93 protein-coding genes and 1 tRNA gene (1 of these 94 cut by a window edge) are annotated in these 102,491 nt (G+C 67.6%); 35 read left to right on the top strand and 59 right to left on the bottom strand.

Translation table 11 applies throughout. From position 1 onward, the window contains the following. Positions 1-48: 48 nt before the first annotated feature. The 8 genes from N5D91_RS02410 to N5D91_RS02375 all read left to right on the top strand — a co-directional run bounded on the left by N5D91_RS02410 (position 49) and on the right by N5D91_RS02375 (position 8,442). A complete protein-coding gene (locus tag N5D91_RS02410; RefSeq protein ID WP_180855600.1) occupies positions 49-870 on the top strand; it encodes a nucleotidyltransferase domain-containing protein in 822 nt (273 codons plus the stop codon). 168 nt (positions 871-1,038) lie between these two features. Then, positions 1,039-1,569, top strand: coding sequence for a gamma carbonic anhydrase family protein (locus tag N5D91_RS02405; protein WP_180855635.1), 531 nt, complete (start codon positions 1,039-1,041; stop codon positions 1,567-1,569). A gap of 123 nt (positions 1,570-1,692) precedes the next feature. Next, complete coding sequence (locus N5D91_RS02400; protein ID WP_180855634.1) at positions 1,693-2,382, top strand: RDD family protein; 690 nt, start codon at positions 1,693-1,695, stop codon at positions 2,380-2,382. Beyond that, entirely contained in the window at positions 2,379-3,371 is a 993-nt protein-coding gene (locus N5D91_RS02395) for a stage II sporulation protein M (protein WP_180855633.1), read from the top strand. The genes N5D91_RS02400 and N5D91_RS02395 overlap by 4 nt, the downstream gene beginning before the upstream one ends. After that, the gene (locus tag N5D91_RS02390) at positions 3,361-4,983 is read left to right on the top strand and encodes a DUF4129 domain-containing protein (RefSeq protein WP_180855632.1); all 1,623 of its coding nucleotides are present in this window, start codon (positions 3,361-3,363) and stop codon (positions 4,981-4,983) included. The genes N5D91_RS02395 and N5D91_RS02390 overlap by 11 nt, the downstream gene beginning before the upstream one ends. Then, positions 4,980-6,164 (top strand): DUF4350 domain-containing protein, encoded by a 1,185-nt coding sequence (locus N5D91_RS02385; RefSeq protein WP_180855631.1) that lies wholly within the window; start codon positions 4,980-4,982, stop codon positions 6,162-6,164. Before N5D91_RS02390 ends, N5D91_RS02385 begins: the two co-directional genes overlap by 4 nt. Beyond that, positions 6,161-7,147, top strand: a complete 987-nt coding sequence (locus tag N5D91_RS02380; RefSeq protein WP_005411535.1) for a MoxR family ATPase — start codon at positions 6,161-6,163, stop codon at positions 7,145-7,147. The genes N5D91_RS02385 and N5D91_RS02380 overlap by 4 nt, the downstream gene beginning before the upstream one ends. After that, complete coding sequence (locus N5D91_RS02375; protein ID WP_153854769.1) at positions 7,144-8,442, top strand: DUF58 domain-containing protein; 1,299 nt, start codon at positions 7,144-7,146, stop codon at positions 8,440-8,442. Before N5D91_RS02380 ends, N5D91_RS02375 begins: the two co-directional genes overlap by 4 nt. A gap of 611 nt (positions 8,443-9,053) precedes the next feature. Here N5D91_RS02375 and N5D91_RS02370 read toward each other — a convergent pair. Beyond that, positions 9,054-10,232: a glutathionylspermidine synthase family protein gene (locus N5D91_RS02370; RefSeq protein WP_153854770.1), complete on the bottom strand. Its 1,179-nt coding sequence runs from the start codon at positions 10,230-10,232 to the stop codon at positions 9,054-9,056. A 7-nt stretch (positions 10,233-10,239) separates the two neighbouring features. After that, positions 10,240-10,812, bottom strand: a complete 573-nt coding sequence (locus tag N5D91_RS02365; RefSeq protein WP_071228542.1) for a DUF1190 domain-containing protein — start codon at positions 10,810-10,812, stop codon at positions 10,240-10,242. A gap of 409 nt (positions 10,813-11,221) precedes the next feature. Here N5D91_RS02365 and ilvD point away from each other — a divergent pair, with 409 nt between their 5' ends. Further along, positions 11,222-13,060, top strand: coding sequence for a dihydroxy-acid dehydratase (gene ilvD / locus N5D91_RS02360; protein WP_180855388.1), 1,839 nt, complete (start codon positions 11,222-11,224; stop codon positions 13,058-13,060). Positions 13,061-13,286: 226 nt separating this feature from the next. Beyond that, entirely contained in the window at positions 13,287-14,459 is a 1,173-nt protein-coding gene (locus N5D91_RS02355) for a DUF418 domain-containing protein (RefSeq protein WP_180855387.1), read from the top strand. A 92-nt stretch (positions 14,460-14,551) separates the two neighbouring features. Here N5D91_RS02355 and dinG read toward each other — a convergent pair whose 3' ends face one another. The 3 genes from dinG to aroE all read right to left on the bottom strand — a co-directional run bounded on the left by dinG (position 14,552) and on the right by aroE (position 18,012). Then, positions 14,552-16,654 (bottom strand): ATP-dependent DNA helicase DinG, encoded by a 2,103-nt coding sequence (gene dinG, locus N5D91_RS02350; RefSeq protein WP_094001302.1) that lies wholly within the window; start codon positions 16,652-16,654, stop codon positions 14,552-14,554. Between the two features lie 155 nt (positions 16,655-16,809). Next, positions 16,810-17,163 carry a hypothetical protein gene (locus N5D91_RS02345; protein WP_110714067.1) on the bottom strand — a complete coding sequence of 118 codons (354 nt, stop codon included), beginning with the start codon at positions 17,161-17,163 and terminating at the stop codon, positions 16,810-16,812. A 3-nt stretch (positions 17,164-17,166) separates the two neighbouring features. Continuing rightward, positions 17,167-18,012 (bottom strand): shikimate dehydrogenase, encoded by an 846-nt coding sequence (aroE, locus tag N5D91_RS02340; RefSeq protein WP_180855386.1) that lies wholly within the window; start codon positions 18,010-18,012, stop codon positions 17,167-17,169. Positions 18,013-18,060: 48 nt separating this feature from the next. On the opposite strand from aroE, the gene N5D91_RS02335 reads away from it, so the two are divergent. Further along, a complete protein-coding gene (locus N5D91_RS02335) occupies positions 18,061-18,933 on the top strand; it encodes a PD40 domain-containing protein (protein ID WP_110714069.1) in 873 nt (290 codons plus the stop codon). A 132-nt stretch (positions 18,934-19,065) separates the two neighbouring features. Here N5D91_RS02335 and N5D91_RS02330 read toward each other — a convergent pair whose 3' ends face one another. The 4 genes from N5D91_RS02330 to N5D91_RS02315 form a co-directional block, all read right to left on the bottom strand. After that, a complete protein-coding gene (locus tag N5D91_RS02330; protein ID WP_049424121.1) occupies positions 19,066-19,335 on the bottom strand; it encodes an SHOCT domain-containing protein in 270 nt (89 codons plus the stop codon). A 32-nt stretch (positions 19,336-19,367) separates the two neighbouring features. After that, positions 19,368-20,357, bottom strand: coding sequence for a porphobilinogen synthase (gene hemB / locus N5D91_RS02325; RefSeq protein WP_110714070.1), 990 nt, complete (start codon positions 20,355-20,357; stop codon positions 19,368-19,370). Positions 20,358-20,376: 19 nt separating this feature from the next. Further along, on the bottom strand, positions 20,377-21,294 hold the full coding sequence (locus N5D91_RS02320) for a bestrophin family ion channel (RefSeq protein ID WP_153854776.1): 918 nt from the start codon (positions 21,292-21,294) through the stop codon (positions 20,377-20,379). A gap of 122 nt (positions 21,295-21,416) precedes the next feature. Next, on the bottom strand, positions 21,417-21,665 hold the full coding sequence (locus N5D91_RS02315; RefSeq protein WP_006475755.1) for a hypothetical protein: 249 nt from the start codon (positions 21,663-21,665) through the stop codon (positions 21,417-21,419). Positions 21,666-21,849: 184 nt separating this feature from the next. Between N5D91_RS02315 and N5D91_RS02310 the strand changes: the two genes are divergently transcribed. Continuing rightward, positions 21,850-22,314 (top strand): hypothetical protein, encoded by a 465-nt coding sequence (locus N5D91_RS02310; protein WP_014038879.1) that lies wholly within the window; start codon positions 21,850-21,852, stop codon positions 22,312-22,314. Between the two features lie 458 nt (positions 22,315-22,772). On the opposite strand, the gene N5D91_RS02305 is transcribed toward N5D91_RS02310, so the two are convergent. The 4 genes from N5D91_RS02305 to N5D91_RS02290 all read right to left on the bottom strand — a co-directional run bounded on the left by N5D91_RS02305 (position 22,773) and on the right by N5D91_RS02290 (position 28,258). After that, positions 22,773-24,572 carry a DUF885 domain-containing protein gene (locus N5D91_RS02305; RefSeq protein ID WP_180855385.1) on the bottom strand — a complete coding sequence of 600 codons (1,800 nt, stop codon included), beginning with the start codon at positions 24,570-24,572 and terminating at the stop codon, positions 22,773-22,775. 67 nt (positions 24,573-24,639) lie between these two features. After that, the gene (locus tag N5D91_RS02300; protein WP_153854778.1) at positions 24,640-25,155 is read right to left on the bottom strand and encodes a cytochrome c oxidase assembly factor Coa1 family protein; all 516 of its coding nucleotides are present in this window, start codon (positions 25,153-25,155) and stop codon (positions 24,640-24,642) included. Between the two features lie 25 nt (positions 25,156-25,180). Beyond that, the gene (locus tag N5D91_RS02295) at positions 25,181-27,406 is read right to left on the bottom strand and encodes a S9 family peptidase (protein WP_180855384.1); all 2,226 of its coding nucleotides are present in this window, start codon (positions 27,404-27,406) and stop codon (positions 25,181-25,183) included. Positions 27,407-27,568: 162 nt separating this feature from the next. After that, entirely contained in the window at positions 27,569-28,258 is a 690-nt protein-coding gene (locus tag N5D91_RS02290; RefSeq protein ID WP_153854780.1) for a glutathione binding-like protein, read from the bottom strand. 112 nt (positions 28,259-28,370) lie between these two features. Here N5D91_RS02290 and N5D91_RS02285 point away from each other — a divergent pair, with 112 nt between their 5' ends. Next, a complete protein-coding gene (locus N5D91_RS02285) occupies positions 28,371-28,991 on the top strand; it encodes a TIGR00645 family protein (protein WP_110714074.1) in 621 nt (206 codons plus the stop codon). Positions 28,992-29,192: 201 nt separating this feature from the next. Further along, positions 29,193-30,191 (top strand): energy transducer TonB, encoded by a 999-nt coding sequence (locus N5D91_RS02280; RefSeq protein WP_180855383.1) that lies wholly within the window; start codon positions 29,193-29,195, stop codon positions 30,189-30,191. Positions 30,192-30,275: 84 nt separating this feature from the next. Here N5D91_RS02280 and N5D91_RS02275 read toward each other — a convergent pair whose 3' ends face one another. Beyond that, positions 30,276-30,530: a hypothetical protein gene (locus N5D91_RS02275; protein ID WP_110714076.1), complete on the bottom strand. Its 255-nt coding sequence runs from the start codon at positions 30,528-30,530 to the stop codon at positions 30,276-30,278. A gap of 77 nt (positions 30,531-30,607) precedes the next feature. Between N5D91_RS02275 and N5D91_RS02270 the strand changes: the two genes are divergently transcribed. Further along, complete coding sequence (locus tag N5D91_RS02270; RefSeq protein WP_180855382.1) at positions 30,608-31,393, top strand: helix-turn-helix transcriptional regulator; 786 nt, start codon at positions 30,608-30,610, stop codon at positions 31,391-31,393. 67 nt (positions 31,394-31,460) lie between these two features. Then, on the top strand, positions 31,461-31,889 hold the full coding sequence (locus tag N5D91_RS02265; protein WP_032129133.1) for a hypothetical protein: 429 nt from the start codon (positions 31,461-31,463) through the stop codon (positions 31,887-31,889). A gap of 72 nt (positions 31,890-31,961) precedes the next feature. Here N5D91_RS02265 and N5D91_RS02260 read toward each other — a convergent pair whose 3' ends face one another. From N5D91_RS02260 to N5D91_RS02245, 4 genes are all read right to left on the bottom strand, one after another. Next, complete coding sequence (locus N5D91_RS02260; RefSeq protein ID WP_164162326.1) at positions 31,962-33,146, bottom strand: ABC transporter permease; 1,185 nt, start codon at positions 33,144-33,146, stop codon at positions 31,962-31,964. After that, a complete protein-coding gene (locus N5D91_RS02255; protein WP_153854785.1) occupies positions 33,143-33,889 on the bottom strand; it encodes an ATP-binding cassette domain-containing protein in 747 nt (248 codons plus the stop codon). Before N5D91_RS02255 ends, N5D91_RS02260 begins: the two co-directional genes overlap by 4 nt. Continuing rightward, a complete protein-coding gene (locus N5D91_RS02250) occupies positions 33,886-35,412 on the bottom strand; it encodes an alpha/beta fold hydrolase (RefSeq protein ID WP_180855381.1) in 1,527 nt (508 codons plus the stop codon). Before N5D91_RS02250 ends, N5D91_RS02255 begins: the two co-directional genes overlap by 4 nt. A 68-nt stretch (positions 35,413-35,480) precedes the next feature. Beyond that, on the bottom strand, positions 35,481-36,683 hold the full coding sequence (locus N5D91_RS02245) for a GGDEF domain-containing protein (RefSeq protein WP_164162323.1): 1,203 nt from the start codon (positions 36,681-36,683) through the stop codon (positions 35,481-35,483). A gap of 154 nt (positions 36,684-36,837) precedes the next feature. Between N5D91_RS02245 and N5D91_RS02240 the strand changes: the two genes are divergently transcribed. The 3 genes from N5D91_RS02240 to N5D91_RS02230 all read left to right on the top strand — a co-directional run bounded on the left by N5D91_RS02240 (position 36,838) and on the right by N5D91_RS02230 (position 40,083). Further along, complete coding sequence (locus tag N5D91_RS02240) at positions 36,838-37,323, top strand: DUF1203 domain-containing protein (RefSeq protein WP_180855380.1); 486 nt, start codon at positions 36,838-36,840, stop codon at positions 37,321-37,323. A gap of 233 nt (positions 37,324-37,556) precedes the next feature. Beyond that, positions 37,557-38,729 (top strand): lytic polysaccharide monooxygenase, encoded by a 1,173-nt coding sequence (locus N5D91_RS02235; protein ID WP_180855379.1) that lies wholly within the window; start codon positions 37,557-37,559, stop codon positions 38,727-38,729. Between the two features lie 178 nt (positions 38,730-38,907). Then, complete coding sequence (locus tag N5D91_RS02230; protein WP_180855378.1) at positions 38,908-40,083, top strand: lytic polysaccharide monooxygenase; 1,176 nt, start codon at positions 38,908-38,910, stop codon at positions 40,081-40,083. Between the two features lie 75 nt (positions 40,084-40,158). Here the strand turns inward: N5D91_RS02230 and N5D91_RS02225 are convergent, their stop codons facing one another. Then, positions 40,159-40,908: a ferredoxin--NADP reductase gene (locus N5D91_RS02225; protein WP_024958208.1), complete on the bottom strand. Its 750-nt coding sequence runs from the start codon at positions 40,906-40,908 to the stop codon at positions 40,159-40,161. Positions 40,909-40,992: 84 nt separating this feature from the next. On the opposite strand from N5D91_RS02225, the gene N5D91_RS02220 reads away from it, so the two are divergent. From N5D91_RS02220 to N5D91_RS02200, 5 genes are all read left to right on the top strand, one after another. Next, positions 40,993-41,961: an ABC transporter ATP-binding protein gene (locus N5D91_RS02220; protein WP_049400895.1), complete on the top strand. Its 969-nt coding sequence runs from the start codon at positions 40,993-40,995 to the stop codon at positions 41,959-41,961. Continuing rightward, on the top strand, positions 41,958-42,749 hold the full coding sequence (locus tag N5D91_RS02215; RefSeq protein ID WP_005411568.1) for an ABC transporter permease: 792 nt from the start codon (positions 41,958-41,960) through the stop codon (positions 42,747-42,749). Before N5D91_RS02220 ends, N5D91_RS02215 begins: the two co-directional genes overlap by 4 nt. A gap of 369 nt (positions 42,750-43,118) precedes the next feature. Then, a complete protein-coding gene (locus N5D91_RS02210; protein ID WP_180855377.1) occupies positions 43,119-43,886 on the top strand; it encodes a hypothetical protein in 768 nt (255 codons plus the stop codon). Between the two features lie 304 nt (positions 43,887-44,190). Further along, positions 44,191-45,129 (top strand): 2-dehydropantoate 2-reductase, encoded by a 939-nt coding sequence (gene panE, locus N5D91_RS02205; RefSeq protein ID WP_180855376.1) that lies wholly within the window; start codon positions 44,191-44,193, stop codon positions 45,127-45,129. Beyond that, complete coding sequence (locus N5D91_RS02200; protein WP_110714089.1) at positions 45,126-46,010, top strand: epimerase; 885 nt, start codon at positions 45,126-45,128, stop codon at positions 46,008-46,010. Before panE ends, N5D91_RS02200 begins: the two co-directional genes overlap by 4 nt. 76 nt (positions 46,011-46,086) lie before the next feature. On the opposite strand, the gene N5D91_RS02195 is transcribed toward N5D91_RS02200, so the two are convergent. Beyond that, positions 46,087-46,884 carry a TatD family hydrolase gene (locus tag N5D91_RS02195; protein ID WP_153854792.1) on the bottom strand — a complete coding sequence of 266 codons (798 nt, stop codon included), beginning with the start codon at positions 46,882-46,884 and terminating at the stop codon, positions 46,087-46,089. 67 nt (positions 46,885-46,951) lie between these two features. On the opposite strand from N5D91_RS02195, the gene hrpB reads away from it, so the two are divergent. Continuing rightward, positions 46,952-49,456, top strand: coding sequence for an ATP-dependent helicase HrpB (hrpB, locus tag N5D91_RS02190; RefSeq protein WP_180855375.1), 2,505 nt, complete (start codon positions 46,952-46,954; stop codon positions 49,454-49,456). A 213-nt stretch (positions 49,457-49,669) separates the two neighbouring features. Beyond that, positions 49,670-50,044, top strand: a complete 375-nt coding sequence (locus tag N5D91_RS02185) for a hypothetical protein (protein ID WP_153854794.1) — start codon at positions 49,670-49,672, stop codon at positions 50,042-50,044. A gap of 93 nt (positions 50,045-50,137) precedes the next feature. Here the strand turns inward: N5D91_RS02185 and N5D91_RS02180 are convergent, their stop codons facing one another. The 3 genes from N5D91_RS02180 to N5D91_RS02170 all read right to left on the bottom strand — a co-directional run bounded on the left by N5D91_RS02180 (position 50,138) and on the right by N5D91_RS02170 (position 51,962). Beyond that, positions 50,138-50,677: a pseudouridine synthase gene (locus tag N5D91_RS02180; RefSeq protein ID WP_164162709.1), complete on the bottom strand. Its 540-nt coding sequence runs from the start codon at positions 50,675-50,677 to the stop codon at positions 50,138-50,140. 64 nt (positions 50,678-50,741) lie between these two features. Next, entirely contained in the window at positions 50,742-51,008 is a 267-nt protein-coding gene (locus tag N5D91_RS02175) for a hypothetical protein (protein ID WP_012481577.1), read from the bottom strand. A gap of 96 nt (positions 51,009-51,104) precedes the next feature. After that, a complete protein-coding gene (locus N5D91_RS02170) occupies positions 51,105-51,962 on the bottom strand; it encodes a class I SAM-dependent methyltransferase (protein ID WP_153854796.1) in 858 nt (285 codons plus the stop codon). A gap of 169 nt (positions 51,963-52,131) precedes the next feature. Here N5D91_RS02170 and N5D91_RS02165 point away from each other — a divergent pair, with 169 nt between their 5' ends. The 4 genes from N5D91_RS02165 (at position 52,132) to N5D91_RS02150 (ending at position 56,565) form a co-directional block, all read left to right on the top strand. Further along, complete coding sequence (locus N5D91_RS02165; protein WP_164162702.1) at positions 52,132-53,088, top strand: aldo/keto reductase; 957 nt, start codon at positions 52,132-52,134, stop codon at positions 53,086-53,088. A 644-nt stretch (positions 53,089-53,732) separates the two neighbouring features. Next, positions 53,733-53,806 (top strand) — tRNA-Gln (locus N5D91_RS02160). A 357-nt stretch (positions 53,807-54,163) separates the two neighbouring features. Beyond that, positions 54,164-55,288 (top strand): slipin family protein, encoded by a 1,125-nt coding sequence (locus N5D91_RS02155; RefSeq protein ID WP_110714094.1) that lies wholly within the window; start codon positions 54,164-54,166, stop codon positions 55,286-55,288. 56 nt (positions 55,289-55,344) lie between these two features. After that, on the top strand, positions 55,345-56,565 hold the full coding sequence (locus N5D91_RS02150; RefSeq protein ID WP_180855374.1) for an RtcB family protein: 1,221 nt from the start codon (positions 55,345-55,347) through the stop codon (positions 56,563-56,565). Positions 56,566-56,660: 95 nt separating this feature from the next. Here N5D91_RS02150 and N5D91_RS02145 read toward each other — a convergent pair whose 3' ends face one another. Together N5D91_RS02145 and N5D91_RS02140 are read right to left on the bottom strand one after the other, a co-directional pair. Then, complete coding sequence (locus N5D91_RS02145) at positions 56,661-57,566, bottom strand: NAD(P)/FAD-dependent oxidoreductase (RefSeq protein WP_164162704.1); 906 nt, start codon at positions 57,564-57,566, stop codon at positions 56,661-56,663. Beyond that, positions 57,556-58,011 carry an Rrf2 family transcriptional regulator gene (locus N5D91_RS02140; RefSeq protein WP_110714097.1) on the bottom strand — a complete coding sequence of 152 codons (456 nt, stop codon included), beginning with the start codon at positions 58,009-58,011 and terminating at the stop codon, positions 57,556-57,558. Before N5D91_RS02140 ends, N5D91_RS02145 begins: the two co-directional genes overlap by 11 nt. 183 nt (positions 58,012-58,194) lie before the next feature. Here N5D91_RS02140 and N5D91_RS02135 point away from each other — a divergent pair, with 183 nt between their 5' ends. Beyond that, positions 58,195-60,315, top strand: coding sequence for a methyl-accepting chemotaxis protein (locus N5D91_RS02135; protein ID WP_180854180.1), 2,121 nt, complete (start codon positions 58,195-58,197; stop codon positions 60,313-60,315). Positions 60,316-60,336: 21 nt separating this feature from the next. Here the strand turns inward: N5D91_RS02135 and N5D91_RS02130 are convergent, their stop codons facing one another. Next, on the bottom strand, positions 60,337-61,239 hold the full coding sequence (locus N5D91_RS02130; RefSeq protein ID WP_180854179.1) for a LysR family transcriptional regulator: 903 nt from the start codon (positions 61,237-61,239) through the stop codon (positions 60,337-60,339). 107 nt (positions 61,240-61,346) lie between these two features. On the opposite strand from N5D91_RS02130, the gene N5D91_RS02125 reads away from it, so the two are divergent. Both N5D91_RS02125 and dkgB read left to right on the top strand, forming a co-directional pair. Then, the gene (locus N5D91_RS02125; RefSeq protein WP_180854178.1) at positions 61,347-62,561 is read left to right on the top strand and encodes an MFS transporter; all 1,215 of its coding nucleotides are present in this window, start codon (positions 61,347-61,349) and stop codon (positions 62,559-62,561) included. 87 nt (positions 62,562-62,648) lie between these two features. Beyond that, positions 62,649-63,458 (top strand): 2,5-didehydrogluconate reductase DkgB, encoded by an 810-nt coding sequence (dkgB, locus tag N5D91_RS02120; RefSeq protein WP_180854177.1) that lies wholly within the window; start codon positions 62,649-62,651, stop codon positions 63,456-63,458. A gap of 157 nt (positions 63,459-63,615) precedes the next feature. Here the strand turns inward: dkgB and N5D91_RS02115 are convergent, their stop codons facing one another. Continuing rightward, the gene (locus tag N5D91_RS02115; RefSeq protein ID WP_180854176.1) at positions 63,616-64,323 is read right to left on the bottom strand and encodes an alpha/beta hydrolase; all 708 of its coding nucleotides are present in this window, start codon (positions 64,321-64,323) and stop codon (positions 63,616-63,618) included. A gap of 139 nt (positions 64,324-64,462) precedes the next feature. Here N5D91_RS02115 and N5D91_RS02110 point away from each other — a divergent pair, with 139 nt between their 5' ends. After that, positions 64,463-64,843, top strand: a complete 381-nt coding sequence (locus N5D91_RS02110) for a YbjQ family protein (protein ID WP_110714103.1) — start codon at positions 64,463-64,465, stop codon at positions 64,841-64,843. 38 nt (positions 64,844-64,881) lie between these two features. Here N5D91_RS02110 and N5D91_RS02105 read toward each other — a convergent pair whose 3' ends face one another. Continuing rightward, on the bottom strand, positions 64,882-67,608 hold the full coding sequence (locus N5D91_RS02105) for a bifunctional acetate--CoA ligase family protein/GNAT family N-acetyltransferase (protein ID WP_180854175.1): 2,727 nt from the start codon (positions 67,606-67,608) through the stop codon (positions 64,882-64,884). Between the two features lie 147 nt (positions 67,609-67,755). Then, positions 67,756-69,126 carry a magnesium transporter gene (gene mgtE, locus N5D91_RS02100; RefSeq protein WP_180854174.1) on the bottom strand — a complete coding sequence of 457 codons (1,371 nt, stop codon included), beginning with the start codon at positions 69,124-69,126 and terminating at the stop codon, positions 67,756-67,758. A 341-nt stretch (positions 69,127-69,467) separates the two neighbouring features. Between mgtE and N5D91_RS02095 the strand changes: the two genes are divergently transcribed. Beyond that, the gene (locus N5D91_RS02095; RefSeq protein WP_180854173.1) at positions 69,468-71,246 is read left to right on the top strand and encodes a monovalent cation:proton antiporter-2 (CPA2) family protein; all 1,779 of its coding nucleotides are present in this window, start codon (positions 69,468-69,470) and stop codon (positions 71,244-71,246) included. A 186-nt stretch (positions 71,247-71,432) separates the two neighbouring features. Here the strand turns inward: N5D91_RS02095 and N5D91_RS02090 are convergent, their stop codons facing one another. The 30 genes from N5D91_RS02090 to N5D91_RS01945 form a co-directional block, all read right to left on the bottom strand. Then, positions 71,433-74,771 (bottom strand): ankyrin repeat domain-containing protein, encoded by a 3,339-nt coding sequence (locus N5D91_RS02090; protein ID WP_164162171.1) that lies wholly within the window; start codon positions 74,769-74,771, stop codon positions 71,433-71,435. Further along, positions 74,764-75,024 carry a YcgL domain-containing protein gene (locus tag N5D91_RS02085; RefSeq protein ID WP_279907101.1) on the bottom strand — a complete coding sequence of 87 codons (261 nt, stop codon included), beginning with the start codon at positions 75,022-75,024 and terminating at the stop codon, positions 74,764-74,766. The genes N5D91_RS02090 and N5D91_RS02085 overlap by 8 nt, the downstream gene beginning before the upstream one ends. Positions 75,025-75,184: 160 nt before the next feature. After that, entirely contained in the window at positions 75,185-75,625 is a 441-nt protein-coding gene (locus tag N5D91_RS02080; RefSeq protein WP_014038922.1) for a hypothetical protein, read from the bottom strand. A 61-nt stretch (positions 75,626-75,686) separates the two neighbouring features. Then, positions 75,687-76,925, bottom strand: coding sequence for a beta-ketoacyl-ACP synthase (locus N5D91_RS02075; RefSeq protein ID WP_180854170.1), 1,239 nt, complete (start codon positions 76,923-76,925; stop codon positions 75,687-75,689). Further along, positions 76,925-77,656, bottom strand: coding sequence for a 3-ketoacyl-ACP reductase FabG2 (locus N5D91_RS02070; RefSeq protein ID WP_180854169.1), 732 nt, complete (start codon positions 77,654-77,656; stop codon positions 76,925-76,927). The genes N5D91_RS02075 and N5D91_RS02070 overlap by 1 nt, the downstream gene beginning before the upstream one ends. Then, the gene (locus N5D91_RS02065; RefSeq protein WP_110714109.1) at positions 77,653-78,108 is read right to left on the bottom strand and encodes a hotdog family protein; all 456 of its coding nucleotides are present in this window, start codon (positions 78,106-78,108) and stop codon (positions 77,653-77,655) included. Before N5D91_RS02065 ends, N5D91_RS02070 begins: the two co-directional genes overlap by 4 nt. Further along, a complete protein-coding gene (locus tag N5D91_RS02060) occupies positions 78,105-79,289 on the bottom strand; it encodes a beta-ketoacyl-ACP synthase (protein ID WP_110714110.1) in 1,185 nt (394 codons plus the stop codon). Before N5D91_RS02060 ends, N5D91_RS02065 begins: the two co-directional genes overlap by 4 nt. Further along, entirely contained in the window at positions 79,286-79,843 is a 558-nt protein-coding gene (locus tag N5D91_RS02055; protein WP_110714111.1) for a DUF3261 domain-containing protein, read from the bottom strand. Before N5D91_RS02055 ends, N5D91_RS02060 begins: the two co-directional genes overlap by 4 nt. Then, entirely contained in the window at positions 79,831-81,081 is a 1,251-nt protein-coding gene (locus N5D91_RS02050) for an NAD(P)/FAD-dependent oxidoreductase (protein ID WP_180854168.1), read from the bottom strand. The genes N5D91_RS02055 and N5D91_RS02050 overlap by 13 nt, the downstream gene beginning before the upstream one ends. A 53-nt stretch (positions 81,082-81,134) precedes the next feature. Further along, complete coding sequence (locus N5D91_RS02045) at positions 81,135-83,510, bottom strand: MMPL family transporter (RefSeq protein WP_180854167.1); 2,376 nt, start codon at positions 83,508-83,510, stop codon at positions 81,135-81,137. Continuing rightward, positions 83,482-84,111 carry an outer membrane lipoprotein carrier protein LolA gene (locus N5D91_RS02040; protein WP_153854812.1) on the bottom strand — a complete coding sequence of 210 codons (630 nt, stop codon included), beginning with the start codon at positions 84,109-84,111 and terminating at the stop codon, positions 83,482-83,484. Before N5D91_RS02040 ends, N5D91_RS02045 begins: the two co-directional genes overlap by 29 nt. Then, positions 84,108-84,539, bottom strand: coding sequence for an acyl-CoA thioesterase (locus tag N5D91_RS02035; protein ID WP_110714115.1), 432 nt, complete (start codon positions 84,537-84,539; stop codon positions 84,108-84,110). The genes N5D91_RS02040 and N5D91_RS02035 overlap by 4 nt, the downstream gene beginning before the upstream one ends. Further along, positions 84,526-86,076, bottom strand: coding sequence for an aromatic amino acid ammonia-lyase (locus N5D91_RS02030; protein ID WP_153854814.1), 1,551 nt, complete (start codon positions 86,074-86,076; stop codon positions 84,526-84,528). The genes N5D91_RS02035 and N5D91_RS02030 overlap by 14 nt, the downstream gene beginning before the upstream one ends. Continuing rightward, positions 86,066-87,007 carry an acyltransferase gene (locus N5D91_RS02025; protein ID WP_180854166.1) on the bottom strand — a complete coding sequence of 314 codons (942 nt, stop codon included), beginning with the start codon at positions 87,005-87,007 and terminating at the stop codon, positions 86,066-86,068. The genes N5D91_RS02030 and N5D91_RS02025 overlap by 11 nt, the downstream gene beginning before the upstream one ends. A 1-nt stretch (position 87,008) precedes the next feature. Then, a complete protein-coding gene (locus tag N5D91_RS02020; RefSeq protein ID WP_132811023.1) occupies positions 87,009-87,779 on the bottom strand; it encodes a glycosyltransferase family 2 protein in 771 nt (256 codons plus the stop codon). Continuing rightward, positions 87,769-89,454: an AMP-binding protein gene (locus N5D91_RS02015; RefSeq protein WP_180854165.1), complete on the bottom strand. Its 1,686-nt coding sequence runs from the start codon at positions 89,452-89,454 to the stop codon at positions 87,769-87,771. The genes N5D91_RS02020 and N5D91_RS02015 overlap by 11 nt, the downstream gene beginning before the upstream one ends. Then, a complete protein-coding gene (locus tag N5D91_RS02010) occupies positions 89,447-89,998 on the bottom strand; it encodes a hypothetical protein (protein WP_132811025.1) in 552 nt (183 codons plus the stop codon). Before N5D91_RS02010 ends, N5D91_RS02015 begins: the two co-directional genes overlap by 8 nt. A gap of 22 nt (positions 89,999-90,020) precedes the next feature. Then, a complete protein-coding gene (locus N5D91_RS02005) occupies positions 90,021-90,278 on the bottom strand; it encodes an acyl carrier protein (protein ID WP_005411609.1) in 258 nt (85 codons plus the stop codon). Positions 90,279-90,295: 17 nt separating this feature from the next. Continuing rightward, positions 90,296-90,553, bottom strand: coding sequence for a phosphopantetheine-binding protein (locus N5D91_RS02000; protein ID WP_005411610.1), 258 nt, complete (start codon positions 90,551-90,553; stop codon positions 90,296-90,298). Continuing rightward, positions 90,540-91,337: a lysophospholipid acyltransferase family protein gene (locus N5D91_RS01995; RefSeq protein ID WP_110714395.1), complete on the bottom strand. Its 798-nt coding sequence runs from the start codon at positions 91,335-91,337 to the stop codon at positions 90,540-90,542. Before N5D91_RS01995 ends, N5D91_RS02000 begins: the two co-directional genes overlap by 14 nt. Continuing rightward, entirely contained in the window at positions 91,330-92,073 is a 744-nt protein-coding gene (locus N5D91_RS01990) for a beta-ketoacyl synthase chain length factor (RefSeq protein WP_110714121.1), read from the bottom strand. The genes N5D91_RS01995 and N5D91_RS01990 overlap by 8 nt, the downstream gene beginning before the upstream one ends. Before the next feature lie 217 nt (positions 92,074-92,290). Further along, positions 92,291-93,304, bottom strand: a complete 1,014-nt coding sequence (gene cydB / locus N5D91_RS01985) for a cytochrome d ubiquinol oxidase subunit II (protein WP_005414876.1) — start codon at positions 93,302-93,304, stop codon at positions 92,291-92,293. A 1-nt stretch (position 93,305) separates the two neighbouring features. Next, on the bottom strand, positions 93,306-94,703 hold the full coding sequence (locus tag N5D91_RS01980; RefSeq protein ID WP_279907100.1) for a cytochrome ubiquinol oxidase subunit I: 1,398 nt from the start codon (positions 94,701-94,703) through the stop codon (positions 93,306-93,308). Between the two features lie 166 nt (positions 94,704-94,869). Further along, the gene (locus N5D91_RS01975; protein WP_164162183.1) at positions 94,870-95,265 is read right to left on the bottom strand and encodes a hypothetical protein; all 396 of its coding nucleotides are present in this window, start codon (positions 95,263-95,265) and stop codon (positions 94,870-94,872) included. Between the two features lie 7 nt (positions 95,266-95,272). Beyond that, positions 95,273-97,519 carry an RHS repeat-associated core domain-containing protein gene (locus N5D91_RS01970; RefSeq protein WP_158229702.1) on the bottom strand — a complete coding sequence of 749 codons (2,247 nt, stop codon included), beginning with the start codon at positions 97,517-97,519 and terminating at the stop codon, positions 95,273-95,275. Then, the gene (locus tag N5D91_RS01965; protein ID WP_158229703.1) at positions 97,519-100,812 is read right to left on the bottom strand and encodes a DUF6531 domain-containing protein; all 3,294 of its coding nucleotides are present in this window, start codon (positions 100,810-100,812) and stop codon (positions 97,519-97,521) included. The genes N5D91_RS01970 and N5D91_RS01965 overlap by 1 nt, the downstream gene beginning before the upstream one ends. 180 nt (positions 100,813-100,992) lie before the next feature. Then, on the bottom strand, positions 100,993-101,208 hold the full coding sequence (locus N5D91_RS01960) for a hypothetical protein (protein WP_099485149.1): 216 nt from the start codon (positions 101,206-101,208) through the stop codon (positions 100,993-100,995). Next, positions 101,205-101,849, bottom strand: a complete 645-nt coding sequence (locus N5D91_RS01955; protein ID WP_099485150.1) for a sigma-70 family RNA polymerase sigma factor — start codon at positions 101,847-101,849, stop codon at positions 101,205-101,207. The genes N5D91_RS01960 and N5D91_RS01955 overlap by 4 nt, the downstream gene beginning before the upstream one ends. 36 nt (positions 101,850-101,885) lie before the next feature. Then, positions 101,886-102,215, bottom strand: coding sequence for a hypothetical protein (locus N5D91_RS01950; protein ID WP_164136907.1), 330 nt, complete (start codon positions 102,213-102,215; stop codon positions 101,886-101,888). 70 nt (positions 102,216-102,285) lie between these two features. Further along, positions 102,286-102,491: the 3' end of a hypothetical protein gene (locus tag N5D91_RS01945; RefSeq protein WP_180854163.1), read on the bottom strand. Its footprint extends 247 nt past the window's final position; only the last 206 of its 453 coding nucleotides appear in the window; the start codon falls outside the window, past its right edge; the stop codon is at positions 102,286-102,288.

The raw sequence follows: 102,491 nt of genomic DNA, 5'->3' as shown, positions 1-102,491 counted from the left end.
CGCACCTGCGTTACAGTCGAGCACGCTCGACATTGCGAACACGACTGCATGGACGATATCCACCCGATCGCGCCGGACAAGCGCGCCGCCATCCTTTCCACCCTCGCCGCGATCGAACAGCGCCACGATGTGCGTGTGCTGCTGGCCTGCGAATCGGGCAGCCGCGGCTGGGGCTTCTCCTCGCCGGACAGTGACTACGACGCGCGCTTCATCTACGTGCATCGCCAGCCGTGGTACCTCAGCGTCAACGAGAGCACCGGTCCCGGCGAAGCGCAGCGTGATGTGATCGAGCTGCCGATCGATCAGGAGCTCGACGTCAGTGGCTGGGACCTGCGCAAGGCACTGCGGCTGGTCTCCAAGTCCAATCCAACGCTGATCGAGTGGCTGCGTTCGCCGATCGTGTACCAGCAGGATGACGCTGCGGTGGCGCAGCTGTGGGAGGCAGCGAAGGGGTTCTATTCGCCGCTGGGCAGCTGGTGGCACTACATGAGCATGGCGAAGACCACGTACAGCCGCCATCTGGGCGAGCCCACCGTCAGTACCAAGAAGTACCTGTATGTGCTGCGTGCCCTGCTTGCCTGCCAGTGGATCGAAAGCGAATCCACGCCGCCGCCGATGGCCTTCGAGGACCTGCTGGACCGACTGCTGCCTGACGGTCCCGTGCGCAACGCCATCGACGCCCTGCTGGTGGTCAAGCGAGCCAGCGCCGAAGTCACCGCCCGTCCGCGCGTCGTCATCATCAGCGACTACATCGACCATGCAATGGCCGTGCGCACCGCGCAGGTCCCGCAGCTGGCGGCCGGACAGGGCGACAACGGCTGGCTGGACGCACTGTTCCGGAAGATGCTGGCCGAACTCGCGCCTGCATAGGCGACCGCGCCGGCTTCTGGTAGTGCCGGCCGCTGGCCGGCAACCACGGAAATCCAGGTGCGCCCATGAGGTTGCCGGCCAGCGGCCGGCACTACCCCGCGGCAGGCACGCGGCGTGCGGACCACGCGGGTATCATCGCAGTGAACGCCCTGATTTCCGGAGACACCGATGAACCCGCTGCGCCCCTTCCGCGACAAGATGCCCGTCCTCGGCGAGCGCGTGTACATCGATCCGGCCTGCACCCTCATCGGCGACGTGGAAGTGGCCGATGACGTGTCGGTGTGGCCGGGCACGATCATCCGCGGTGACGTCAACTACGTGCGCATCGGTGCGCGCACCAATGTGCAGGACGGCACGATCATCCACGTCAGCCACCACAGCCCGTACAACAAGGCCGGCTACCCGACCCTGATCGGCGAGGGCGTGACGGTCGGCCATGGCTGCATCATCCACGCCTGCACCATTGGTGATTACAGCCTGATCGGCATGGGCGCCTGCATCCTCGATGGCGCCCGCGTGGAGCGCCATGGCTTCGTCGGTGCCGGTGCGGTGGTCGGCCCGGGCAAGGTGGTGGGCGAAGGCGAGCTCTGGGTCGGCAACCCGGCCCGCCCGGCCCGCACGCTGAGCGACAGGGAAATCGAGTCGCTGCACTACTCGGCCGACCACTACATGCGGCTGAAGGATGAATACCTGGGCTGAGCAGCCAACGCCGCCATGCGGCTCTGCTAAAGTCTGGGCCCGACCAGGACCTGTCGAGACCCCCATGCCTGTGGACGCCTGCCGGAGAGGACTCCGGCGCCCACAACGAAGGCCATCGCACTGATGGCCGCACCGATGCTCGATACCTACCGCGAGGTGGTGACGCCGGAGGGTGTGCTGCTGCAGTTGCCGGCAGCCGGCCCGCTGCCGCGGGCGATGGCCTGGCTGATCGACCTGGGCGTACGCATCGCGGTGCTGGTACTGATGTCGATTCCGCTGGCGCTGCTGGACAAGTTCGGCTCCGGCCTCTACCTGGTGCTGATGTTCCTGGTCTACTGGGCCTACCCGATCGTCTGCGAGGCACTGTGGGGCCGTACCCTTGGCAAGCGCGCACTGGGCCTGCGGGTGCTGTCGCGCGATGGCGCACCGGTGGGCTGGATGGCGTCGATCACCCGCAATCTGCTGCGTACCGTGGACATGCTGCCGTTCGGCTATGCATTTGGCCTGATCAGCAGCCTGTTCGACCCGCATGGCCGGCGCCTGGGTGACCTGGTGGCCGGCACCGTGGTGGTGCACGCGCCTGCGCTGTACCTGCCGCCGCCACCCACCATCGACAGCGTACTGGCCCCGCCACAGCCGCTGCGCCCGGAAGAACAGGCCGCACTGATGGCCTTTGCCGAGCGTGCGCCACGGCTTTCGGCGGCACGCCAGCAGGAGCTGGCCGGCATTGCCGAGCCCCTGACCGGTACCCACGGCCAGGTCGCCGTGCTGCGCCTGTACGCCATGGCCAACTGGCTGCTGGGGCGGCGATGAAGCAGGAACAGTTCGTCGCCCGCTATCAACAGGAGTGGCAGGACCTGGAGCAGTGGCTGCTGCTGCGCGCCGGTGCCTCGCGTCGCACGCGCCGCAAGGCCAGGGGCCTGGCACTGGACGACACTGCCTTCCCGCAGCGCTACCGGCGCCTGTGCCAGCAGCTGGCGCTGGCCCGCGAGCGCGGCTACAGCCCACAGCTGGTGCAGCGCCTGCAGCAGCTGATGCAGCAGGGCCACAGCGTGCTGTACCGCACGCGGCCGACGCGCTGGCGCGCGGCACTGGAGTTCCTGGTGGCCGACTTTCCGCTGCTGGTCCGCAGCCAGGCACGCAGCATGTGGGTGGCACTGGCGATGTTCGCGTTGCCGGCGGTGGCCTGTTTCGTGCTGGCGCAGGCCTATCCGGACCTGATCCACATGCTGATGGACAACCGCCAGATTGCCGAGATGGAGCGCATGTACGACCCCGCGGCCGAACGCCTGGGCCGCGACAGCGGCACCGACTGGATGATGTTCGGCCACTACGTCATGAACAACATCAGCATCGCCCTGCGCACCTTCGCCAGCGGCCTGCTGGCGGGGCTGGGCACGCTGCTGGTACTGCTGTTCAACGGCGTGACCATCGGTGCGGTGGCCGGCCACCTGCAGCACATCGGCCACGGCGGCCCGTTCTGGCGCTTCGTGGTCGGCCATGGTGCCTTCGAGCTGACCGCGATCGTGATCGCCGGCGGCGCCGGGCTGCAGTTGGGCATGAAGCTGCTGGCACCGGGCCGGCGCAGCCGCCTGGATGCACTGGTCGATGGCGGCCGCATCGGCGCACGGCTGTGCCTCGGCGTCGCCTTCATGCTGCTGGTCGCGGCCTTCATCGAGGCCTTCTGGTCATCGATCGCCGAAGTACCCGCATGGGGCAAGTTCAGCGTGGCCGGCGTGCTGTGGGCCGGCGTGCTGTTGTGGCTGTGGCGCGGCGGACGTGGAGGCGGCGATGCGCATTGACCGCCTGGACGTGGTGCTGCGCGCGCGCAGCGGCTGGGAAGCCATGGAGCTGGGCAGCGCCCTCGCCCGCCGCCACGCACGTGCGGTCTGGGGCAGCTGGCTGCTGGCCAGCGCCCCGCTGTTCGTGATCTTCAACGCACTGGGCTGGTGGCTGGATGCGTTCGGCTGGGCCTGGCTGGCGATGTGGTGGTGCAAACCACTGTTCGAACGAGCGCCGCTGTACGTGCTGTCGCGCGGCATCTTCGGCGAGCCGGTCGGCACGCTGGCGGCGCTGCGCGCACAGGGTGCGTGGGGCAACAGCGGCTTCTGGGGCTACCTGGGCTGGCGCCGCTTCAGCGTGCTGCGCAGCCTGTGCCTGCCGGTGAACCTGCTGGAAGGCAACACGCCGGGCCAACGCGGTCCACGCCGTCGGGCGGTGGCAGCTGGCGCAGCGGGCGCGGCACTGGTGCTCACCGTGACCTGCATGGCGTTCGAAGCGGTGCTCGTGTCCGGCGCGATCGGCGCGGTGTTCATGTTCATGCCGCTGGAGCTGATGTCCGAATCGTGGCGCACCGCATGGGACATGATTGGCCAGGACACGCCCGCATGGGCGCGGCTGGGCTTCAACCTGGCATGCTGGCTGGCGTCGGTGCTGATCGGGCCCTTCTACGTTGGTGCCGGCTTCGGCCTGTATCTGAACCGGCGTACGCAGATGGAAGCCTGGGACGTGGAAATCGCCCTGCGGCGCCTGCGCGACCGCCTGCTGCCGGCGGCATCGACGCTGGCGCTGCTGCTGTGCCTGGCACTGCCGCTGCTCTCCACACCGGTGCATGCGCAGGACGCGGACACCGGGCCCGAACGTGCCATGGGCAAGCCCAACGACCGTGGCATCGACGCCGAGGAAGGCGACGAAGGACCGACCATCGACCCGGCCAACACGCCGGCAATGATCTTCGGCGGTACGCCGGTGGACACCGCCGGTTTCCGTCAGGCGGTGAACCGCGCCTATGAGGACCCGCTGCAGCGCCCGACCCGCGAGGTCACCCGCTGGAAGCCGATCGAGCAGGCCGAGGAAAAAAAGAAGGAAGACAAGCAGCTGCAGCGTGACGCCAACAGCAAAGGTGAACGCAAAGCGCGCAAGGACGGCATCGCCTGGCTGGCACGGCTGGCCGAATGGGGCCTGTGGGGCCTGCTCGGCATCCTGCTGCTGGTGCTGCTGCTGACCGCGCGGCTGTGGCTGCCGTGGCTGCGTGGCAGTGGCCGCCGCAAGGCCGACGCTGCACCGAAGGTGCTGGAGGAGCAGGTGGAGTTGCCGGTGGTGCTGCCGCCGGACGTGGCCACCCAGGCTGGCCTGCTGTGGGACCAGGGCCGGCCGCGGCAGGCGCTGGCCCTGCTGTACCGCGCCAGTGTGCGCACGGTGGGCGAGCGCAGCGGTATCGCGCTTCCACCCGGTGCCACCGAAGCGCAATGCCTGCGCGCATCGCGGCGCATGCCCCAGGCCAGCGACCGTGACCTGTTCGCGCGCATCGTGCGCATGTGGCAGTACGCCGCCTACGGTGGCCGCCTGCCCAGCCGCGCCGATTTCGATGCATTGGCCGATACCCTGCGCCAGCAGTACGGGTGGCAGGCATGAGTCCGCGCCTGTTCTGGTCGTTGCTGCTGGGGGTGCTGGTGCTGCTCGGTGTGCCGCTGACCATCCTCTACCTGCGCACGCACGAGCGGGTGACCGAGACGATCCGGCTGCCGCCACAGGGCGAGGCCGCTTACAACCCGCTGTACGTACTCGGCCAGGCCCTGCGCGCCGATGGCATCGACGTGCATTCGCGACCGCGGCTGGAGTTGCAGCAGATGACGCTGGGGCGCCACGACACGGTGGTGCTGCTGCAGGACAGCAGCGAACTGCCGGCGCCGGCGGTGAAACAGCTGCTGGACTGGGTCGACCAGGGCGGCCACTTGCTGGTGCGTACACCGCCACCGGCCGAGGACGATGCCAGCAGCACGCAGGGTCCCCTGCTGGACCAGTTGGGCGTGGACAGCCTGTTCCAGCGCAGCGACTGCCAGGCCTTCCATGTCGACGACGATCCGGGCCACGTCGAATTCTGTGGTGGCCGCCGCTTCACCCTGGGGTTTGCGGCCAGTGCGCAGGCCGAACGCCGCTGGGGCACTGATCGCGACCTGGTGTTCGCGCGCCTGCGCCACGGCCAGGGCAGAGTGAGCGTGCTGGCCGACATGGAGTTCATGCGCAGCGAAGTGGACTCACCGGCAGCGCGCCTGGCCTCTGCCGCAGGCAAGGCCAGCGACGGCCTGCACGATCCTGCCCATCGCGACCTGACCCGCTACCTGCTCGATCCGAACTACGGCAAGGGTGCGGTCTGGCTGGTCTATGCCAGCCGCCCGCCGTCGCTGTGGTCGCGCATGTTCTATCAGGGCTGGCCGCTGTGGTCACCGTTGCTGCTGGCCCTGCTGGGTTGGCTGTGGGGCCGCTCGCAGCGCTTCGGCAGCCTGCTGCCGTCACCGGTGCTGGAACGCCGTTCGCTGCTGGAGCACGTGCGCGCCAGTGGCGAACTGCTGCTGCGCTTCGGTCACGGCATACGCCTGTACGAGGCCGTGCTCGCCCTGTTCCTGCACCGCCTGCGCCTGCGCGCACCGATTGCCGCCGCACTGGATGGTGCGCCGCGCGATCAGGCCATCGCCGAGCTGCTGAAGTGGCCGCAGGGCCGCGTCGCCAGCGCGCTCACGCCCCCACCGCCGCACGATTCCTCCGCCCTGCGCGAGCGCATCCGCTTGCTGCTCCAGATGAGATCCCTGCTATGACTGAAGTCCCCGAGCTGCCGGCGGCCGCCAACGCCCGCCTGATCGAACGCGTCGATGCCATCCGCGATGCCGTCGGCCACGCCTTCATCGGCCAGGCCGATGTGCTGGACCAGATCCTGGTGGCCCTGCTCGCCGGTGGTCACGTGCTGATCGAGGGCGTGCCCGGGCTGGGCAAGACCCTGCTGGTGCGCGCACTGGCACAGGCCCTGGAACTGGATTACGGCCGCGTACAGTTCACCCCCGACCTGATGCCCAGCGACGTCAGTGGCCACGCGGTGTACGACCCGAAGAGCGAGAGCTTCAAGATCCGTCGCGGCCCGGTGTTCACCAACCTGCTGCTGGCCGACGAGATCAACCGCGCACCGGCCAAGACCCAGTCGGCGCTGCTGGAAGTGATGCAGGAAGGCCAGGTGACCATCGAAGGCAAGGCCTTCACCCTGGCGCCGCCGTTCATGGCGCTGGCCACGCAGAACCCGCTGGAGCAGGAAGGCACCTACCCGCTGCCGGAAGCACAGCTGGACCGCTTCCTGCTGAAGGTGCTGATCGACTACCCGCAGCTGGAGGACGAGAAGCGCATGGTGACCGCAATCACCAGCGGCCGCGCCGCCAGCGATTTCGACCTCAGCCAGGTGCCGCGTGTGCTCGGCGCCGGCGAGCTGCTGGAACTGCAGCGCGCCACTGCGGCGATCACGGTCGATGACGAAGTCATCGATTACGCGGTACGCATCGTCGCGGCGACCCGGCAGTGGCCGGGTATCGCGGTCGGCGCTGGCCCGCGTGGCAGCATCGCGCTGGTGCGTGCCTCGCGTGCACAGGCGGTGCTGGCCGGTCGTGATTTCGTCACCCCGGATGATGTGCGCGACATCGCACGCCCGGCGCTGCGCCACCGCATCGCGCTGGCACCGGAACTGCAGATTGAAGGCCAGGACGCCGACGACGTGCTGGGCGCGCTGCTGGCCAAGGTGGAAGCGCCGCGCCGATGAGGCCGGCCCCGCTGCTGCTGGCGCTGCTGCTGGCCTGGGCTGTCCTGGGCGGCCTGGTGCTGGGCGGGTTGCTGCCGCGCTGGAGCTGGGCGCTGGCGGCGCTGGCGATTGCCGTGCCGGCGCTGGTGGATCTATGGCGCCAGTGGCGGCGTCCGTCGCCGCAGGTGCAGCGCGAACTGCCCGAAGCGCTGGCACTGGGCGTGCGCCGCGAGGCTGCACTGCGGCTGCAGGCGGACGCACCGATGACGGTGCAGGTGTTCGATCTGGTCCCCGGCGGCTGGCCGCTGGAGTCACTGCCGCAGCGCGTGCACCTGCAGGCCGGCAGTGCCTCCACCCTGCACTATCATCTGCAGCCGCTGCAGCGTGGGCATTTCCGCTTCGAAGGCGTGCACCTGCGCATGCGTTCACCGTGGCGCCTGTGGTGGCAGCAACGCACGCTGCCGCCAGCACTGGACGTGCGGGTCTATCCGAACTTCGTACCGCTCACCCGCTTCGCCCTGTTCAGTGCCGACCAGGCCTCGCGGCTGGTCGGCGCACATGTGAAGCGTCGCCGTGGTGAAGGCACCGACTTCCATCAGATGCGCGAGTACCGCATCGGCGACAGCCTGCGCCAGCTCGACTGGAAGGCCACCGCGCGTGCGCGCAAGCTGATCTCGCGCGAGTACCAGGACGAGAAGAACCAGCAGCTGCTGCTGATGCTCGACAGTGGCCGCCGCATGCTGGCCAGCGAAGGCGGGCTCTCGCACTTCGATCATGCATTGAACGCCTCGCTGGTGGTGGCCTACCTGGCGCTGCGCCAGGGCGATGCCGCCGGCCTGTTCGCCACCGGTGGCGAGCGCCGCTGGGTGGCACCGCAGCGCGGGATGGGCACCGTCGAGCACCTGCTGCGCGCCAGCTATGATCTGCAGCCGCGCGCGGTGGCCACCGACTATCTGGCCGCCGCTACCGAAGTGTCGCTGCGCCAGCGCCGGCGCGCGCTGGTGATGCTGGTCAGCAACGTGCGCGACGAAGACATCGAAGACCTGCTGGCGGCGGTGCGCCTGCTGCAGCAGCGCCATCTGGTATGCGTGGCCAGCCTGCGCGAGCGTGAGCTGGACGGCGTGCTGGACAGCGAAGTGCAGACACTGGAAGACGCCACCCAGGCCGGTGCAGCGGCGCTGTATCTGCAGCAGCGCGCGAAGGCGCATGAGGCGCTGCGCAGCGAGAAGGTGATGGTGCTGGACGTGACCGCCGATGCCCTGCCCGGCGCGCTGGTGGAACGCTACCTGGCGGTGAAGCGCGAAGGGCTGCTCTGATACCAGCGATCGCTCTGGTAGGTGCCAACCTTGGTTGGCACGAAACCCACAGCGCCGACCAGGGTCGGCATCTACCAACACCGATTGCCGGCCAGCGGCCGGCACTACCCCTGCAACGACCGACGCACCGCTCTGGTAGGTGCCAACCTTGGTTGGCACGGAATCCACAGTGCCGACCAAGGTCGGCATCTACCAACACCGATTGCCGGCCAGCGGCCGGCACTACCCCTGCAACGACCGGCGCACCGCTCTGGTAGGTGCCAACCTTGGTTGGCACGGAATCAACGGCGCCGACCAAGGTCGGCATCTACCAACGGCGATTGCCGGCCAGCGGCCGGCACTACCCCTGCAACAACCGACGCACCGCTCTGGCAGGTGCCAACCTCGGTTGGCACGAAACCCACAGCGCCGACCAAGGTCGGCATCTACCAACACCGATTGCCGGCCAGCGGCCGGCACTACCCCTGCAACGACCGACGCACCGCTCTGGTAGGTGCCAACCTTGGTTGGCACGGAATCAACAGCACCGACCAAGGTCGGCCTCTACCTACAGGGGTTGTTCTACGACCGGCGTCGGTTGCCCACGCCGGCTCGGTTGCGCCGTACCGTCATCAGACGTAGATCCGCGTCGGCGCCTCATCAACGATCGCGTGCGGCACGAAGCGCGCACTGTCGCGGGTGATCGCGCTGTCGTCTTCGCGGATGCCGATGCCGCAGGCGTGGTCACCCACCACCCAGCTGCCGATCAGCGGGTAGCCGCCTTCGAAGCGGGTCAGCGGATGCGCACGCTGGATGATCGCCGGGCCGTCGTAAGGCCCGTCGCTGCGCTGGGTGCTGCCATCGGCCAGGTGCATCTCGATGTTGGCACCTTCGCGCGAGAACAGCGGCTTGCGCACCCAGCCCGACGCCAGCGTGCTGCCGTCATCGAAATGCGCCTCCAGCAGGTTCGGATGGCCCACGTTGCGCTGCCACAGCAGCGGCAGGATGCCCTTGTTGCTCAGCACCGCCTTCCACGCTGGCTCCAGCAGCTGCACGCCCGAGCCGGGCAGCGCGCGGCCGAACTCCTCGGCCATCAGGTCTTCCAGCGGGTACAGCTTGAACAGCGTGCCGATCACCGAATCGTCCAGCGCGGTGAAGCGACCGTCCTCGGACAGGCCGATATCTTCGATGGCGATGGCCTGGCCATGCAGGCCGGCCTGCGACGCACAGTCGCGCAGGTAGTCGACGGTGCCGCGGTCTTCTTCCGAACTGCCCACGGCGCTGAAATACAGCGGCGGCGGCAACTGCGTGGCCAGTTCGCCGAAGCGTTCGACCAGCGCTTCGTGGATCGCGTTGAACTGGTCAGCATGCTGCGGCAGGCGACCCGCATTGCGCTGGTCTTCCAACCACTGCCACTGGAAAAAGCTGGCCTCGAACAGCGAGGTCGGCGTGTCGTAGTTCAACTCGTACAGCTTGGCCGGGCCGGTACCGTCGTAGGCCAGGTCCAGGCGACCGTACAGATGCGGCTGGCGCTGGCGCCAGCTGTCGGCGATCCAGTCGCGGTAATGCGACGGAATCGCCAGCTGGTCCATCAGGCGCTCGCTGCCGATGACATCACCGACCAGGTCCAGCGCCATCTGGTGCAGCTCGGCGCTGGGGTCTTCGATGTCCTGTTCGATCTGGCGCAGGGTGAAGGCGTAGTACGCGCTTTCATCCCAATACGGCTGGCCGTCGATGGTGTGGAAGCGGAAACCCGCTTCATCCGCGCGTGCCCGCCACTGGGCACGCGCGGCAATCCGGATGCGCTGCATGGGTCGATCAGCCGCCGTAGCTGCCGCTGGTGCTGCGGCGTGCGCTGGTGTTGCCGAAGCCACCACGGCTGGCGGTGACCGCACGGTTCGGCTCGCTGGTGACCGGCGCCAGGCCAGCCTTGCCGGCGCCGATGCCGCTGGCGGTGTTCAGGCCACCGGTACCGCCCGGTGCCGGACGCGCCCAACCAGCGCTCTTGTCCTGGTAGGCCGGCGACGCCGCCGGCGCCTGCGGGGCGAGGCCGCCGCGGTTGCTCAGCATCTGCGACATGAAGAAGCCCATCATCATCGGGCCGATGAACGAGGTACCGGCCGAGGTGTGCTGCTGCACGCACTGTTCCGGCTTGTAGTCCTTCTCGCAGGCTTCCTTGCTGGCGTACTTCGGCGCCGCATCGGCGGCCTGCTTCTGCGCTTCGGCGAAGGCATTGCGGCACGACGACGGATCGCCGGTGGCCTCGGTGCAGGCCTCGACCGAGGTGTACAGGCCTTCCTGCACCTTCACCTCCGGCTCCTTCTGGCAGGCGGTGAACAGCAGCGGCGCAGCGCTCATCAGCAGCAGCGCGGTGGTGCGGGAACGTTTCATGGCCTCATGCCCTGTCGACGGATCAATGCCCCAATGATGCCAAATCCGGACCAGCAACCGGAATCGGCAAAGTCCGAAAGATGAACGGACTTTCATTTTCGTCGGGCATTGGGGTCAGAGCCCATCGCGCCGCGATGGGATCCGACCCCGGGCGGCGCACCGCTCTGGCAGGTGCCAACCTTGGTTGGCACACACCCCGCGGCGCCCCGCTAGGCCCGGCGCGCGCAGCCAAGTCTCCGGCAAGAAGCCCCCTTGTTGTTCAAGGGGGCGCGCCGAAGGCGCGGGGATAAGGGGAAATGCGCGGACCACCAAGCCGCTGCAAGCGGTGAAGGTGGTTGCAGCAGCAACCGAAAAAATTGGCCATGATCGGCTGACCCCCACGTCGTACGGCCCGCCCGTTCCGCCAGCCATGCCCGAATACCGTTCCCGCACCTCCACTGCCGGCCGCAACATGGCCGGCGCCCGCGCCCTGTGGCGTGCCACCGGCATGAAGGACGGCGACTTCCACAAGCCGATCATCGCCATCGCCAACTCCTTCACCCAGTTCGTGCCCGGCCACGTGCACCTGAAGGACCTCGGCCAGCTGGTCGCGCGCGAGATCGAACAGGTCGGCGGCGTCGCCAAGGAATTCAACACCATCGCCGTGGACGACGGCATCGCGATGGGCCACGACGGCATGCTGTATTCGCTGCCCAGCCGCGAGATCATCGCCGACGCCGTGGAGTACATGGTCAACGCGCACTGCGCCGACGCGCTGGTGTGCATCAGCAACTGCGACAAGATCACCCCCGGCATGCTGATGGCCGCGCTGCGCCTCAACATCCCGGTGGTGTTCGTCTCCGGCGGGCCGATGGAAGCGGGCAAGACCAAGCTGTCCGAGCACAAGCTGGACCTGGTCGATGCGATGGTGGTGGCCGCCGATGACAGCGCCTCCGACGAGAAGGTCGCCGCGTTCGAGCGCAGCGCCTGCCCCACCTGCGGCTCCTGCTCGGGCATGTTCACCGCCAACTCGATGAACTGCCTGACCGAAGCGCTGGGCCTGTCGCTGCCGGGCAATGGCACCACGCTGGCCACCCATGCCGACCGCGAGGCGCTGTTCCGCCGCGCCGGCCGCCTGATCGTCGAACTCTGCCACCGCTGGTATGGCGGCGAAGACCCGAGCGCGCTGCCGCGCGGCATCGCCACCCAGGCCGCGTTCGCCAACGCGATGACCCTGGACATCGCCATGGGAGGTTCCACCAACACCATCCTGCACCTGCTGGCTGCCGCGCAGGAAGCCGAGGTCGACTTCGACCTGACCCACATCGACGCGCTGTCGCGGCGCGTTCCGCAGCTGTGCAAGGTGGCACCGAACACGCCGAAGTACCACATCGAGGACGTGCATCGCGCCGGCGGCGTGTTCGGCATCCTCGGTGAGCTGGACCGCGCCGGCCTGCTCGAAACCACGGTGCCGACCGTGCACAGCGCCAGCCTGGCCGACGCGCTGGAACGCTGGGACGTGGTGCGCAGTGACAACGACACCCTGCATACCTTCTTCAAGGCTGGCCCGGCCGGCATCCCCACCCAGGAAGCCTTCAGCCAGGCCACGCGCTGGCCGACGCTGGACGTGGACCGCGCCGAGGGCTGCATCCGCTCGCTGCAGCACGCGTATTCGCTGGAAGGCGGGCTGGCCGTGCTGCGCGGCAACCTGGCCATCGATGGCTGCGTGGTGAAGACCGCCGGCGTGGACGAGTCGATCCATGTGTTCGAAGGCCCCGCGCGCGTCTACGAAAGCCAGGACGCCGCCGTTGCCGGCATCCTCACCGACGAAGTGCAGCCGGGCGAGGTGGTGGTGATCCGCTACGAAGGCCCGAAGGGCGGCCCCGGCATGCAGGAGATGCTGTACCCGACCAGCTATCTGAAATCGAAGGGGCTGGGCAAGCAATGTGCGCTGCTCACCGATGGCCGCTTTTCCGGCGGAACCTCGGGCCTGTCGATCGGCCACGTGTCGCCGGAAGCCGCCAGCGGCGGTGTCATCGGCCTGGTGGAAAACGGCGACCGCATCCGCATCGACATCCCGGCCCGCCGCCTCGACCTGCTGCTGGACGAGGCCACGCTGGCCCAGCGCCACGCCGACGCCGATGCCCGCGGCTGGAAGCCGCGCGCACCGCGCCCGCGCAAGGTCACCAGTGCGCTGAAGGCTTACGCGCTGCTGGCCACCAGCGCTGACAAGGGTGCCGTACGCAACACCGCGCTGCTCGGCGATTGACCCCCGTGCGGTAGTGCCGGCCGCTGGCCGGCAGCCTCATCGATGTGGGCCATCGCGGTGCAGGTGCCGGCCAGCGGCCGGCACTACCCCTGCAACAACCGCCCCATCGTTCTGGTGGGTGCCAACCTTGGTTGGCACGGAACCCACAGCGCCGACCAAGGTCGGCATCTACCAACAACGGTTGCCGGCCAGCGGCCGGCGCTACCGATCCGGTACGCTGCGCGGCATGACCCACCGCCCGCCGCGCCAGCCCCTCATCGATGCCCTGCGTGGGTTCGCGCTGCTCGGCGTGTTCCTGGTCAACCTGCGCTTCTTCTCGCTCGATGCACTGATGACCGAGGCCGCGCAGCAGGCACTGCCCAGCGCGGCGCTCGACCATGCCATCCGCACCGGCATGGCGTGGTTGGTGGACATGAAGGCGATCACCCTGTTCTCGCTGCTGTTCGGCATGGGCGTAGCAATGCAGATGGACGGCAACGCCCCCGGTAGCATGGCCGCGCACCTGCGGCGGATGGCAGTACTGCTGGTGATCGGCCTGCTGCATTCGGTGCTGGTCTGGTGGGGCGACATCCTGCTGGTCTATGCGCTGGTGGGCCTGCTGCTGCCATTGTTCCGTCACCTTGGTGATCGCGCACTGCTGTTCAGTGGGATGTTCATCGCCCTGTTGCTGCCACCGCTGCTGTCGCCGTGGATCCGCGAATGGGTCGCCCTGCTCACACCGCGCGCGCAGATGAACGCCATGGCGCTCGATGCCCTTGCGCACGGCACGCTGGCGCAGGCGTGGTGGCACAACCTGCAGCTGGCCGCATGGCTGAAGCTGAGCAACTGGGCGCTGTTGTTCTTCGTGCTCGGCCGCTTCCTGCTGGGCTACTGGGCCGGCCGCCGCGGACTGCTGCAGCAGCCGCAGGCGCATCTGCCGCTGCTGCGCTCGATCGCCATCGGCAGCCTGCTGCTGACGGCGGTGTTCCTGTGGATCGATGCCCAGGCCGATGCGCTCAAACAGGCATGGCCGGCGCTGCGCGCGGGCGTGCCCGGCTACCTGCTGCGCGTGTCCTATCGCGTTGCGCCGCTGGCGCTGGGCATTGCTGCGGCGGCGATCTTCACCCTGCTCTATCTGCGCCCGTGGGCCGAGCGCATGCTGCGCGTGTTCGTGCCGGCCGGGCGCATGGCACTGAGCAACTACCTGCTGCAAAGCGCGATCTGCGTGCCGCTGTTTGCCGGCTTCGGGCTGGGTATCGGCCCGCAGTACGGGCTGTGGCCGGTGCTGCTGGTGGCAGCGGTGGTGTTCCCGCTGCAACTGTGGGCGAGCGCGTGGTGGCTGCGTGGCCATCGCTTCGGGCCAGCCGAATGGCTGTGGCGCAGCGCCAGCGAAGGGCAATGGCTGCCGTTACGGCGCTAGCGACCGGAGACGGCGGTGACGAGGTCGTTTGTGCCACTTACGACTTAATTCCCTCCGTCCCCTTTTTGCCGGTCAGCGGCCGGCACTACCGGTCAGCCGATCACGCGCTTGAACGGCGGCAGCGCGTCGATGATGCGCTTGCCGTAGCGGCGGGTCAGCAGCCGCGAATCGAGGATCACCACGCGGCCGGTGTCGGTGGAGGTGCGGATCAGGCGGCCGGCGAACTGGGTCAGCGTGCGCAACGCATGCGGAATGGCGATCAGGTTGAAGGCGTTGAGCCCGCGCCCCTCGAACCACTCACTGAGCGTGGCGGTCTGCGGGTCGGTCGGCACTGCGAACGGCACCTGGGTGATCACCACCGTGGTGCAGGCCTCACCGGGCAGGTCGAGGCCTTCGCCGAACGAGTTCAGGCCGAACAGCACCGAGCCTTCGCCTGCCGCCACGCGCCGCAGGTGCTCGTCGATCAGCCGGGTCTTGGACATCTCGCCCTGCACCAGCACCTGCTTGCGGCGCGCGGCCGACATCAGCCCGGCCACCTTCTCCATCTTCCAGCGCGAGGTGAACAGCACCATCGAGCCCTTGGCCCAGTCCAGTTCGGTGTCCAGGTAGCGCGCCACTTCGCGCGGGTGCCCTTCGCGGTCGTCCGGGGTGACCGGGAACTTCGGCACGATCAGCTCGGCCTGGTTGGGCAGGTCGAACGGCGACGACAGCGAGACCATCTCGGCCTCTTCCGGAATGCCGTTGTCGATCGCCAGCGACTGAAAGTCGCCACCGCCGGTCAGCGTCGCCGAGGTCATCACCACCGAATCCACTTCATCCCACAGCAGCTTGCGCAGCACGTGCGCGGCCGACACCGGTGAGCCATGCAGCACCAGGTCGCCGTCGCGGGTAGCGGTGACCCAGCGCGCCATCGGCGGCGCGCCGTCCTTGTCCTCGCGGCGCCACGCCTGCCACAGGTTGTACTGCTGCTCGATCATTTCCAGCGCCATGCCCAGGTTGCGCTGCAGGCGCTCGCGCGCGGCATCGTCCGGCTTGCCCTTGGCGACCTGCGCGGTGGCGGCATGCGCCCAGTTGTAGAGGCTGCGGGTGTCGTCGGCCAGCGCTTCGATCGGCTCGCGCCAGGCGTCGGGAAGGCGCCCATTGGCCGCGCGCCACATCGGCTCTTCGTCGGCCGGCGCCGGCATCCACACCCGTTCGATGTGGTCGCGGAACGCGCGCAGCTGCTTGGCCACGTTGCTGGCCACCTCGATCGCTTCGTTGGGCAGCAGGTTGCCGAGGCGGTCCTTGTCGACCGCACGGTAGGCACCGGCGATCAGGATCTGCAGGCGGCCGGTACGCTTGGCCATCTCATCCAGCGCGAGGCTGGCCGCACCCTGGTCGATCGCCACGTTGCCGATGTGATGGCCTTCGTCCAGCACCAGCAGCATGTCCGACGGCGGCGCGATCAATGGCTGGCCGTTGTCGCTGTCACCGATCGACAGTGCCGACAGCAGCAGTGCGTGGTTGGTGACCACGATCTGCGCATCGCGCACCGTGTTGCGCGAACGCAGCACCGCGCACTGCGCCGAATAGGCACAGCGGCGCCCGGCGCAGCCCGAGGCCGGCGTGGTGATGCGGCTGCGCAGGCCGGGGCTGATGGTCTCCGGTGCGTTGTCGATGTCGCCATCCCAGCTGCCGCCGGTGAAGGCGTCGGTCAGGCGCTTGGCGATGTCCATCTCGATCGGCGCCAGCGGCCGGTCGAACAGCGGCGCGTCATCCTCGAACATGCCGCCCTGCGAGCCCTCGCCCTGCGCTTCGGCAGCATTGCGCGTGCACAGGTAGCGGGTACGGCCCTTGGCCAGCGCCACGGTCGCTTCCAGGCCGGTGGCCTTGAGGAAATTCGGGATATCGCGCTCGACCAGCTGTGACTGCAGCGCCACGGTGCCGGTGCTGATCACCAGCTTCTTCTTGCTGGCCAGCGCGATCGGCACGCCCGCGGTGAGGTAGCCCAGGCTCTTGCCGACGCCGGTGGGCGCCTCGACCACGCCGACGCCACCGCTTTTCGACAGCGCGCGCGACACCACGCCGATCATCTGGCTCTGCGAGCGACGGGTGGAGAAGCCGGGGGTATTGGCCTGCAGCGTCGTGTACGCCTTGCGGATCGCGTCCTTCAAGGTGTCATCGAGCGTGCGCGGAGCGGCGACGGTTTCGGTCACGCCGGGAACTACCGTGGCTGGATCAGGCCGGTCATTGTCGCATGGCCGGCCACCTCCGCCGCCGCTGGCTGCCTGAACGGGGCAGCGGCGACGCCCGGTGGCTGGATGAACACACCAGGCAGGACAGGTGACGGCCCGAGGCCGTCACCGGCGTGTCATTGCGCTGCGTTGCCGCGCAATCGCAGCAGGCGCACGAGGGCCCAGACCAGCAGGACCACACCGATGGCCTCGATCATCGCCAGCGCGAAATGCAGCACGCCGAGGATGGCGCTCAGGCTCGACACGGCACTGAAATCACCACTGCGGACCATCCACATCGGCAGGATGCCCGCCGCCATTCCACCGAGGCTGGTCAGCAGCAACAGCAGCAGGCCGACCAGGGCGCCGGTACGGGTGGCGTCGCGCGGTGCCCCCACCACCCAGACCAGGCCCACGCACAGCGCGATCAGCACCGGCAGGCGTACGCCGACCATGCTCAGCACGGTTACCAGCAGGGTTGTGCTGTCCATCGGTCAGTCCTCGCCGGCCAGTACCGCCGAGCCCTGGCGCAGCGACTGGTAGACCTCGTCGGTCTGTGGGCGCACACCGTGCCACTGCAGGAAGCTCTCGGCCGCCTGCTCGACCAGCATGCCCAGGCCGTCCACGGTATTGCGGCACTGCGCCGCACGGGCCCAGGCCAGGAAGGCGATGGCGGCCTCGCCGTAGTTCAGGTCGACGGCGGTGGTCATCGAGTTGACCAGCGACAGCGGCAGCTTGAACTCAACGGCGCGGTCGCGCCCGGCCGAGGTGGCATTGACGATCAGTTCGAAGTCGCCGAGGTCGCGCAGGTCTTCCCAGTAGCGGCTGATCGCGCGGCCCGGTTCGCCCATCGCGTCGATCAGCTCATCGGCTCGTTCCGGCGTGCGGTTGACCACCACCAGCTCGGTGATGCCGGCATCAAGCAGCGCCGGGGCGACGCTGCGCGCCGAACCGCCGGCGCCGATCAGCAGCATGCGGCGGCCGCGCAGGTCCAGGCCGTGGCGATCGGTCAGGTCGCGCACCAGGCCGATGCCATCGGTGGTGTCACCATGCCAGCGGTCGCCCTTGCGCAGCAGCGTGTTGACCGAGCCCGCGCGACGCGCCCGTGCGGTCAGCGTAGTGCACACCGAGAACGCGGATTCCTTGTGCGGCAGGGTGACGTTGGCACCGACACCGCCCTCGGCGGCGAAGGCCTCCAGGCCGGCCAGGAACGCATCCGGGGCCAGGTCGATCGCGCGGTAATCCACTGCGATGCCTTCCTGGCGACCGAACGTCGCGTGGATCTCCGGCGACTTCGAGTGGGCAACGGGGTGTCCGAAGACGGCGTAACGGTCGGTCATGGAATCCTCAAGCTGGCTAGACTGATGCTCTTTCGTGCACGGACCCGGATGATGCGCATCACCCCGCCCCTGCTGGTGCTTGCCGCCAGTCTACTCTCTGCCCCCGTGGCGATGGCGTTGAACGAGTACGGCATCGAAGGCATGGGCGTGGTCTCGACCCGCGCCGACGAGGGCCGCGCCACGATCAGCGCCGATGGCCAGCGCATCGTTTTCGCCCGCCGTGGCGAGGCCGGTTGGGGCCTGTGGGAGGCGCGCTTGGTGGACGGCCGCTGGCAGCAGGCGCAGGCACTGCCGGTAGGCGTGGCCGGTGAAGCCCGCGATCCCTACTTCAGCCGCGATGGCCGCTGGCTGCTGTTCGCGGCCGGCCCCGACGGCAAGCTGGCGCTGTACCGCGCCGCGTTGGCCGCCGACGGCCAGCTGGGCCCGGCGCAGCCGCTGGCCGGCGACGCGGGCCGCCGGGAAGAGCGCGGGCCGGCCCTGAGCGCGGATGGCAGGCAGCTGTTGTTTGCCCGCCAGCAGGGCCGTGGCGCCGGCTGGGACCTGTTCGTGTCGACACTGGATGCCCAGGGCCTGCGTGGTCCGGCCACCGCACTGAGCGCGTTGAACAGCGCCGACGACGAGACCGATGGCGACTGGCTGGGCCATGACGGCGCCGTGGTGTTCAGCCGCGGCAGCGGCACGACCGCGCAGGTATGGAGCAGCGGCTGTGCGTGGACCGGCGCGGCGCTGCAGCCGTTGGGGTTGTCGTTCAACCAGACCGGCGGCTGGACCGGCGCGCCGGTGATCGACAACGCCAAGCCGGGCGAGATGATGGTTGCCAGCAGTGCGGCGAAGGCGCCGCGCGCCGGTGGCGTGGACGTGTACCGGTTGGCGGTGCCGAAGGTGGCGGCGGTTGCGGGGTGCGTGCCTGCCGCTCGGTAACGGCAAACGCCAACCGGGGTTGGCGGCCACCCGTAGATCCACGCCATGCGTGGATGATCGTTTGGTAGATGCCAACCTTGGTTGGCATGCGGGAAAGCGCCAACCAAGGTTGGCGGCTACCAGAACTGAGAGTCAGCGCGACAACACCTTGGCGCGCAACTGCTCGTACTCCACCTCGCTCAGCTGGCCGTTGTCCTTGCGCTGGTTCAACGCGGCCAACTCGGCCTGCACGCTGTCCGGCAGCGCCTGCTCACGGGCCACGTGACGGGCGGCGGAGAGCTGTTCCGGCGGGCGCTTGCCGGCCCGCCAGGCCGCGATGAAAACACCGACGATGATGGCGCCGAACACCAGCGTACCGATGCCCCAGATCAGCCATTGCATCCATCCCAGTTCGGGTCCCATCGCGTAGTCCTCCGTCTATCGTGGCGCTATTGTCAGCGCTCGCGCAGCCATCGCGCCACCTGCGGCGCGAAATAGGTCAGCACACCATCGGCACCGGCCCGCTTGAAGCCCAGCAGCGACTCCATCACGCATGCGCGTTCGTCCAGCCAGCCGTTGGCGAAAGCAGCCTTCATCATCGCGTACTCGCCGCTCACCTGATAGGCAAAGGTCGGCACGCCGAATTTTTCCTTCACCCGGCGCACCAGGTCCAGGTAGGGCATGCCCGGCTTGACCATCACCATGTCGGCGCCCTCTTCCAGGTCCAGCGCGATCTCGCGCAGGGCCTCATCGCCGTTGGCCGGGTCCATCTGGTAGGTCTTCTTGTCGGCCTTGCCGAGGCTGGCGGCGCTGCCCACCGCATCACGGAACGGGCCGTAGAACGCCGAGGCGTACTTGGCCGAGTAGGCCATGATGCGCACGTTGATGTGGTTGCCGGCATCCAGCGCACGGCGGATCGCGCCGATGCGGCCGTCCATCATGTCCGACGGCGAGACGATGTCCACGCCGGCTTCGGCGTGCGAGACAGACTGCTTGACCAGTGCTTCGACGGTGATGTCGTTGAGCACATAGCCCTTGTCATCGATGATGCCGTCCTGGCCATGGGTGGTGTACGGGTCCAGCGCCACGTCGGTCATCACCCCCAGTTCCGGGAAGCGCGACTTCAGCGCGCGGATCGCACGCTGCGCCAGGCCGTCCTCGGCCCATGCCGCCGACGCATCCAGCGACTTCAACGACGGGTCGATCACCGGGAACAGGTCGATCACCGGAATGCCCAGCTCCAGCGCCTCTTCGGCCACCTTCAGCAGTTCTTCGATCGACAGCCGCTCCACGCCCGGCATCGAGGGTACCGCGGTGCGGCCGGCAAGCTCGTGCACGAACACCGGGTAGATCAGGTCGTCGGTGGTCAGCGTGTTCTCGCGCATCAGGCGGCGCGAGAACTCGTCATGGCGCATGCGGCGCGGACGGTAAAGCGGGTGGGACATGGCAGGCTCCGAGGAGTGGCTATTGCAACAGGTAGCCCTGCGGCAGCAGGGGTTCGGGCAAGGGGCGTTCGCCGAGCGCGTCGAGCTGGTCGATCTCGATGGTGCGCACCAGCGCGTCCAGCGGCAGGTCGTTCGGCTCCAGGCCGAACGGGTCTTCCATTTCTTCGCCCAGCTGGTCCAGGCCGAAGAAGGCATAGGCCAGCACCGCCGACAGCACCGGCGTGCCCCAGCCCAGCGAACTGGCCAGGCCGAATGGCAGCAGCACGCAGAACATCCACGCGCAGCGGTGCAGCAGCAGGGTGTAGGCGAACGGCAGCGGCGTGGTGAGGATGCGCTCGCAGCCCGCCTGGATCGACGACATCGCGTGCAGACGGTCCTCCAGCTGGGCGTAGAGGATCGGGTCGAGGTCACCGGCACGCAGGGCCTGGGCCAGCTCGGCGGCGACCATCGACAACAGCGCGTCCGGCACGTTCTCGCGCTGGCCGAGTTGTTCGCGCTGGCGCTTGTCCAGCCACGGCAGGGCCATCAGCGCGACGATGCGCCCGCGCAGGCGACCGGCCAGTGCATGGGCGAAGGCGGTGGTGAGGTAGGCGATGCGGCGACGGCGGCCCGCGTCATCGGCCAGCAGCAGGTTGACCTGGCGGGCCAGCGAGCGCGATTCGTAGACCAGCTGACCCCACAGCTTGCGGCCTTCCCACCAGCGGTCATAGCAGGCGCTGTTGCGGAAGCTGAGGAAGATCGACAGCACCAGGCCAAGCAGGGTGAACGGCGTGACCGAGACACGCTCGATGCCGGTCGGTGGCGCCAGTTCCACCACGGCGGCCACCGCAATGGACAGGATCAGGATGGCCAGCACCTTGGGCGCGATCGCTTTGACGATCGAGCCGCGCAGGATGTAGAGCAGTTGCCAGCCGTGGGGACGGGGTCGGATGATCATGGGGCTGCCGCGCCGGGCGCGGATTCACAGGCACGCGGGGGGCTCGCGCAGCCATCCATTGTACGCCCCTGCCCGGCCATGGACCGTGCGCCTGCGACGCCCTGTCGCACCCGGGTGCGGGCTCAGATCACGCCGCCACCCAGGCCAAGGCGCAGGATGCCGACCACCACCACGATGCCGTTCAGCACCAGCCCGGCCCAGGCCCGGCCACGCTTGCTCGGATGGGTGAACAGGATGCCCAGCGCGGCGATCACCGCGCCCACGGCAGCGAACGGGATCAGGAACCAGTTGCCCCAGCCGAGCAGTGGAATCAGCGCCAGGATCATCCACAACAGCGCCAGTACGCCCCACAACAGACTGATCACACCCATGCCGCTCTCCCGCAGTTGGTTCCTGCCCCAACCATAGACGTTCCCGCTGCCGCCGCCTACTGCCATTGGCGGGGCTGTCACCCGCCCCGTGCTAGCGTGCTGTCGTGCGTGCCCTGGCCCGGGTGTTGGCGCCGATTCAGAGTGGCCCGCCGATGATCGCAACCAGTCCTACAGGGGTCGTGCCATGAATATCCGTTGGGCCGCGTTGGCGGCCATCCTGCTGGTCGCCGCTGGCTGTGCCAGTACCTCCAAGGTGATGCTGGGCCGCGCCCGCGCACCGATCGATCCGGCGCTGGTGCAGATCTATTCGACGCCGCCGGCCGGCTCCCAGGAAATCGCGCAGCTGGAATCGGCTTCGGCCGTGGGCTTCGGCACCCAGGGCCAGACCGACGCCGCCGTGGCACGCCTGAAGCGTGAGGCCGCCGCGCTCGGCGCCAATGGCGTGGTACTGATGGGCGTGGGCAGCAGTGGTTCGCCGGTGGGCATGTCGGTCGGCGCCGGCACGTTCGGCTCGCATGTGGGCGGTGGCGTCGGCATCGGCATTCCGACCACGCAGAAGCGCGCCGCCGGCGTCGCAATCTGGGTGCCGAATCCGGCACCGCCGGCGCGGTTGCCGACACAGGTGATCACACCGCAGCCGCAGCGGTGACGCGGCAGCGTCACCGCGGGTAGTGCCGGCCGCTGGCCGGCAACCTCAGGAATCCTCTCTGCCCAAGGGGAATGCCGGCCAGCCGCCGGCACTCCCCCTGCAACCACCGACGCATCGTTCTGGTAGGTGCCAACCTTGGTTGGCACGAACCCACAGCGCCGACCAAGGTCAGCATCTACCAACACGGGTTGCCGGCCAGCGGCCGGCACTACCCCTGCAACAACCGACGCATCGTTCTGGTAGGTGCCAACCTTGGTTGGCACGAAACCCACGGCGCCGACCAAGGTCGGCATCTACCAACACCGGTTGCCGGCCAGCGGCCGGCACTACCCCTGCAACAACCGACGCATCGTTCTGGTAGGTGCCAACCTTGGTTGGCACGAAACCCACAGCGCCGACCAAGGTCGGCATCTACCAACGGCGATTGCCGGCCAGCGGCCGGCACTACCCGCTGATGCTCAGCGCTTGTACTTCGGCACGAACACCTTGTTCACCGCATCGGCCAGCTGGTCCGGCGGCAGCAGGCCCTGGTCGAGCAGGAAGTTGTTGAACGCCAGGCGGTCGAACTTCGCGCCCAGTGCCAGCTCGGTCTGCATGCGCAGTTCGAGGATGCGGGTGTAGCCGTAGAAATAGCTGCCGGCCTGGCCCGGCATGCGCACCATGTAGCGGTCCAGTTCCTGGGTGGCCATCGCCTTGGACAGGCCGACCTGCTCCATCAGCACGCGCTCGCCGTTGGCACGATCGGTCAGGCCGAGATTGAGCATCGGGTCGAGCATCGCGCGTGCGGCGCGCAGCAGGCGGAACTGCAGGGCGATCATCTGCCCGTCCAGCGGCTCGTACGGCACCATCTCGGCTTCGGCATACAGCGCCCAGCCCTCCACGTTCACCGAATTGAACGCGAACATGGTGCGTGCCAGCGACACGCCGCGCTCGACCATGGCGGTGAACTGCAGCTCGTGACCCGGGCGGCCCTCATGCGCGCTCAGCGTCCACGCCGCCGCACCGAAGTTGAAGTCGTCGTACTGCGCACCCGGGCCCGCGGCCGGGTTGCCCAGCGGCAGCACGAAGGTGCCCTGCTGCCCGGTGTTGTTGACCAGCGGCGCCGGCAGGAAATGCGGCGCCGGGCTCGCAGCACTCTCGGCGGCTGAGCCCAGGCGCATCTGCATCGCGCGCTTGGGCACGTCGACGATGGCGTGCTCGCGGATCAACGGGTCGATCGCATCGATCACCTTGCGGTAGTGGCCTTCCAGATGATCGTCGGCGATCTTGTCGGCCTTCAGCGCGCGGATCACCGCCACCGGGTCGCTCGGGTCGGCCACCTTCAGGCCCTTGTCCTTCACCACCAGCGGCGCCAGCTGCTGCATCGCCGAGCGGGTTTCCATGAATTCCAGCTGCGCGCGCTGCATCAACAGCTTCGGGTCGATGTCGATGCCGACCTGCTTGAGCTGGTAGGCGTACAGCGGCGCCGGCAGACGTGCGTCGGCACGTGCCTTCGGCAGCACGGTCGTGCGCGTCCAGGCGGCGTAGTCCTTCATCTGCCCGGCCAGGGTCTTCATCGCCTCATCGGCACCGGCGATCTGGTACTTCTTCAGCAGCGACTCGATGCCGGTGATGTAGGTCTCGACGTTGTCCAGCGACTGCTGCACTTCGATCTTCGTCGGCTGCAGCAGACTGCTGTCCTTCAATCGCTCTTCGTAGCGCTGGCGGGCCAGCGTGGTGAACGCGGTGCCGCCCGGCTGCAGGCCGGCATAGGCCTTGAGGCGGTCGATCGCCTTGGCCCGGCGCTCGGCTGGCACCTGCTCGGACAGCAGCAGGTTGAGGCCGCTGAACACGGTCTGCGGCGCGTCACTCCATGGCAGCAGGTACTTCTCGTTGAGCTCGCTGCCTTCGATGTTCTGGTTGGCGGCGTGGATCATGATCTCCAGGTCCTGGCGGACATTGGGATCCTGTTCGGTGGCCAGCTTCGCCTTCAGCTCGTCGCGGGCCTTGGCCATCGCGGCACGGTAGCGCTTGCCGTTGTCGGGGCCGAGATCGGCGACCTTGTCGTCATAGCCAGGCACGCCGAAGAAGCCGGTTTCCTCCGGCTGGAACGGGCCCTGCGCATCCAGCAGGATCTGCGCCAGCGCATTGCTGCGGGCGACCCAGGCCGGGCTGGCGGGAGTCGCGGCCTTGGCAGCGGGTGCCGCCAGCGCCGGCGGCGCAGACAGCAGCGGGGCGGCAGTCAGGGCCAGGGCAACGGACAACGCGATCGGCTTCATGGGACACTCCAGCAAAGGGTTGCCCGCACCCTACGCGCTCAGCGCGGTGGCGACAATCGGCCGGAGGTCACAACGCCGCGGTCATCGGGCATTCGCCGCGATCACGGCAGGCCTGCAGTTCGCATTCCTGTGCCGCCTCGTCGTCATCCAATGCGGTCAGGTCGAAGGTCTGCTTGTCCTCGGCCAGCACGTACATCACCGGGTAATCCCACACGTCATCGCTGCGGGTGCCCTTCACGAACAGCCGGCCGTGCGCGTGGGGTCCTTCCAGGGCCACGGTCAGGCCAACATCACGCTGGCCGTTGATCGCGGTCTGCATGCTGCCCAGCGGCATCGATTCGGTGCGCAGCGGCTCGCCGAAGGCTTCCACCAGTTCGATGCTGCATCCCGCGCGACGCATTGCCTCGCGCATCGGCGGGCTCTCGCGTGCCGCCTCGCTCCAGCGCAGCACGCTCCAGGTCACCACGCCCCCCACCGCGCCCAGCACCAGCACCACCGTCAACGGCATTGCCCAGCGCCAGTGTCGGCACCACCAGCTGGCAGGCCTCTGGCCATGGGCAGGAATCGGCGGTGGCAGGGTCATCGGCGGGCTCCTTCCCGGCTGTGGATCAAGGTTTCAGGCAGCGTCCCAGGAAGGCTTCGGCCACGCGGTAGCGATGCAGGGCATCGGCGCCGGACAGGCCATGCTTGGCACCCGGGTAGGTCATCAGCTCGAACGGCTGTGCGCGCTTCTGCAACGCGCTCATCAGGCTGGTCGAATTGGTGAACAAGACGTTGTCGTCGGCCATGCCGTGGATCAGCAGCAGCGGCGAACGCAGGCCGTCGATATGGGTCAGCACGCGCGCTTCGCGGTAACCCGCTTCATTGCGCGCCGGCAGATCCATGTAGCGTTCGGTGTAGTGGCTGTCGTACAGGCCCCAATCGGTCACCGGCGCACCGGCCACGCCGCAGGCGTACTGGTTCGAGGCCTTGGTCAGCAGCATCAGGGTCATGTAGCCGCCGTTGGACCAGCCCTGCACGCCGATGCGCGCCGGGTCCACCCACGGTTGCTGCTTCAGCCAGGTCACGCCACGCAGCTGGTCGGTCACTTCCACCGTGCCCTGCTTGCCATACAACGCGCCACCGAAGTCACGGCCACGTCGCGGGGTGCCACGGTTGTCCAGCGAGAACACCACGTAGCCCTGCTGGGCCAGGTACTGGTTGAACAGGTGGTCGCCACGGCCGGGCCAGCTGTCGGTAACGGTCTGGCTGGCCGGGCCACCGTAGACGTACACCGCCACCGGGTAGCGCTTGGACGGATCGAAGCCGGCCGGCTTGATCAGGCTGTAGTTGAGCGGGGTCTTGCCGTCGGCGGCGGTCAGCGTACCGAACTCGATCGGGCGCTGCGCATCGCGGTAACGCGCATACGGATGCTTGGGATCGGCCAGGTCGTTCTCGAGCAGGGTGGCGATCTTCTCGCCATTGGCGCGGAACAGTTCGATCTGCGGCGGCGTGGTGCTGTTGGACCAGCTGTCCACATAGACGCTGGCATTGCGGGCGAAGCTGGCGCTGTGCATGCCCGGAGCCTTGGACAGCCGCTGCGGCTCACCGCCCTGCAGCGACACCGCGTAGATCTGGCTTTCGCGCGAGGTCTCGATGCCGGCACGGAAGTAGGCCTTGCCGGCCTTTTCATCGACCGCCAGCAGCTCGTCCACCGGCCAGTTGCCGTGGGTCAACGCGGTGGCCTTGCCCTTGCTGTCGATGCGGTACAGGTGCTGGAAACCGGTGCGCTCGGACGACCACAGCACGCTGCCGTCATCGAGGAAACGCAGGCTGTTGTGCAGCGGCACCCAGGTCGGGCTGGTTTCGTGCGCGAGCACGCGCTGGCGGTTGGAGTCGAGTGCCACTTCCACCAGGTCCAGCTGCTTCTGGTCACGCGACTGGCGCTGGAAGCTCAGGTGCTGGGCATCGCGCCAGTCGACGCGGGCCAGATAGATGTCCTGTTCCTTGCCGAGGTCGACCCAGCGCGGCTGCGCATCGGCGGCCGGTGCGATCACGCCCAGCTGCACGCGCACGTTGGCGTCGCCGGCGGCCGGGTAACGCTGCTCGATCACGTCGGTGCGGTCGGCGTAGACCTCGTAGCGCTTCTGCACCGGCACCGGTGCTTCATCGATGCGCGCGAAAGCGATGGCCGAATCATCCGGCGCCCACCAGTAACCGGTGTGGCGGTCCATTTCCTCGTCGGCGACGAACTCGGCCACGCCGTTGCCGATGGTGGTGCTGCCGTCGCGGGTGAGCTGCAACTGCTTGCCGCTGGCCAGGTCGATCACCCACAGGTTGCGGCCACGGATGAAGCTGACGAAACCGCCCTTGGGCGACAGCTTGGCGTCGGTAGCGAAGCCCTCGCCGTGGGTCAGCTGGCGCACTGCGGCCTGGCCCTGCTGCTTGAGGTCGTACAGGTACAGCTCGCCGCCCAACGGGAACAGCAGGCGCTGCGCGTCCGGCGACCACTGGTAATCGACGATGCCGGTCATCGCAGCGATGCGCTGGCGTTCGCGGCGGGCCTTTTCCTCATCGCTGAGGGTCTCGGTGCCGGGCAGCACCACCTTCGAATCCACCAGCAGACGGGTCTGGCCGCTGCCGATGTCGTAGGTCCACAGGTCCAGCTGGTTGCGGTCGCTGTCCTTGCCGCGCAGGAAGCTGACCTGCGAACCATCGGGGGCGACCTTCGGTTTCATCAGGGTCGGGCCGGACAGCGGCAGCGGGCCGGTGATGGCTTCCAGGGTCAGCTTTTCAGCGTGGGCGGCGGTACTGGTGGCGAGCATGAGGGCGAGCGAAGCGAACAGGTGGCGCATGGAGGATCCCGGCAAACGGCAGGTCCGCCCCCGCGATGGACGCGGAGCGGTCGTCCCCCATCCTAACCAAGCCCGTGCGGGAAGGCAGCATGACCTTCTGCCCATGCCGCGGTGCTGGGGTCAGAGCCCTTTGCGCCGCAAAGGGATCCGACCCCACGAGGGTCAACGCTGGCCGAACAGGTGCTTGCGCTCTTCGTCGCTGAGCGGCTTGCCGGCGTTGGGGTTCACCTGCTGGCGCAGGGCATAGGCGCGCTGGGTGGCCGGGCGTGCGGCGATCGCTTCATGCCAGCGCTTGAGGTTCGGGAAGGCGGCGAAATCCACCGGCAGCTTGTCGTAGGCGCCGATCCACGGGTAGCTGGCCATGTCGGCGATGGTGTACTCGTCCCCGGCCAGGAAGGCGTGCTGGGCCAGGCGCTTGTCCATCACCCCGTGCAGGCGGCGCACTTCGTTGTCATAGCGCTCGATCGCATACGGGATCTTCTCCGGCGCATACACATTGAAGTGGCCCATCTGGCCGCTCATCGGACCCAGGCCGGCCATCTGCCAGAACAGCCACTCCAGGGTGGTGACGCGGCCGCGCGGGTCGCGGGGCAGGAACTGGCCGGTCTTCTCGGCCAGGTACAGCAGGATCGCGCCGGACTCGAACACGCTCTGCGGAGCACCGCCATCGGCCGGGGCCTGGTCGACGATGGCCGGCATCTTGTTGTTGGGCGAAATGGCGAGGAATTCCGGCTTGAACTGGTCGCCCGAGCCGATGTTGACTGGGTGGATGCGGTACTCCAGGCCAGCTTCTTCCAGCAGCAGGGTCACTTTGTGACCGTTCGGGGTGGGCCAGTAATACAGGTCGATCATGGCGGCGGCTCGGGGTGCGGAAAGGAACCTGAAGTCTAGTGCGAGAGTTGGGTTGGCACCGTCATGGCGGGCCAGTAACCTCGCCACTCCCCCGCAACGCAGCATCCCCCGCATGAGTGCAAACCGACCGCCGCTCTCCCCCCTGTCCACCCTGATCTTCGCCTCGCGCTGGCTGCAGCTGCCGCTGTACCTGGGTTTGATCGTTGCCCAGTGCGTCTACGTGTTCCTGTTCGGCAAGGAACTGTGGCACCTGATCTCGCATTCGGCCACTATGGGCGAACAGCAGATCATGCTGATCGTGCTCGGCCTGATCGACGTGGTGATGATCTCCAACCTGCTGGTGATGGTGATCGTCGGCGGCTACGAAACCTTCGTCTCGCGCCTGCGCCTGGAAGGCCACCCGGACCAGCCGGAATGGCTGAGCCACGTCAACGCCAGCGTTCTGAAAGTGAAGCTGGCGATGGCGATCATCGGCATCTCCTCGATCCACCTGCTGAAGACCTTCATCGCCAGCGGTGCACTGAACGGCATCCCGCTGTGCCCGCCGGAACGAATGGCATCGGCCGCAGCCAACATCGGCGAGCAGACCTGCTCGACCTTCACTCCGGATGGCGTGCTGTGGCAGACCATCATCCACTGCGTGTTCATCCTGTCGGCGATCGGCATCGCCTGGACCGACAAGCTGATGTCCAACAGCCACAGCAAGTCGCACGACAAGGCGCACGAACACTGATCTCGTCGCCGGCGGCGGCATGACCGCCGCTGCCGTCCCTGGCCACCGCCCCTTGTACGTGGCGGTGGCCGGGATGCTAGATTGCTCCCTCGCCGTTGCCGGCGGTGGCGTCGGGAAACGTCACCCTGCCGCGCCCGGACCGCTGGTCCCGGCCATGCATATCAATGATTTACGTCACGTCGTCTTCTAGAGGGGAGCAGGATGTCGCACGTCTCAACGATCACCGCCGCGCGCCGGTGGCTGCCGGTTGCCCTGGCACTGGCACTGGCCGCCTGCTCGGGCAAGGAAGAAACCCCGGCACCCGCACCTGCCAGTGCACCCGCCGCCACACCGACCGCACCGGTGGTCGCCGCCAAGGTGCAGTCGATGGGCACCGAGCAGCTGCGTGAATCGGCCAGCCAGGCGCTGCGCGAGAACCGCATGTACGCGCCGGCCGGCGACAACGCCATCGAGTACTACCTCGCCCTGCGCGACAAGACCCCGGACGACGCCTCGGTGAAGAGCGCGCTGACCGACCTGCTGCCCTACACCCTGATCGCCGCCGAACAGCACCTGGGCCGCGAGGACTACACCGAAGCGCAGCGCCTGGTGGCGCTGATCGAGAAGGTGGATGCGTCCGCGCCGGCCCTGCCGCGCCTGAAGGAAGGCCTGGCCAAGGGCGTGCAGAACGCCGCCAAGCGCACCGAAGCAGAGGCGGAGAAGGCGAAGAAGGACGCCGAGGACCGCAGCAAGCAGCAGACCGAGCAGCAGCGCCTGGCCGAACAGCGTGCCAAGGAGGCCGATGCGGCCAAGCAGATTGCCGCGCAACAGGACGCCGCGCGCCGCGACAACGAGCGTCAGGAAGCCGAGCGCCAGGCCGCTGCCCGCCGCGAGGCCGAGCAGAAGCAGCAGCAGGCCGCCGCGCAGCAGGCCAGCGCCGCGCGCCAGGCTGCCGCCACCGCCGCGCCGACCCTGCGACCGGTCAGCACGCCGGCGCCGCGTTATCCGGCCGAAGCGCTGCGTGCCGGCACCTCCGGCGAAGTGCTGGTGGAAATCACCGTCGGCACTGACGGCTCGGTAGTCAACGCCCGCGTGCTGCGCGCGACACCGTCACGCATCTTCGATCGTGAAGCGATGAACGCGGTCAAGCGCTGGCGCTTCGAGCCGGTCAGCGCACCGGTCACCACCCGCCGCACGCTGGTATTCGCACCGGGCGGCTGACCGCAAAAAAGGGGACGGAGGGGATTAAGTCGTTTCTGCCACCTCCATGACGCCAAGGCCCGGTCCGTCCGGGCCTTGTCCGTTTCAGGCCGCGCCATCAATCAGGCGCTGCAGGGCCGGATCGCGCGCGGCCAACACCTGGAACAGGCCCAGCGCATGCAGGCCGGGCAGCAACGCACGCAGGTCGGCTTCGGCAGTGGCGCGGGTGGCATCATCGCTGGCGGGATCCTGCCAGGCACGGACGCTGGCCAGGAAGGCACCGACGCTGCCCTTGCGCACGGTGAGGCCATTTACCTGCACGTCGTTCTGATGGTCGGGAAGAATGTCCTGTGGCTGCATGGGGATGCGCTCCGTTGAAGTGGGCTCCAGTGTCGGAGCCCGGACGCGACGTTTCTGCCGTATAACTGCCAATCGATATGGCAGATCAGACATCCATCGTATTGATCGACCCGGCACTGGCCAATGCCAGCGACGGACCGGCGCTGCTGGCAGCCCAGCTACGCCTGCGCCGTCCGCGACGGACAGCCCGTCATCAGCACGCCCGTGGCCAGCTGCTGGGTGTACACCAGGGCCTGCTGCGGATCGAAGTGGGCGATCTGCACTGGCTGCTGCCGGCGGGGCATGTCGCCTGGATTCCACCCTTGCTGCCCCATGCACTGGCCAGCACCAGTGCGTTCGATGGCTGGAGCCTGTACTTCAGTGCGCCCGCCTGTGCCGATCTGCCAGCGACCCCTCGCATCTTCCAGGCCGATGCGTTGCTGCAGGCGAGCGTCATGCGCGCACTGCAATGGCCACACGCGGCACTGGATGCCGCACAGACGCGGCTGGCAGGAGTGATCGCCGATGAGATTGCCGCCAGCACGCCTCTGCCGCTTGCCCTGCCGCAACCGCGTGACCGGCGACTGCAGAAGATTGCCGCCGCACTGGCGCGCGCACCGCACGACAACCGCAGCATCGAGGACTGGGCCACCCGCACCGGTCTGTCCAGCCGCAGTCTCGCCCGCCACTGGCTGGCCGAGACCCAGATGACGCTGAGCCAGTGGCGGCAACGCCTGCGGGTGCTGCTGGCACTGCCACGCCTGCTGTCCGGCGAGCCGGTGATCAGCGTCGCGCTGTCGATGGGCTACGACACACCCAGTGCCTTCATCGCCGTGTTCAAGCGCGAGATGAGGGTGACGCCTGCGCGGTATGCCGGCGGATGACGCATTCAACGCTCCCGCTGTCTACCCTCGCGACCTAAGCTACTTTCCAAACTCAGGAGGAGAACCGATGAAGTACGACGACGCCAGCTGGCATTCCGGGGGTGACTTCCCTTCGGATCTTCCGGCTGAGGCCGGTGCCACTCACATCGGCATGTACCTGGCATGGCTGCTGTTACAGGGCATGGCAAGCGAAGAGCTCGCCGAGGACGCAGAAGAAGACCTGCAGGCGCTGCGGGAACGTAGTACGACGCCAGGCCTGCTCCTGCTTCAATGCAGCGACGGCAAATTCGTCGATGACCTGATCAGTGATGAAGCCAACGCGTTCACTGCTGCGTACTACGACCTCGAAAATGGCCAGTATCTCGAAGACTATGAGGAACAGCTGGGGGCCGAGGTCCCGTCGCTGTACCACGTCGCCGATACCTGGGAAAACTTTGATCGATTGGCACCGGTGATCGCCCAACGCTTCGCCGCTTGGCAGGCAACGCAATCCTGAAAACAACGAGGCCCGGAATGACCGGGCCTCGTTTCAAATCCGCCGGGCATGGCCCGGCGCTACCAGTGGCGGTCAGCCGGAGATCGCCAGACGCTCGTTGTGGTAACGGCGCACGGCGGCGAACCACAGCAGTGCGGCCAGGCCGAGGCTGGCACCGAGATAGATGGCCCAGACCGACGGCGTGATGGTCTCGTGGCGGATCACCTTCAGCAGCATCTGGTTCTGCGACAGGAACGGCACGGCGTACTGCCACAGCTCGCTCTTCAGCGGATACGCCACCAATGCGTAGCCGGGCATCATCGGCAGCAGCATCAGCCAGGTCATGTGGCTCTGCGCTTCCTTCATGCTCTTGGCCGCCGCCGACAGGAAGGTCAGCAGCGAGGTGCCGATCATCAGCATCGGCAGCATCACCAGCAGCATCTGCAGCATCGAAGCGACGTTCATGTTGAACTGGCGGCCGATGTTGCCGGGCGCGATCTGTGCGCTCACCTTGAATGCGACCAGGGTCAGCAGCAGTGACACGAAGCCGACCACGCAGGCCGCCGCGATCTTGCCGCTGACGATCGCGCTGCGCGAGCCCGGCGTGGCCAGCAGCGGTTCCAGTGACTGCCGTTCGCGCTCGCCGGCGGTCGCGTCCATCACCAGGTAGGCACCGCCAATGAACGAGGTCAGCGTGAGCAGCACCGGCAGCAGCATCGACAGGATCATGCCGCGCTTGGCTTCGGCACTGGCCAGGTCCTGGCGCGCCACGTCCAGCGGCCGCGCTACCTGCGCATCGATGCCACGTGCCATCAATCGCAGTGCCCCCACCTGGCCGTTGTAGGTGGCCAGTGCCGCCTCCAGGCGTGCGCTGGGTACTTCGGCGGCGCGACGGGTACTGTCCTTGATCACTTCCACCAGCGCCGGCTTGCCATCGGCCCAGTCCTTGCCGAAGTCATCGCTGATGCGCAGCGCCACGTCGATCTCCTGGCTGCGGATGGCGTCGGGCAGGTCCTTCGGTGCCGGCGCGGTATTCAGCCCCTGTGCGGCGAGGAAGCGCACCAGGTTGGGGGCGTTCTCCGCACCGATGGTCGGAATCTGCAGCGGCTGTTCGATCTGGGTGCGTACCCGGCTCTCGGCCAGTTTGCCCATGCCCAGCAGCAGCACCGGGTACAACAGCGGACCGAACAGCAGGGTCAGCAGCAGCGTACGTCGATCACGGGAAAGATCGCGCAGCTCCTTGCGCATCACCGTCATCAGGGTCGACATCATGCTCATGCGTGCAGGCCCTCTTCGCTACCGATCAGTTTCACGAACGCGTCTTCCAGGTTGGATTCGCCGGCTTGCGCACGCAGTTCATCGGCGCTGCCGGCGGCCATCACCGTGCCCTTGGCGATGATCACGATGTGATCGCACAGCGCGGCCACCTCCTGCATGATGTGGCTGGACAGGATCACGCAGCGGCCCTCTTCGCGCAGGCCCAGCAGGAAGCGGCGCAGTGCGCGCGTGGTCATCACGTCCAAGCCGTTGGTCGGTTCGTCGAGAATCACGTTGCGCGGGTCGTGCACCAGCGCGCGGGCGATGGCGGTCTTGGTGCGCTGGCCCTGCGAGAAACCATCGGTCTGGCGGTCGAGGATGTCGCCCATGTCCAGCGCGTGCGACAGCACCTCGATGCGTTCGCGGATGCGCTCGGCTGTCAGGCCATGCAGTTCGCCGAAGTAGGTGATGTTCTCGCGTGCGGTCAGGCGCTTGTAGACACCGCGCGCGTCGGGCAGCACGCCAAGGTGGCGGCGAACTTCCACAGGGTTGCGTGCGGCATCGACCCCGTCGACGCTGATGCTGCCTTGGTCAGGGGTCATCAGCGTGTACAGCATGCGCATGGTGGTGGTCTTGCCGGCACCATTGGGGCCCAGCAGGCCGGTGATGCGTCCGTCCTCGGCGCGGAAGCCGACGTTGGACACCGCCTGGATACGGCCGGTGCGGGTGTCGAAGGCCTTGTGCAGGTTGTCGGCGACGATCATGGTTCCCATCCATTGAACGAGGTGAACGCCGGCACGTAGCTCAGCGTGTCCAGGCAGCCGGCATCCAGCGCCTTGGCATCGATCTTGTCGATGAACTGGCCAAGCAGGCGCGGCATGCAGCCGGCGGTCAGCGTGCCGTGGCCCTGGCCACGGGCGACCAGTGCCCGGCCATTCGGCAGGCCCCTGAGGACCTGCTGGGCGTAGCGCGGCGGTGTCACCGGGTCCAGTTCACCGGACAGCAGCAGCGCCGGCACGTCACTGCGCAACGGCACTGCAGCGGCCGCCGCTGCCGGTCGATGCGGCCACACCGGGCAGGCGGCGAAGAAGGCGCTGGCGACTTCGTTGCCGAACAGTCGCTCCGGGTCCTCGGCCGGCGTCTTGTAACGCGGCGCATCCTCGCTGCAGATCACCGACCACTGCATGCCTCGGTTGATCTGGAAATCCATGCTGCGGTTCGCGCCGCGTGCCAGCGATGCCAGCGGTGCATAGCGACCCTGTGCGGCCTCATCGAGGACCAGCGGCAGCAGCGAGGAATACTGCGGCACGTAGGAAAACGCGAACGCCAGGCCGACCACGCTGTCCGGGGTCAGTACGTCTTTCCGGATGTCGTATGTGCCGGGGTCGCGGTACTCGACCGAGACCGGCGCACGGCGCAGGGTCTCCACCACGCTGCGCAGCTGCGCGCGGGTATCGGTCGGGAAACGCTTGCTGCATCTGGCATCCTTGCGGCACTGCGCCGACTGCAGGGCGATCGCATCCTCGAACGTCGTGGCGAAGTCACCACCGACCACCAGTTCGTTCGGCACCACGCCGTCGATGACGATGCTGCGGGTGTGCTGCGGATAGGCGCCGGCGTAGCGCTGGGCCACGCGGGTACCGTAGGACCCGCCGACCAGGTTGATCCGGTCCACGCCCAAGGCCTGGCGTACCGCATCCAGGTCGGCGATGGCTTCGGTGGTCGTGTAGAAGCGTGCATCGGCACGCCCCTGCAGCGAGGCCGCGCAGCGCTGCGCGTAGTCGCGCAGCGACGCCTCGGTGGGAGCGGCGTCCTCGTCCATCTGCAGGTCCTTGCCGTCCGCGCCGAGGCAGCTGAGCGGGTTGGAGCCGCCGGTGCCGCGCTGGTCGATCAGGAACACGTCACGCTGCTTGCGTACCTGGCGCAGCGCGGTATCGACGATGACCGCCACCTCGCTGGCGGCCTGGCCCGGGCCACCGGCCAGGAAGAACACCGGGTCGGGCTGGCTGGAACCGCTGTTGCCCGACTCCAGCCAGGCGATGCGCAGGTCGATCCTGCGGCCATCTGGCTGGGCCCGGTCCTCCGGCACCTGCAGGGTGGCGCACTGCGCTTCCACGTTGGCGCTGGCGCCTTCGGTGGACAGCGTGCAGGGCTGGAAGTCGATCGTGCCGAAACGGCGGCTGGGTGCATCGCTGGCGCTTTCGGCGCCGGGTGACGGTGACTGGCTGCAACCGGCAAGCATCAGGCTGGCCAACGCTGCGGCCAACGCGAGGTGGTGTCTTTGCATCGTGCTCGTTTCCCCTGGAGGACGTTCCTGGCAACCACGACGGGCTGCCGCGGAAGATGTGACTCAACTTACACGGGCACGGCGTCGTCGGCGATGGGCAGACGCGAAATCTCCGCCGGCGTGGCGCAGGCCAGGCGGTCGCGGCCTGCGGCCTTGGCCCGGTACAGCGCCGCATCCGCCGCTGCCAGCAGCGTGGACAGGTCGCCATGGCCGTCGTCCATGGCCAGGCCGATGCTGGCGGTGACCGTCACCGGCCCGGTGCCCAGCCGCGCCGGCTTCTGCTGCAGAGCGGTACGGATCGCGGCGGCCCACGCCATCGCTTCACCCTGTGTGCTGCCGGCCAGCACCAGCACGAACTCCTCGCCACCGTAGCGGCCCAGCAGCGCGTCGTGGCCCTGCAAACCATGCTGCAGCAGCGCAGCGAAGTGACGCAGTACCTGGTCACCGGCCAGGTGGCCCCAGCGGTCGTTGATCTGCTTGAAGTGGTCGACATCGACCAGCAGCAGGGCCAGCGGACGGCCCTGCCGGCGCGACCGCTGCAACTGCACCTGGCCATCGGCCAGCACCGCGCTGCGGTTGAGCAGGCCGGTCAGGCCATCGGTGCGCGCGGCATGCCGCAGATCGACCAGCATGCGCTCGACCAGCAGCAGCACCATCGCGAAACATCGCGCCAGTTCCAGCATTACCCCGGCGATGTAGGTGGCGAACATCGGCGATCCGGTGCGCATGATGTCCTCGCCTGCATCCGGTGCCACCGGCAGCAACAGGCGCACGGCATACAGCGCGGCTTCGGCCAGGAACACCGCCGCCGCCAACCGGCAGCTGGTGCGCTGCTGCACCGGCGCATGGCGCAGCAGCAACCAGGCGATCCAGCCATCGACGATCAGCGCGAACACACTGAATACCTGCAGGCGCAGGTGCAGGTTCGGCCAGAGCACCAGGAACGCGAAGATGCAGGCCATGAACGCCGCCGCGATCAGCAGCGGCCGCCACAGCGGCAGCGGCTGCTCCAGGTGCAGTGCCACCCCGCGCAGCATCATCAGGCCACAACCGGCCATCGCCGCGTTGCCGGCCAGCACGGCCGGGGCCAGCGGCAGATAGGGCCGCAGTGCCAGCAGGGTCACGCCCAGGGTCAGCAGCCACAGGCTGATGGTCCACTGGCGCAGCACCGGTTGCCCGCGCAGCACGACCAGCAGCAGCGAGAACCCCACGGCGATGCCGATGCAGAGCAGGAAGCCAAGCACGGTGATGGTGGGGAAATCCAGGGACATGCGGCGCTCGTCGGCCGGGGCGGCGCGCGCATCTTAGCGCCTTGTGGTGCAGTCGCCACGGCGTTGTCCGGCCCGGCGTGATGCGAGGTCGGAAAACGGCGAGCATCGCCGCCGATGCCCACGCAGACTCCGCGGGAAACCAAAGGAGACGCTCATGCATGCGTGGTACCTCGGTGGCCTGGACCACCGTCCCTTCCAGCACCTGTTCGAGAAAAGCGAGCGCGAACTCGCCGCGCTGGGCATCCAGCGTCGCTGGGCCGGCGAAAATGGCGGCCATCCCTGCCGGATCAGTCTGAGCGACCCACCCAGCGGCAGCGAGCTGCTCCTGCTGTCCCATGTGCACCTGCCCCTGCATTCCCCGTATCACGCCTCCGGTCCGATTTTCGTGCAGCGCGGCGTGACCCGATGCGTGCTGCCGCCGGGTGAGGTACCCGCCTATGTACAGCGCCGTGCGATCTCGTTGCGCGCCTATGACCAGGCTGCATTGATGCTGGCCGCAGAGATCAGCGCGGGCACTGATGCTGCCGCCCGGCTGGACGCGCTGTTTGCCGACCCTGCCGTGGCCTTCGTGCAGCTGCACAACGCGGTCCACGGCTGCTTCTCGTGCCAGGCCGATCGGGTGGGTATGCCGGCGACGTAGCAGGATCTCCACGACGTGATCGATGCCACGCCGAAGACGTGATCGCCAACGCATCCGTTCAGTCCCGCGTGAAGCCTGCGGGAAGGGCTTCACACCCCCAGTCACGGATCGGCGCTTCGGTGGTTCCGCACCCTGCATCGCGACTCGATACTCGCCGTGGTGCCGCCGAAAGTCCGCCGTGCAGCGCAGCTCCTGCGGTCACCGTTCTCTTTCGACGACCACAAGGAAGCGCCATGTCATTCCGATCCACACCGCTGTTGCTGGCCACCTCGTTCGCCGCTGCGGGCCTGTGCCTGGCCGGCAACGCATTCGCCCACGGCACCATGACCACGCCGGTCAGCCGCGTCTATGCCTGTTTCCAGGGCAATCCGGAGAACCCGACCAACCCGGCCTGCGCCGCCGCGAAAGCGGTGGGCGGTTCGCAGGCGTTCTACGACTGGAATGGCATCAACCAGGCCAACGCCAACGGCAACCACCAGGCCGTGGTGCCCGATGGCAAGCTGTGCAGCGGCAACAACCCGACCTTCCGCGGGCTGGATGTTAACCGCAGCGACTGGCAGACCACACCGATCCAGCCAGACGCCAACGGCAGGTTCACCTTCGTGTTCAAGGCGACCGCGCCGCACGCCACGCGTGACTGGCGCTTCTTCGTCACCCGCGACGGCTGGCAACCGGGCAGCCCGCTGCGCTGGGCCGATCTGCAGGAGTTCTGCACGCTGGGCAACACGCCGCTGTCGGCCGATGGCACCTACAAGCTGCAGTGCACGCTGCCACAGCGCAGCGGCCAGCATGTGATCTACAACACCTGGCAGCGCTCGGATTCGACCGAAGCGTTCTACACCTGCATGGACGTGCGCTTTGAAGGAGGCGGTGGCAGCACCCCGCCCGCAGCGCAGTGGCAGGATGCCGGCCCGGTCACCGCGCGCGGCGAGCTGCCGGTCGGCACCACCCTGGCGTTGCGCGTGTTCAACGCCAACGGCAATGATGTCGAACGCGTGGAAGCGACCCTGGCCAGTGGCCAGACTGCGGCCGCGCAGTGGCCGTTGGCGCTGGCCCGCAAGGTCAATACCAGCGCCCAGCACGCACGCGTGGGTGTGCTCAGCAATGGCGTGATCACACCGACGGCCTCGGCCACCGCCAACCGCGTGTACCTGAAGGATGGCAACCGCTTCCAGCTCGATACCCAGGTGCCCGACCCCGGCACGCCATCACCGGGCGGTGATTTCGACCACGTGTATCCCGCCGGTATCGGCAGCTACGTGCCGGGCCAGACCGTGGTGAAGGGCGGCGACGGCAAGCTGTATGCCTGCCGCCCGTTCCCGGAAGGTGCATGGTGCAACGTCAACGCCGAAGCCTATCGGCCGGGTGCCGGCGCGGCTTGGCGTGATGCGTGGATCGCGTACTGAGGCAGTGATGCGGAAGGCGGTGCACAGTGCGCCGCCTTCTGCCTGGAGTGCGGCACAGTGAGCACCGTGTTGCAGATCGATCACCGCCTTCATCGATTTCAAACTTGTCCGATGTTGCCGACGGCCCTGCATGTGAAGACTGCGCGAGGTTTCCCACACTTCGCAAAGGAGTTCCTGCATGCACCTGTCCCACCGGGCAGTCCTCGCTCTGTCCGTCGTTGCCGGCCTGGCCCTGTCCGGCAGCGCCCTCGCCCACGGCACCATGTCCAAGCCGCTCAGCCGCGTGAAGCAGTGCCACGAAGGCAATCCGGAGAACCCGACCAACCCGGCCTGTGCCGCGGCCAAGGCCATCGGCGGCGCGCAGCCGTTCTATGACTGGAGCGCGATCGCCCACGGCAACGCCAATGGCAACCACCGCGACCTGGTGCGCGATGGCGAGCTGTGCAGCGCCAGCATCCCCAAGTACCGCGGCCTCGATCTGAATCGCAGCGACTGGCCGACCACGCCGGTGCGCGCCGATTCGCGTGGCCGCTACACCTTCGAATTCCTGGCGCCGGCGCCGCACGCCACCCGCGAGTGGAAGTTCTACGTCACCCGTGACGGTTGGCAGCCGGGCAGCCCGCTGCGCTGGGCCGACCTGCAGGAATTCTGCACCCTGGGCAACGTGCCGCTGTCCGAAGGCGGTGTCTACAAGCTGGACTGCCCGCTGCCCAAGCGCACTGGCCAGCACATCATCTACAACACCTGGCAGCGCTCGGATTCGCAGGAAGCCTTCTACACCTGCATGGACGTGCGCTTCGAAGGTGGCGGTGGCGTGGTTCCGCCGCCGCAGTGGCAGGATGCCGGCGCGGTGACCGCCAATGGCGCACTGGACGTGGACAGCACCGTGACCCTGCGTATGTTCAATGCCAACGGCAACGATCTGGAGCGCGTGGAAACCAAACTGGGCGCTGGCCAGACCAGCCCGACGCAGTGGCCGCTGGCCCTGGCCCGCAAGGTCAACGCCAGCGCACAGCACGCGCGCGTGGGTGTGATGAAGAACGGCGTAATCACGCCGGTCGCCTCGGCCACCGACAACCGCGTGTACCTGAAGCCGGGCAACCGCTTCCAGCTGGAAACCCAGGTGCCGGGGCCGGGCCCGATCGATCCGGTCGATCCGCCGGGCGGCGACTTCGACTTCGTGTACCCGGCCGGCCTCGGCAGCTACACGCCGGGCGAGACCGTGGTGAAGGGCACCGACGGCAAGCTGTATGCCTGCCGCCCGTTCCCGGAGGGCGCCTGGTGCAACATCAATGCCGATGCCTATCGTCCGGGCACCGGCTATGCGTGGCGCGACGCCTGGATCGCGTACTGAGGCAGGACACCGGGGGCGGCGTGATGCCGCCTCCGTTTCATGGGGTTGCCGGCCAGCGGCCGGCACTACGCAGGCTTACTTGCTGCTGACGTACTTCTCGCGGCGGATCTGCGGGTTGCCCAGGCCAGCGGCCTTCAGCAGTTCGGCACAGGCATCGACCATGTCCGGGTTGCCGCACAGGTAGGCGATGTCGGTGGCCGGGTCCGGGGTGAAGCCGGCCAGCGCCTGCTGCACGTAGCCGTGCTGCACGTCTGGATGCGGATCGGCCGGCAGTTCGCGCGACAGGCATGGAACATAACGGAAGTTCGGGTGCTTTTCGGCGAAGCTGTAGAAATCTTCGCTGTACAGCAGCTCACCCGGGCTGCGCGCGCCCTGCAGCAGCACGATCTGCACGCCGCGCTCGGCCATCGCCTTTTCCAGCAGCGGCAGCATCGAGCGGTAGGGGGTAACGCCGGTGCCGGTGGCGATCAGCAGGTAGCGGGCATTGTGGTCACCGGGATTCAGGCAGAACCGGCCATAGGGGCCGGACGCACTGATCTGGCCGCCCTGCTCCAGCGCCTCGAACAGGGCCGTGGCGGCGCCACCGGGGACGAAACTGACCGCGATATCCACCGCCTCGCCCGGGCCCAGCGCGTGGTCGTGGATGGTCGCCAGCGAGTAGCTGCGCTTGGTTTCGGTGCCGTCGGCGTAGCTGAAATGGACCTGGATGAACTGGCCGGGCTGGAAATCCAGCGGCTGTCCATCGTCACGCACGAACTGGTAGTGGCCGACGGTCGGGGCCAGCATGCGGCAGCCGACCAGCTTGAGGGGGAATTGAACAGGCACGACTTTTCGGGACAGTGTGTAGCCGGGGCAAGCCCTCGGGGTCTTCTATAATAGCCCCTCCCCGCCCCTCTCCAGCGCCAGCCCATGGGCGCGAAGGCTTCGAGCTTGGCATCCCAGAACGATACGGCGCCCGCCCTGCGCGTGCGCGACCTGCGCAAGACCTATGACAACGGCACCCAGGCCCTCAAGGGGGTTTCCCTGGAAGTGGCCCCGGGCGACTTCTTCGCCCTGCTCGGCCCCAACGGTGCCGGCAAGTCCACCCTGATCGGCATCATCAGCTCCCTGGTCAACCTCAGCGAGGGCCAGGTGGAAGTGTTCGGCAGCGACCTGGTGCGCAACCGCAGCGCCACCATGCGCCTGATCGGGCTGGTGCCGCAGGAGATCAACTTCAACCTGTTCGAAAAGCCCTTCGACATCCTGGTGAACTACGCCGGTTTCTATGGCGTGCCGCGCGAGGAAGCCGAGCAGCGTGCCGAAGAGGAACTGAAGCGGGCGCACCTGTGGGAAAAGGCACAGGTGATGAGCCGTACGCTGTCCGGCGGCATGAAGCGCCGGCTGATGATCGCCCGCGCGATGATGACCCGCCCGCGCCTGCTGATCCTGGACGAGCCGACCGCCGGCGTGGACATCGAGATCCGCCGCGACATGTGGCGCGTGCTGAAGGAGATCAACGCCGCCGGCACCACGATCATCCTCACCACGCACTACCTGGAAGAAGCCGAGTACCTGTGCCGCCACCTGGCGATCATCAATCATGGCCAGATCGTCGAGCAGGGGCCGATGCGCACCCTGCTGGCCAAGCTGGACGTGGAAGGCTTCCTGCTGGACATCGACGGTGACCTGCCGGCGCAGCTGCCGGTGATCGAGGGCGCGACGCTGACCGCACCGGACCCGCACACGCTGGACATCGACATGCCGCGCGCAATGGACCTCAACCGCGTGTTTGCCACGCTCAACGAGTCCGGTATCCGCGTGCGATCGATGCGTACCAAGAGCAACCGCCTGGAGGAGCTGTTCGTGCGCCTCACCGGCAACCTGGAGAAGCCTGCATGAGCACCACCGAGCTGACCGACGGCCAGCGCAACCGCATCGCACTGATGACCATCGTGCGCCGCGAAGTCGCCCGCATCATGCGCATCTGGGGCCAGACCCTGGTGCCGCCGGCGATCACCATGACCCTGTACTTCCTGATCTTCGGCAACCTGATCGGGTCGCGCGTGGGGGACATGGGCGGCTACACCTACATGCAGTTCATCGTGCCGGGCCTGGTGATGATGAGCGTGATCCAGAACAGTTACGGCAACATCAGCTCCTCGTTCTTCGGTGCCAAATTCGGCCGCCACGTGGAAGAGCTGCTGGTCAGCCCGATGCCGAACTGGGTGATCCTGTGGGGCTACGTGGCCGGTGCGGTGCTGCGCGGGCTGATGGTGGGCGTGATCGTGCTGATCATCGCGATGTTCTTCACCCCGGTGCGCATTCCGCACCCGCTGGTGATGCTGACCACGGTGATCCTGGGTGCGACGATCTTCTCGCTGGCCGGTTTCATCAACGCGGTGTATGCGAAGAAGTTCGATGACGTGGCGATCGTGCCGACCTTCATCCTGACCCCGCTGACCTACCTGGGTGGCGTGTTCTATTCGGTGAAGCTGCTGCCGGGCTGGGCCGAGGCCGCCACGCACGCGAATCCGATCTTCTACATGGTCAATGCATTCCGCTATGGCCTGCTGGGCAGCAGCGATGTGCCGCTGCCGGTGGCCTACGGGCTGATGATCGGATTCGTGGTGGTGCTGACGGCGCTGGCGCTGTGGTTGCTGCGCCGTGGCGTGGGCATGCGCAGCTGAGGGGTGCCTGCAGGGCCTGCGGGCCTGCGGGCCTGCGGCCCTGCACCTGCACCTGCACCTGCACCTGCAGTGGTAGTGCCGGTCGCTGGCCGGCAACAGCAACAGCCAAGGCGGAAGCATCACGAGTTGGGCGGGGCGGTGTGAGGGTGCAGGACACGCCGTAAACCCGTCCGTGGGGGCTCGATGGCGCCATCCATGGCGCCAACGGTCCTGCACCCCCACACCGCCCCACCCCTGACAGTTTCCGGTCGCTGTTGGTAGGTGTCGACCTTGGTCGACACGATGGATCCACGCCATGCGTGGATGGAGCGTTCACGGTAAGACCGATGCTTGGCTCTTTTCGTTTCGGATTACGGCTAGGCTGTAGCGATGAAGATCACTTCCATTGCGTTGGACAAGGCCGTGTCGGATGGTCCGATCGATGCGTTCAGCCATGTCCTGCTGAGCGATTCGCCCATGCTGGATGAGGTGCTGGATTGCCTGGCCTCGCTGCACGTGGCTGATCCCCTTCATCGTTATCTGTGCACGCTCGACGAAGTCGGCCAGTGCCGCTACACCAGCATGCACGCGTCCGACGACGGGCGCATCGCGCTGTACGAGGACGAAGACCCGGCGACGCCTGAAGATGCGTTGGCGGCACGCGAGCGGTTGCTGGCGCACGTCGTCGCGCAGCTTGAGCATTCCACGCATCGGCTGCAGTGGACCGCGTTGGCGGGTACGTTGATGTGCAGCGACGAGGACATCGAGGCGCTGGTCGCTGCCAATGCGAAGCCGGATCTCATCATCGATGACGTGGTCTGCGTGCAGCAGGTACCCGTAGCCAGTGACGACCTGCTGATCGCCGCCCTGCCCAACGGCTACTTCAGCGCGGACTGGGACCTCTTCCAGAACCACGCCCTGATCCGGCATCTGCAGGAGCGCTACGACTACCGTCTGTTCGGACTCGGCGCATCGTGGCTCGGTTTCCAGCGCGACAGCGCACCGTCGCCTGCAGAGGCGGGCGCGTTGGTCGCGGACCTGCAGCGCATCTACGCGGCCGGAACGCACGACACCTGGTCACAACTGGCTGCAACGCTGGCCAACCGCACCACACTGCTATTGGGCTACACCGAAGACTTCAGCGAACAACTACCCTGAGCACCGCTCTACACGAGCGAGCGCAGCGAGCGACCCGCTTCCGCCTTCGCTTTTGATCTGTCTTCCGTGGTGGCCGCGCCCGGAAACTGTCAGGGGTCGTGTGCGCTGGGTTCGCGGGGGGTATCCGCGCCATGGATGGCGCGGCTAAGCCCCCATGGACGGGTTCACGGCGTCCCCCGCGAACCCAGCGCACACGGCCCAGCTCATGAAACCAACTGCGCGAACCACCACGAGGGGCTCCGCCGTTGGCCGCAATCTCCGGCACAATCGCACTCCTGATTCCCCAGAAAACGGTGAACGTGCAATGCGCATCCTGATCCTCGGCGCCGGCGGTACCGGCGGTTACTTCGGCGGTCGCCTGGCTCAGGCTGGCGTGGACGTGACCTTCCTGGTGCGCCCCGCACGCGCCGCCCAGCTGGACCGCGATGGCCTGGTCATCCGCAGCCCGCTCGGCGACGCCAGCTTCCCGGTGCAACACGTCACCGCCGATGCGCTACCCGCATTGGCCGCGCAGAAGCCGTTCGACCTGGTCATCCTCAGCTGCAAGGCCTACGACCTGGACAGCTCGATCGATGCCATCGCTCCGGCCATGGGCGCGAACACCACCGTGCTGCCGATCCTCAACGGCCTGCATCACTACAACGCGCTGGACCTGCGCTTCGGCCGCGACGCTGTGCTCGGCGGCCTGTGCTTCATCAGTGCCACCAAGGCCCCCGACGGCGCCGTGCTGCACTTGGGCAAGCCGGCCAAGCTCACCTTCGGCGAGCGCGACGGCGGTGCCATCTCCGAACGCATGCGTGCCTTCGCCGCCGCCTGCGCGCAGGCCAACCTCGATCACCTGGCCAGCGAGCACATCGGCCAGGAACAGTGGATCAAGTACACCTTCCTGACCGCGCTGGCCGCCGCGACCTGCCTGCTGCGCGCGGATATCGGCAGCATCGTCGCCACCGATGATGGCGAGGCGCTCGTGCGTGGCCTGTACGACGAGTGCCTGGCCGTGGCCGAGGCTGCCGGTGAACCGATTCCTGATGCCGCGCAGGACACCGCACGCGGCACCCTGACCCAGGCCGGCTCGGCACTGAAGGCGTCGATGCTGCGCGATCTGGAAGCCGGCCAGCAGGTGGAGGCAGAACAGATCGTCGGCGACATGCTGGCGCGCGCGCGCAAGGCCGACCAGGAAGCTCTGCTGCTGCAGGTCGCCTACAGCAGCCTGCAGGCCTACCAGGCACTGCGCGGCGCGTGAGCGATACGACGAAGGCCAACGCCCTGCCCGCGCGGGTGTTGATCCTCGGCATGGGCTGGAGCGGGTGCGTGCTGGCCACGCATCTGCGGGCGTTGGGCGTACACGTGGCCGGCACGGTGCGCGACCTGGCATCAGCACCGCACGATGGCCTGCTGCGCCATCAGCTACGTGCCGACGCCACGCCATCGCCCGCTCTGCTCGGTGAGATCGCGCAGGCCGAGGCCGTGCTGTGCAGCGTGCCGCCCGATGCCGAGGGTGACCCGGCACTGCGTCTGCTGCTGCCGGCACTGCAGGAAAGTCCAGCACTTCACTGGGTGGGCTATCTGTCATCCACGTCGGTCTATGCCGATCGGGCCGGCGGCTGGGTCGACGAGCGCAGCGCAGCCGATGCCACAGAAGCAGCCGGCGTGCAGCGCCTGCGGGCCGAAGCGCAGTGGCGTGCGCTTGCGGAAGAACGTGGCGTCGCGTCGGCGGTGTTCCGTCTGCCCGGCCTGTACGGTCCCGGACGCAATGCCCTGCTGCAGCTGGCGCAGGGACGTGCGCGCCACGTGGTACGTCCTGGGCTGGTATTCAACCGACTGCACGTGGATGACCTGGCAACGGTCGTTATCGCATCGATGCAGCGGCCGTGCGTGGATGGGCTGTATCTGCCGGCCGACGACGAGCCGGCACCGCCGCAGCAGGTACTGGCCTTCGCCGCGCAGCTGGGCGGGTTTGCGATGCCGCCTGCCGTGGCCTGGGACGACCCGGTGCTGAGCCCAACGCTGCGGCGCTTCTACGAGAGCAGCAAGCGCATCGACAGTCGTGGCACGCGTGAAGCGCTTGGGTGGCAGCCGCGCTTCCCAAGCTACCGTGAGGGCCTGCGCGACCTGCTCCGGTAGTGCCGGCCGCTGGCCGGCAATCGCGCGATTTTTGCGGCGTTCATGCTGCTGCCGGCCAGCGGCCGGCACTACCTGATCAACCCGCGTCGGGCAGGCGGAAGAACGTACGCGTCGCGGCAGTTGCATTCGCGGCGGTCACCGCCACGTCCTCGCCACGGTCACGCGCCAGTTCTTCCACGATGTGCGAGAGGAACATCGGTTCGTTGCGGCGGTCCTTCGGCATCGGTCTCAGCGTGCGCGGCAGCAGGTACGGCGCGTCGGTCTCGATCATCAGGCGGTTGGCCGGGATGTTCTTCACCAGCTCGCGCAGGTGCGCGCCACGGCGTTCGTCGCACAGCCAGCCGGTGATGCCGATGTACCAGTCCTGGTCCAGGTAATCAAACAGCTCGTCACGCTCGCCGGTGAAGCAATGCACCACCGCCGGGCCGATACGGCCTTCGAAGTTCTTCATCTGTGCCATGAAATCGGCATGCGCGTCGCGCTGGTGCAGGAACAGCGGCTTGCCGTTGTCTGCGGCCAGCTGCAGCTGGCGCTCGAACGCGCGGTGCTGGGCCGGGCGCGGCGAGAAGTCACGGAAGTAGTCCAGCCCGCACTCACCCACCGCCACCACTTCCGGGTGGGCATGCAGCACGCGCATCTCGGCGTCGCATTCCTCGGTGTACTCCACCGCGTGATGCGGGTGCACGCCAGCGGTGGCGTACAGGAAGCCCGGGTGCTGCTGCGCCAGCTGCACAGCCAGTGGCGAGTGCTCTCGGCTGGCACCGGTGATGACCATCTGCACCACGCCGGCCTGCCGTGCGCGTTCAAGCACGGCATCGCGGTCACGGTCGAAGGAGTCGTGGGTCAGGTTGGCGCCGATATCGATCAGGTGCATGGTCATCGCGGGGGAAAAGTGCCCGCGCATTGTACCTGCGGCCGCCGTGGCCCCTTATCCTTTGCACATGAACGCCCCGCTCTTCCCGATTTCCCCGCTGCTGCCACAGATCCAGCAGCATCTGGCCGCGCAGCCGCGGCTGGTGCTGGAGGCGCCGCCCGGCGCCGGCAAGACCACCCAGGTCCCGCTGGCGCTGCTCGATGCACCGTGGCTGCAGGGGCTGAAGATCATCCTGCTGGAACCGCGCCGGGTCGCCGCACGCAGCGCCGCGCTGTTCATGGCGCGGCAGCTGGGCGAAGAGGTGGGCGGCACGGTCGGCTACCGCATCCGCTTCGAGAACAAGGTTTCGGCACGCACCCGCATTGAAGTCGTCACCGAAGGCATCCTGACCCGCATGCTGCAGGACGACCCGATGCTGGAAGCGGTCGGCGCGATCCTGTTCGACGAGTTCCACGAGCGCCACCTCAGTGGCGATCTGGGCCTGGCGCTGGCGTTGGACGTGCAGGCACAGCTGCGCGATGACCTGCGCCTGGTGGTGATGTCGGCGACGCTGGATGGTGAGCGCCTGGCCCGTTTCCTGGATGCGCCGCGGCTGAGCAGCGAAGGCCGCAGCTACCCGGTGGCGATCAGCCATTTCCCGGCGCGCCGCGATGAGGCGCTGGAGCTGCAGGTGCGCCGCGCGGTGCAGCAGGCCCTGGCCGAACACCCCGGTGACCTGCTGGTGTTCCTGCCCGGCCAGCGCGAGATCGCGCGGGTGCAGGCTGGCCTGCAGGAATCACTGGATGCCGGCGTCGAAGTGCTGGCGCTGCACGGTGAACTGCCGGTGGAACAACAGGCGCGGGTGCTGCAGGCGGCCAGCGATGGTCGTCGGCGCGTGGTGCTGGCCACCAACGTGGCCGAGTCCTCGGTGACGCTGCCCGGCGTGCGCGTGGTGATCGACAGCGGCCAGGCGCGCGAACCGCGCTACGACCCCAACAGCGGCTTCACCCGGTTGGACGTGGTGGCCATCGCGCAGGCGTCGGCCGACCAGCGCGCGGGCCGTGCCGGTCGCGTCGCCGAAGGCGTGGCCTGGCGGCTGTGGCCGCAGTCGCAGCGACTGGAGCCGCAGCGCCGCGCCGAAATCGATCAGGTCGAGCTGGCCGGACTGGCGCTGGAACTGGCGGCCTGGGGCAGCAGCGACCTGCGCTTCCTCGATCCGCCACCGGCCGGCCCGATGGGCGCGGCACGCGAACTGCTGCAGCGGCTCGGCGCGCTGTCCAGCAGCGGTGCGATCACCGCACTTGGCCGCCGTGTGCTGGCGCTGGGCACGCATCCGCGGATGGCGGCGATGCTGCTGGCCGCGCCCGATGGACGGGGGCAGGCGCTGGCTGCCGACCTGGCCGCCCTGCTGGACGCGCGTGATCCGTTGCGCCAGGGCGGTGATGCGCTGGCCGCGCGTTGGCGTGCGCTGGCGGCATTCCGCAGTGGCCGCGCACCGGGCGACGCCAACCGCAGCGGCCTGGCCGCGATCGATGCCGCCGCCAAACAATGGCGACGTCGCCTGCGCTGCGAGGCCACGCCGCCGGCCAGCATCGAGGCGCACGAATTGGGGGATCTGCTCGCACATGCGTTCCCCGACCGCATCGGTGTCCAGCACCCCAGCGATCCGCTGCGCTACCTGCTGGCCAATGGTCGCAGCGCACGGCTGCACGAGCTGAGCGACCTGCGTGGCGAACCGTGGCTGGTAGCCAGTGAACTGCGCTTCGAGGCGCGCGACGCGCTGCTGCTGCGTGCCGCACCGGTGGACGAGGGCCAACTGCGCAAGGCGTGGCCGGAGCGGTTCGTCACCGGGGACGTGGTGCGCTGGGACAGCGAGCGTCGCGCCCTGGTGGCACTGCGCGAGACCCGTTTCGACCGCATCGTGCTGGACAGCCGCTCGGCCGGCCGGGTCGATCCGCAGCACGCCGCACAGGCCCTGACCGACGCGGTGGCCGAGCTCGGCCTGCAGGCGCTGCCGTGGACCGAAGGCCTGCGCCAGTGGCAGGCACGGGTGGAATCGCTGCGGCGCTGGATGCCGGAGCTGGACCTGCCCGACTGCAGCGACGACGCCCTGCTGGCCACGCGTGCGCAATGGCTGCAGCCCGCGTTCGCCGGCAAGAGCCGCCTGGATGCGCTGGACGAGGCCAGTTTCGGCGAAGCGCTGAAGTCGCCCCTGGAGTGGTCACAGCGTCAGCTGGTCGAGCGTCATGCACCGACCCGCATCACCGTGCCCTCCGGGCTGGAGCGGCCGATCACCTACGCGCTGGACAGCGAGAGCGGCGAACCGCTGCCCCCGGTGCTGGCGGTGAAACTGCAGGAACTGTTCGGCCTGGCCGACACGCCGCGCATCGCCGACGGCCGCGTGCCGCTCACCCTGCACCTGCTCTCGCCCGGTGGCCGCCCGCTGCAGGTCACCCAGGACCTGCGCAACTTCTGGGAAAACACCTACGCGGAAGTGAAAAAGGAAATGAAGGGCCGTTACCCGCGGCATCCGTGGCCGGATGATCCGTGGACAGCGACGGCCACGCATCGGGCCAAGCCGCGTGGCACCTGAGGGCGGGGGGCGGATCCCTTTGCAACGCAAAGGGCCCTGACCCCGGGCGTGGCGGTTGGGGTCAGAGCCCTTTCCCAAGGGAAAGGGATCCGACGCCACCCTGCCTGATCCTGAATGGCTGCGGTAAAGTCACACCACGTGCCACCCCGGCTGACATACCGTTTACGGGCAACACGCGACACTGGACTTCGACCCGAGGCAAAGGACCCCCGCATGAGCAAGCTGACCGTAATCACCGACCGCGCTCTGGAGCGCGCCCTGGAGCTGGCCCACACCGCCGGCGATGGCCTGAAGAGCGCCGGTGGCAGCCTGCGCAATGCGGACTGGATCAAGACCGGCGCCGCCATCGGCGCAGTGAAGACCGGCGGCAAGGCCGCCACCAAGTTCGTGCGCCGCAATCCGGCGGTGGCCGTGGCCGCTGCCGCGGTGGGTGTCGGCCTGCTCGGCTATGCGCTGTACCGCAAGCAGCAGAAGAAGAAGGCCACCAATGGCCACGTGGTGAACGGGCAGGCGCAGCGCATCAGCGCACGCGACCGCCGCAACGACACCGTGGTGGACGAGCACAGCGATATCGGCAGCGACGCCTGAGCCCGCCGGGGTCGGATCCCTTCCGCAGGAAGGGCTCTGCCCCTGTCCGCCGCATGAGGGCCGGACACCGGAAGGTATCCGGCCCTTTCTGTTTCAGCCGATCTGCCGCCACTGCCCCGGCTGCAGGTCGTCCAGCCGGTACGGCCCCATCGACACCCGCACCAGCCGCAGCGTCGGCAGGTTCACCGCCGCGGTCATGCGCCGCACCTGGCGGTTGCGGCCCTCACGGATCGTGATCGCCAGCCAGGCATCGGGCACGGTCTTGCGGAAGCGCACCGGCGGATCGCGTGTCCACAGCGACGGCGCCGGATCGAGGCGCTCGATCTTCGCCGGCAGGGTCGGCCCGTCATTCAGCTCCACCCCATCGCGCAGCCGTTGCAGCTGCTCATCGCTGGGCATGCCTTCCACCTGCACCCAGTAGGTCTTGTCGGCCTTGTGCTTCGGGTCGGTCAGCTTGTGCGCCAGCGTGCCGTTATCCGTCAGCAGCAGCAGGCCCTCGCTGTCATGGTCCAAGCGACCGGCGGCATACACGCGCGGTGGCAGGCCGAACCCGGCCAGCGTCGGCCGCGGCGGTACGCTGCGGTCGGTGAACTGGCAGAGCACGTTGAAGGGCTTGTTGAAGGCGATCAGCATTGCGGGCACGGCAGTCGGCGGGTGGGGCATTGTCCCATTCCCGCATCGCCGCCGCGATCACCACTCAGCCGAAGACCTTCCTTTCCATCAACAGCGCAACGAGCACCACCACGGCGCCGCACGTGGCGGCAGCGTTGGCGCGATACCGTAGCCGCGCTACCGGCGGGCAGGCCCTGCGCGCACGTTCGTCCCACAGGCAACCCACGAGCAGCACCGCAAAACCTGCCGCTGCCACGAGATCATGCACGTGACCCGCATGGAACACGAAGTCGTACAACCGCGGCAGCGCCATCAATGCGAAGGCGAAGTACAGCACTTTCTTCAACAGCACACTCCATTGGTGGCAGCGCCGGGCATTGCCCGGCCGCTACCCATTCCGCCCGACACCGCGCTGCGCGCTCACCAGGCACGGCCCGGCGCCCCCCCTTTACGGCTTGATGAAGCGCAGGGTCATGCGGTCGCTTTCGCCGATCCCCTGGTACTTCGCATCATCGGCCTTGTCGTGCTGATTGGTCGGCGGCAGCGTCCACACGCCGTTCGGGTGGTCCTTGGTGTCGCGCGGGTTGGCGTTGACCTCGCTGCGCGCGTCCAGCTTGAAGCCGGCGGCCTCGGCCATCGCAATCACCTGCTGCTGACCGACATAGCCGGTGTCATCGTCGTCGGCCACGTCGGCCTTGGCGCGGTGCTCGACCACGCCCAGCACGCCGCCCGGCTTGAGCACGTTGAAGAAGCCCTGGAACATGCCCTGTGCCTGGCCGGCCTTGCGCCAGTTGTGCACGTTGCGGAAGGTCAGCACCACGTCGGCTGAACTGGCCGGGCCGAACACCGGCTTGGCCGGATCGTAGGCCACCACGGCGGTCTTGCCGAACTGTGCCGGCGCACCGGCGTACTTCTTTTCCAGGCTGTCGCGGCTGCGCTGCTGGTAGTCACGGCCGCGCCCTTCGGCAACCGCCATCGGATCGACCACGGCAGCAATGTAATGGCCCTTGTCATGCAGCAGCGGCGCCAGGATTTCCGAGTACCAGCCGTTGCCGGGGGTGATCTCGATGACGGTCTTTTCCGGCGTCACCTTGAAGAACGACAGCGTCTGCGCCGGATGACGGAAACCATCGCGCTTGACGTTGTTGGCATCACGGGTCGACGCCTTCACCGCCGCATCGATGGCCGGTGAGACCTGGATCTTCGCCGGTGCCACCGTGGCCGGTGCGGCGAACGCGGGAACAGCGGCAAGCAGGGCCGAAGCAAGCAGCAGGCGGCAACCACGCAGGGACGAAGCAGGCATCATCGGAGCGACTCCAGCGGAAGATGCGGCGAGACTAGCAGCCGCGGCGTCCCAGGTGTTCACAAAACGTTAGCTGCGTGCGTATCGCGGAACACTGTTTTGTGGTCACCGCCGCAGCACGGTCACACAACGCGTTTTATTCTGGAGCACTTCCCCCAAGGAGTCCGTGCCCATGACGGCAACCCGCGAACTGGGCCGTTCCGGCCTGCATGTACGTCCGCTCGCCTTCGGTGGCAACGTGTTCGGCTGGAGCGCCGATGAGAAGGCCAGCTTCGCCCTGCTCGATGCCTTCGTCGACGCCGGCTTCAGCCTGGTCGACACCGCCGATGTGTATTCGGCCTGGGTGCCGGGCAATGCCGGTGGCGAATCGGAAACGCTGATCGGCAAGTGGTTCGCCCGCAGCGGCAAGCGCGACAAGGTGGTGCTGGCAACCAAGGTGGCCAAGTGGGCCGAGCGCCCCGGCCTGACCCCGGACAACATCAATGCCGCGGTGGAAGATTCGCTGCGCCGCCTGCAGACCGATGTCATCGATCTGTACCAGGCCCATGAAGACGATGAATCCACGCCGCTGGAAGCGACGCTGGCCGCGTTCGGGCGCCTGATCGAAGCCGGCAAGGTGCGTGCGATCGGTGCGTCCAACTACAGCGCCACGCGCCTGGCCGATGCGCTGAAGGTATCCACCGACTACAAACTGCCACGCTACGAAACCCTGCAGCCGGAGTACAACCTGTACGACCGCGCCGGCTACGAGAAGGAGCTGGAACCGCTGGTGCAGCGCGAACAGATCGGCGTGATCGGCTACTACGCCCTGGCCAGCGGCTTCCTCAGCGGCAAATACCGCACGCCGGCCGATGCGGCCAAGAGCCCGGCGCGTGGCGAGAACGTGGTGAAGCGCTATCTGAATCCGCGTGGCCTGCGCATCCTGCAGGCGCTGGATGACGTGGCCAGCAAGCACAGCGCCAGTGCCGCGCAGATCGCACTGGCGTGGCAGATCGCACGGCCGTCGATCACCGCGCCGATCGTCAGCGCCACCAGCGTCGAGCAGCTGCACGATCTGCTGGCGGCGGCAAACGTGTCGCTGAGCGTGCAGGATGTCGCGCAACTCGATGCCGCCAGCAAAGAAGGCTGAGGGGTAGTGCCGGCCGCTGGCCGGCATCGCACAATGCCGAAGAAAATAATTGAACAAAATGGTTGCGCACGAGTAAATCGTGGTTTATCGTGCGCACCTCGTTTCAACAACCACTGGAAACTTCCCTTGAACGCGCATTCCATCGCCATCGCCAAACTGCTGCCATGCCTGCGCATGGACGTGCTGGCGCGCGCGTTCGGCAAGGAAGTCCAGCTGACAACGGCCTGATACCCGCCCTGCGGAGATCGGCCACCCCGATCTCCGAGGCTTGACGACGCCCTCGGAACGCAAGTCCCGGGGGCGTTTTCGTTTGCGTCGGCACAAGGACCCGCGATGCCAGAACTGCACACCGCGCGGCAACCCGCCGCTCACTGACCCAGGTTTTTCCCGCCCCGCCGAAGGATTTACTTCGCGCGATTGGCGACACCTGGACATTATCTGCATCGCACCCAAACATTATCGCTCGCGATAATGTCGGTGGCCTGCACCCTCGATTCTCCAACGGTCCCGTTTCCACCACGGGCTGGTGCGCGCGGCGTTGCCGTGGCGTATGCCGGAGGTCGCGGACATGCCATCGCCTGGATCGCCTGCTGGAGGCAGGCGCCGGTTCGCCGGTACGCGGTTCGATTCCGCGCGATCCCCAACTGGATAGCTCAGCTTGGTCAGAGCAACGGATCCTGATTCCGTCTGTCGTGGGTTCGATTCCCACTCCAAACCACATGACCTCTCACGTCATGACTTGAAGCAACACCCGGGGCGCAAGCCCCAGCGGCCATCGTCGCCGTCCACGGACATCGCCTTCGGGCAGGAACGTGGAAGGCAACGGACCGCACGCCGGGCCCCGGCCCGCCGCTACTGCCAGCCACGTTCCGCACCGGTGCCGCCTGCCGGGAACGACGACGGCAGCAGAGCCGGTGCACCGAAGGCTCCGCGCGCGGACCGTCCGCCGATGGCCGCCCTCTTCCGCCGCCTGCACGTGGTGTGCAGCTGGCTGTGCCACGACCTGATCGACCCGGGTCATGGCGATTCATTCCCATCGGGTCGAACCACCAGAGCCATACAAGGAGAGACTCCCATGTTCTGGACCATCAAGGTCGTGATCGGCGACGGCGAGCGCGGCCTGGTGTATCGCAACCGTCGCTTCCAGCAGATCCTGCTGCCGGGCGTGCACCGCCTGTCGCTGTTCGGCGGCCGACCGCACGTGGACATCCACACCGCATCCAAGGGCGCGGCCTACACCGGCAGCGACCAGGACAGCCTGATCGAGGCACTGGGCGCGACGCTGGACACGCACTTCGTGCTGGCCAACGTCGGTGCCATCGAGGTCGGCCTGTTGCTGCGCAACGGCCGCATCGATGAAGTCCTGCCGCCGGGCAGCCGCCGTCTGTACTGGCGGGGTTCGGTCGACACCCAGGTGCGCGTGATGGCGCTGGGTGACGAGCCGCGCGTTCCGGCGGACGTGCAGCAGCGCCTGGGCCAGTTGGGCGTGCTGCCGCGTGTGGCAGTGATCAGCACCGTGCCGAGCGAGTCGGTCGGCCTGCTGTTCATCGATGGCACGCTGCGGCAGACGCTGGACGCCGGCCTGCACGCGTTCTGGAACTTCAACGGCAACGTATCGGTGGAGCGTGTGGAGCTGCGTGCCCGTTCGCTGGACGTGTCCGGCCAGGAACTGCTCAGCCGCGACAAGGTGACCCTGCGGGTGAACCTGGCCGCGACCGTGCAGGTGGTCGATCCGGTGCGTGCACACCGCACGCTCAGCAATGCCGACGAGTTCGTCTACCGGCAACTGCAGTTCGGCCTGCGCCAGGCGATCGCCGCGCGCAGCCTGGACGAGCTGCTGGGCGACAAGGCAGCACTGGACGGCGAGATCGCCGCCCATGTGCAGGCGGCGATCGAGGGCCACGGCGTGCGGCTGCTCGGCGTGGGCATCAAGGACGTGATCCTGCCGGGTGAGATGAAGGAGATCCTCAACGGTGTGGTGCTGGCCGAGAAGCAGGCCCAGGCCAGCGTGATCCGCCGTCGCGAGGAGGCCAACGCCACGCGTTCGCAGCTCAACACCGCAAAGCTGATCGAGGACAACCCGGTGCTGATGCGCTTGAAGGAGCTGGAGGCGCTGGAGAAGGTCACCGAGAAGATCGACAAGCTCACCGTGTTCGGCGGCCTGGAGGGCGTGCTGAAGCAGTTGGTGACGATCAGGTAGGGGGTCGCGGCGGCGCAGGGACGCGCCGCCGGCCCATCAAGGACAAACACAAAGACATGGACACTCAACAGAACTATCAATGGCTGCACGCCAAGGGCACCACGCCGATCAAGGGCTGGGTCAACGGTGTGCCGCTGGAAGCGCAGGCGCATGAGCAGCTGCGCAACATCGCCGCGATCCCGTTCGTCGGGCCGTGGGTGGCCGTGATGCCGGACGTGCATCTGGGCAAGGGCGCGACCGTGGGCTCGGTGATCCCGACCCGCGGTGCGATCATCCCGGCCGCGGTCGGTGTCGATATCGGCTGCGGCATGGCCGCCGTGCGCACCACGCTGCGTGCCAACGACCTGCCCGATGACCTGCGGCAGCTGCGCAACAGCATCGAGCGCGGCATCCCGGTCGGCAACGGGCGCGGCGGCGAGCACCACCGCATGCCCGACAGCATCCACACGCGGCTGGTGCAGTCCGGGCTGGCCGCCGGTCTGGAGAAGATCAAGGACAAGCACCGCAGGATCCGCACCGACAAGCTCGACCGCCAGCTGGGTACGCTGGGCGGCGGCAACCACTTCATCGAACTGTGCCTGGATGAGACGGACACGGTGTGGGTGATGCTGCACAGCGGATCACGCGGCACCGGCAACCTGATCGGCACCTACTTCATCGAGAAGGCGCGCGAGGAACTGGCCCGGCGCGTGCTCGGCTTCCATCTGCCGGACAAGGACCTGGCGTTCTTCATGGAGGGCGAGCCGCTGTTCGATGACTACGTCGAGGCGGTGTCGTGGGCGCAGGACTATGCCCGGCAGAACCGCGAGGCAATGATGTCGCGGGTGCTGGCCGAGATGCGCCACCGGCTGCCGAAGTTCCAGCTGGCAGCGATGGCGGTGAACTGCCACCACAACTACGTGCAGAAGGAGACGCACCACGGCCAGGAACTGCTGGTGACGCGCAAGGGCGCGGTCAGCGCGCGCGAGGGCGAGCTGGGCATCATTCCCGGCAGCATGGGCACGCGCAGCTACATCGTGCGTGGCAAGGGCAACGCGGACAGCTTCCACAGCTGCAGCCACGGTGCCGGCCGGGTGATGAGCCGTGGCACCGCGCGCCAGCAGATCACGCTGGCCCAGCATCGCGAAGCAACCGCGCACGTGGAATGCCGCAAGGACAGCGGCGTGCTGGACGAGTCACCGGCCGCGTACAAGTCGATCGACGACGTGATGGCGGCGCAGCTCGACCTGGTGGACGTGGTGCACACCCTGCGCCAGGTGCTGTGCGTGAAGGGATGATGGAGCGGTGCCGGCCAAGGCCGGCCTCTACCAGAGCAACACGTCGCGTCGGGGGTCAGATCCCTTTCTGCGAAAGGGATCTGACCCCGGCACATTCAGCGCGGCACGCTGTCTTCGGCCACCAGCGCATGGTGCACGCCGATGCCCGCGCGCACGCCTTCGGCGGCGGCCAGGGTGATGTTGCCTACCGTGGTCGCATCGCCCGCGGCGTATACGTTCGGCACCGAGGTCTGCTTCATCATGTCGACCTCGATCAGCACCCCCAGCGGGCTCTCGACCAATGTGCACCCCAGCTGCTGCACCAGCGGCGTGGCCATCGCCTGGGTAGCCGGTACGAACAGCGCACGCTGGGCGATGCGGCGGCCATCGGCCAGCTCCACTTCCAGCCAGGTCGGCTGGTCGCCCTGCACACCCAGCACGGGTGACGTCTCGATGTGCACGCCACGCTGCTGCATGGCGGCGCGTTCCTCATCGGTGATCTCCAGACCCATGCTGAAGAACGTGACATTGCCCCAGTCGGCGAACAGCGGCGCTTTGCTGGCCGACATCGGATGGCCACCGAGCAGGCCGATGGCGCCACCACCGACTTCATAGCCGTGGCAGTAGGGGCAGTGCAGCACGGTGCTGCCCCAACGCTCGGCCAGTCCGGGCAGCGCCGGCAGCTGGTCGACGATACCGCTGGCCAGCAGCAGCTTGCGCGCGGCCAGCACCTGGCCATCGGCGGTATGCACTTCCACGCCTTCGGCGGTGGTACGGGCGTGCTCTGCTTCGGCGTGCACCCAGCGTACCGTGGGATAGCCCAGCAACTGCTGGCGTGCAGTCTTCAGCAGCTCGGCACCACTGATGCCGTCCAGTCCCAGCACACCGTGCGAATGGCTGGCGAAACGGTTGCGCGGTGAACCGGCATCGATGACGGTGACCGGGCGGCGGGCACGGGCCAGGATCAGGCCGGCGGCGATGCCGGCATAGCTGCCGCCGACGATGAGCACATCAGGATTCATGGTGACCTTCCAGGGAACGGTGATGGGCGAGATGGCGGGCGAAGTCGGCGCCGAGCTGGTCCAGCGTGGTTGCCTGCAGCCGCGCCTCGAGCAGCCGCTGTGCTTCACGTGCGCCCTCCAGCAGGGCGCTGTTGACCAGTTGCTGGATCGGGCAGCCACCGCCGGAATCGCGGGCACCGACCTGCACCAGCGGCGGTGTGCCCACCGCCAGGTAGATGTCATGCAGGGTGATCGCTGCGGCATCGCGGGCCAGCAGGCTGCCGCCGCCGTGACCACGGGTGCTGCGCACCAGGCCGGCCTTGTGCAGTTGCGCCAGCAGGCGGCGGATCACCACCGGATGGGTCGGCAGGCATGACGCCAGCTGTTCGGAGGTGCGCGGCTGGGCATGCCCGACCAGATGCGCCATCACGTGCAGGGCGTCGGAAAGCGGGTTCGCGGATTTCATGTAACAACAATAGTTACATTTAATTCGCCTGTCGAGGGTCTGCTTTCGTTCCATATGGACACATCTGTCCTATGAAATAGTTTCTTCACATCGCTAAACGAAACGCGAATGTGATGCGCGTCGCACTTCAGCGCGTGCGCAGCGGGTCGATACCGCAGTGCCCCTTCCCGAGAGTTCTTCCCCATGAATGCGTCTGTCCGTGCTCCGCGCCTGCAGTCCAAGCTGCTCGGCGCGGTTTCTGTTGGTCTGGCCGTGGTCCTGCTGTGCGCTCTGGCCGGCCTGGCCTCCGCCTGGTTGAAGTTGTCCACCGAGGTTCCACCCGAAGTCGCGCACAGCCGCGATGCCGAACGCCTGCAGCGCGAGTTCCGCGGCCAGGTGCAGGAATGGAAGAACGTGCTGCTGCGCGGCCACGACGACGCGTTGCGCCAACGCCACCTGGACGCGTTCGACAGCGAGGGCCGTCTGGTCGAACAGCTGGCCAAGGGCCTGGTGACGAGCCCGGACGCGCACACGCGTGAACTGGCGCAGGCGTTCATCGGCCTGCACGCGCAGTTGCAGCAGGACTACCACGCAGCGCTGCAGGCCTTCGCCGAGGCCGGCTACGATCCCGCCGCCGGCGACAATCTCGTGCGCGGCAAGGATCGCCCGGTGGCGGCGGCACTGGATGCACTGAGCACGCATGCCACGCAGGTGGCCGAGGCGGCGCTGGCGGCCCGTTCGCACCAGGCGCGGCAGACACTGCTGCTGTGCGCGGCGTTGACCGTGCTGGCTGCCGTGCTGCTGTTGATCGGGCTGGCCTGGTGGCTGCGGCGTGCCGTGGTGCAGCCGGTGCTGGCGGTGGAAGCCGCTGCGCGTGCAGTGGCTGCCGGTGATCTGCAGCACGTTGTGCAGGTGCGCAGCCGCGACGAGATCGGTCGCCTCGCGCAGGCCATGCAGGCGGTGCAGTCCACGCTGCGCGGTGTGCTCGATGCACAGGCCACGATGGCACAGGCGCATGACGCCGGCACCATCAGCCACCGCATGGATGCCCGTGCCTTCCCCGGCGCGTTCGGCACGATGGTGGCCGACAGCAACGCGCTGGTCGATGCGCACATTCAGGTGAAGCTGCGCGCGATCGCGATCATGGGGCGCTACGCCATCGGCGACCTCAGCCAGGACATGGAGCGGCTGCCGGGCGAGAAGGCCGTGATCACCGAAGCACTGGATACCGCCAAGGCCAATCTGGGCACCATCAATGGCGAGATCCGCCGCCTGGCCGAAGCGGCCGCCGCCGGTGACTTCAGCCAGCGTGGCGACAGCGCGCGCTTCGAGCATGATTTCCGCGCGATGGTCGATGGCCTGAACCGCCTGATGCAGGCCACTGAACTGAACCTGGGCGAGGTCTCCAGCATGCTGCGTGCGATCGCCGATGGCCGCCTTGGCGCACGCATGCACGGTGATTTCCAGGGTGTGTTCGCACGCATCGCCGGCGATGCCAACACCACTGCCGCGCAGCTGGCCACCATCGTCACCGACATCAAGCACGCCTCCGGCAACATCCACACGGCTGCGGCGGAGATCGCCGCCGGCAACAATGATCTGTCGCGCCGCACCGAACAGCAGGCCGCCAACCTGGAAGAAACCGCTGCATCGATGGAGGAACTGACCTCCACCGTGCGCCAGAATGCCGAGCACGCCCGCCAGGCCAACCAGCTGGCGATCGGCGCGCACAGCGTCGCCTCGCACGGCGGCAACGTGGTCGGCCAGGTGGTGGCAACGATGGGCGCGATCGAAACCTCGTCGCGGCAGATCGCCGAGATCATCAGCGTGATCGATGGCATCGCGTTCCAGACCAACATCCTGGCGCTGAATGCCGCGGTGGAAGCGGCGCGCGCCGGTGAACAGGGCCGCGGCTTCGCGGTGGTCGCCAGCGAAGTGCGCACACTGGCACAGCGTTCGGCCGCTGCGGCGAAGGAGATCAAGTCGCTGATCGAGACCTCGGTGGAACAGGTCGGCCACGGCGCACAGCGGGTGCGCGAGGCCGGTGACACCATGGCCGAGATCGTGGCGTCGGTGCAGCGGGTGACCGACATCATGGCCGAGATTTCGGCGGCCTCGCAGGAGCAGAGCGCAGGTATCGAGCAGGTCAGCCAGACCGTGATCCAGATGGATGGCACCACCCAGCAGAACGCCGCGCTGGTGGAGGAAGCCAGTGCCGCCGCACGCAGCCTGGAACAACAGGCGAACCGGTTGATCGACGCGGTGGATGTGTTCGATCTGTCGACCACGGCGGCAGCGAAGGGCGGGCTGGCGCGCGCGGCCTGAGTGATCCGCTGGCCGGCAACCTCAGCGCACGTAATCGCTCTGTGCCATCGCGTCGGCCAGGTAGTCCACGAACGAGCTGATCCGCGCCGACACCGCGGTGTTGCGGTAGTACACCGCGTGGATCGGCTGGTATACATCCAGCGTCTGCGCCGCCAGCACTGGCACCAACGTGCCGGCAGCGCGGTCGCGATCGGTGACGAAGTCGGACAGGCAGGTGATGCCGACGCCTTCCACCGCCAGGCGGCGCAGCGTCTCGCCACTGGACACAGCGATATCCGGGCGCACCAGCAGCAACCCGTCCGACTCACCGGGCAGCGGCCAGCGGTTCAGCGATTCCGGCTCGTTGAAGCTGAGCAGCGTGTGCTGGCCCAGCGCGGCGACGCTGGCCGGTTCACCGTGCCTGGCCAGGTAGGCCGGGCTCGCCACCAACCGCAGTTGGCAACGCCCCAGCGGCCGCGCGTGCAGGGTGGAGTCGGCCAGCGGCCCGATCCGGATCGCCAGATCGGTGCGTCGCTCCAGCAGGTCGATGTAGCGGTCGGAACTGTTCAACTCCAGCTGCACGTCCGGGTAACGCGCGCGATAGCCGGCCACAAGCGGCGCAATCACGTGCAGCACGAACGGCATCGCCGCATCCACCCGCAGGCGCCCGGCCGGGCGCCCGCGGCGCGCCGCCATCTGTTCCTCGGCCGATTCCACCGCATCGACGATCGCGCGCGCATGGCGCAGGAACGCCTCGCCCTCGGCAGTCAGGTGCAGGCGGCGGGTGGTGCGGGTCAGCAGGGTAATCCCCAGCTTGTCCTCCAGCCGCCCCAGCGCGCGGCTCACGCCCGAGGGCGTCTGCCCCAGCTGCTCGGCGGCAGCACTGATCGAACCGCTGTCGATCACCGCCAGGAAGGCCTGCATTTCATCAAGCGTCGTCTTCATGCCCCTATTATTGACTGCACAGCAAGAGTGATTGGCGTGAAGACCGGTTTTTCCGCAAAGGTCGGCAGCGCAGACTGCGCAGCCTCTTCCTCCTGCTGGACCCTGTCATGATCCGTGGCATTCCCCTCGCCCTGCTGGCGTTGACCCTCGGTGCCTTCGCCATCGGCACCACCGAATTCGTCATCGTCGGCCTGATCCCGACCATTGCCGGCGACCTGCAGGTCAGCCTGCCTTCGGCCGGCCTGCTGGTCTCGCTGTACGCACTGGGCGTGGCCATCGGCGCACCGGTGCTGACCGCGCTCACCGGCCGCGTGCCGCGCAAGTCGCTGCTGGTTGCGCTGATGGTGCTGTTCACGCTCGGCAACGTCATCGCCTTCCTGGCACCGGGCTACACCTCGCTGATCCTTGCCCGCATCCTCACCGGCCTGGCCCACGGCGTGTTCTTCTCGATCGGCGCGATCATCGCCACCGCCGTAGTGCCGAAGGAGAAGGCCGCCAGCGCGATCGCCATCATGTTCACCGGCCTGACCGTGGCACTGGTGACCGGCGTGCCGCTGGGCACCTTCATCGGCCAGCACCTGGGCTGGCGCGCGACCTTCCTGGCGGTGGCCGGCCTCGGCGTGATCGCCCTGCTCGGCGCGCTGCTGTTCGTACCACGCAACCTGCCGCAGAGCGCACCGGCCAGCCTCCATCAGCAGCTGGCCGTACTGGGCCAGCCACGCCTGCTGCTGGTCTATGCGATGACCGCGCTGGGCTACGGCGGTACCTTCCTGGCCTTCACCTACCTGGCGCCGATCCTGCAGGACGTCACTGGCTTCTCCGCCAATGCGGTCAGCCTGGTGCTGCTGGTGTACGGCGTGTCGGTGGCGATCGGCAACCTGTGGGGCGGGCGCATGGCCGACCGCATGGGTCCGGTGCCCGCGCTGAAGCGCATCTTCGCATTGCTGGCCCTGGTGCTGTTCGTACTCACGTTCACTGCCTACAACACCTGGTTGATGCTGCTGACGGTGCTGGCGCTGGGCGCGGTGGCGTTCGGCAACGTGCCGGCGCTGCAGGTGTATGTGGTCAAGCAGGCGCAGCGCTACGCGCCGCAGGCGGCCGACGTGGCCTCGGGCCTGAACATCGCCGCGTTCAACGTTGGCATCGCCATGGGTGCCTCGCTGGGTGGCCTGGTGGTGGAGCACATCGGCCTGATGCATACGCCCTGGCTGGGCGCGCTGGTGGTCGCACTGGCCTACGTGCTGACCGCGCTCAGCGGCCGCCTCGACCGCCGTGATGGCATCGACCACCGCGCCGACGGCGTTGCCGCCACCGCGCATTGATTCATGCAATGCACCGTTGCCGGCATGCATGCGGTGCCTGTCCTACCCTCTTCCCTCTGCTACTCCCTTCCCCCGTTGGAGCTTCCCATGACTGTCCCCGCTTTCGGTCTCGGCACCTTCCGCCTCAAAGACCAGACCGTGATCGACTCGGTGCGCAACGCACTGGAGGTCGGCTACCGCGCCATCGATACCGCGCAGATCTACGGCAATGAAGCCGAAGTCGGCCAGGCCATCGCCGAGTCGGGCGTGCCGCGCGATGATCTGTACCTGACCACCAAGGTCTGGATCACCGAGTTCAAGCGCGATGCGCTGCTGGCCAGCCTGCGTACCAGCCTCGAGAAGCTGCGCACCGACCGCGTCGACCTGGCGCTGATCCACTGGCCGTCACCGAATGACAAGGTCGATGTGCCGATGGAGGAATACCTGCCAGCACTGGCCGAGGCCAAGGCGCAGGGGCTGACCAAGGCGATCGGCATCTCCAACTTCACCATCGCGCAGACCCGCAAGGCGATCGAGATCCTCGGCGCCGAGGCCATCGCCACCAACCAGATCGAGATCCACCCGTACCTGCAGAACCGCCTGCTGGTGAAGTTCCTGCAGGACAACGGCATCCACATCACCGCCTACATGAGCCTGGCCTATGGCGAAGTGCTGAAGGACCCGGTGATCCAGGCCATTGCCGGCCGTCACCAGGCCACGCCGGCGCAGGTTGCACTGGCGTGGGCGCTGCAGCAGGGCTTCTCGGTCATTCCGTCGTCGACCAAGCGCGAAAACCTGTCGAGCAACCTGGAAGCGGCAGCGATCCGCCTGACCGACGAAGACATGGCGCAGATCGCCAAGTTGGATCGTGGCCATCGTTTGGCGAATCCGGAAGGGATTGCCCCGGCCTGGGATTGAGGCATTGTTGTAGAGCCGAGCCCACGCTCGGCTCCTGGCCGCCTGCAGCCGAGCATGGCTCGGCTCTACAGGTAGATGCCGACCTTGGTCGGCGCTGGCCTCTGGTCAGTCGATGACACATCGTGCCGACCAAGGTCGGCACCTGCCAAAGGCAGCGCTATCCCTCGCCTTGCAGCAACCACCCACGCATGGCCGCACTGACCTCGTCCGGCTTTTCCATCGGTGCCAGGTGACCGCAATCAGGTACCACCACCAGCTGCGAATGCGGCGCCAGGGCGTGCATCTCCTCGCTCACCGCCAGCGGCGTGATGCGGTCGTTGGCGCCACAGATGATCAGCAGCGGGTCGCGGTAACCAGCCAGCACGTCATGGCCGTCGCGGCGCTCCAGCGCGCTCTGGCGCAGGAACACTTCGGCGCCCAACCGCGCGGTCATGTCGCGCACGCGCTGTACCAGCACGTAGTCGTCCAGCCGTGAGGCGTCGATGTAGCTGCGCATCAGCACATCGCCGAAGCCATGGAACTTGCCGGGCAGGCGCACGCTGGCCCGTTGGCTGCGGCGCTGTTCGGCACGTTCCGGTGAATCGGCGTGGATCGAGGTATCGACCAGCGCCAGCTGCAGCACGCGCTCCGGCGCGATGCGCAGGATCTGCTGGGCGACGAAACCGCCCAGCGAGAAACCGGCCAGCGCAAAGCGTTCCGGCGCCTGCGCCAGCACGTCCTCGGCCACGCCCTCCAGGGTTTCGCCGCGGGTCTGGTCGCCCACCGTGCAATCGGCGATGTCGGCCAGGTCAGCCAGCTGTGCGCGCCAGAGCTCGGCATCGTTGAGCAGGCCGGGCAGCAGCAACAGGGGGATACGGTCGGTCATGGGGGTATTGTCGCGCCGGTGCGGTGGCGGCGCCATGCCGCAACGGGCGGTTGCGTTGTAGAGTCGAGCCCTGCTCGACTGCTCCACAGCCAGTCGAGCATGGCTCGACTCTACAGAAGGCAGCGACACGGACGCGACCATGGCAGACCCCTACAACAGCGGTATCCCCTCCCCGCCCGCGCTGCGCTTCGACGATGCGCTGGTCACCACCGCCTTCGAGCTGCCCGGCCATCGCGTCGTGCGCAATCTGGGGGTGGTGCGCGGCATCACCGTGCGCTCGCGTTCGATCGTCGGCAACTTCCTGGGCGGCATCCAGACGCTCTTCGGTGGCAACATCACCATCTACACCGAGCTGTGCGAACAGGCCCGCGAGGAAACCTACCGCGACATGGTCAAGCACGCGCGGCAGCTGGGCGCCAACGCGATCATCGGCATGCGCTACGACGCCACCGACGTGATGACCGGGCTGACCGAGGTGCTGTGCTATGGCACGGCGGTGGTGGTGGAACCATTGCGTTGAAGCTGTAGAGCCGAGCCCATGCTCGGCTCAGGCGGCAATCAAGCCACCGGCGGAACGTCAGGCACCTCGACCTGCTGCACCGGCAGGGTCACCATCATCACCGTCGGGTCGTCCGGGTCCAGCTTGGTCTTGAAGCCCAGGCTCTGGCACATCGCCAGCATGGTGCTGTTCTCGCGCAGCACCTGGCCTTCGACCACGTCCAGGCCCAGCCACTTGGCGTACTCGATCATGATCGCCATCAACCGCCAGCCGATGCCGTGGCCCTTCAGGTCCGAACGGATCAGGATGCCGTACTCGCCACGGTGGTAATCGGCATCGGCGTGCAGGCGTACCGCGCCCAGCATTTCGCCGCTGCGCGGTTCGATCGCCACCAGCGCGATCGAGCGTGCGTAGTCGAGCTGGGTCAGGCGCGCGATGAACTCGTGGCTGAAGTGCTTCACCGACTGGAAGAAGCGCAGGCGCAGGTCCTCGTCGCTGACACGAGCGAAGAACGCGCGGAACAGAGCTTCGTCCTCCGGCCGCACCGGGCGCACGAAGGCACGGCCACCATCGGACAGCTCGATGGTGCGCTCCCACTCCTTCGGGTATGGGAACACCGAGAAACGCGGGTGGCCGCGGCCCTTGTGCAGGATGCGCGACGGCGCCACCGCCACGCGGGCATCGAGGGCGAGGATGCCCTTGCCGTCGACCAGCAGCGGGTTGATGTCCAGCGTGCGCACTTCGGGAATGTCGGCGGCCAGTTGTGCCAGCTTCACCAGCGCCAGCGCCAGTGCGCGCTCGTCAGCCGCCGGCACGTCACCGTAAGCCTTGAGGATGCGCGAGGCGCGGGTCTGGCCGATCAGCTCGTGGGCCAGGCGCAGGTCCAGCGGCGGCAGCGCAAGCGCCTTGTCGTTGATCACTTCGACGGCAGTGCCGCCGCGACCGACCACGATCACCGGACCGAACGTCGCGTCATCGGCGATGCCGACAATCAACTCGCGCGCCTTCGGGCGGACGATGGTCGGCTGTACCAGCAGGCCATCGATGCGTGCATCCGGCCGCAGCTGGCGTGCGCGCGACAGGATCGCGTTGGCCGCGCTCTGCACCGCCGGCAGCGTGGACAGGTTCAGGCGCACGCCATCCACTTCCGACTTGTGCGGAATATCCGGCGAGAGAATCTTCAGTGCGACCGTGGCACCGCGCTCCAGCAGCGGCTGCGCCAGATCCATCGCCTCGTGCGCATCGCGCGCATGCATCACCGGCGCGGAGGGAATGCCATAGGCCTTGAGCAGTTCATGCGTAGCCAGCGGGTCCAGCCACTGCTGGCCGTTGGCCAGTGCGGCCTCGACCAGTGTGCGCGCGGCGGCCGTGTCGACACTGAAATCCTGCGGCAGGCTGGGCGGCGTTTCCATCAACGCGTTCTGCGCTTCGCGGTAGCGCACCAGGTGCTGGAAGCCACGTACGGCTTCGGCCTCGGTCGGATAGGTCGGCACCCGTGCCGCGTTGAGCGTGGCGGTAGCCTGGTCGTCGTTGCCCAGCCACACCGCGAACACCGGCTTGTCGCGATGATGGCGCGGGCGCAGGCCGAGCGTGCGGGTGAGCGCTTGCGCGGCGTCCGCCGATGAGGTGAACGCGGTCGGCACGTTCACCACCATCACCGCGTCATTCTCGTTGTCGGCCAGCAGCGCTTCGATGGCCGCGGCATAGCGATCACCATCGGCGTCGACCACGATGTCGACCGGATTGCTGCGCGACCAGCCTTGCGGCAGCACCGCGTCGAGTTTCTCGACGGTGCTGTCGGACAGGTTGGCCAGCGTGCCGCGCAGCGCGATCAACTGGTCCACCGCAAGGCGACCCACGCCACCACCGTTGCTGAGGATGGCCAGGCGGCGACCGGGGAACGTCCCCAACCGACCCAGCGACTCGGCGGCGGTGAACAGTTCGTCCAGCGCACCCACGCGCAGCAGGCCGGCGCGGTTGAAGGCCGCGCCGTAGACGTCGTCGGCGCGGGCCAGGGCCTGCACATGGGTATCGCGGCTGCCCGGCTGCACGCGCTCGGCGCGGCCGGACTTCACCACCACCACCGGCTTGGCGCGGGCGGCGGCACGCGCGGCCGACATGAACTTGCGCGCGTCCTTGATCTGCTCGACGTAGAGCAGGATGGCGCGGGTGCGGTAGTCGGTGGCGAAGTAGTCGAGCAGATCGCCGAAGTCGACGTCCATCGTGTCGCCCAGCGAGACCACGGCGGAAAAGCCGACCGAGCGCGCCACGCCCCATTCCACCAGCGCGGCGGCAATGGCCGAGGATTCGGAGATCAGCGCGAGGTCGCCGGCCTGCGGGAAGTGCGCGGCGATGCTGGCATTAAGTCGCGCATGCGGTGCGATCACACCCAGGCAGTGCGGGCCCAGGATGCGCAGGCCATGCTTGCGCGCTACCGTTTCCACCTGTTCCGACAACGACCCCGGGCCTTCGCCCAGGTGTGCGGTGAGGATGATCGCCGCCTGCACGCCACGTTCGGCGGCGGTGCGCACCACCTGCGGCACGATCGCCGCCGGTGCAGTGATCACCACCAGGTCCGGCACCCAGTCCAGGTCCTTCAAGCGCTTGACCGTACGGATGCCATCGATCTCGGCGTGCCGCGGGTTGATCCACGCCACCTTGCCGGGGAAGCCGGTGCCACGCAGGTTACGCATCACCGCGCGCCCGGCCGAGCGCTCGCGCGGGCTGCCGCCGATCACCGCGACCGACTGCGGACGGAACACGGACTGCAGGTGGTAGGTACTCATGCGCCTACGGTACACGGACCGGCGCATCGGGCGCATGATCCAGCGCAAGCCCCCGGTCTCCGGGGTCGGATCCCTTCGCACAGCGATGGGCTCTGACCCCTGCGTGCCGACCAAGGTCGGCACCTACCGGAGCACGGTGGTTCCGGCTTACAGCAACGTGCCGTGCAGGATCATCGCCGCGATGCTGAAGTAGATCACCAGGCCGGTCACGTCCACCAGGGTGGCCACGAACGGCGCCGAAGCGCTGGCCGGGTCGAAGCCGAGCCGCTTCAGGATGAAGGGCAGCATCGAGCCGGACAGCGAACCGAAGGTGACGATGCCGACCAGCGCGGCGCCGATGGTGATCGCCAGCAGGATCCAGTGCTCGCCGTAGTCATGCAGGCCGCCCAGCTGCCAGATCACGATGCGCACGATGGCCAGGCAGCCGAGGATGGCGCCCAGCACCATGCCGGTCGGGATTTCGCGCAGGGCCACCTTCCACCAGTCGCGCAGGCGCAGTTCGCGAAGCGCCAGGCTGCGGATCAGCAGCGAGGTGGCCTGCGAGCCGGAGTTGCCGCCCGAACTCATGATCAGCGGAATGAACAGGGTCAGCACCACGGCGCGCGCCAGTTCATCCTCGTAGTGCTGCATCGCGCTGGCGGTCAGCATCTCACCCAGGAACAGCACGCTCAGCCAGCCGGCGCGTTTGCGCAGCATCTCGAAGAAGCCGATCTGCATGTACGGCTTGTCCAGCGCTTCCATGCCGCCGAACTTGTGCGCGTCTTCGGTGGACTCCTCGATCAGCGCATCGAGTACGTCGTCCACGGTGACGATGCCAAGCATCTGCTGCTGGTCGTCGACCACCGGGATCGCCAGCAGGTCGTGGCGGCGGATCAGCCGCGCCACTTCCTCCTGGTCCATCAGCGCATCCACGGTCACCGGCGGATTGACCTGGGCCACATCCAGGATCGATTCCTCGGGCAGGCCTGTGATCAGCCGGCGCATGGTCACTACCTGCTGCAGCTGCTGGCTGGCTGGGTCCAGCACGTAGATCGCGTACACCGTCTCGCGGGTGCGCTCGACCTGGCGGATGTGCTGCAGGGTCTGCGCCACCGTCCAGCTGGCAGGCACCGCCACGTACTCGGTGGTCATCAGCGCACCGGCAGTGTTCGGTGGGTAGCTGAGCAGCTTCTGGATGGCCTGGCGGGCGTCGGTGCCCAGCAGCGGGATCAGCCGCGCGCGCTCTTCTTCGTCCAGCTCGTGGACGATGTCGGTGGCGCGGTCATCGGCCATCAGGCCCAGCAGCGCCGCAGCCCGCGCCGGTGGCAGCGCGGCCACCAGCTCACCGCTGCGATGCAGCTCCGGCGCTTCGAGCATCTTCACTGCACGCGGCAACGGCAGCGCAGCCAGCGTTTCCGCGGCGCGGGTCAGTTCCAGCGTGTTGAGGAATTCCACCGCGTCGGCGGTGTTGTAGTTCGCCAGCGGTGCGGCCAGTGCGGCGGCATCGGCCACCGGGCGCAGCAATTGCTTCTGGTTCATCGGTTTTGCCTTGTGGGGGTGCGACCTCGCGCAACGCCAACGCAGGCAAACCGTCCCGATGTCAGGCGGTGGCCATCGCTGGCGTCGAACGAGGTCGACTTCTACTGTCGCTGGACATGGGTTGGGGACTCCGGGATGCGTGTGCTGGAGGACGCGCCGCCAGCGGCGGGCAGTCTGGACCCGTGGGCCATGCAGGTCAACCCGGCCACCCCGCGCCGACGGCCGGCGAGTTGTTCTCGTGCATACACAGGCCGGCGCGCATAATGTCGCGGTGGTGCTCACCACGCCCTCCCCCACCCGAACGGACGCACAGCGGGCTCCCCCGATGACCAGGTATTCCCATGCATAGCGGTGGTCTGGAACTGGCCCTGGTGCTGCTGCTGGCGGCGGTCATCGCCGTGCCGGTGTTCAAGAAGTTCGGCTTCGGCGCGGTGCTGGGCTACCTGGCGGCCGGCGTGGTGCTGGGCCCGGACGGGCTGGGCTTCGTGCAGGACGCCGACCGCATCCTCGGCGCCGCTGAGATCGGCGTGGTGATGCTGCTGTTCGTGATCGGCCTGGAACTGTCGCCGGCACGCCTGAAGGTGATGCGGCGCTCGGTGTTCGGCGCCGGTGCGGCACAGGTGGCGCTGTCCGGGCTGGTGCTGGGGGGATTGCTGCTGCTCGATCACTTCCAGTGGAAGAGCGCGCTGGTGGTGGGCGTGGCGCTGGCGCTGTCATCCACCGCGGTGGGCCTGCAGCTGCTGTCCGAGCACAAGGCGATCAACAGCGACCATGGCCGGCTGGGTTTTGCCATCCTGCTGTTCCAGGACCTGATCGCGATCCCGCTGCTGGCGGCCATCCCGCTGCTGGGCGGGGTGAAGAACGAGACCCTGCGCATCGAGGATGCGATGGTGGCGCTGGGTGCGCTGGCGGTGGTGATCCTGTGCGGGCGACCGGTGCTGCGCAAGGTGTTCAGCATCATCGCGCGCACCCGCAGCCCGGAAGTGTTCACCGCCACCGCCCTGCTGGTGGTGCTGGGTACCGCCTGGTTCATGCAGGAAGCCGGCCTCAGCCCCAGCCTGGGCGCCTTCCTGGCCGGGGTGCTGCTGTCCGATTCGGAGTTCCGGCACGAGCTGGAAGCACAGATCGAGCCGTTCAAGGGCCTGCTGCTGGGCCTGTTCTTCATCGCGGTGGGCATGGGCATCGACCTCGACCGCATCGCCGCCGAGCCCTGGCTGATCGCGGCGGGCGTGGCGATCCTGCTGGTGGTCAAGTTCGGCCTGCTGTACGTGATCGGGCGCATCGCCAGGCTCAGTTCACGGCAGTCGTTGCTGCTGGGCAGCGTGCTGTGGCTGGGCGGCGAGTTCGCCTTCGTGGTGTTCAACGAAGCGCAGCGCGCGCACCTGCTGGGCAACGCCAACCATGACCGGCTGGTGGCGATCGTCGGCCTGTCGATGGCGATCACGCCACTGCTGATGATCGCGCTGCTCAAGCTGCTCGGCCAGGAGAAGGTAACGCCGCGCGAGGCAGCCGAGGCCGACAAGGTGGCGCCGGACAACCGGCCGAAGGTGCTGATTGCCGGCATGGGCCGCTTCGGCCAGGTCATCGCGCGCCTGCTGACCGCGCAGAAGGTGCCGTTCGTGGCGCTGGAAGCGAATCCGGACACCGTGGCCGACCTGCGCCGCTTCGGCAACCAGCTGTATTACGGCGACCCGACCCGGCCAGAGATGCTGCGCGCTGCGGGCGGCGAACACATCGATGTGTTCGTGATCACCGTGGACGACCCGGAGACCAACCTGCGTGCAGTGCGCATGGTGCGCCGGCTGTACCCGGACGCGAAGGTGCTGGCGCGCGCACGCAACCGCCAGCATGCGTGGCGCCTGATGGACATGTCGGCCGAACCGTTCCGCGAAGTGTTCGGCACCAGCCTGGAAATGAGCGGGCGCGTGCTGACTGCATTGGGTGTTGCACCTGAAGTGGCCGAACGCCACGTGCAGCGCTTCCGCGAACACGACGAACAGCTGCTGCGCGATCAGTACCTGGTCTACGACGACGAGGCCGCGGTGATCCAGACCTCGCGCGATGCACGCAACGACCTGATGCACCTGTTCGAGGCCGACGCGGAAAGCGACGGCAAGTAGGCGTGCCGACCAACGGTCGGCACCCACCACAGATTGCGGTAGTGCCGGCCGCTGGCCGGCAGCCTCGGGATCCCGGAGGTTTCATGAGGTTGCCGGCCAGCGGCCGGCACTACCCGCAGCAGATTCCGGCGGCGCGGTGTCGGGGTCAGAGCCCTTTCCCTTGGAAAGGGATCCGACCCCGGCCTGTCAGCCGTTGTCGCGCAGGAACCGCGCCATCGACGAAACGCCCGGCACGCGCGGTTCGAACTCGCCGGCCACGTCGATGAAGCCGCGCATCACCGCGATCTCGCGCGGGCTGCGGTTGAGGCTGTCGCGCACTTCCGGATCGGCACCGGCGCGCAGCAGGCGCTGCACCAGCAGTGGCAGTCCATGCAGGGCCGCCAGATGCAGCGGGCCGAAGCCGCGCGGATCGCGCACGTCCAGGCTGACGTCCTCGTCCAGCAGGCGCTCCACCGCCGCCATCACCACCTGCTCGTCGCACGCGGTACCCGGCTCGGCGCGTGCGCCCAGCAGCAGCAGCAGCGGCGTGACCGAACCGGCAGCGGCCTGGTCCGGTTCGGCACCGGCCAGCAGCAGGGTATCGAGCAGGGCCAGCAGGCGCGAGCGATCGCGCGCACTGAAGCCGTACAGGGCAGCGCAATGCAGCGGCCCCAGCTGCTGCGCGTCACCGGCATGCACGTCGGCACCGGCGGTGAGGAGGCGCGCGACGATGTCCGGCAGGCCCAGCGCCGACGCCAGCATCAGCACGGTCACCCCACCCGGCAGGCGGTGTTCCAGCTTGGCGCCGGCATCGAGCAGGGCCGACACGATATCTACCTGGCGCATGCTGACCGCCGCCGACAGCGGCGTCGCACCACTGGCCGCGGCATGCTGCGGATCGGCGCCACGTGCCAGCAGCAGGTCGGTCACCGCCAAATGGCCACCACCGGCCGCACGCAGCAGCGCGGTGCAGCCCTGTGCATCGACCGCATCAACGGCGAAGCCCAGATCGATCAGGCGACGCACCGCATCCACGTCACCGGCCATCGCGGCGGCCGGCAGATCGGCCTCGCGCAGGGTACGGCGCGGCAACGGCCACACCCGCCAGTCCAGCCAGTCGGCCAGGTCACGGCGACCGATCGACAGCGCCACACCCAGCGGCGTCTGGCCGTCGGCGGCACGTGCTTCCGGCGAGGCGCCGTGCTGCACCAGCAGCTTCAGCGCGCCTTCGCGGGCCAATGCGGTGGCCAGGTGCAGTGCGGTCATGCCATGGCTGTCGCGTGCTTCGCGATCGACACCGGCCTTGAGCAGGGCCTGCTGCAGGCGCAGCCAGCCCAGACGCACCGCCAGCGACAGCGGCGGATCACCCGCCGGCGAGGCCGCGAACGGATCGGCGCCACGTTCCAGCAGCTCCAGTGCCAGCTGTTCCAGGCCACGGGCGGCCTGGTCGTGCTGCGCACAGGCGGCCAGGAAGCGCGCCAGGCCACCGCGTCCGGCCGGCGACAGGCCCCTCTGCAGCATCACCTGCAGCGCAGGCACCGCGTCGATGCCGCGCGACAGCAGCGCGAACATCGGCGTGTCGGCGCAGGCGTCACGCACATAGGGGTCGGCGCCGTGGCCGAGCAGCCAGTCGACCGCACGCGGCTCCAGTGCCAGTTCCGGATCGAGCAGCAGGCCACCCAGTTCTTCCGGCTGGCACAGCTTGGCCAGCGCCGCCATGCCATCGGTGTTGCCGAAGCCCAGTGCCTCGCGCAGCAGGGTCAACGGCGGTCGGTCCGGCAGCAGGCCGCTGGCGCTGGCCGCTTCGCCGCGCTCGGCCAGGCCATCGCTGACCGCAGCCGGCAACGGATAGGACGGGTCCAGCAGGGCCACGATCGCCCAACGACCGGCTTCGGCGGCGTAGTCCACCGCACGGCGGCCGACCGGATCGGTGGCATCGGCGGCGATGCCCAGTTCAACCAGGCGCTTGATCAGCAGCGGCGAGACATCTTCGGCCATCGCTGCCAGCTGCACCGCGTTGCGGCCTTCGCCATCCACCGCGACCAGGTCTGGCTTGTGCGGCAGCAGATGCTCGATCACGGCAGCGCGACCGGCACGGGCCGCTTCCAGCCACGGCGTACGGCCCAGCGCATCGCGCGCTTCCAGATTGGCGCCGGCACCCAGCAGCACGCCGATGATCTCGACGTGGCCAGCCAGTGCGGCCTCATGCAGCGCGCTGCGGCGCTGGCGATCACGCGCGTCGGCCCGCGCCTTGTGCTTGAGCAGCAGCTGCACGCCGGCCGGATCGTCGTCTTCGGTGGCGGCGGCAGCCAGCAGCACCGGGGTGCCTTCGGCCGGCTCGCTGCGTGCACCGCGTTCGAGCAGGAACCGCGCCAGGCGCCAGTTGCCGACCTGGCAGGCCACCGCCAACGGCGACCAGCCATCGTGGTTCAGTGCGTCGACTTCGGCTGCCGCATCACGCAGCAGCGCGGCCACACCCGGGTCGGAGCTGCGCGCAGCATGGTGCAGCGGGGTGTTGCCATCGCTGTCGGTGGCACGCGAATCGGCGCCGTTGGCGAGCAGGGTCATCACCGCTTCGGGGCGGCCATGCCAGCTGTCACGGGTGGCGGCCAGCAGCGGGGTCATGCCCCGGTGCGGCGCATTCACGTCGACGCCGCGGGCAATCAGCTCGCGCAGCAGGCGCAGGTCCGGCAGCACTGCGGCCAGTACGGCCAGGCTGCGCTGGTCGCGCCAGTTGGGGTCGGGCAGCGCATAGGGATCGGCACCGGCCTGCAGCAGCTGCAGGCCACGGTCGATGCGGCCCTGGCGGGCGGCTTCATACAGGGCCGGGGTCAGCTCCTGCGGCGCCATCGCCTCCAGCGGCGCAGTTTCGGTGGCGGCAGCGAACATCGGTTCGCGCTCGCTGCTGGCCGCGGTCAACGGACTCGAGCGCAGCGACACCAGCGGCGCTGGCGCCACCCGCTGCAGCAGCAGGTGCAGCAGTGGCGACAGCACCACCACCGCCAGCGCGGCAGGCCAGCGCGCGCTTTCCGGCAGCAGGCCCGGCCAGGCCGGCAGCACCACCAGTGCGGCCAGGGCGATCACCAGCGCGGCCACGCCCAGGCCACGCCACGCGGTCAGGTCGCGCCCGGCCAGCGCCTGCCAATGCTGGGCCAGGCTGCCGTCCAGGCGTTCAACATCGTTCCACAGCGGCCAGGTACGCCATGCCGCCAGCAGGCCGGCACTGACCAGCACGCTCAGGCCGAGCACCGCGGCCAGGCTGCCGCTGTCGCGCAGCGCCGCCAGCGGCCAGGCCAGCAGCAGCGCCAGCAGCAGCGGTGCGGCCGCCCACAACGCCAGCAGCGCCGGCAGGTCCTGGCGCGCGACGACCTTCAGCGGCAGCAGCGCACGGCTGCGACGCCACCACGACACACCCAGCGCGAACGCGGGCTGCGCCAGGGCGGCGAGGATCGCACCTGGAACGCCACCCACGGCAGCGCCCAACGCCAGTACGGCGCCAACGGCGAAGGCGATCGACAGGACGCGCGGACGGGAGGCGTCAGTCATAGTGCCGCGGCGTCAGACTGGCCACCGACGGCGGCACCTGCAGGTAGAACCCGCGTTCGCTCATTTCGCTGCGGACCTTGTCCGGATCGGCCTGGGCAAGGCGGCGCTGGGCATCCAGGGCCACGTCCAGGACGAAGGTGAGCGCACCCAGCGAGGTGAGCAGCGGCGCGGGCAGCGCGCTGAAATCATCGCGTCGGGGAACGTAGACGTAGGTGTCGGGCTTGAGTTGGCTTTTATAGACGTAGGCGTGCATGTCCGCGGGACAATAACCCGGGAAGAGCCATGATTGTGTCGGAAAGCCGACACCGGGGAAAGCCGTCAGCCGACGATGGCGGCGTGATCGACGGCGTTTCCCCAGCGGGGTTCAGCAATGTGGCGGCGGCGTTCAGGCAGCGCCGCCGCCACACGGGCGCTTACTTGACCTTGGCGTAGGTGCCCTTCAGCGCCACACCGGCGACGAAGGTGCCGGCCCAGCACTCGTAGTTGGTCGTGCTCTTGAACTCGTTCTTCTTGTAATAGCTGACGATGTCGACCACCGCGTTGGCGCCGCGCGACCTGGCGCCGTCCTGCAGCGCGCGCAGCGCCGACAGCGCAACCCAGCGGCAGGCCTCCGCGTCGCTCTTGTTGGCGGCGTTGGTCTTCTTGTTGGTCACGTCTTCGCCCAGGCGCTGCTGCACGCTCACCGGCTGTCCCGCCAGGTAGAAGCGCACGCTGCCGTCGATGCCGGCGTCCTTGGCAGCCTGCGAGCTGACCAGCTCCTGCAGGGACTGCTCGACGCGGGTATCGCGGGCGGAGGCGGTGGAGGTCAGGGCCAGCAGCGCGGTGGCCGTGGCGATCATCAGGGTGCGGCGCATCGGAACATCTCCTTGTCGAGGGTGCGGGTGGATAGCGGAAACGGTGCGGTGGGGCGGTGGATCACTCGCTCCAGCGGCGGAACACCAGCGAGGTGTTGATGCCGCCGAAGGCGAAGTTGTTGCTCATCACGTATTCGGCCTGCAGTTCGCGACCTTCCCCGGTGATGAAGTCGAGCTGGCCACAGCGCGGATCGACCTCGGCCAGGTTCAGGGTCGGCGCGAACCAGCCGGCGCGCATCATCTGGATGCTCAGCCAGGCCTCGAACGCACCGCAGGCACCCAGCATGTGGCCGACGTAGCTCTTCAGCGAGCTGATCGGCACGCGGTTGCCGAACACCTGCGCGGTCGCCTGGGTCTCGGCGATGTCACCGTGGTCGGTGGCGGTGCCGTGGGCGTTGACGTAGTCGATCTGCGCCGCGTCCAGGCCGGCATCCTCCAGCGCCAGGCGCATGGCCTGGGCCATGGTGTCGGCACTGGGCTGGGTGACGTGCTGGCCATCGCTGTTGGTGCCGTAGCCGACCACCTCGGCAAGGATGGTGGCGCCGCGCGCCTGCGCGTGCTCCAGGTCTTCCAGGATCAGCGTGCAGGCGCCCTCGCCCAGCACCAGGCCATCACGGCCGGCATCGAACGGGCGCGGGGTGGTCTGCGGCGCATCGTTGCGCACGCTGGTGGCGAACAGGGTGTCGAACACCGCCGCGGCGGTGGCATCGAGCTGCTCGGCACCGCCGGCCACCATCACCGTCTGCTTGCCGCTGCGGATGGCCTCATAGGCCGCGCCCACGCCCTGGCTGCCCGAGGTGCAGGCGCTGGAGGTGGTGTAGACGCGCCCGGACAGGCCGAAGAACACGCCGATGTTGACCGGCGCGGTGTGGCTCATCATCTTCAGGTAGGTGGTGGCACTGATGCCTTCGGTGGTGAACTCATTGAGCATGCGCCCGAATTCACCGGTGGCCTCGTGGCTGCCCGAGGACGAGCCGTAGGCCACGCCGGTACGGCCACTGCGCAGCACCGGGTGCTCGTGCAGGCCAGCTTCGCGCAGCGCCACCTCGGTGGCGCGCACCGACATGATCGCGACCTTGCCCATCGAGCGGGTGGTCTTGCGGTTGTAGTTCGGCGGCAGCTCGAAGTCCTGCGCCGGGGCGGCCAGCTTGGTGTTCAGGCCAGCGTAGACATCCCATTCGGGCATCGTGCGCACGGCATTGCGGCAACTGCGCAGGTGCGCTTCGATGGTCGGCCAGTCATGCCCGAGTGGGCTGATGGCGGCAGCACCGGTGACCACCACGCGACGATCGGCGGCCATCAGAGCATGCCTCCGTTCACCGAGATCACCTGGCGGGTGATGTAGCCGGCCGGCTCGGACAGCAGGAATGCAACCGTGGCCGCCACTTCGTCCGGACGACCGACACGGCCTGCGGGAATCAGCTTGAGCGCGTGTTCAACCACTTCGTCGTTGAGCATTTCGGTCTCGATCAGGCCCGGGGCCACGCAGTTGACGGTGATCTGGCGGCTGGCCAGTTCCAGCGCCAGCGCCTTGGTGGCACCGATGATGCCGGCCTTGGCGGCGCTGTAGTTGACCTGCCCGCGGTTGCCAGCCAGGCCGGACACCGACGACAGGGTGACGATGCGACCGGGCTTGCGCCGCCGCACCATCGGCATGATCAACGGATGCAGTACGTTGTAGAAGCCATCCAGATTGGTGTGGATCACCTGGTCCCAATCGTCCGCCGACAGCGCCGGGAAGGCGCCATCACGGGCGATGCCGGCGTTGCAGACCACGCCGTAGTACGCGCCATGCGCTTCGACATCGGCCTCCAGCACCGCGCGTGCGGCCTCGCGGTCGGCCACGTCGAACGCCAGCACGCGGGCCTGCTGGCCCAAGGCCTGGATCTCGGCCACCACGGCCTGTGCTTCTTCCAGGCGGCTGCGACAATGCACCACCACGTCGAAGCCATCGCGCGCGATGCGCAGCGCAATGGCCCGGCCGATGCCCCGGCTGGCGCCGGTCACCAGCACACTTCGATTCCCTGTCATGCCTGTCCACTCTCCAGATAGGCCATCGCGTCGGCCGGCTCGAACACCGACACGTTGGCTGTCGCCCATTCGTCCTCGCCCGCCAGGATGCGGCAGGCGAACATCCCCAATCCATTGTCGCCCAACAGCTCGCAGCGCGCCTGTACGCGCAGCCGGGTGCCACTGGGAAAGCCGCTGCAGCGGCTGCTGTAGCGCCGGCTGCCAAGCAGGAAGCCGAGCTGCGGCGGATTGCCGGCCGCACGTGCACGGCAACCGGCCCAGGCCGCGATGGCCTGCGCCATGTATTCGATGCCGACCCACGCCGGCACTTCGCCGTTCTCCACGAACAGCCCGGCTTCGGGCACCACCAGTTCGGCCTCGATGGCCTCCTGGTCCCACTGCGTGATGCGCTCCAGCAGGCACATGTCCTGGCGGTGCGGCACCACGTCCTCGATCGCGTACAGGGTGTTCATCGGCGCTCCAGCGCCAGCACGGCATTGCTGCCGCCGAAGGCGAACGAATTGCTCAGCACCCGCCGCGGCGCCTGCGCCAGGCAGGAGCCCGGCGCGACCAGCGGCAGCACCGGCAGTGCGGGGTCGGCCACGCCGTCCCACCAGTGCGGTGGCAGCTGCTGCTGCGGGTTCTCGGCCAGCAGGATCCAGCACAGCGCAGCCTCGATCGCACCCGAAGCGCCCAGCGTATGGCCGGTCAACGGCTTGGTGGAGCTGGCCGGTACGCCATTGCCCAGCACCTGCGAGACCGCCAGGCTTTCCATCGCATCGTTGTGCCCGGTGGCCGTGCCATGCAGGTTCACGTAGTCCACTTCGTCGGCGCCCCAGCCCGCGCGCAGCAGTGCCTGCTGCAGCGCGTCGATGGCGCCCAGCCCCTGCGGATCCGGCGCCGACATGTGATGGGCATCAGCCGATTCGCCCCACCCGGCCAGGCACACCGGACCCGGCTCGCGGGTAAGCAGGAACAGCGCGGCGCCCTCGCCGATGTTGATGCCGGCGCGGTGCTGCGAGAACGGATTGCAGCGCAGGGCCGACACCGATTCCAACGCGCTGAAGCCGGCCACGGTGAAGCGGCACAGCGAATCGGCACCGCCGGCAATCACCGCATCGACGATGCCGGCGCGCAGCATGCGCGCGGCCGACATCAGCGCCTTGGCGCTGGACGAACAGGCGGTGGACAGGGTCCATGCCGGCCCCTGCGCGCCGCTGCGCTGGCGCACGAACTGCGCGGCGGTGCCCATTTCCTGCTGGGCATAGTCGAACCCGGTCGGCCACTGGCCCTGCTCGGCGTGGCTGCGCAGGGCCTGCTCGGATTCACCGATGCCCGAGGTGCTGGTGCCCAGCACCACCGCCACGCGCTCGGCGCCATGGCGGGCGATCGCGGCGGCCACTGCCGGTGCGATCTGCGCCAGTGCCACGTCCAGTAGCGCGTTGTTGCGCCCGCGCAGCGGCACCGGCAGGTCCTCCAGCGCCGGCAGCGGCGTGCGCACTTCGCCCAGTGCCAGGGTGCGCCCCGGCAGCAGGCTGTCGTTGTCGCTGAGGCCGCCCGGCACATCGGCGAACATGGCCGAGGCCACCGCGGCGCGGCCATCGCCGAGCGCACAGACCACGCCCAGGTCGTTCAGGTAGATCGGTGCACTCATCGGTCCGGCCCGGCCATGTCGATCGATTCGATGCGCAGCGCGTAGCCTTCGGCGCGGTTGTCCAACTGCACGCTGCCATCGTCCAGGCGCTGCAGCTGCAGCCACACCGTGCCGTCGCGCGACAGGCTGCGCTGATGGCCGTCATCGCTGACCTGCCAACCTGCCGGCAACGCGGCGGCGATGGCCGCGGTCGGCCACAGCGCGAACTGCAGGTCATCCAGTACGCGCTCGGCACGCACCTGCGGCGGCAGCCACGGCGCGCGCTGCTGGGTCAGCTGCTGGCCGTCCCACTGCAGGCGCACGCCAGTCTGGCCCATCGCCTGCACCGCCAGCTGCACCTGCTGCGCATCGGCTTCCAGCAGAGCATCCAGGTCGCGCTCATGCGTGCCGAAGCGGAAATGCAGCTGCTGCTGCAGCGCCAGCGGCGCCGGCAGGCTGGCCGGTGACAGGCGCAGCGGCGGCAGCTCCACCAATGGCTTGGGCATGCGGCCGGCACAGGCGGCCAGCAGCAGGCACAGCAGCAGCGCTGCAGTACGGGCGATCAGGCGCTGCACAGCTGCTCCAGCACGCGCATGCGGCGGCCGCTTTCGTCGGCCACGTACGGGTTGTTGGTGTCCCAGGCGTAGCCGGCCAGGATGGAGCTGATCATGTCGCGCACTTCAGGCTGCTGCTGCGGGTGGTAGATGATCTTCTGGAAACCGCCTTCGTACCAGCTTTCGACGAAGCGGCGGAAGGTCTTCACACCGGCGCGCAGCGGGATCGAGAAGTCGGCTTCCCAGTCGACGGTTTCGCCGGCATAGCGGCGCGCCAGGCACTCGCTGGCCAGCTGCGCGGACTTGAAGGCGATGGTGACGCCGGAGGAGAACACCGGGTCGAGGAACTCGCCGGCATTGCCCAGCAGGGCGTAGCCCGGGCCCCACAGCGAACTGACATTGGCCGAGTAACCGGTGATCCGCCGCACCGGCAGCACCGCCCATTCGGCGTTGGCCAGCAGCCGGGTCAGGTTGGGGTCCTCGCCGACGATGGCCTGCAGCTTCTGCAGGTCGTCGCCTTCGTAGCGCTCGAAGAACGACGGCTCGGCGACCACGCCCAGCGAGCAGCAGCCGTTGGAGAACGGGATCGTCCAGTACCAGACGTCGATGTGCTCGGGATGGGTGGTGATCAGGATCTTGTTGCGATCGAAGTCCGCTTCGGCCGGAATGTTGTCGCGCACGTGGCAGAAGATCGCCCCGCGCACCGGGAAGTTGGACGGCGATTCCAGCTGCAGCAGGCGCGGCAGCAGGCGCGCGAAGCCGGAGGCGTCGAGGATGAAATCGGCCTCGATGCGGTACTCGCTGTCATCCGGACGACGCACGGTGACCGCCGGCTGCTCGCCCGGCTCGACCGCAAGCACTTCATCGCCGAAGCGCAGCGTAGTGCCCATGCGCTCGGCACCGCGCGCCAGCACGTTGTCGAAGTCGGCGCGCTGCACCTGGTAGGTGGTACCCCAACCGGGCGAGAACTTCTTCCTGAAGTCGAACGCGGTACGCGCCTCGCCATGCACGAAGGCGGCGCCGTTCTTGTGCTGGAACCCGGCCTCGACCACGTCCTGCAGCAGGCCTGCCGCTTCGATGTACTCCATGCTCTGCGGCAGCAGGCTTTCACCGATCGAGAAGCGCGGGAACTGCTGACGCTCCAGCATCAGCACCTGGCGACCCTGCTGGCGCAGCATCGCGGCGGCCACCGAGCCGGCCGGGCCCGCACCAATGATCAGGATTTCAGTACGTTCGACAGCATCCACAGCAGTATTCATCGGTGCGTCCTTGTTGCTCGATCAAGTGGAAAGAAGGAAGTCGGGAAACAGGCTCAGGCCGACGGCAGGTCGTGCGGCGGCGGCCTGAACAGCGGCGAGATCAGCCAGACCAGGCCGATGCCGAACAGCAGGGTCAGGCCGAACGCGCGCAGCGCCGGGGTCTGCGACAGGCCCAGCAGGCCGAACGACAACCAGGTGCTGGCCGCGCCCACGCACACCGCCAGCCAGGCACTGGCATCGCCGCGGTGCTCGATCAGGAAGATGCCGTAGTCGATGCCCATGCCCAGCAGCAGCATCAAAGCCAGCACGTTGAACAGCTGCAGCGGCTGGCCGAACAGGCCCAGCAGGCCCAGGGTCAGCGCACCGGCAATCAGGGTCGGCGCAAACACGCGCCAGGCCTGGCGGCGGTAGCGCAGCCACAGCGCGCCGAACACCAGCACGATGCCGACCAGCAGCAGCCCGCCCATCAGCTTGCGGTAGTGGCCCAGCAGCATGGAGAAGTCGGCGGTGCGATCCACCCAGCGCACGCCCGGCAGGCCTTCGGCCGCGCCCTGCAGGGTGGCCAGCGCATCGGCGCGCGACAGGTCATCGACCATCACCACGCTGATCATCTGCCCACCGACCTCACCCACCCACAGATGACGGAACGGCTGCGACGCCGGCGAGGCCAGGAACGCCTCTGCGGTCAGCGCCGTTGCGGCGAAGTACGGGCGCGGCAGCGGTTCGCCGACCGCCTCGGACACCGCATCCAGCACGCCCGGTTCCACCTTCGCGGTCAGCGCGGCATCGGCCTGCTGGCGTGCCGGCGACGGCAGCCAGTCGCTGATCGCGCGGTAGCCACCAATACGCTTGTCGTTGGCCAGCACACGCAGGCGTTCGGTCAGCGCTTCCTCACGCTGCAGCAGCTGCGCGGCGTCCGCACCCTGCACCAGGTAGAACTGCGCCGGGCTGGGCATGCCCAGCAGCTGGCTCAGGCGGATCTGCTGCGCCATCAGCGCCGGCGGCGAAGACTGCAGGCTGCGCAGGTCGTCGTTGCTGTGCAGGCGGGCGATGCCGATGGCAGACAGCGCCAGCGTGATCACCACGAACACCGTCACCGGGCGACGGCCATGCAACCGCGGGAAGCGCTCCAGCGTGTTGCCCAGCCACTGCGAAAAACGGGTCTGGCGGATCTCACCGCCATCCAGCCACGGGAACCAGAAGATCACCGTAAGGAAGGCGGCAGCCAGGCCGACCACCGAGAACAGCGCCATCTGGCGCAGGCCCGGGAACGGGGCCAGGCCCAATGCCAGGTAGGCCAGCGCGCTGGTCAGCAGCGCCAGCCAGAGGCCAGGCAGCAGGTGCCGCAGCAGCTTCCAGCGACGATCGGCCGGCTCGGCCTGGCGCGAAGCGAACCAGTGGATGCCGTAATCCTCGGCCACGCCCACCAGCGATGCACCGAACACCAGGGTCAGCACGTGCACCTTGCCGAACACCAGCACGGTCACCGCCAGCGCCACGCCACAGCCGATCAGCAATGACGCGGCCACCAGCAGGATCGGCCGCAGCGAACGGAACGCCAGCCACACCAGCAGCAGTACCGCCGCCAGTGAGCCCCAACCGATCGTGTTGATCTCCTGGTTGGCCTGCACCGCGGCCGCTTCGGCATGCAGCGGCACGCCGGCATGCAGGATCTCCAGATCCGGAGCGGCCGCTTTTGCTGCCTGCCCGGCACGTTCCAGCAGGCCGTCAAGATGGCGTTCGCCGTCGAGCTGGAACGCCGAACCCGGCGTGTCGAACTGCAGCGCGGCCCAATGCTTGTCCTCGGCTTCGAGCAGGCCGTCATCACCCAGCCGCAGTCCCGAACCCTGCGCCTGCTGCTGCCACCACTGCGGCCACAGCGACAACGGGTCCTGCCGCCAGTCGGTCAGGCGCGGCGCGCCCATCGGGCCGTACAGCGCGGCCAACGCCTGTTCGGCCAACGCGCCCGGCTCGCTGCCCTGCAGCTGCACGCGCTGGGCAGGTGTCAGCAGGCGGTCACGGTACGGCGCGTAGAACGCGCGCGCCTCATCGAACCAGCCTTCGATCGAGCCGCTGGGTACCAGCAGGGCGTGATCGGCGTCCTTGGCCATGGCCGCGGCAAAAGCCGCCTGCGCACGCTTGGCGGCGGCGCCGTCCTTGCTGCCCAGCAGCACCACCACCTGCCGCGAACTGCCATCGGCGATGCGCCGGGTGACATCGCTCAACAGGCGGTCGTGTGCATCCTGCGGCAGCAGGGCGAGGATGTCGGTGTCGATCCGCGATTGCTGGCTCCACAGGCGCCACTGCTGCGCGCCCATCACCAGCAGCACCAGCAGCCAGGCAATGCCCAGCCAGTGCCACCAGCGCCGCAACCGCTCCGGTGCGTTCGATGCGGCACCCTCACTCAAAGCGGCGCGCCTCGTCGGCATTGAGCGTGGCCGGCGTCTCGCTCAATGCGCTGAACTGGATCTGCGTGCGGTCCTTGTTGGCCTCCACGATCTCGACCTGGCGCACGTAGCGGTCACCCTGCAGGGTCAGCGATTCGAAAGCCTTGGCCAGCATCGCCGACTTCGGCGTCAGGCGCAGCCGCCAGCCCTGTCCTTCACGGCTGGCCGCCACGTTGAACTGGCTGGACAGCGCCTGTACGTCGCCACTCATCAGCGCGAACATGATCGCGTTCACCGAACGCATCGCCGGCTGCTGCCGTGCATCGAGCTCGACACGGGTGCTGCCATCGCGCTGGCGACTGAGGATGCGGTCGGCGGTGACCACCACTTCGGAAGGGAACGGCTTGAGCGTGGTCCAGATCACGCCGTGCTGGCGCGCGACCACGAACCGGCCCTGCGAGCGCAGCGGGTTCTTGAAGCCGCTGACCTGCTTTTCCTGGCTGAACTGGCCGCGCAGCACGTCCGGCCGCGCCACCGCCTGGGTGATCGCATCGATGGCGGGGTCGGCGGCCTGCACCAGCGGTGCGGCCAGCAGCAGCAACGCGCACAGCAGTGCACGCGCAAAACGGTTGGCTCGGTTCATGGCGCAGGCACTCCCAGGCGTTCCCACAGTACCGGCGGGCACTGGTACAGCATTTCCTTGCTGGTCGCGTCCACCGCAACCTGGATGGTCATCGCACGGGTCAGCACCTGGCCGCTCTGCGCATCGAGAATTTCGTACTCGATCTTCAGCCGGTTCTCCCATTCCACGATGCGCGCGATCACGCGCAGGGCCTGGTTGAACAGCAACGGACGCACGTACTTCACCCGCGCATCGACCACCGGCCACAGGTAGCCCGATTCAAGCATCTGCGGGTAGTCGTAGTCGTAGCGGCCGAGCAGCGCGCAGCGCGCGATCTCGAAGTACTTGAAGTAGTTGCCATGCCAGACCACGTTCATCGGATCGCAGTCATGGAAGGCGGGGGTCAACGCAATCTCGCCAACCCGTTCGATGGCCTCATTCACCGGCATACAGCTCCCAACGTTGCGCGCGGATCTCCACCAGCAGTTCCCGCAGTTCGCGATCCAGCGCGCGGTCTTCTTCAACCAGGGCGATGCGCTGCCCCAGGTCGGCGTACATGTCGGCCAGACTGCCATGCAGCTGCGCGTTCAGGCCAACCCGTTCGCGCAGCGCCAAGCCCTGGCGGGCGGCGATCAGCATCGCGGCCACCACCTGTTCAGTCAGCTCGATCACCCGCAGGCAATCGCGCGCGGCGATGGTGCCCATGCTGACCTTGTCCTGGTTGTGGCACTCGGTGGAACGCGAGAACACGCTGGCCGGCATGGTCTGCTTCAGCGCTTCGGCAGTCCAGGCCGACACGCTGATCTGCAGCGCCTTCAGGCCATGGTTGATGGCCGCACGCGGGCCAGTGGCCGCCGACAGGTTGGCCGGCAGGCCATGGTTGTAACGGGCATCGACCACCAGCGCCAGCTGCCGGTCGAGCAGATCGGCAACGTTGGCCACGGTGTTCTTCAGGGTGTCCATCGCCAGCGCGATGTGGCCGCCGTAGAAATGGCCGCCGTGCAGGATGCGCTCGCCGTCGGCATCGATCAGCGGGTTGTCGTTGGCGCTGTTCAGTTCGGTTTCGATCAGCTGGCGCAGGAACGGCAGGCTGTCCTCCAGCACGCCGATCACATGCGGCGCGCAGCGCAGCGAGTAGCGGTCCTGCAGGCGCTGTTCATTGCGCGGCGGACGCTCACTGTGCAGGTCGCTGCGCAGGCGCGCGGCGATGCGGCCCTGGCCAGGATGCGGCTTGGCTGCGAACAGGGTTTCGTCGAAGTGGTGCGCATTGCCGTCGCTGGACAGCACGTTGAACGCGGTCAGGCGCGTGGCCATGCGCGCCAGGTAGTCGGCGCGCTGCCAGGCCAGGCAGGCCAGGCCGGTCATCACCGCGGTACCGTTCATGATCGCCAGGCCTTCCTTCGGCCGCAGCTTCAGCGGGGTCATGCCGATCTTCGCCAGCACCTCGGCCGCCGGCTGCACGCGACCGTCGTGCAGCACCTCGCGCTCGCCGCACAGCACCGCCGCCACGTACGACAGCGGCGTCAGGTCACCGCTGGCACCCACCGAGCCTTCGGCCGGAATCAGCGGCAGTACATCGTGCTGCAGCAGCGTGGCCAGGCCTTCCAGCAGCGGCACGCTGACACCGGACATGCCGCGCACCAGCGAGGCCAGGCGCGCGGCCAGCACCGCACGGGTCTCTACCGGGTCCAGGTAACGGCCCAGGCCACAGCCATGGTAGGTGTACAGGTGGTGTGGCAGCTCAGCCACCAGCGCCGGCGGGATGTTCACCGTGCACGAATCGCCATAGCCGGTGGTCACACCATAGATCACACCGTCCTCGCGCAGCAGGCGATCAAGGAAGTCGGCACCGCGCTGGATGTGCGCACGGAACGCCGGCGCGTCACTCAGCGCGGCCTCGCACTGGCGCTGGGCCAGGGCAACCACATCTTCGATGGTCAACGGTGCATCGCCAAAGCGGCACACGGGTACGGCGTCAGTCGTCATGCGGAGCCTGATCCCAGAAGGGGAAGAAATTGAACCAGTCCAACGGGGACTGGATGACCTGGAGTTCCAGCCAGCGTGCGAAGCGCTGCGCCTGTTCGGCCAGTGCGGCGTCGCGCGAGCCACGCGGCAGCACGATGCGTTCGGCGAACTGTTCGAATGCCACGCGATAGCCCTCGCCCTGGTGCAGGCAGGCCATGGTGTAGACCGGGCAACCCAGCGCGGCGGCGAGCACATAGGCGCCGATCGGGAACGGCGCGCGGTGGCCAAGGAAATCGGCGGTGACGCTGCGGCCGCCCTGCACCGGCGTGCGGTCGCCGACGATGGCGACGAAGCCACCCGCCGCCACGCGCTCGGCCAGCATCACCGCCGTGGCCGGGCCCATTTCGGTTACCTGCACCAGTTCCACCGCTGCCAGTGGGTCCAGCCGCTGCAGCAGGCGGTTGAAGCGCTGCGCGTGCGCGGTGTGCACCAGCACGGTGATGCGGAAGCCCGGCACCTGTTCGGCCAGCACCTGGCACAGTTCCAGGCAGCCGATGTGCGCAGTGAGGATCAGCCCGCCTTCGCGGCGCGCGATCTTCTCCAGCACCAGGTCGCGATGCAGGTGGATGCGTTCGGCCGGATAGCGCCCGCCCAGGCCGAGGATCTTGTCCAGCATCGTGTCGGCAAACGCGAAGAAGTGGCGCAGGCTGTCACCCCGGGTCGGCGCGCGACCCAGCGCACCACTGTGCGCCTGCAGGCGCTGCAGGTACTGCGTCGAGGCCTGGCGGCCAACGCGGTTGCCCAGCCAGTGGCAGGCCACCACCGGCCACACGCACAGGCGGAACGGCCAGCGCCCGAACCAGCGGTGCACCCAGCACAGGAACAGCACGCCGGCCACCGACGTCGATTCGCCGATGTCGGCCCAGTGCGGGGCACCCTGCGCGGCCGCCATCTCAGCGCTGCCCCCGCAGGCGGCGCCACAGCAGGCGCGGTGCGCGCCAGAGCATGCCGAAGAACAGGCGGGTGTGCATGCGGCTGATGCGCACGTTGTCGCGCCACACATCGAAGTGGGACACACCGTCGGCCGGATAGGTCACGCGGGTGGCCAGGTGCTCGACCGGCACCTGCCGCCAGTACAGGCGCACCATCACTTCGGTATCGAAATCCATGCGCCGGCCGATGGTTTCCTCGCCGACCAGGCGCAGCACCGGCGGCAGTGGATACACGCGGAAGCCGCACATGGTGTCGCGCAGGTGCAGCGACAGCGTGTTGATCCAGACCCAGATGTGGGTGGCGTAGCGGCCGTACAGGCGCGCCTTTGGCACGCTCGCGTCGTAGGCCGGAATGCCACAGATCACTGCATCGGGATGCGAGCGCGCAGCCTCGATGAAGCGTGGCAGATCACTGGTATCGTGCTGGCCGTCGGCATCGATCTGCAGCACGTGGCTGTAGCCACGCGCGCCCGCCTCGGCGAAACCGGCCAGCATCGCCCCGCCCTTGCCCTGGTTGATGTCCAGGCGCAGCAGGTCGACGCCCTGGCGCTGTGCCAGCGAACGCAGTGATGCCGCGCACGCCTCATGCGAGCCATCGTCGACCAGCAGGCACGGCAGGCCGGCGGCCTGCACGCCGTCGACCACCGCCGCGATGGCGTGCTCGTGGTCGTAGACGGGTATCACCACCAGTGGCGCGAACGCGGCACCGGCAACGGCCGGGTCAGTCCGCATCAGCGAAAACCACCTTGCCGCTGGCATGCACACCATGGCTGGAGGTGTAGCGGAAGGCCAGCACGTTGCGTGCGGCATCCCAGTCCAGCCGCAGGGTCAGCTCATCGCCCGGGCGGGCCACGTGCTGGAACTTCACCGCATCCATGCGCAGGAAACCGCTCGGCATCGTGAACGCCTGGCGGCCGAAACGCACCGCCCAGTCCAGCTGGGCCACGCCGGGCAGGATCGCCGCCTGCGGGAAGTGGCCCTGGAACGGTCGCAATGCGGGATCGAGGGTCATGCGCAATGTGGCGCTGGCCGCATCACGCTGCTCCCAGACTGGCACCGGCATCAGCGGCTGGAACAGCGCCGCCAGTGCTGCCTGAGTGACCTTGCCCTGTGCGTTGATCGGCAGCGCCTGCACCAGTCGCCAGCGGCGCGGCCGGGTGACGGCATCATGGCCCTGTGCCAGGCGTGCCCCCAGACGCTGCGCGAGCGCGCGACGCGCGGCATCGCCACCGGCCAGCAATGCCGGGTCAGCCGGCACCACCACGGCAGCCAGCTGCTCGCGCTGCCCGGGTAGCACCAGCACGCGCACGTCATCCACTTCGGCGTCTTCGCGCAGCGCACGTTCCAGCGCATCCAGCGAAACGCGGCGTTCTTCAATCTTGACGATGCGGTCGGCACGGCCCAGCAGGCGGAAGCGGCCATCGGCCAGGGCTTCCACGCGGTCCTGGGTACGCCACCAGCCAGGGGTTTCCAGATGTGCGGAGGCCACCGCCAGGCAGCCCTCCTCGATGCGCCACTGCACACCCGGCAGCGGCTGCCACGGCGGCAGATCCGTATCCCAGCGGCGCCAGGCGATGCCGCCGGTTTCGCTGCTGCCGTAGACCTCGGTCGGGGCCACGCCCAGCCACTGCCGCACCTGCCGCGCAGCGTCTTCCGGCAGCGGGCCACCGGAGGAGAACACCGCACGCAGGCGACCCTGCAGGCTGGCCCAGTCAAGCTGCTCAGGCAGGCGTTTGAGATGGGCCGGGGTCGCCACCAGCACCGTGTCGGTACCGGACAGCGCCGCCACCAGGTCTTCGTGGAAGAACCGGCGCGGGTGGATCAGGCGGCCGGCAGCCAGCGGCCACAGCACGCGGAACAGCAGGCCATAGATGTGCTGGTGCGACACCGTGCCATGCACCTGCACGCCCTCCAGCTGCGCGCCGAAGGCCGCCTGCAGCGCCTCCACCTCGCGCGCCAGCTGGTCCAGGCGCTTGCCGATCGCGCTCGGCTGGCCAGTGCTGCCGGAGGTGAACACGCAGAGTTCGCAGGCACGCTCGTCCAGCGCCTGCAGTTCGTCATCCAGGGCGGCGTCCCGCGCCATCAGCGGGCGGTAATCGGCGGACACGTCGCCTGCGAAGCCGCTTACCTGCGACTGCAGCGCCTGCAGCGTGGCCGGCAGGTTGTCGGCGGCCAGGAACACCCGCTTGCCGGCATGCCAGGCACCAAACAGCGCCGCAGCGAAGGCCACCGCGTCGTCGAAGTACAGAGCCCAGTCACGGCCTTCGGCTGCCGCAAAGGCGCCGCGCCAGGCCAGCACCCGCTGGCGGAAGCCGGCGTGGTCGACCACCTCGCCGTCGCAGAGGCCGACGCCGCGCTGCGGCCGTGCCTCCAGCAGCAGCCGGTCCAGGGCGATCCACTCAGCCATGTGCGTGCGCCGCCTTCACCCGCCGCCGCACCAGCCACTCACCTGCGAACAACACGCCCATCATCACGTACGCCAACAATCCGTTGTAGAGCATCCAGACCCTGTCCGACGCGTACAGCGCGGTCAGCAGGGCCAGGCTGCCGTTGAAAACGAAGAAACCGCACCACACCTGGGTGACGCGGCGGGTATAGGCCACCGCGAACGGGGGCAGGTCCGGCTCCTGCAGCCGCGCCAGGCGCTCCACCAGCGGCGGCCCGAAACGCAGGCTGGTGCCGAACACCGCCAGCATCACCGCATTGACCAGCGCCGGGTACAGCTTCAACGGCAGGGCCTGGTTGAGCACGGTGGCCAGCACCGCCAGCAGGCCGGTGCCGGCGGCGGCCGCCCACCACAGCGGCTGTCGCGTGCTCAACGCACGCAGCAGGGCCAGGGTGAACAGCAGCAGCGACAGCCAGCGCGGCTCGAAACGGCCCATCGCCAGGTACACCAGCAGTGGATAGGCAAGCGAAATCGCTGCCACCACGACGGTACGTGCGCGAGCCATGGCGACGCCGCCAGCGCTGCGGTCAGGCGGCTGCCTGGTCCGGCAGCAGTCCATGCACGACATCGACGATGTCCTGCACGGTGCGCACGGCCTTGAACGCTTCCGGCTGCAGGTTGCGGCCGAGCAGCGGCTTCAGCTGAACGATCAGGTCGACCGCATCGATGCTGTCGATGTCCAGGTCGTCGTACAGGCGGGCCTCGGGGGTGATCCGGGCGGTTTCGATCTCGAAGCTGTCGGTCAGGATGCTGACGATGCGTTCGAACAGTTCATTCTTGGTCATGGCAATTCCTGGCGCCGTTACGACTGGCGGGCGGCGACGAACTCGCCGAGCGCGCGCACGCTGGAGAAATGGCGACGGGTTTCTTCCGAATCGGCCGAGAGGCTGACACCGTACTTCTTCTGCAGCGCCAGGCCCAGCTCCAGCGCGTCGATCGAATCCAGGCCGAGGCCCTCCACGAACAGCGGCGCGGTCGGATCGATGTCCTCCGGCGTGATGTCCTCCAGCGAAAGCGAGGAAATGATCAATTCCTTGATCTCGTGCTCAAGTGCTTGCACGGTTCGGATCTCCAGACAGGTCGAAGTAACGAGAAAGGTGCTCGGTGACGCGGCGTGCTGCCAAGGCATCCCCCCTTGGCGAGTCGTCATCGGCCAGGAAGGGCGCGATCGGGATATCTTCGCCGATCTGCAGCCGAACGTGAAAGCGACGTGAGGGGACACGATACCACTTCTGTCCCTTGGTCAACGTGGGCGGGGTACAGGTGATCCGCACCGGGGTGATGTCCAGCCGGCCCCGTACGGCGATGTTGGCGGCCCCGCGCTGCAGCCGCGGAGGCTGTCCGGGCACGCTGCGGGTGCCCTCCGGGAAGATCACCAGGGTGCCGCCGGCATGCACCGCCGCCACGCAGTCATCAACCAGGCCGGCGCCGTCATCGTTGGCGATGTAGCCGGCCGCCCGCACCGGGCCGCGCATGAACGGGTTGCAGGCCACGGCCCGCTTCACCACGCAGTCGGCGTTGGGCAGCAGCGAGATCAGGCAGACCACGTCGATCAGGGTCGGGTGATTGGCCAGCACCAGCAGACCGTCGCGCTGCAGGCGTTCACCGCCCTCGATCTGGTAGGTCATCACCCCCAGCGCGCGCATCAGGCGCAGGTGGCTGGCAAAGGCGACCTGGACCACGCGGCGGGCCCGGCGGCGGCGGACCACCGGGTCGCGCATCAGCAGCAGCACCGGCATCACCAGCACGCCCAGCAGCAGGCCGCCCACGCCGAATGCGACAAAGCTCAGGCCGGTACCAAACACCCGCCAGGCATGATCGAGGCGGCGCAGCGCCTCAGCCACGGCGCCCCCAGCACCAGCGCTGGCCGTGAGCGACATGCTCCAGCGCCGGCGCACCAGACAGCAGGAAGCGGTGCAGGTCCAGCGCATGCGGCAACAGGCCTGGCGCAGTGGTGGCCTGGCCTTCCGCCGGATGCCACTGCAGCGACAGCGTCGGCCGGCCCTCTGCCGGGGCAGTCAGGCGCCAGCACCATGCAAAGAACGGGTCAGGTTCGTCGGCGAACGTCGCGTAAATCTGGGGAAGCGGCGATTCATAGACCACCACCCGCACCTCGCGGGCACCCTCGGCCAGCAGGCCAGCGGCTTCCAGGCAGGCCGCCTCCACCGTCGCCTGCCCGGCGGCCAGCGCCAGGTAATTGCCGCGGTGGCCGCGGGCGATGGAGTACAGCGCGGCGATCGCGTTGTGCACGGACAGGCCGAATCCGGTCGGCGACAGCGGCTGCTCGCCAACCAGCGCGCCCAGCAGGTCCATCGAACGGGCCACGTCGCCGTGGCGGCTGGCGAACACCAGCGGCACGTCACTGTCCGCGCCCTGTCCATCCTCGCACCAGCACGCGGCCTGGATCGCCATCCGGCCCAGCCGCTCGATGCGGCGGCGCTGCATCGCTGGCACTTCGGCCAGCGCCGGCGTGTCCCCGCCGTGCGGCAGGTACGGCGCATCGGCCCAGCCCAGCCACTGGCTACGCTCACTCAGGCCGGGCGCCCAGGCGGCCCAGTCGACGATGGAGAATTCGATCATTTAGCGATGGTGCTTCAACGGGAGAACGATAGGCACGAGCCACTACGGCGACGCGCGGCGGCCCCCCGTTCCTGCAGCCGTGCGTCCGTCCAGGACGTCGCCGGCTGCCCCCCTGGCCGCCGGAAAGGAGCGCACGCTAGCACGTCCCGCCCAGAGTGTGCAGGTTTCACATTCCCCAACACGGGGCCCGGCAACGGCAGGCCCCGTGTTCAATCGATCAGTGGTAACCGGTGTCGGCGTGCACCTTGCCGCGGAATACCCGGTAGGACCACGCCGTATAGCCGAGGATGACCGGCAGCAATATGACCAGCCCGACCAGGGTGAAGCCCAGCGACGACGCCGGCGCGGCGGCCTGCCACAGGGTCATCGACGGTGGCAGCAGATAGGGCCACATGCCCAGCACCAGGCCGAGGAAGCCGAGCACGAACAGGGCCAGGCTGAGCAGGAACGGCGGCAGGTCACGGCGCGGGTGGGTGGCACTGCGCCACAGCGCGGCGGCCACCGCCAGGGTCAGCAACGGCACCGGCGAGAGCCACCAGAAGTTGCCGTCGCTGAACCAGCGCGCCATCAGGCGCGAATCGAGGAACGGCAGCCAGCTGCTGACCAGGCCCATCGCCGCGATCACCGCCACCACCAGCGGCCGGGTCATCTGCCGCGCCAGCGCCTGCACGCGCCCTTCGGTCTTCAGGATCAGCCAGGTGCTGCCCAGCAGCGCATAGCCGGCCACCAGCGCGGCGCCGGTCAGCATCGCAAACGGGCTGAACCAGGCGAACGGCCCGCCCTGATAGACGCCGTCCACCAGCGGGATGCCCTGCACCAGGGTGCCGAGGATCACGCCCTGGGCGAACGTGGCCAGCAGCGAACCGAGGCCGAACGCCACGCTCCACAACCGGCGCGATCGATGCGCCTTGAAGCGGAACTCGAAGGCCACGCCGCGGAATACCAGCGCCACCACCAGCAGCAGCACCGGCAGGTACAGCGCCGACAGTAGAACTGCGTACGCCTTGGGGAACGCCGCCAGCAGGCCGGCGCCGCCCAGTACCAGCCAGGTCTCGTTGCCGTCCCAGATCGGCGCGGCGGTGTTCATCATCAGGTCCAGCTGTTCCTCGTCCTCGGCGAACGGGGCGAGGATGCCGATGCCGAGCACGAAGCCGTCCAGCACCACGTACATCAGCACGCCGAAGCCGATCACCGCGAACCACGCCACCGGCAGCCAGGTCATCAGGTCCATGTCAGCGCTCCTCCAGCGGTTCGTCGGCGGCCGACAACGGACGTGCCGGGGTATGGCTGCCATGGTCCAGCGACGGCCCCTCGGCATACGGCTGCGGCCCATGCCGCAGGATCTTCACCAGGTACCAGATGCCCCAACCGAACACGAAGGCGTAGCCAACCACATAGACGCCCAGCGACAGCGCGGTCATCCACGCGCTCTGTGGCCCCACCGCATCGGCGGTGCGCAGCACGCCATACACCACCCACGGCTGGCGCCCCATCTCGGTGACGAACCAACCGGACAGCAGTGCGATGAAACCGCTGGGCAGCATCCAGTTCCAGCCGCGCAGCAGCCACGGCGAATCCAGCAGCTTCCTGCGCCACAGCTGGAACGCTGACACCCAGGCCAGCAGCAGCATCAACGTGCCCAGCCCGACCATGATGCGGAAGGCGAAGAACACCGGCGTCACCGGCGGACGTTCGCTGGCCGGCACCGAGGTGAGCGGATCGAAGGTGCCGTCCAGGCTGTGGGTGAGGATGACGCTGCCCAGCTTCGGGATGGCCACTTCGAAGTCGTTGCGCTCTTCCTTCTCGTTCGGCAGCGCGAACACCACCAGCGGCACGCCCTCGCCTTCCTTGGTTTCATGCCAATGCGCCTCCATCGCCGCGATCTTCATCGGCTGATGCTTGAGCGTGTTCAGGCCATGCATGTCGCCGACGAAGATCTGTACCGGCACGGTCAGTGCGGCGAACGCCACCGCTGCGATCAGCATGCGCCGCCCCGCTTCCACGTGCGTGCCCTTGCGCAGGTACCACGCGCCCACGCCACCAATCACGAAACAGGTAGTGATGAACGAACCCAGCGCCATGTGCGCCAGGCGATAGGGGAACGAGGGATTGAGCACCACCCGCCACCAGTCCACCGGATGCACGATGCCGTTGACCATCTCGTAGCCGGCCGGCGTATGCAGCCAGCTGTTGGACGACAGGATCCAGAACGTGGAGAACAGCGTGCCCAGCGCCACCATGCAGGTGGACAGGAAATGCAGGCGTGGCGAGACCCGGCCCCAGCCGAACATCATCACGCCGAGGAAGCTGGCTTCCAGGAAGAACGCGGTCAGCACCTCGTAGGTCAGCAGCGGGCCGATGACCGTGCCGGCCACTTCGCTCAATCGTGGCCAGTTGGTTCCGAACTGGAAGGCCATGACGATGCCGCTGACCACGCCCATGCCAAACGACACGGCGAAGATCTTCTGCCAGAAGAAATACAGCTCGCGCCACACGGGCAACTTCGTGCGCAGCCACCGCCATTCGATGAAGGCCAGCCAGCTGGCCGTACCGATGGTGAAGGCGGGGAACAGCACGTGGAAACTGATGACGAATCCGAACTGGATCCGGGACAACAACAACGCGTCCAAGGGACGCCTCCTGCCTGTGACCGGTGGGATACCGGACCACTTTAGGAGGATTTCGTTAAGGTGGGATGCGACCGGGTGACGCGCTGCTTCACTTTGTCGCAGGGACCGGCCGGGGAAGTGATGAACCGTCCTCAGCGCTGGGGGCCATTGGCCCCCAGTCGATTCATCATTGACGATTCTCCAGCAGGTATCCCCTGATCGCGGGGTCCAATCGGACCCTCAACGCAATCTCCTCGATCTGCGCCTCACTTAAACGATAGTTCGAGTCAGCAGGCATCTTCTTGACGAGGGGGACACTTTTCGGATTGGCGATGAACCATACATAGCCTCTCGCAACCCCAGCACGTGGCAGCCCGATCACATCGGAATCGGTCCCATCGGCCATACGCTCTGCTATGAGGCTCTTCGTATGCTCGGAGTTTTCATAGCGTGCGTTCATTGCCTGCAGCAGGGAGTTCTCATACTTCGCTCCCAATTCATCGCTCTGCATGAATCGGAAGTAGCCGTAGACGAAGCCAAGCACGACCGCAGACAGGAGAACCGCCGTTGAGACTTTCCGCATATGCGCCTCAATGATCCGGGTTGAACGACTCAAAGGCAGAGGGCGCAGTTGAGCCCTGCCAAAGCATGGAAATGCTTGCCGCGTTCATCGCTGCAATACCGCCCACCGATACTGGGAATGGGCTGCGGAACGGCATGAGCATCGAGCGAATTCCGCCGGCCGTCAGAGCGTCCTGGGTGCGCGTCGCGCAGGTGTCTCCCCAGGCTTTTACCGGTTCAGACTTGGGATTGGGCAGGCGAATTCCCCTCTTGGTCTCAAGCTGCGCGATCATTCGCGCCTCCTGCTCCGGACTGGTCTTGATCGTAATCAACGTACTGGTTCGGTACTCGGACTGCTTGTTTAGATAGTCTGTAAGTGAGCTACCGTAGTCCGTCAGGGTTCCATCGCTGTAAACACCCTTTCCCGTGAACGCGATGGCCACGTGTCCAGCGGCGTTGCCTGATGTCTCACCCCCGAGGATTACCAAGGTGTCCAGACCGAGAGGGTCCACACGGCTGATTGGATTGGCCCCGGTGTAGCTGTAGGTATTACTGCCCGCGGCCAGCCCGACCGGATCGCTTTGCACATACCGGCCTATGGCCGCGTCGTAGTCCCGGAATCCGTTGTACCAAAGCCCCGTTTCCTGATCGAAGTACTGACCGGGGAAACCGATGTTCAAACCACCGATGGAGTCCGTTCGCACAGAACGTCCATATGCATAGTTGTAGGCTTGCCAGACCACTGCCCGATCTGCGTTGCTGGCGGCCTCAGGACGGCCGAGGTGATCGCCGTGGATCTGGGAAATCGTCCCTTGCCGCGACAGTCCAACCAGCTCACCATCGAACCAAAGGTAATTGCTCCATATGCCACTGCCTCGTTCCGACATCAACCTGTTCTGCCCGGCGTACGTGTAATAGCTGGTACCGGCCGGGTTGATCTTCGCCAAGCGCTGGCCAAGCGGATTGAGAAGATACTGAGTGCCATATCCGTTGACCTGTGAGGATGTCATCCGGTTGAACGCTGAATAGCCGTAGGTGCGCTCGTCGCCAGCCGCATGCTCTGCGGTCCGGTTCCCCATCGCATCGTAGCTGTAGCTGCGTGATTCATCGCCAGGCTTGTTGGACGAGTACCCAAGCAGACGATTGCTGCCTGCATCGATGCTGAAGGTGCGGGTGTGGTTACCTTCGCCGAAAATCGTCCAGTTGCTGTTTTCATCGTAGCGCATCGTGTGGCCTTTCCCACCTCGCTGCTGCTCGGAAATACGGCCAAGACTGTCATAGCCGATCTGCTGGGAAGCACCGGGTTCAACTGCATCGTCGATTCGGGTAATTTCGTTGCCACTGCTGTAAGCGTAGGTTTTCGAAAGCACCGTTGAATTCGCGCCTGCGATAACCCTCGATTTCAAGCGCCCGTCGACGTCGAATTCCTGACGCTCCTGCAGCCCGTTGGCGAACTGCATGGATCGACGGGCACCGCCCGCCTGGTACTCTGCCTTGTCAACGAGGCGCACCGCCTGACCGTTCTGGATGACGGTCATCGCGTAGGGCGACCCATCCGAGTACTCGTATTGAACCTGCATACCATCGGGATAGGTGATGGTTCTCGGTCTGCGCATCTCGTCGTAGCTGTAGCGCATCGTCAGCAGCTGGCTGACGGTTCCCAGGCGCACGTCGTCACCGCGCTCGGCAACTTGTCCGTCCTGTGTGTAACTGAATGAGGTGATCGCTCCACCCTCTGTGACAGAGCACAACCTGCCTTTGCCGTTCATACAGTTGTCATAGCGGTAGGTCTGCACCTGCCCAGCGGCACTGGCCTGCAGCAGGCGTCCCTGGCCGTCGTACTGGTACGAGGTGTTTATGCCATCGCCGCGCGTGCTCGCCAACAACAGGCCCGCCGGACTGTACGCCAGCGTAGTCGTTCCCGAATCGGGGCTGTCCTGCGCAAGCAGGTTGCCCAGCCCGTCAAATTCATAGAGGGTAACCTTGCCACGAGGGTCTCTGATCTGGACCACGCGATCCGCCGTGTCATAGGTATATGAGGTCACCCCGCCATCGGGATGCGTCACCTTTGACATCCGCCCCAACGCGTCGTAAGTCATGACCAGCCTGCGTCCCAGAGAATCTACCGTCGCGGTGCGGCGGCCTTCTGCATCGTACTCATGGCGGGTCAGCTGACCGTTGTTTCCACGCTCAACGGTCATGCGGCCCAGTTCATCGTACTCAATCGACTTGCTGAGAATCACCGCCGACGCCAGTATCAACAATCCAGAACTCATCATTCTTCCTCGTAGCAGTTGACGCCGCTGCAGTTGGGGCCGCTGCCCTTCCCGCCAACGGTGATGCGATACTCGTGGTTCGGTCCGAAGCGGATACCCGCGTCCATCATCTGAAAGTAGCGGACGTGTGTTCTGGTCAGCGCTTCTGCAGTGGCCTCATAGCTCCAGTTGAACTGCGCTAGCTCGCCGGGGAGCACCCTGTGACCCAATGCGATCTGCTCCCCGGTGTTGAGCACCATCGCAGTACTTCCCGGATTCCAGACGGTGTTACCCGTGTTTCGTACCGTGAATGTAACGCTCCACGTCTGCTCATCACTGAGTGAAGTGCCGCGCTCGGGATTGATCAGATCAGCGCCACGCAGCATTGCGGGAACCGTAAATCCGCCCTGCGGTCCAACGAGCGAGTTCGGCCCTCCTGCCGGCGAAATGCCATGGATGAAAATACCTTTGCCGCCATGGGCACGACGCATCCCTGCGTCAAGCGGGAGAGTGAATCGATAAGCCCCTCCGCCAATCTGGCATGCCGCTGCCACTCCAGGCTCGCTTGCCTGATTCGCCGAACCCGAGACTGCGAACGTTCCTGCTCCTGCGGCCCCGCCTGCATAGAGGTGAACGTCGATGGAGCGAGCGACTCCGGTCGCGCATGCCCATCCGCGAACGTAGTAGTTCCAGTTAGAATCGTGACTGACTTCATCGATGTTCCCGACGACCATAGGCGCTGGCACGACCGAAGCTCCGCTTCCACCCAACGATCGATTCTGCCCGCCATCAACGGCGATACCGTAGACCGTTATCGTCTTCCCGCCATGCTGCAGGCGCAGATCGGCGGGCAGGCCAATGTGATACCGGTAGTTGCTTCCACCCGCCTTGCAGGACGTAGCAACCTGCGGCTCGCTCACGAGGTTGGCAGTGTTGCCACCAAGGAAGGAAGACCCGCCTGCAGCATCATTGGCGTAAACGTGGACGTCGATGGATCCGTCCATGCCCATGGAACACGCCCAGCCTTCAACGTACCAGTTCCAGTTGGTGTCGTGGGTCACGCGGTCAATCGCACCCGTCACCTGGGTGGTGACAGGGTATGCAGTTTCCATTACCTGCTCGAAGGTCACCTGCGATGCATTGTTGTAGCCGAATGCCCTTCGCGAGTACCCACCACGCTTGTTGGGAGACCACGTCTCCAAAAGACGCAGCGCGGAATCATAGTAGTTGTGGACCTGGCTGCCGTCGGGGTGGACAACCGTATCCACGAGGCCGGCGGGTGTATAGCTGTAGGTCGTGGTGAACGGCTTCCCGTCGACCGTGCTTGTTTCCTTGATCGTGCGGCCACGTGCATCGTACACATAGTCATTGATGGCGCCGTTGGCAGTCGTTATCCGACCCGGCTTTCCAAGGCCATTGTGATTCTCGAAGCGGATGCTGTGTCCCGATCCATTGGTATAGGCGATCAAGTCCCCCGCCACCGAGTACTGAAGGGTGGAGCGGTCTCCTGTACCCGGCAGTGGGCCATCGATCGTCATTTCGGCGACGAGGCCATTGCCGTGCAGGCGATAACCATAGGTAACCTGCTGCTCACGACCCGCACCAGCCGCAGTCAGGTCCTTGTTCGTGATGCTAAGGATGCGCCCCCTGGCGTCGTAGCTGTACCGTGTCGTGGCCTGGCCTGCCAGCGTCTGCGACAGCAGGCGATTGTTCGCCATGTCCCATTCGTAGGTCCAGGTCCGCGCCACGGGCGTACCTGCGGCTTCCACGCGCCGAAGGATGTGGCCCTGGCCGTCGTAGCTGTACTCGGTCACGACGCCCGCGAAGTCGGTGGTGCGTCGCTCGTAGCCGTTTTCGTCGTAGGCCTTCTCTTTGAAACTTGCAGGGCAGCTTCCGGCGGCACCGGACACCGAGACCAAGCGATCGTCTTGGTACGCATAGGTGGTCTTACGGCCCAGGGGCGTTGTCTCGGTAACATCTATGCGTACCGGAATCGCCTTTGCCGGGTCAGACGCTTGCGCGACCGGGGCCGAAGCAGCCATCGCAAACTGCTGCATGGGCTCATCCACCAGGCGTGGCCCGTGGCAGTTCTGCACACCATTGGGTCCGTACTCGCACATCCGCCGCTCTTCGTTGAATACGTAGCCGCCGGGCGGTAGCGGCGCAGGTGGCGGAATGACCGGCTTGCTGCTCTTCACATCGTAGGCGAACTGAAAGCGTTCAACGCCACCACTGTGCTGGGTCGAGGTTGCTCGCCCTTCAGCGTCGTAGGTGAAGGTCGAGTAGCGCGTGTCGTTGAATGCCTTACCGGTCAGTGCCCCGGGCAAGCGATTATCTTCGTAGAAGTACGTGATCGTGCTGCCCGGCAACAGAGCATTGGTCAGACGACCGGACCCTGCCCCACTTCCGAAGATGTTGTGGTCGTAATAGTAGCGATAGACATTCCCCGCCGGATCCGTGACCTTTGCCGCCATGCCGTTGGCCCATTCGAAGGCCACGAAGCGTCCCGACGTATGGGTCACCCGGTCGAGATAGTCCCCGCGATAGGTGAAAGTCCAACCTATTCCTTGTTCGTTCACGCGGGTGGTGATTCGCCCTGCTGCCGAGTATGTCTCATGCCCATTGACGTCGTTGAACAGGGTCAGCGAACCGTCCTGATTCCGCACGATGTAGGCGATCGGCAATGCCTTCTGTTCAACGAAGTTGCCGCTGGCGGCATCACGCTGGAAGCGGATCCGACGGCCATCGGGCCTCTGTGCCCAGATCGTCTTCCCGTCGGCGGCGACAGTAATCGAGTAGTCGAAGTTGCTCAGCCAGAATCGGCCAAAAAGACCACGGCCACTCCAGAAGGAGTTGTAGGTACGCGACAGTCGAAGCGGCATTGCACCTTCGCTGCTGAAATCGACTTCAGGTTCGACCTTATTGCCTGTCGAAAGCACAACGGGGTTGCCGCTCACTTCGCCAGCACAACGTGCCTTTTCCAGCTTGTCGGCGGTGCGCTGCTCTTCGACGCTTGGCGTGGTGATCGACCCGCCCGAACCAGCGCCGGGCCCACGATCCCAATCACCGTTGTTGCTGTTGCCACCGCCACCACCCCAGCCACCCCAGCCCATATCCACGATGCCATCGTCCCAGCATTCGACCTGGGACGCTGAGACCGGTTGGCTTTCCTGGTTGAACGTCATCCCCGTCACGGTCGTCACACAGTGGCGTGCTGCCTGCGCGTGTGGGGAGAAAGAGGAGGCTCCGAAGCCGACGATCGCCAACGCCAGAAGGCTGGGCCGACCAAGGTGGTACGAGTTTTCGAGTTGCACTTGCTGATTCCTGTCAGGCGCATTGCTCGCCATCGGGGAACGCGAAATGCTTCCGCCATCCATGGCGACACAACCAAGGCGGCGATCTTCACATTTGTATTCACAAAACACAATTTGTTCATGCTTCGTCCGGGACGTCGCTACGGCGGGGCCGGCGGGCCGGCCCAACGAGGTTGCGATTCAGCCCCGGAAGTACCAGACGCCTGCCGCCACCAACGCCCCAACCAGCACCACCTGCACCACCACGTACCACACACCACTGTCGCGCGATTCAGAAGTAATGCGCTTCTGCAGCGCCTCGCTCACATCCGGCGCGTCTTCCTGCTGCGCCTGCTCACGCAACGCCTGGGCCAGCGCGCGCTCTTCCGCATCGCGGGGGTCGGTTGGTAGGTTCACAGCAGTTCTCCAGCGGAGGCGTGCCGCGTCAGTTCCTGCTTCAGGACCTGGCGCGCGCGGTGCAGGTGGCTCTTGATGGTACCGCGCGCCAGCCCGGTCACCTGCTCGATCTCGGCCAGATCGAAATCCTCCAGGTAGTGCAACCCGACGATCAGCCGCTGTGGCGCACTCAGCCGTTCCAGTGCCGCGCCCAGCTGGCGCCCGGCCTGCAGCATCTCGCTCAGTTCGGCCGGGCCCGGGCCTTCATCACCGATGCCAAGTTCTTCCGGCACCTCCACCGCAACCATCCATTGCGCTTCCAGGCGTCGCCGTCGCAGGTGCTGCAGCGCGGTGGTGTAGGCCACCCGCGAAACCCAGGTACGCAACGAAGATTCAAATCGGAACCGGTGCAACTGGCGGAACACCGCCAGGAAGGTTTCCTGCAGCAGATCGGCCACCTGGTCGCGGTCGCCAACCATGCGACCGATCACGTGCGCGCAGGTGCGCTGATGCGCCTGCACCAGCTGCGCGAACGCCGGCTGCGAACCATCGATGATGGCGCGGACCAGAGCGCGGTCGTCATCTGCGTCGGGTATGGGCTCGGCGGGGACGTCGCGGCGACGCCCCCGCAATGCAGCCAATGCTCCACCCAGCAGGCTCATGCGCGGGGCGCCCCCTGTGCCCGTGGCATGCCTGCCTCAGCCCTTGCGGACGGCGGGACGGGTGAAGTGCCAGGCCAGCAGCTGGCCGAGGCCGGCGCTGCCGACCATCGCGGCGGCGGCGCCGAAGGTCAGTTCGCGTGCACCGATCGCCTCCAGCAGGCCCATTGCCACGGCCAGGCTGACCAGGCTGATGCCCCAGCGCAGCGCGCCCTGGCGGCGGCGCTCTTCTTCCAGCACGGCCAGCGAGCGGATCACTTCCTCCGGCACGTGCGGGGCCACCAGCTTGCTGCGCGCGCGCGCATCGGCAATGGCATGGATCGCGTAGGCGATGCAGATGAAGAGGGTGATCGGGATCAGTTCCTGCATGGTCGGGCTCCTGTTCGATGGATGATGCGGGTTCAGGAGAATGGATGCGCGACCACGGCAACCGGTTGCACTAGCTGCCTGCCACCTCGTCGCTGGCGCCGGGCGTGTCCGCCGGGTCCGGGAAATAGGTCTCCACCTGGAAACCCAGCTGCAGGTCCGCCATCAGTCGCAGCAACTGCTGATCCAGCACAAAACCCGCCCATGCGGTCTTTCCAAAGATGCCGACACGCACGCCGATCGCAGCCCCCTCCTGCAGCAGTTCCCCGATCACATCGG

Origin of the sequence: Stenotrophomonas sp. GD03794 (assembly GCF_029842145.1) — a bacterium.
GTDB classification, from domain to species: domain Bacteria; phylum Pseudomonadota; class Gammaproteobacteria; order Xanthomonadales; family Xanthomonadaceae; genus Stenotrophomonas; species Stenotrophomonas riyadhensis.
The sequence above is the reverse complement of the archived record's forward strand: the minus strand, read 5'-3'. Positions and strand labels throughout refer to the sequence as shown.

What these genes read in the sequence shown, in the direction of transcription:
- N5D91_RS02290 (WP_153854780.1), bottom strand. Translation starts at nt 28,258, where the DNA reads ATGATCGACCTGTATTACTGGCCCACCCCGAACGGTCACAAAGTGACC.
- N5D91_RS02080 (WP_014038922.1), bottom strand. Translation starts at nt 75,625, where the DNA reads ATGCGCCGCACCCTGATGATCGCCACGGCCACCGCGCTGCTGGCCCTG.
- N5D91_RS02060 (WP_110714110.1), bottom strand. Translation starts at nt 79,289, where the DNA reads ATGAGTGCACCGATCTACCTGAACGACCTGGGCGTGGTCTGTGCGCTC.
- N5D91_RS02095 (WP_180854173.1), top strand. Translation starts at nt 69,468, where the DNA reads ATGCATAGCGGTGGTCTGGAACTGGCCCTGGTGCTGCTGCTGGCGGCG.
- N5D91_RS02365 (WP_071228542.1), bottom strand. Translation starts at nt 10,812, where the DNA reads ATGAAACGTTCCCGCACCACCGCGCTGCTGCTGATGAGCGCTGCGCCG.
- N5D91_RS02025 (WP_180854166.1), bottom strand. Translation starts at nt 87,007, where the DNA reads ATGGCGGCCGCGCAGGGTGCCCCGCACTGGGCCGACATCGGCGAATCG.
- N5D91_RS02195 (WP_153854792.1), bottom strand. Translation starts at nt 46,884, where the DNA reads ATGCACCTGATCGATATCGGCGCCAACCTGACCCACGACTCCTTCGAC.
- N5D91_RS02285 (WP_110714074.1), top strand. Translation starts at nt 28,371, where the DNA reads ATGAGTGCAAACCGACCGCCGCTCTCCCCCCTGTCCACCCTGATCTTC.
- dkgB (WP_180854177.1), top strand. Translation starts at nt 62,649, where the DNA reads ATGACTGTCCCCGCTTTCGGTCTCGGCACCTTCCGCCTCAAAGACCAG.
- N5D91_RS02380 (WP_005411535.1), top strand. Translation starts at nt 6,161, where the DNA reads ATGACTGAAGTCCCCGAGCTGCCGGCGGCCGCCAACGCCCGCCTGATC.
- N5D91_RS02145 (WP_164162704.1), bottom strand. Translation starts at nt 57,566, where the DNA reads ATGAATCCTGATGTGCTCATCGTCGGCGGCAGCTATGCCGGCATCGCC.
- N5D91_RS02255 (WP_153854785.1), bottom strand. Translation starts at nt 33,889, where the DNA reads ATGATCGTCGCCGACAACCTGCACAAGGCCTTCGACACCCGCACCGGC.
- N5D91_RS01990 (WP_110714121.1), bottom strand. Translation starts at nt 92,073, where the DNA reads ATGATCGAATTCTCCATCGTCGACTGGGCCGCCTGGGCGCCCGGCCTG.
- N5D91_RS02020 (WP_132811023.1), bottom strand. Translation starts at nt 87,779, where the DNA reads ATGCGGACTGACCCGGCCGTTGCCGGTGCCGCGTTCGCGCCACTGGTG.
- N5D91_RS02045 (WP_180854167.1), bottom strand. Translation starts at nt 83,510, where the DNA reads ATGCCGACGAGGCGCGCCGCTTTGAGTGAGGGTGCCGCATCGAACGCA.
- N5D91_RS01950 (WP_164136907.1), bottom strand. Translation starts at nt 102,215, where the DNA reads ATGCAGGAACTGATCCCGATCACCCTCTTCATCTGCATCGCCTACGCG.
- N5D91_RS02230 (WP_180855378.1), top strand. Translation starts at nt 38,908, where the DNA reads ATGCACCTGTCCCACCGGGCAGTCCTCGCTCTGTCCGTCGTTGCCGGC.
- N5D91_RS02140 (WP_110714097.1), bottom strand. Translation starts at nt 58,011, where the DNA reads ATGAAATCCGCGAACCCGCTTTCCGACGCCCTGCACGTGATGGCGCAT.
- N5D91_RS02410 (WP_180855600.1), top strand. Translation starts at nt 49, where the DNA reads ATGGACGATATCCACCCGATCGCGCCGGACAAGCGCGCCGCCATCCTT.
- N5D91_RS02030 (WP_153854814.1), bottom strand. Translation starts at nt 86,076, where the DNA reads ATGACGACTGACGCCGTACCCGTGTGCCGCTTTGGCGATGCACCGTTG.
- N5D91_RS02345 (WP_110714067.1), bottom strand. Translation starts at nt 17,163, where the DNA reads ATGGACAGCACAACCCTGCTGGTAACCGTGCTGAGCATGGTCGGCGTA.
- N5D91_RS02260 (WP_164162326.1), bottom strand. Translation starts at nt 33,146, where the DNA reads ATGAGCATGATGTCGACCCTGATGACGGTGATGCGCAAGGAGCTGCGC.
- N5D91_RS02240 (WP_180855380.1), top strand. Translation starts at nt 36,838, where the DNA reads ATGCATGCGTGGTACCTCGGTGGCCTGGACCACCGTCCCTTCCAGCAC.
- N5D91_RS02090 (WP_164162171.1), bottom strand. Translation starts at nt 74,771, where the DNA reads ATGACTGACGCCTCCCGTCCGCGCGTCCTGTCGATCGCCTTCGCCGTT.
- N5D91_RS02275 (WP_110714076.1), bottom strand. Translation starts at nt 30,530, where the DNA reads ATGCAGCCACAGGACATTCTTCCCGACCATCAGAACGACGTGCAGGTA.
- N5D91_RS02280 (WP_180855383.1), top strand. Translation starts at nt 29,193, where the DNA reads ATGTCGCACGTCTCAACGATCACCGCCGCGCGCCGGTGGCTGCCGGTT.
- N5D91_RS02010 (WP_132811025.1), bottom strand. Translation starts at nt 89,998, where the DNA reads ATGGCTCGCGCACGTACCGTCGTGGTGGCAGCGATTTCGCTTGCCTAT.
- N5D91_RS02315 (WP_006475755.1), bottom strand. Translation starts at nt 21,665, where the DNA reads ATGGGTGTGATCAGTCTGTTGTGGGGCGTACTGGCGCTGTTGTGGATG.
- N5D91_RS02400 (WP_180855634.1), top strand. Translation starts at nt 1,693, where the DNA reads ATGGCCGCACCGATGCTCGATACCTACCGCGAGGTGGTGACGCCGGAG.
- mgtE (WP_180854174.1), bottom strand. Translation starts at nt 69,126, where the DNA reads ATGAACCAGAAGCAATTGCTGCGCCCGGTGGCCGATGCCGCCGCACTG.
- N5D91_RS02110 (WP_110714103.1), top strand. Translation starts at nt 64,463, where the DNA reads ATGGCAGACCCCTACAACAGCGGTATCCCCTCCCCGCCCGCGCTGCGC.
- N5D91_RS02035 (WP_110714115.1), bottom strand. Translation starts at nt 84,539, where the DNA reads ATGCCGGTGAATGAGGCCATCGAACGGGTTGGCGAGATTGCGTTGACC.
- N5D91_RS02220 (WP_049400895.1), top strand. Translation starts at nt 40,993, where the DNA reads ATGGGCGCGAAGGCTTCGAGCTTGGCATCCCAGAACGATACGGCGCCC.
- N5D91_RS02015 (WP_180854165.1), bottom strand. Translation starts at nt 89,454, where the DNA reads ATGGCTGAGTGGATCGCCCTGGACCGGCTGCTGCTGGAGGCACGGCCG.
- N5D91_RS02125 (WP_180854178.1), top strand. Translation starts at nt 61,347, where the DNA reads ATGATCCGTGGCATTCCCCTCGCCCTGCTGGCGTTGACCCTCGGTGCC.
- N5D91_RS02295 (WP_180855384.1), bottom strand. Translation starts at nt 27,406, where the DNA reads ATGCGCCACCTGTTCGCTTCGCTCGCCCTCATGCTCGCCACCAGTACC.
- N5D91_RS02330 (WP_049424121.1), bottom strand. Translation starts at nt 19,335, where the DNA reads ATGGGACCCGAACTGGGATGGATGCAATGGCTGATCTGGGGCATCGGT.
- N5D91_RS01970 (WP_158229702.1), bottom strand. Translation starts at nt 97,519, where the DNA reads ATGAGTTCTGGATTGTTGATACTGGCGTCGGCGGTGATTCTCAGCAAG.
- N5D91_RS02370 (WP_153854770.1), bottom strand. Translation starts at nt 10,232, where the DNA reads ATGCAGCGCATCCGGATTGCCGCGCGTGCCCAGTGGCGGGCACGCGCG.
- N5D91_RS02005 (WP_005411609.1), bottom strand. Translation starts at nt 90,278, where the DNA reads ATGACCAAGAATGAACTGTTCGAACGCATCGTCAGCATCCTGACCGAC.
- N5D91_RS02235 (WP_180855379.1), top strand. Translation starts at nt 37,557, where the DNA reads ATGTCATTCCGATCCACACCGCTGTTGCTGGCCACCTCGTTCGCCGCT.
- N5D91_RS02070 (WP_180854169.1), bottom strand. Translation starts at nt 77,656, where the DNA reads ATGACAGGGAATCGAAGTGTGCTGGTGACCGGCGCCAGCCGGGGCATC.
- N5D91_RS02245 (WP_164162323.1), bottom strand. Translation starts at nt 36,683, where the DNA reads ATGTCCCTGGATTTCCCCACCATCACCGTGCTTGGCTTCCTGCTCTGC.
- N5D91_RS02305 (WP_180855385.1), bottom strand. Translation starts at nt 24,572, where the DNA reads ATGAAGCCGATCGCGTTGTCCGTTGCCCTGGCCCTGACTGCCGCCCCG.
- N5D91_RS02335 (WP_110714069.1), top strand. Translation starts at nt 18,061, where the DNA reads ATGATGCGCATCACCCCGCCCCTGCTGGTGCTTGCCGCCAGTCTACTC.
- N5D91_RS01975 (WP_164162183.1), bottom strand. Translation starts at nt 95,265, where the DNA reads ATGCGGAAAGTCTCAACGGCGGTTCTCCTGTCTGCGGTCGTGCTTGGC.
- ilvD (WP_180855388.1), top strand. Translation starts at nt 11,222, where the DNA reads ATGCCCGAATACCGTTCCCGCACCTCCACTGCCGGCCGCAACATGGCC.
- N5D91_RS02215 (WP_005411568.1), top strand. Translation starts at nt 41,958, where the DNA reads ATGAGCACCACCGAGCTGACCGACGGCCAGCGCAACCGCATCGCACTG.
- cydB (WP_005414876.1), bottom strand. Translation starts at nt 93,304, where the DNA reads ATGGACCTGATGACCTGGCTGCCGGTGGCGTGGTTCGCGGTGATCGGC.
- N5D91_RS02155 (WP_110714094.1), top strand. Translation starts at nt 54,164, where the DNA reads ATGTTCTGGACCATCAAGGTCGTGATCGGCGACGGCGAGCGCGGCCTG.
- N5D91_RS01955 (WP_099485150.1), bottom strand. Translation starts at nt 101,849, where the DNA reads ATGAGCCTGCTGGGTGGAGCATTGGCTGCATTGCGGGGGCGTCGCCGC.
- N5D91_RS02300 (WP_153854778.1), bottom strand. Translation starts at nt 25,155, where the DNA reads ATGACCCTGCCACCGCCGATTCCTGCCCATGGCCAGAGGCCTGCCAGC.
- N5D91_RS02170 (WP_153854796.1), bottom strand. Translation starts at nt 51,962, where the DNA reads ATGATGCCTGCTTCGTCCCTGCGTGGTTGCCGCCTGCTGCTTGCTTCG.
- hemB (WP_110714070.1), bottom strand. Translation starts at nt 20,357, where the DNA reads ATGTCCCACCCGCTTTACCGTCCGCGCCGCATGCGCCATGACGAGTTC.
- N5D91_RS02375 (WP_153854769.1), top strand. Translation starts at nt 7,144, where the DNA reads ATGAGGCCGGCCCCGCTGCTGCTGGCGCTGCTGCTGGCCTGGGCTGTC.
- N5D91_RS02135 (WP_180854180.1), top strand. Translation starts at nt 58,195, where the DNA reads ATGAATGCGTCTGTCCGTGCTCCGCGCCTGCAGTCCAAGCTGCTCGGC.
- N5D91_RS02085 (WP_279907101.1), bottom strand. Translation starts at nt 75,024, where the DNA reads ATGCACGCCTACGTCTATAAAAGCCAACTCAAGCCCGACACCTACGTC.
- N5D91_RS02270 (WP_180855382.1), top strand. Translation starts at nt 30,608, where the DNA reads ATGGCAGATCAGACATCCATCGTATTGATCGACCCGGCACTGGCCAAT.
- N5D91_RS02265 (WP_032129133.1), top strand. Translation starts at nt 31,461, where the DNA reads ATGAAGTACGACGACGCCAGCTGGCATTCCGGGGGTGACTTCCCTTCG.
- N5D91_RS02115 (WP_180854176.1), bottom strand. Translation starts at nt 64,323, where the DNA reads ATGACCGACCGTATCCCCCTGTTGCTGCTGCCCGGCCTGCTCAACGAT.
- N5D91_RS02165 (WP_164162702.1), top strand. Translation starts at nt 52,132, where the DNA reads ATGACGGCAACCCGCGAACTGGGCCGTTCCGGCCTGCATGTACGTCCG.
- N5D91_RS02150 (WP_180855374.1), top strand. Translation starts at nt 55,345, where the DNA reads ATGGACACTCAACAGAACTATCAATGGCTGCACGCCAAGGGCACCACG.
- N5D91_RS02385 (WP_180855631.1), top strand. Translation starts at nt 4,980, where the DNA reads ATGAGTCCGCGCCTGTTCTGGTCGTTGCTGCTGGGGGTGCTGGTGCTG.
- N5D91_RS02180 (WP_164162709.1), bottom strand. Translation starts at nt 50,677, where the DNA reads ATGCTGATCGCCTTCAACAAGCCCTTCAACGTGCTCTGCCAGTTCACC.
- hrpB (WP_180855375.1), top strand. Translation starts at nt 46,952, where the DNA reads ATGAACGCCCCGCTCTTCCCGATTTCCCCGCTGCTGCCACAGATCCAG.
- N5D91_RS02065 (WP_110714109.1), bottom strand. Translation starts at nt 78,108, where the DNA reads ATGAACACCCTGTACGCGATCGAGGACGTGGTGCCGCACCGCCAGGAC.
- N5D91_RS02390 (WP_180855632.1), top strand. Translation starts at nt 3,361, where the DNA reads ATGCGCATTGACCGCCTGGACGTGGTGCTGCGCGCGCGCAGCGGCTGG.
- N5D91_RS02310 (WP_014038879.1), top strand. Translation starts at nt 21,850, where the DNA reads ATGAATATCCGTTGGGCCGCGTTGGCGGCCATCCTGCTGGTCGCCGCT.
- N5D91_RS02040 (WP_153854812.1), bottom strand. Translation starts at nt 84,111, where the DNA reads ATGAACCGAGCCAACCGTTTTGCGCGTGCACTGCTGTGCGCGTTGCTG.
- N5D91_RS02105 (WP_180854175.1), bottom strand. Translation starts at nt 67,608, where the DNA reads ATGAGTACCTACCACCTGCAGTCCGTGTTCCGTCCGCAGTCGGTCGCG.
- N5D91_RS02130 (WP_180854179.1), bottom strand. Translation starts at nt 61,239, where the DNA reads ATGAAGACGACGCTTGATGAAATGCAGGCCTTCCTGGCGGTGATCGAC.
- N5D91_RS02405 (WP_180855635.1), top strand. Translation starts at nt 1,039, where the DNA reads ATGAACCCGCTGCGCCCCTTCCGCGACAAGATGCCCGTCCTCGGCGAG.
- N5D91_RS02050 (WP_180854168.1), bottom strand. Translation starts at nt 81,081, where the DNA reads ATGAATACTGCTGTGGATGCTGTCGAACGTACTGAAATCCTGATCATT.
- N5D91_RS02185 (WP_153854794.1), top strand. Translation starts at nt 49,670, where the DNA reads ATGAGCAAGCTGACCGTAATCACCGACCGCGCTCTGGAGCGCGCCCTG.
- N5D91_RS02210 (WP_180855377.1), top strand. Translation starts at nt 43,119, where the DNA reads ATGAAGATCACTTCCATTGCGTTGGACAAGGCCGTGTCGGATGGTCCG.
- N5D91_RS02355 (WP_180855387.1), top strand. Translation starts at nt 13,287, where the DNA reads ATGACCCACCGCCCGCCGCGCCAGCCCCTCATCGATGCCCTGCGTGGG.
- N5D91_RS02250 (WP_180855381.1), bottom strand. Translation starts at nt 35,412, where the DNA reads ATGCAAAGACACCACCTCGCGTTGGCCGCAGCGTTGGCCAGCCTGATG.
- N5D91_RS02320 (WP_153854776.1), bottom strand. Translation starts at nt 21,294, where the DNA reads ATGATCATCCGACCCCGTCCCCACGGCTGGCAACTGCTCTACATCCTG.
- N5D91_RS02075 (WP_180854170.1), bottom strand. Translation starts at nt 76,925, where the DNA reads ATGGCCGCCGATCGTCGCGTGGTGGTCACCGGTGCTGCCGCCATCAGC.
- N5D91_RS02395 (WP_180855633.1), top strand. Translation starts at nt 2,379, where the DNA reads ATGAAGCAGGAACAGTTCGTCGCCCGCTATCAACAGGAGTGGCAGGAC.
- panE (WP_180855376.1), top strand. Translation starts at nt 44,191, where the DNA reads ATGCGCATCCTGATCCTCGGCGCCGGCGGTACCGGCGGTTACTTCGGC.
- aroE (WP_180855386.1), bottom strand. Translation starts at nt 18,012, where the DNA reads ATGACCGACCGTTACGCCGTCTTCGGACACCCCGTTGCCCACTCGAAG.